Source organism: Paenibacillus sp. JNUCC 34 (assembly GCF_058269055.1).
Genome location: NZ_CM177770.1, coordinates 4,853,544 through 4,968,886, shown reverse-complemented (window position 1 = coordinate 4,968,886; position 115,343 = coordinate 4,853,544). Strand labels below are relative to the sequence as shown.

Here is a 115,343-nt window from a genome sequence, read left to right as displayed (position 1 = left end):
ATATAGAAATAAAGAAAATGTGGAAATCGATTCTAGCCTTCATAATGAAAATAGATCAGCTAGGGCTTTTCGTTCTAAGAAGGAAGAAAGACATTATTGGATTTTGCTGATAGCATTGATTACTTTGGGTATCCTTGCTTCATATGGACTTTTAGTTTATAACAATCCAGTTCCAGTAGATTCACCTTCTTTTATCCCAGTTGTGAAGAGAAGGATAGTAGCTCTTGTTGCAATGATTATTGCTGCAGTTTGTCAGAGCTTGTCCACTGTTGCTTTCCAATCGATTACGAGTAATAGGATTATAACTCCTTCGCTTTTAGGTTTCGAATCACTTTACTCAACAATTCATACGAGTACCATATTTTTCTTTGGTGCTAGTGCATTGATCAATTTTAGTGGAATTGGATCTTTTTTATTTCAAGTTGTTGTTATGGTCTTGATGAGTTTGATACTTTATGGATGGTTACTTTCCGGTAAATACGGGAATTTACAACTTATGCTTTTGGTTGGAATTATTATTGGCACTGGGCTAAATTCTGTGTCAACTTTCATGAGAAGACTACTTGCGCCTTCTGAATTTGATATTTTACAGGCGAGATTGTTTGGTTCTGTTAATAATGCAGATTCTGCATATTTTCCTATTGTAATTCCTATGGTAATAATTGTAGCATTATTACTTCTTGCTCATTCTAAGAATCTAAATATATTGTCACTAGGAAAGGATGTTTCTACTTCCTTTGGAGTTAAATATCAATTTAGTGTAATTTATACGCTTATATTAGTGGCTATTTTGATGTCAATTTCAACAGCTTTGATTGGACCACTTACTTTCTATGGATTTTTAGTAGCAACTTTGAGCTATCAGGCGGCGTCAACTTATGATCATAGATATATTTTTCCAATGGCTCTTGCTATAGGATTTTTGATAATAACGAGTGCATACTTTTTGATGTATCATGTATTCCATGCTCAAGGTGTAGTTTCAGTTATTATTGAATTATTTGGTGGAATACTATTTTTAATTGTGATTTTAAGGAAGAGGGCTTTATGATAAAAATTGATAATGTTAAAAAGCTCTATACGGATGAGGTAAAAATAGGACCTTTGAATATTGAAATACCAAAAGCTGGTCTTACTTCTTTAATTGGACCAAATGGTGCTGGAAAGTCTACGACACTTTTGATGATTGGAAGACTTTTGGATATGGAGGAAGGTCAAATTCAAGTGGCAAATATGGATGTTTCTGAATCCAAATCAAAAGACTTAGCAAAAGTTTTGACTATATTGCGACAAGAAAATCATTTTGTAACTAGGCTTACTATTAGACAACTAGTTGGATTTGGGCGCTTTCCTTATTCAAAGGGAAGATTAACTAAAGAGGATGAGGTTGTTATTTCTAAATATATCGATTTTTTAGACTTAACTGATTTAGAGAATAGATATTTAGATGAGCTTTCTGGTGGTCAAAGACAAAGGGCATATGTAGCAATGGTTCTATGCCAAGAGACTGAATATGTACTCTTGGACGAGCCTCTGAACAATCTCGATGTAGCTCGTTCTGTTCAAATGATGGAGCATTTGAGGCATGCTGCTAATGAATTTGGAAGAACAATTCTGACTGTTATGCATGATATAAATTTTGCAGCCAAATATTCTGATAGAATTTGTGCTATGAAAGATGGACAAATTGCCGCTTTTGGAACAGTAGAAGAAGTTATGGACTCAAAAATTTTGACGGATATTTTTGAAACGAAAATAGAAATTATCGATGGTCCTTATGGGCCAATAGCTGTTTATTAGTTACAAATTTCTCTTAAAAAAGAAGAATTTCACAGCTTATATCCCCGCACTGCGGCTCGGTGTAAAAGGTGATACAATCTTGAATGCAGAGATTTTTTTGATGTATTATAAACTTGTAATTAAGCAAATCAACCGAATAGAGTGGCATTTTCTTAAAGGAACTGCCATCAATAAGCGGAAGCACCGCTTCACCACTGATGTGGCTGGAGGACTGCTTCCTTTTTTATCTATTTTTTTCATTAGGAGGATCTAATTCATGGAACAACAATTGGTCTTTGAAGGAAAACAAGTAGAGCAAAGTGTTTTTGATGTGGTTGTTTTCCCAACAGCACTCGCTCCCTCAAGACAAATAATCGGCATAAAGTTTGTTCAAACCCTCTTTCCCCTATTTTCTTCGTCGCTACCTTTTCCCCTACATAATACCACTACAAATAGTAGGAGGGGGGATGACACAATCGATCGATTACCCCACTTCATAACCTCAATTTTAATATTTATATCAATGATTGTTTATTTTTTATTGAAATTTTGATATTATACTTATTAGAACACGAACAATAACATATTCATGTTATTTATTTGTTCGGTTTTATAACACTTTATACATTGATACAGAAATTACACTTACTACAAATGAAGTGTTGATGTATAGGAATGGAGCTAAGATGAAGAAAAATATTTACTTTAACCATGATGGCGGCGTTGATGATTTAATTTCGTTATTTTTGCTACTGCAAATGGACAATGTTGAGTTGACGGGGGTTTCGGTCATTCCAGCGGATTGTTACTTAGAACCAGCTATGTTTGCAAGCCGTAAAATCATTGATCGTTTCGGTAACGGCGGTTTGAATGTAGCAGAGTCCAATTCCCGTGGGAAGAATCCTTTTCCTAAGGACTGGCGTATGCATGCGTTCTATGTTGACGCACTACCGCTTCTCAATGAATCTGGTAAAGTCATCACTCCGGTAGCGGACAAGCCGGCACATCTTCATATTATAGAAACGCTGCGTGCAACGGAAGGAAAGACGACCTTGCTGTTTACAGGTCCGCTTACTGACCTTGCTCGTGCATTAGATATCGATCCTACGATCGAAGAAAAAGTAGAACGCCTTGTGTGGATGGGGGGGACATTCCGTGAAGAAGGAAATGTGCATGAGCCTGAGCATGATGGAACAGCCGAGTGGAATGTATTCTGGGACCCTGAAGCAGCTGCTCGTGTATGGGAGAGCGGGATTGAGATTGATTTAGTAGCACTAGAAAGCACCAATCAAGTACCACTTACACTAGATGTTCGTGAGCGCTGGGCTGCAGAACGCAAGCATATCGGTGTTGATTTCCTTGGCCAATGCTACGCGATGGTGCCGCCGCTTGTTCACTTCTCGACGAACTCGACATACTATCTGTGGGATGTATTGACGACAGCTTTTGTTGGTAAAAGCGATCTGGTGAAGGTGCAGACGGTTAATAGCATTGTGATTACTGAAGGTGCAAGTCAAGGCCGAACCGTTGAAACGGCTGATGGACGTCCGGTAAATGTCGTTTATGACGTGGATCGGGATGCATTCTTTGATTACATGACAGAATTGGCGAAAAAAGCAACAGAGAGGGTTTCCTAATGTCAGAGAAAAAGCGAGTTATTATTGATACCGACACAGCAGGCGATGATACGATTGCCATTTTAACAGCACTTCATTATTTCCAAGTAGAAGGCATTATGATGACAGGCGGCAATGTCCAGTTCGATCAACAGGTTGAAAATGCACTCTACACCGTTCAAGTCGCAGGGAAAAGTGGACAAGTTCCTGTCTACAAAGGGCATGAGCGCCCAATGATGGGTCTCGGTCAAAAAGAGCATCGGACGGTTGAGGATGTGCATGGTAAGGATGGTATGGGGGATTCGTTTTTTGAAAAAGCGATTCAGTCTCCTGAAAAAGGACATGCCGTCGATTTTCTTATCGATACCGTTCACAACAATCCTGGAGAGATCCATCTTATCGCGATTGCGCCGTTAACGAATATTGCAATGGCGATCAAGAAGGACCCTACCATTGTACCTCTAATCCCGCATCTTTATATTATGGGCGGCACGAACAATGCGCTAGGAAATATTACGCCGAGTGCGGAGTACAATTTCTACGTTGATCCTGAAGCGGCCAAAATCGTCCTTCATTCGGGCATTCCAATCACCATGGTTGGTTGGGAAATGTGTACAGAGTATTCCATCATGGACGATAACGATCATGAAGAGATCGAAGCTCTAGGGACAAAAGGAGCGAAGTTCTTCAAAGATGTCAACAAAGTTGTTATGAGATTTAACAAAACGGTACATAGACTAAACGGTACAACCCATCCGGATACGTTGCTCGCAGCAGTAGCAGCGGATGAGAAGATTATGACCAAGTCTAATCTATATCACGTTGATATTGAGACGGTTGGCGAGCTGACAAGAGGCTACAGCCTTGTAGATATTAACAATCGTTTGGAACGCACTCGCAATGTTCGCGTGTGTGAAGCGATTGATCGAGATGCTTTTAAAGAGATGCTATTTGAAGTATTAAAATCCATCAACTAACGAATAGTCATTTTCTAAAATGGAGAGCGGCTATTTCCAGCCCTTTCACTTTTACATTCCAGGTCAATGCACAGAAGAAAGGATATGTATATGCAATTCATTTGGGGAGTTCTAGGCATCTTAGGCATTTTTTTAATAGCAGTTGCGTTTTCGAAAAATCGTAAGGCGATCAATCTGAGAACAGTCATTGGCGCGTTTGCGATTCAGTTCATTTTTGCATTGATCGTATTAAAATGGGATTTTGGTAAAAAAATTCTCGAATACTTGGCAAAGGTCGTTCAAAGCATCATCGATTCTACGAATGCGGGAATCCAGTTCTTGTTCGGCGGGATCCTCGGTGCGGATAACGTAGGCTTCACGTTCGCTTTGCAAGTCTTACCGATTATTATCTTTTTCTCTTCCTTAATATCGGTTCTTTATTACCTTGGAATTATGCAGTGGGCTACGAAAATTATTGGTGGATTTTTGGCCAAGATGCTCAAAACGAGCGAAACGGAATCCATGTCAGCGTCTGCGAATATTTTCTTAGGTCCGACAGAAGCACCACTGGTCATCAAGCCTTACATTGAGAATATGACCAAGTCAGAGCTGTTTGCTGTTATGGTAGGCGGACTGGCGTGCGTCTCTGGTTCTGTTCTAGGTGGATACGCTATGCTTGGTGTTCCTATTGAATATTTGCTTGCAGCAGCATTCATGGGAGCTCCGGGTGGCTTGCTAATGGCTAAATTAATGATTCCTGAAACCGAGCATCAAATTAGAGTTGATCGTGTTGAAATGATTAAAGATACGGAGTCTAGAAATGTCATTGATTCCGCTGCTCGCGGGGCTTCGGAAGGGCTAAAAATGGCTGCCGGTGTTGGTGCACTGCTGCTGGCGTTTATATCGCTTATCTTCTTAGTAAACACGATAATTGGCTGGTTTGGCGGCATATTTGGTTTAGAAGCGCTGACACTGGAGCAAATTTTAGGCTATCTGTTTGCGCCGATTGCCTTTATGATCGGTGTTCCATGGGATGAAGCCCTACAAGCCGGTTCTTTCATCGGTCAAAAGTTTGTTCTAAACGAATTTGTAGCGTACACTTCTTTTGCACCTGAGATTGTTAATTTGTCTCCAAAAAGCGTTGTCATCATCAGTTTCGCACTTTGCGGTTTTGCCAATCTTGCTGCGATTGCATTGATCATTGGAGGTTTGGGCGGGATTGCTCCTTCAAGAAGACAAGATATCGCTGAGATGGGCTTGCGTGCGGTCATTGCAGCAACATTGGCTAATCTATTGAGCGCAGCTATTGCCGGGATGCTCTTTTAGATCAGATGATCGACTGAGACGTATAATTGAATAGAAGTTATGAAGAAACGGCGGTGTAAGGTTCTAATCTTGCACCGCGCATGTGTATTAGAGTGATACGGCATCCAGCCTATCAGGCCTGCTCCCTCCGCCTCAAGCCGCTATACTGTGACTTAAATCTCTCATTGTTTCGCCGCATTCATTTTGGTTTTGACTCATGACCATTTCGCGGTGAATATAACACCCTTACTAAAGGTCGGTCACATGTCCTTGCAAAATGGTTTGTTCGGTTTGTCATATTTAGAAATTGTTCAGAACAACATGGTACGCTTAAACAAAATCAGAAAAGGACAGTGAACTGGTAAGTGAACAAGAATTACTTTGAAGAGATGCACAAACTTAGCCACGACGACGAAATGAGATACAAGCTTCTGATTCAGGGAGTCAAGAAAGGTGATGAACAATGTCTGATTGAGTTTCGGGGTTTTTCCGGACAAAGGAAAAGCCCCTTCGCTAATGGTTCAGCGGAAGGGGCTATACTTAAAAAATGCTTGTAGGTCTTCGACCGGCAGCTGGGCTCGGTGTCGAGCTCCCTCTTCAGGTCATTTAGGCGACCCGCGAACAAGCTGGCGGTCGATCTCGTCCATCTCATACAGCCTGAGGTACTTGCGCTTCTTCTCTTCGTAGAATCGTCCATGTGAGAGAACTGTATGGTCTTGCGGCGGGCAAGGTTTGTTCCTGCATGTATGCCAACACGCATCGGTCGGCTTCATTGAAGTCTCCCTATCACCGATATTTTCGTTTTAATCCATATTTCAGTAGTTCTTTTTTACCATGATAGATTCAAGTTTCGATGTTATACTATACAGTATTCAATAGAAATTTGCGAAAATATGTAAAAATAGGTCTTTTTAGGAGGATTATGGGGAAACAAAAGGGCGAAACTATTATCCTTATTCCATCGCTTGAACCAGACGAGAGACTATTGTCCTATGTACAGGAATTGCGAGAATACGGCCTTATGAATATTGTTATTGTGGACGACGGCTCTGGTGAGGAGTACCAGTCGATTTTTAGGGAGCTCAGTGAGAACGGTTGTATCTTGCTGCGGCATACGGAAAATCAAGGGAAGGGCGCTGCACTCAAGACTGGCTTTCAGTATATCGAACAGCAGTTTGATGAGGTTTCCTCCGTTGTAACTGCAGATTCAGACGGACAGCACGCTGCAGAGGATGTATACCGGCTTGCCAAAGAAGCGCAACGCCATCCTGACGCGCTGGTTCTTGGGGTAAGGAACTTCAGCGAGGGAGGAATACCGCCCAAGTCTTTGCTGGGCAATCGGATTACCTCTATTATTTTTGCCATGCTGTACGGAAAGAAACTGTCAGATACCCAGACAGGTCTTCGAGCCTTCGGCCCCCAGCTGCTTGCATTTATGCAAGGTGTTCACGGCTCCCGATTTGAATACGAGCTGCAGATGCTCATCTCCTGTATCCAGTCCGGTATACCGATTCATACCCTGCCGATTCAAGTCATTTATGAAAATGGAAATGCGGGGACTCATTTTAAAGCGATCCGGGACAGCGCCCGGGTGATGAGTGTTCTGTTCTCCAATTTCGTGCGATTTATTTCCTCTTCGATTGCCAGTGCTGCAGTTGATATAGGAATCGCATGGTTTTTGATCGACTTTTTGCGGCCGATGTTGGGCCAGCATGACTATGTAAGGATTCTATTGGCCACGGTGATTGCAAGAATCATTTCCATTATGGTCAACTATTTGCTGAATAAGCACTTTGTATTCCACAAAGAAGATACCCAGGGAAGTCTATGGCGCTATTTGACGCTATGTGCGTTCGTGATCTTGCTTTCCAGTACCGGGGTATATTTGATCCATACGATTTTCTTCATGAGTGAGAAAATAGCGAAAATCGTCTGTGATGCCTTGCTGTTCCTGCTCAGTTTTCAGATGCAGCGGCGGTGGGTATTTGCAGCAAGGAGGCAGCGGCTTTAGTGCTAAACAAAAAGCGGCAAAATGTTCTGTTTGTCGTCACGATGATTCTAATGTCTATTTATTTGCTATGGCGCATGATTTTTACGCTGCCATGGGATCAAGGTTTCTTGAACATGGTTTTCGGTATCCTGCTGATTGTGGCTGAAACGGTAACGGTGCTGACTACCTTTGAATTGTTTTTTCAGAAGATGCAAAAGGAACGTACACAGCTTAGCTTCCCAACCATTCCGCCGGAGCATTATCCAGATGTAGATGTATTCATTGCCACGCACAATGAGCCGGTCGATCTGTTGTATAAAACCGTCAATGCCTGTACGTTCATGGATTATCCGGACAAACAGAAGGTTCATATTTATTTGTGTGACGATGGAGCGCGGCCTGAGGTTGAGGAGCTTGCTAGACAGTTTGGCGTCGGGTATCTTGGCTTTCCCGGAAACACGGAGGCCAAATCTGGCAACTTGAACAATGCACTGAGCAAAACCTCCTCCCCGCTCATTGCAACCTTTGATGCTGACATGATTCCGCAGCACACCTTTCTGATGAAGACCGTTCCGTATTTCCTGCTCTCCAAGTTTATAGAGGAGAATGGGCAATGGCGGCTTCGCCGAGAGGATGAATTGGATGAAAAATTCAAGCTCGGGCTGGTTCAGACCCCTCAGAGCTTCTACAATCCGGATTTATTCCAATTTAACCTTTATGCAGAGCAGGAAATTCCTAACGAGCAGGATTTCTTCTCAAGAGAGGTTAATATTTTGCGCAATGCCTCCAATGCGGTGGCTTATACAGGGAGCAACACGGTTATTTCCCGGAAAGCTATGGAGGAAATCCATGGTTTTCCGCTGAAAACGATCACCGAGGATTTCGAGACGAGCGTCCGCTTGCAGCAAGCGGGCTATATTACTTATGCAACCCAGGAGGTTCAGGCCGCCGGGCTGACCACGACAACGATCCAGAGCATGATTAAGCAGCGCACCCGCTGGGCAAGGGGCATTATTCAAAGCTTACAGAATACCCGCGCTATCTTTTCCAAGAAGCTTCCCTTCTGGACGAGAGTTACTTACTTGAGCAGCTACATGTACTGGTGGTCCTTTTTTAATCGGTTGATTTTCATTATGGCTCCCATTTTATTTGCGCTATTTGACTTCCAAATTGTAAATACTAGCTTTTGGGAAATTTTAATATTTTGGCTTCCGTCCTATTTTTGCTACAGTATGTCGATGCGTTATCTGTCAAGCAATATTCGAAATCAGCGCTGGAGTCAAGTCATTGATACCATATTTATGCCGTATCTGATTGTGCCTGTCTTCCTTGAAACCTTGGGCATCCATGAAAGAAAATTCAAGGTTACGAACAAAAACAAGGCCGCCGGCCGGAAATGGATGTCCTCCCTGTTGTATGCAATTCCGCATATCATCCTTCTTCTTCTTTCGGTTGCGGCAGTGGTCCGGTTTGTGCATGGCAAGTACGGCTTAGCTCTGTTCTACAGCAGTATCATCATTTTTTGGCTGGTTTATAATATGATTGCATTATTTTACGCCCTATTCTTCATGATCGGCCGCCGCGCTTATCGTGAGACAGAGCGTATTCGGGCGCAAGAGGATGTAACAATCCACTACAAAGCTAGCAACCTGCACAATCAGGCCAAGACCGTAGATGTATCCGAGCAAGGCATTGCCCTATATGTCCCGTATCCTATTTACTTGCCGCAACAGACAAAGATCTCTTTGGTCGTGAAAACTGAGCGCTATGAGGCGAATCTCGATGCAGTCATCGTCTATGTGAAAAAGGACGGAGAGGGCTGGCGCTATTCTGCAAAGGTTCAGCCGGTCAATGAGAGGGATAAACGCCAATACATGCAAATCATTTATGACCGAAAACACTCTTTGCCAGAGCAGATGAATCTTTGGGATACGGCTTATGACGATATGCTTCGCAATGTGAAAAAGCGTATTGTCCAACCCAGATCGGATCAGAGAAAAATGCCTCGGATCCGGCTTCAGCTTCCGATCGTTTTTACAAATGGTGCTAGCTGTACGCTACGCAGCTTCAATTACCGTTTCTTTTCCGCCTCTGGCTTCCAAGGCGATATTTCGGCAGGGGCTTTGGTTACTTTTTATACGAAAAATAATATTGAAGTCATTTTGCAGCATACAGGAAAAACTACAGCCGGTCACGAGGTGCTTCTCTCGGTTGAGAATATCGACGATATTGTGGAGCGCGGCCTTATAGATCAACTGTTGGATGATTTGATCCATCCGCATTCCGAGAGTTTCACTAGAGAGGGTTAGGAGAGATAGAGATGCTGATTATGCTTCAAATTTTGATGGGAGTCTTATTGGTATTCTCCTTTCTTGGTTACTTGCTGATTGTTAGGAAGACACTTTCACTACAATGGGAGTTCATCCCTGTATTCGTGTTCTCATCGATTGCCTGCATTGTTTTTTTTAGCGGTTTGGCAGGGCAGCTCTTTATGGGGAGCCTTGCCGTTATGGTCCTGGGCCTGCTTGCGTTTGTTGTGATCGTGTTTCTCTGGCTGCGCCAAGGGGCTTCATTCCGCATTTCCTTTTCCATATCCCAGCTTTGTTTTCTCGTAGGAAGCTTCATTTTTCTGCTGGTGCTTTTCCAGAACAAATTGACGCACTACGATAATTTTTCCCACTGGGCTATCGTCTTGAAGCAGATGTTAAGTATGGACGCCTTTCCGACGCCAGACTCCAATCTCATTGATTTTAAAAATTATCCGCTTGGCGTCTCGTCTTTTCTCTATTATGTCTGCCGTTTCGCGGGACATTCCCAATCCGTTATGCTATTGGCGCAAGGGCTGCTTATCTTTTCCTGTTTTTATGCCATGTTCGGCATCGTTTCCGAAAAGAAACGCTTTCTTCTGTATGCTTTTCTCGGACTCGGCTTATCTACGCTTTCTTTTTTCAATATTACGATCCGCATCACCAATCTGTTGGTGGACTTCTTGCTCCCGATATATGCACTAGCGATCTTGGCAGTTGTCTATCAGTATCGTAATGATATGAAGCGAGCATGCATTGTCGTTCTCCCGCTGGTCGGGTTGCTGACGGTCATTAAAAGCACCGGTATTATTTTTGCGGCCATCGGCCTGATCTTTCTAGTGTATACATGGCTAACTCATGGGCAAAAGTCCGGTTGGAAACCTGCGCTCGCTGTGGTGGGGACGATTTGCGGCGCACTAATTCCTTACTTCGGCTGGAGCTGGCGAATGGCGACGGTGTTCCAGGGGGTAGATAACAAGTTCGATGTTGCTGCCTCCGGTCTGCAGAGCGGAAAGACTCCGGAGCAGATGCGTGAGATTATTTCGCTATTTCTAAGATCCAGTACCGACCTCACGACACGGCCGGTGATCGGGATTGTTATTTTTCAGCTTGTAGCGATCGCAGCTTCTGTGTTTGCGGTAGTTGTGTTGAAGAAGAAGTGGAACTTGTGGAAAGCACTGATTGCTCTGGATATCGTACTGTTACTGTACTATGTAGGGATTCTGGCGATGTACCTCTACTCGATGCCGCTGGATGAGGCGATTAGGCTGGCTGGCTTTGAGCGTTATGCATCGAGCATAGTGGTGCTGTTTGCCGGCGGGCTGGTGCTGTGCGCTGCGATAGACCTGGAGCGTTCATTCCACTATAAAATCGGTGAAGTGCCCGATTATCGTGCATTTAAGAGTTTCGAGACGAAAGGCCATTATCAAAAAGGAATCATAGCCTGTATAGCTATTGCTGCCACCATCCTTTTATCGGAATACAATGGTATCGTCTCCATTGCCAAAAGCTACGATACGACGCTTCCGCACAAGATTCATGCGGTTACCGGTGATCGGTGGTACAAAGGTGGCCAGGAGGATAACCACAGATATCTCTTCTACGCCTCGGACAGGGATCAGCAGGTCACGAACTATTACATGCAATACGTCGGGAAGTATTTTTTGTATGCCCCAAAAGTGGACGGGATTGTGTTGTTCTATGAGGACAACATGGACAATCTTCTGAGCGGCTACGATTATCTGGTCGTTGTGGAGACGGATTCCGACGCAAAGCGGTTGTTGAAAAAGCATTATGGCGTTGACATGCAGGAGGGTATCTACAAAATTACCCGTTCCGGGGATCAGATCGTTCTTACGCTGCAATGAGGCCATAATCGTAATGGAATCCTGTTCCGGTTTTATGGTTTTTCACCCTCCAATAAGGATTAAGTAGACCGCAGACATAGCATAGCCTGCGGTCTTTTTGCGCGCAAAAAAGGGCTACTTGGAGGTAGATATGTCAATGAAATGATTGGAGACAAAGGGGGGCCCAGGTTATTATAATTCTATAAGTTCTTGTCCTCGAAATACTCTTGATATTGGCTTGGCGTGACGTGGGCGTACTTTTTGAAGATACTAATAAAATACTTGTAGTCACTAAAGCCGATATCTTGAGCGATTGTATATACTTTGTTATCACCTGATTTCAGTAAATCTATCGATTTTTGGATGCGATAGCGGTTGAGAAACTCATTGAACGTATAGCTTGTCTCTGCCTTGAATTTTTGGTTCAAGTAATAGGCGCTTAAGCCAAGCTCTTCAACGAGGTCATGGATGCTGACTTTCTTTGCATAGTTCTCCTGCACATAGGCGATCATTTTGGATACGTATTTAGATGTTTTAGTTTCTTTCTCTAAAAATTTGCTGTTAATAATCTCTTCTTTTTCTTGCGGATGATTAGAGATGATTTCATATTTGCGTATTAAATCCACTTTTGCTTTGGCAGATTCCAGTGCTGCAACCAACTGATCATCCTCTAATGGCTTCACTAAAAACTCAGTTACACCTAACTGGAGTGCTTGCTTGGCAAGATGAAATTCATTATAGCCGGAAATAATTATGCTGCTGAAGGTATGCTTCTGTAGCCCCTCTCTAATCATCGATATGCCATCCATAATCGGCATGTTAATGTCCGATATGACAATATCTGGCTTAAGCTCGCAGATCTTCTCATAGCCATCTTGTCCGTTAAGCGCTTCTTCAATGACGATACAATCGTATTTAGTCCAATCAATGCTGAATCGTATCCCCCTGCGAATCATATCTTCATCTTCAACAAGCAGAACTTTAAACATGATGTTCACTCCATTCGTAAGGAATTGTAAGTGTTACACAGGTGCCTTTTCCTTGCGTGCTGACAATGTGGATGCCGGATTCTTCACCATATAGAAGCACTAAACGACGATGAACGTTGTATAGCCCGATATGCTGTGTAACGTTCGTCTGACTTTGCAAAATTTGATTAACTTCCTCCAACGTCTCTTCACCCATGCCTGGCCCGTTGTCGCGAACCTCCAGAATCAGCTTTCCTGTGGATGTGTAGATCCTAATCTCAATAAGCACATTGGTTTGGTTTTGATAGCCATATTTGATAGCGTTTTCGATAATCGGTTGAAGCAGAAGCTTAGGGACATATACATCTTGGGTTTCCTCCGCAACTGAAATCCGATACTCCAATCGTTCATTGAAACGAATTTGCTGTAACTTCAGGTAATCACGTACATAATTCATATCATCCTTAAGCTGAACACTGCGATCATGTCCGATACTGTATCGAAGTAGTCTGGATAGAATCATGACGATTTCCTGCGCCTGATTCGCGTCAATCTTAATTGCATAGCGCAGTGTTTCCAGTACATTGAATATAAAATGCGGATGGAATTGTGATTGCAGCTGCTTTATCTCAATAATGGTGCGGAGCTCTAACAGCTCTTTATTTTTCTCCATCAAATCCTTTAATCGATCCAGCATCACATTGTACTCATCACCTAGAATTTCAAACTCGTCATTTGTCTGAATGTCGACATAGTCATTGAAATTCCCTTCGCGCAGCTGTGCCAAAGCATGAATTAATTTATCGATCGATTCGGAATTACGCGTAGACATTTTATTGGCCAGGAACTGAATCATGACCCATAACAGCAGGCTGGCAGCAAGGACAAAGAAAGTCACCGTATAGTAGGTGTATTGCTCTGATTTGTAGGAATTAAGCGTGATGACTTGAATAGGCGTGTCAGGTATTCGCTTGGAATACATGTAGTACTTGCCATCGTTCAATAGAACATGCCCCTGATTATCGAGCTTAGGGCTGAATTTGTTCAGAACACCTTTGGTAACATTGCTAGTTGTGGCAATGATTGTGTTATGTTCATCGGTGATCATGGCGATCTCATTATTGTGTTCGAAAATAACTTTCTGGATGTCTGACTCGTACAGTTGGAAGATGATATAGCCTATCGTCTGCTTATCCTTTACGATGGCTTTGCCAAACGTATAGCTCGTATCGCGATCATGCGAATAACGGAAGCTATTCATTTCGGTTAGCGTGTCGCTTGGCCTCTGATCAATCCGATGAATAAGATTGCCAAAGGCAAAGTTGGAATGCAGTTCATCTGGCGGAGCGGAACTAGCCAGGAAGATGCCTTCCGTATTGACGATATGGAAAATACTCTTGACCTTCTGATGATTGTTGAAATCATAAAACTCAGAGTACACTTTATCACTGTCCAAATGTGTGCTCACATAGTCTATAACCGTAGGGGAGAGGGCCATCTGATTAATCTCTTCGTAGTATTGCTGATATACTTCTGCCATGGACTGACTAATGGATTGGGCAGCTTCGGTTGTTTTTTGGGTCAGGTTCATTCTGCCATTAATAATGGTGAAAGCCAAGAACAGTACGATTAAAATGGAAAACGGGATAATCGTATATATTCGAAATAAGTGACGGGTTGATTCCTTGAAATTACGCTTTTTTTTATGTTCCATATTGCCCTCCACTTACGATAATCCTCTCATTTTACATTATACTTTACTCGTGGTTCATAGCAGACAATCCAAATACATCCAAGCCGGCCCTCTATGCTGCAGGTACCGGCTTGGATGTGATCATTCTATTAAACACATGTTCAAAAAGGTCGCTTTTCAGCACCGAGAAGGTTGCGTGAAGTCGAAGAAGGAGCAGCGCAGTGTAGGCAAGACTACATGAGCAGCGGACTTCGAGAGTGAACGCAAGATTCGATGCCGAGTTACTTTCTGTATTACTTCGTGATCAAAAGCGACCTCTTAAAGTGAAACTTCTTTCTGTCCAGAGAGCTTAAGGAAGACAAGCAGCGATACTACCGTAATCACGGTAAGGATCGTGGACAGTGCTGCCGCAACACCATAGTTCCCGCGAATAACCTCGGTGTAAATGGCAACTGTTACGGTCTTGGTCTTGCCTGTATACAAGATGATCGAAGTACTTAATTCGGTAATGATGGTAATCCAGCTTAAGATCGCACCGGAGACTACGCCTGCAAGCATCATCGGCAGTGTAATCTTGAAGAACGTCTTCATCTGGGAAGCTCCCAGGCTGATCGCTGCTTCTTCAATACCATCGTTAATCTGATGCAGAATGGCTGCACTCGATCGAATCGTATAAGGCAGACGCCGAATGACAAACGAGATGATCATGATTAAAGCTGTTCCGCTCAGTGCCAACGGCTTATTGTTAAACGTGATCAATAAGGCAATCCCTAGAATGGAGCCGGGAACGATATAAGGGAACATCGTGAAAATATCAAGCGTGTTCGTTAAAGCATTTTTTCTTCGAACGGTTACATAAGCGATCAGAATCGCTAACAGAATGATGACGACAAGCGACACGATTGCCAGGAAGAACGTGTTCGTAATGACGCCTCCAATATTACTGAAAGCATCCCGATAGCTTTGGAGCGAGTAACCTTTTACAAAAATTCTGCCGTTCGATTTCAGGAAAGAAGTATAGATGACATATAGTTGCGGCATCAGTGCAATTAAAGTATACAGATAGATGACGCCATGAGCCGCAATGTTGCCGATTCCCTTTTTCTTCTTGGATTCAATTGGGTGTAGCGCACTCATCGTAAAGGATTTACGATTGGAAACGAACTTTTGGAGCAGGAAGATCGTTGTTGCAAACAGAACGACAATGACACTGATCGCAGCAGCGAAACCATCATCGCCGCCGACCTCACTGATGAACTCGTTAAAGATCAGTACAGGGACTGTTTTGTACCCTTCACCAATCAGCATCGGTGTACCAAAATCAGCGAGTGCACGCATGAATACGAGTAGACCGCCTGCAAGCAAGGTTGGCGTAATGAGTGGAAGCAGCACTTTGCGCATTTTGCTGAAGCCCTTATAACCCATGCTTTCTGCAGCTTCCATTAGCGATTGGTCCACATTCTTAAGTGCCCCCGATACATACATGAAGATAAGAGGGACCATCTGCAAGGTTAAGACCACTACTATACCCGTAAAACCGTATATATCAGGCATCGTAATTCCAAATGTGTTGCTAACGAATTTGGTAATGACGCCGCTTCTTCCTAACAACAGGATCCAGGAGTAAGCTCCAATGAATGGGGCCGACATCGACGAGATCAGAATCAACACTCGAATGGCTGAATTGCCTTTAATTTTTACCGTTGCCATGATATAGGCCAGCGGCGTTGCGATGATAGCAGCAAGTAATGTTACGCTGACGGTTACTTTAACACTGTTGAACAGGGCATTTAAATAATAGGGTTTACTGAAAAACTTTGTGAAATAGGCGAGTGAAAAGTCGCCTGTCGTGCCGTTGTAAACGCTTTTGAACAACATTGTAAATAAAGGTAGGGCCAGAAAAAGAATGTAGAAAGCGAAGATCAGTAACGAAATGTTGGTCCAGATATCAAATCGTTTGCGCGTCCCCCTCATAGTTGACCGCCCCTTGTATAGTTCAATTCACCTGCAGCATCATAAACATTAATCTTCTCTTTTTTCACCTTCAGATAAATGACTTCACCAGGTTCAAGTATTTGTGTGGATTTCGATTCCTGTGTGATTTCAACCCGTTGACCGGACTCCAAGTCTACAAAATAATGGGTGTTCTGTCCTAAGAATACGCTGTGTACAATAGTCGCTTTCAGGCCTGTTTGATCCTCGGTCATGATGAACTCTTCAGGACGAACCGAAATTTTAACGTTAAGAGTATTCTGCGCATTCGATTTTGGCACTTGAATGTTAGAGAGTTCTTCCGAATAGCCTGAACCAATCTGCAAGTTGTAGCTGCCCGCCGCTTTTGTTAAGCTTCCTTCAATAATATTGGTACGACCGATAAAGGTAGCAACGAATACATTCGCAGGACGTTGATAAATTTCTTGTGGCGTACCGAGATGCTGAATCACACCTGATTTCATGACCGCAATTCGATCGGATACAGCCATAGCTTCTTCCTGATCATGCGTTACGTAGACAGTTGTAATCCCGACTTCTCTTTGAATGTCTTTAATCGCGTTCCGCATGTCGACACGAAGCTTGGCATCTAGGTTGGATAGAGGTTCGTCCATAAGAAGCACATCGGGGCGGATGACGATCGCTCTGGCTAGTGCAACACGCTGCTGCTGACCACCCGACAGATTCTTTGGCATGCGATCTTTGAATTGTTCGATTTGTACGACCTTCAAGATGTCATCTACTTTGGAGCTAATTTCAGCTTTAGATAATTTCCGGTTCTCAAGTCCAAACGCGATATTTCCTTTAACCGTTAGGTGAGGGAAGATAGCATAGCTTTGAAACACCATCCCGATGTTTCGCTTACCTGGTTCGACCTGATTAATGACACGCTCGTTAAAGTTAATCGTTCCGCCTTCAATGCTGTTAAAGCCAGCAATCATGCGCAGAAGTGTTGTTTTGCCGCACCCGGAAGGACCGAGAAGGGTGAAGAATTCACCCTTCTTAATCTCCAGGGACAACTCAGGAATGACGGTTGCATCACCATATTTTTTTACTAAATCTTTAATGGTTATTGTTACGCTCATAGTTGTCACCTAATTCTTATAGTTTATTTGGTGCTTGTAAATACATCGATGTAACGCTCAATGATTTGGGATTTATGCGCACTTACATAGTCCGTGTCTTCATCAATCATATTGATCTCGGTTAATGGCTTCATGTGGTCACCAAGCTGCGAATCTTGGCGAAGCGGACGGTTCGTTAATTGAGTACCAAACGCATCTTGTGCTTCTTTAGATAGAATGAAGTCGATGAATTTCTTGGCATTGTCCATGTGCGGAGCATCTTTGATAATACCGGATGCCGCATCCAGGAATACTGCGCCTTCTTTCGGATATACAACTTCTACCGGAGCACCGTTCTTTACATAAGTGCTAGAAGGGTCTTCGTAAGTTAGGCCAACTACATATTCACCGTCAGCAACGCTTTTGTGAACGGCACCGGAACCGCTTGCAATTTTACCGTCTAGGTTCTCGATTAATTGGCTAACATAGTCCCAGCTTTTATCATTCTCATAGTCGCCGCCCATCGCTTTCAGCATATTGGTGAGCTGCGCAAAAGCGGAGCTTGAGCTTGCTGGGTCAGCAGAAGCAATTTTTCCTTTAAGCTGCGGGTTGAGCAAATCCTCATAGCTTTCAATTTTAATATCGCCGATGAGGTTTTTGTTCACGAGCAACACGCTTCCATCTGAGATATAAGGGGTAGCAAATCCCGAAGTATTGCGATGACCTTCAATTAAGTTCTTGTCTTCGGGTGACACGTACGGCTCATATAGGTCGGCATTTTCACGGTAACCAGCCATGGAACCACCAAACATAACGTCAGCGTAAGGATTCTGTTTCTCAGACTGTAAGCGCTTAACAATTTCGCCTGTTCCAGCCGTTACAAGTTCAACTGTAATCCCCGTCTCCTTCTCGAACATTGGAATGATGGTCTTGATGATTTCTTCACTATTCGGACTGTAGACGACAAGTTTATTAGATGAACCCGAATCTGACTCACCATTTCCACAACCGCTTAACGCCCCTACAACTAACATGCAAGCTATAAGCAACATAGAAAACCTTTTCATTTTTATTCCCCCTGAACTAAGTTTGTTTCGTTGCATGTCTATTGTAGCAAGTATGGTACCGTTTTCAGAATCCCATAATTCGCAAACATCGTCTAAAATTCGCAACCTATTTTTGAGTAAGGAGAGATCCGAAGTAAGAATAAAAACGAAAAAGAACCAATATGGATGATCTATCCTAATTGGGTTTCTAAATCACGGTTGCATTTAAAAAAAGAAAGGTGTTAAATATAATTAACCTGGTTATATATTTACTCAGTTATGTAAAATGTAAAGCATACAAGTTTTTTGAAAGGTGATCTTATGGATAAGAAAGAGGAAGAATATATACATGTAGTTGGAGCTAGAGAGAAAAACCTGAAAAATATTGATGTGCAAATCCCAAAGAAAAAAATAACGGTCTTTACTGGAGTTTCAGGTTCAGGAAAATCATCTTTAGTATTTGATACGATAGCAGCAGAATCACAAAGGCAGCTCAATGAAACGTATTCAAGTTTTATTCGGCATCGCTTGCCACACTATGGACAACCGAATGTGGATGCCATTCAGAATTTATCTGTTTCCATTATCATCGATCAAAAACGTATTGGAGGAAACGTAAGGTCAACGGTTGGAACGATCACAGATATAAATTCATTACTGAGATTGTTGTTTTCCCGTATAGGACAACCCTTTGTTGGCTATTCCGATGTTTTTTCATTTAATAATCCTTCTGGAATGTGTCCAAAATGCGAGGGATTAGGAAAAATCGATACAATAAATATCGAGCGGCTGTTGGATAACAATAAATCTCTCATTGAGGGAGCCATTTTATTTCCAACCTTTGAACCGGGAGGATGGAGATTAAAAAGATATATCCATTCAGGCTTTTTTGATAACGACAAAAAAATAAAAGACTTTACAGCAGAAGAATTGGAGTTGCTTTTATACAAATCAGATATTAAAGTAATTACCGCTGATCCGGAATGGCCGAAAACTTCACTGTATGAAGGTCTTATACCTAGAATTGAAAGAAGTTTCTTAAAAAAAGAAGATGGAGAATCAAAAAAATATAAAAAAGAAATTGCTGGTATTGTCAGTAAAGAAAAGTGTCTTCTCTGTGGCGGTACTAGATTACATCATGAGGTCTTGCAGTGCACAATAAATGATAAAAATATAGCGGATTGTGTGGACATGCAAATTACGGATTTGCTGGATTTTATCAATGCCATTAAGGACCCTATAGCAGCAACCATGGCCATGGCTCTAAGAAATCGGTTGGAACATTTAGTTTCAATTGGTCTAGGTTATTTAAGTTTAAGCCGTGAAACATCCACTCTTTCAGGCGGTGAATCACAGCGGATAAAGATGGTTCGGCAGTTAGGAAGCAGCTTAACGGATCTTACTTATATTTTTGATGAGCCGAGCATTGGTTTACATCCCCATGATGTAAATAAGATCAATGATTTATTAAAACAATTACGTGACAAAGGGAATACCGTTCTTATAGTCGAGCATGATCCTGATGTTATTGAAATTGCAGATCATATCATTGATATGGGGCCGCAAGCTGGAACAAATGGTGGCAGAATCATGTATCAAGGTGATTTGAATGGTTTGGTGAAAGCAGACATACTTACGGGAAAATACTTATGCAATCATACCCAGTTGAAAAAGAACATTAGAACCCCAGCCGATTGGTTATCTTTGAAAAACGCATATTTGCATAATCTTAAAAATATTAATGTGAACATTCCTAAAGGGGTACTGACGGTAGTTACTGGAGTTGCAGGTTCAGGAAAAAGTACATTAATTAATCAAGTGTTGCCCAAATTTTATCCTGAGACGATATTTATTGATCAGAAGCCAATCCAAGCTTCGAAACGTTCCAATATCGCTACTTTTACAGGATTATTCGATACAATAAGGGAGTTGTTCTCGAAAGCCAATCATGTAAAGCCTGCTTTATTCAGCTTCAATTCACAAGGAGCCTGCCCTAACTGCAAGGGGTTGGGAGTAACCTATACAGACTTGACGTTTATGGATACGGTTGTAAGTGAGTGTGAGGTTTGTCAGGGCAATAGATTTATTGATGGGGTATTAAATTACAAATTGCGTGGCAAAAGTATAAGCGAAGTTTTAAACATGACAGTTGACGAAGCCTTGGATTTTTTCTACGAAAAAGAAATATCCGCAACCTTAAAAAGAATTGCAGATGTAGGAATAACTTATATCGCGCTTGGACAACCATTAAATACTTTATCTGGCGGTGAACTGCAGAGAGTAAAACTCGCCGCTGAACTTGAAAGTAATGGGAATATATATGTGCTGGATGAACCAACCACTGGACTTCATATGTCAGATATATCCCAGCTCCTTAAAATGTTGAACCGTCTTGTTGAACAAGGCAGCACCGTAATTGTGATAGAACATAATTTGGACGTTATCAGTCAAGCCGATTGGATTATTGATTTGGGACCTTTTGCAGGGCAAAAGGGTGGTGAAGTAATATTCGAGGGAACGGCAAAGAATCTAATAAACTGTAAGTCCTCCATTACAGGACAATATTTAGAAAAATATATGAAGGGAGGGAAACATTTATGGCCAAAAAGGAACTAGAAAAATATTATATTCCTTTTCAATGTATGATTATGAACAATATTAATCGTCTTAATATTGAGGGTGTTACTACGGCCCAATATAATGTATTGGACATTTTAGATAAACAAGGCTCTAAAACAACGAAAGAGTTAGCAGAGATTCGTGGGATTTCTCAAGCTGGAATGTCTAAGCTAACGAAAAGGCTTTTAGAGAAAAAATATATTACACAAGAACGTCAGGAAACGGACCGGCGGGCGTATGACATTTTTATTACTTCTGATGGTAAGAATTTTCTTGTAAGATCAGAAAAATTCAGAAATGAAACGATGAATTTAATTGAGAATACGTTGACAGAAGAAGAACTACATTGTTTTCTACAATTATGCAAAAAAATAACCGATTCATATGTGGAGGAATAGAGTAAACAATGAATAATTATAAATTGACTATTCAATATGATGGTGGACGTTATAAGGGCTGGCAGCGTCTTGGTGATAGTGAGAATACCATTCAAGGGAAAATCGAAAATGCCTTATCCGTCATGGTAGGCCAACCCATTGAAATCATTGGGTCCAGCAGAACAGATGCGGGGGTCCATGCTCTTGCGCAAGTAGCCAATTTTAAGATCAGTGACAATATGCCTGAATCTAAAATCATGAATTTTTTGAATCATTATTTACCTCCGGATATTAGCATTACGGAAGTAGCGCTAGTGGATGACCGTTTTCACGCTCGTTATAATGCGAAAGATAAAACGTATATGTACAAGATTTGGAACGAAGCGTATAGCCATCCCTTTATGAGAAAGTACAGTATGCATGTTGGGAAACAGCTGGATATCGAAAAAATGAAAAGTGCATGCCAGTATTTTATCGGTGAACACGATTTTACGGCTTATTCTAATGCCAAGTCTAAGAAAAAGGATACGGTACGTAAAATATATTCGCTGGACGTAGATGAAGTAGAAGGCTTCATCCAATTTCGAGTGTCCGGCAACGGATTTCTTTATAATATGGTTCGAAAAATGATTGGAACGTTGATCGAGATCGGATTGGGCGAAAAGGAAGCAGAAGAAATACCATCCATTTTACTCTCCAAAGAACGAGTTCAGACGGGTGGAATGGCGGATGCATGTGGACTTTACTTGGAGAAGATTAACTTTTAAGAATCCTTTCAGCTCCGTTAGGGCAAGATATGATTTGGAACTGGTCTGGCAAAAAGAAGCGGTTCCTATCACAATTCCGAGGGAGTGAGATGGATGGCTAATAAAAACGATCGTAATCAAAACGTTAATTCTGACCGCGACACTGCCAACATGGATGTTGACGCTGGAGAAGCTGTAGGAACTGCAGGTGGCGGTGTCGTGGGTGCTGCTGTGGGTTCCGTATTGGGTCCAATTGGCACTATTGCAGGTGGCATCGCAGGCGCAGCATTGGGTAACAAAGCTGGCGAGGCTGTAGGAGATGAAGACAGCGATTCAGAATAAACAGCGCTAGCACCACCATATACTGGCGAGTGAAAATCAGGGGGCCCGGAAAATCCGGTGCCCTCGATTTTTGGTTAAAGATATTTATGAATTTCTATGGAAGCTAGAAAATAAGACCTTGACATGTACGTCAGTAAATATATAATAGCACTTAAGGAGTTAATTATTTAAGTTTGTTTATTAATTTAATTAAATTAAATCAATATAAGGTGGGGGGAACTTATGAAATCGTTTCTGCCAAATGATATTAAAGATGAGAATCGAAAAATCATTTTTGATATTTTGCTGCAACATCCCGAGTTGGCAAAAGTCGAGATCACAGAAAAAACATCAATGAGTTTTGTTACGGTGAGCAAGATTGTTACCTTTTTTGAAGAGATCGGATTATTGACAGTCACTGGTGAAAGCCGAGAAGGAACTGGCGGCTTGGGAAGAAAACGCACGGTGTACAAATTTAATGAAAATAGCTACACAACCATCGGAATACAGATTATTGGCAATACGATTACGGCTTTACTCATTAACCTATACAGCAAGGTCATTGATTCGTATTCGATTGAAACGGACATCCCGTTTTATAGCGAAGAGTTCACTTCAACATTTAAAGAGATCATTATGCATTTGAAGAACAAGGCCAAGGAAATGAACAGTATTGTTTTGGGGATCGGCGTTGGCGTTGATGGAGCGATCAATACAAGGAAAAAAACGATCCGAATGAGAACGCAGCATAACAAAGAAAACGACTTTAATTACGAGCCTATTATTGAGAAATTGAAAGACGAAGTGAACTTACCTATTCTTCTAGAGAACGATGTTAACGCTGCCACAGTGGCGGAATTCCGGAATCTAGAAAATTCAGATTTAGCACCGACGAGTCTGGTTCATATTGCTGCAGGTGATGGGGTTGGGGGCGGCTTGATCATTAATAAAGAGCTGCACCGAGGCGTAAATGCAAGCGCAGGTGAATTGGAGTACATGTGCTTTGATACGGAATATAAGCGAACTCCATCCTCAGTCGGGTGGCTGGAGAGCAGATTAGCTATTAAATACTTGTTAAGCACATATGATTTGAATTCTGCTGAAGATGTCGAAGCTTGCATCGACTATGTTTCTAAGAATCTGGCTTTAACGATTACGAATATGATTAGCATATTGGATATCGATCAGATCATCATTAGCGGTAAGACCATAGCGCTATTTCCGGAACGTATATTGAATCGTACCCAAAACTACGTTGAGCAATATACGGAATGGACTCCTCATATTTCGGTGAGCGACTCCCATCAATCAACAGCCATCGGAGCAGCCATACTTATTCTTCAGCAAGAGATGATTAATGTCATTTCTGCATAACAACAAGGAAGTGAACAAGATGATCAAAATCTTTAATAGTGAAGAGGAAGTAGCAAGCGAAATCGCCAGAGAAATGAAAGATCATTTATTAAACGATGAACATCCGGTCTTTTGTCTGGCTTCAGGTAGTACTCCGCACAAAAGTTATCAGAAATTTGCGAGCGATGCAGATATTCATAAGAGGATCAAGGAGCTTAACATCGTAAGCTTGGATGAATGGGTTGGAATTGACAGAAGCTCTGAAGGAAGTTGCTATCAGATGTTGAACCAGGATTTATTCTCGCTTGTGTCGCTAGATAACAGCCAGGTTGAGTTTTTTGATGGAACATCACCGGATTTGGAGCAGGAGTGCTTACGAATTGATCGCTTTATCGAACAACATCCCATAACGTTCAGTTTAATGGGCGTAGGCATGAATGGACATATTGGGCTCAATGAACCTGGCTGCCCCGTATTAAATCATAGCAGTGTAGTGGAGTTATCGGAAACAACAAAGACAGTCGCTCAGAAATATTTTGATCAGCAGACAGAGTTAGTACAAGGAATCACATTAGGTTTAGAACAGATTGCCAATAGTAAAAGGGTAGTTGTCGTCATAACCGGTGAGCGAAAAGCTAAAATCGTGAAAGAAATATTCTCAAATCCAAACGCACAACTGCCTGCCCAGCAATTGCTCGGTTATGAACATATAGATTTCTATTTGGATGCGGAAGCAGCAAAATACATTGGATAGTCATCAAAATTTAGGAGTACAAACATGAGTAACGTTGTTATCGGTGTAGACATTGGAGGCACAAACATTCGAGTTGGATTGGTGAATGAGAGCCTTGAGTTAGTTCGAAAAGAGACGGCTTTGACGAGCAGTTTCCAACATCCTGAAGAGATTTTTATAGCTCTCAAAGCAATGATTGAGAAGGTAGACCATGAACAGAAGGCCAGTAAAATAGGCATTGTGTTGCCGATCCCTTGGAATGATGAAACCGAAGTCATCAAAGATGTGACCAACATCCCTTGTCTGGAAAATGTCAAAATCGGTATGATCAAATCTTACTTTCCAGGATATGATGTTTTTTTTGAGAATGATGTAAACGTAATCACCGTGCTTGAATCGGATCATGGAGCCGCTAAAGCATATGATCCAGCGATATATATAACGGTAAGCTCAGGAATTGGATCCGGTATCATTCTTAACAAAGAGATTGTTCATGGTGCGCACGGATATGCCGGTGAGATTGGAAGCATGATTATTTCCGATAGCAAAAAAAATCATTCAACGTTATATGACGGTACGCTGGAATCTTTATGCAGCGGCATAGCACTAGAAGAGGAAAGCAAGTTTTTGTATGGTAGTCATGCAACGACGAGTTTGTTGTTTGAACAGTATCATTTGAAAGATGAGCGAGCGATAGCGGTCATTGATTCATGGATCGAGTACTTTTCCAATGCCATTGTTTCTTTAATGCAGACGATAGATCCTGATATTTTTGTTGTCGGAGGGGCGGTCATTTATCACAACCAATGGTTAATCGAAAGAGTAATTGAAAGCGCTAAAAAGAAGGTGCTCCCGCATTTAAGAAGCAATGTAAACATAGTGTTATCAGAATTTGGGCCTGATGCCGGAATTATTGGGGCCGGATATAACGTATATAAAAAAGCTAAAGGAGAATAGACAAATGAAAAACATGAAAGTTGCGTTAATTGGAGCAGGAAGTGTTTCCTTTGCATTAGGTGCGCTTCAGGATATGGTACTTTCAGAGCGATTGAAGAATCAAGTGAATCTGGAAATCGCGCTTATGGACATTGTAGAAGAGAATGTGAATAGAACCTATAGGTATGCGACCGAAATGTTCACTTCATTTTCTCATCCTGCGAAGATTTGGCAAACGGTTCATCTGGAAGATGCGTTAAGAGGGGCTGACTTTGTCATCGTTGCTATTGAGGTCGAGAGATACTTCTACTGGTCTCAGGATTTCCATATTCCACGTCGTTACGGCAGCAAACAGATTTATGGTGAGAATGGCGGTCCGGGATCTATGTTCCATACACTGAGAAATTTAGGTCCAATGCTGGAAATTGCGCAGACCATGGAGAAAGTGTGTCCGAAGGCTTGGCTTATCAATTACACGAATCCGGAAGCTAAATTGGTAGAAGCTATCTCTAAACTAACTTCGATTAAAGTGGTAGGCTTGTGTCATGGCCTCGATATGGGAATTCAACAGCTGGCCGAGTTTTTGGAGATGGAAGTAAGCGCTATCGGTATGGAAGGCGGCGGTTTGAATCACTTCGGTTTCTTCACTAAGATCTGGAACAAGAAGACCGGAGAAGATCTATATCCTCTATTTCATGAAAAAGAAAAACAGGCAAATCGATTGGCGCAGTTTGATCATATTGCGTTATCCAGAACGATGTACCGCACCTATGGATATTATCCTTATCCTGGCACGAACCATTGCGGCGAGTATGTATCCTATGCGGAAGATTTCTACGCAGGACTATCACTTCAGTACCGCTATGATCCGATAAGAGAAAAACTGTGGGAGAAAGATTCAAGAACACCTGAATTTGTGTATTGTGCAAGCGGTAACAATCTGGATCAAGGTTTATTCTCAGAAACTATGTCACAAGAGCTCTGGACGGAGCAGGCATATATTTTTGATAAAGAAAAGGTTCAAGTCAGCAATGAATATGCTATTCCAATTATCGAAGCTATATTCTTCGACGATGAAATTCACGTAAACGCTGTTAATATGCAAAATAATGGCGCTATAAAAGGACTTCCAGATGATATGGTCGTTGAAACTCAAGCTGTTGTTAACAAAGATGGAGTTGCATTTAAACCAATGACCGTTGAATTGCCAACGGCTATTATCGGTACGATTCATATCCAAGGAACGATCCATAAACTGTTGTTAGAGGCGTATGTAGAAAAATCGAAAACGAAATTGCTGCAAGCTATTCTACTGGATCCTCAAGCTCCTACTTATTATCAAGCCTGTGCGATGATAGATGAAATGTGTGAATTGCAGAAAAAGATGTTGCCATATCTAGAGTGGAAATAAAGATGCTATACAAATATCTAAAATAGAGAGGACATCTATGGAACATAACAAAATAATAGAGCTGTTTGAAAAAATGACGCTGAAAGAAAAGCTTGGACAGCTCTCCCAAATTACTGGCGAACATTATGTTGGCAAAGTTGACAGTGAAATGGTAGAAACGGGGCCTGGTTACTCAGATCAGGTCCTCGAAGGAGACACTTTATATACAATCGGCAGTATTATTGGTGTTTCAAGTGCCAAGATGATCAACCAGGTGCAATCGGCATATTTACAAAAATCACGGCTAAAAATTCCTTTGCTTTTTATGCACGATGCCATTCATGGATACAGAACGATATACCCGATTCCACTCGGATTATCATGTAGCTGGAATGAAGACATTTTGCAGAGGGTAGCGGAGAATACCGCATCTGAGTTGCGAGCCACCGGGATTCATGTTAATTTTTCACCGATGGTAGACCTTGTGCGAGACTCCAGATGGGGAAGAGTTATGGAATCCTTCGGAGAAGACCATCTGCTGTCCGGTAACTTGGGCGGCGCCATGATTAACGGCTATCAGAAGGGCAAGAACGGAGAAATATCCGAAACCGGAGTAGCGGCCTGCTTGAAGCATTTCGCAGCTTACGGGGCAGGTATTGCTGGCAAAGATTATAACGCCGTTGATATGTCAATGAGAGAGTTTTATGCTTATTATGGCAAGTCGTACGAAATAGCTCTTAAACAGCAGCCGAAGTTTGTCATGAGCTCGTTTAATACATTCAACGGTGTTCCGGTGAGCGCAAGTCAAGAAATGCTAAAAGGTATATTAAGAGATCAGTATCAATTTGAAGATATTGTCATTTCGGATTGGGGAGCCGTATCAGAACTGCAAAATCACAGAGTGGCCCAAAATGGCAAGGAGGCGGCTGAACTAGCTCTTGAGGCAGGAATTGATATCGAAATGGTTTCTACGTTATATCTTGAACATTATGAAACAATTCTGGCAGAAAACCCAGCACTCATTCATGATATAGATACCGCTGTCTTAAAAATATTGCAGCTTAAAAATGAGATGGGCTTGTTCGAAAATCCATATGTTGACGAGGACGTAGAAAATCAAGTTATTTTGAATGCGGAATTTATTGAATTTGCGAAAGAAGCGGCTAAGAAGAGCTGTGTATTATTGAAAAATGATCAAATGCTTCCGCTGAGCAAGGAGCACAATAAAGTCATCATCGTTGGACCGTTCGCAAACACAAGAGAGTTGCTTGGTAACTGGCAGTGTAAAGGAAGCTTTGATGATGTTATTACGTTGGCAGAAGGTATGAAACAAGTCAATGATTCGCTCGAGCTGCATGTATATGAATCTCTGGAGGACTGTCCGGCAGCTGAATTAGAAGATTGCGACTACATTGTTGTTGCGATCGGAGAGCACTGGGAGTTAAGTGGGGAAGGGCATAGCAGTGTTAACATCGAATTGGAAGCGGTTCAGAAACAGCTAATAAGAGATGTGAAACAGACCAATAAGCCTTATGCGTGTGTATGCTTCTCCGGGAGACCGTTGGCACTTCAAGATATTATTGAAGATATACCGGCTCTGCTCTGGTGTTGGTATCCAGGTACACAAGCAGGTACAGCGGTTGCAGAACTCATCATGGGCAAGGATACGCCTTCAGGGAAGTTAACGATGTCATTCCCTCGTTATTCGGCCCAGACACCTATTTATTATAATGAATACAGTTCAGGTCGTCCGGCGAATGCATCCAGTTATAGCAGTAGATATCAGGACTGTGAGATCGGACCGCTCTTCCCATTTGGATACGGCTTGACCTTTACGAACACATCATATTCGAACTTCAACATTTCAAGCAACAAGATTATGGAGGGTCAAGAAATCGTGCTCTCTTTTGAGATCCATAACCCGAGTCCATATGAATATGATGAGATTGTTATTGTGTATATCGAGGATCTTGTATCGAAGGCGGTACGACCTGTCAGAGAAATGAAAAAATATAAAACGGTCAAAGTCCCTGCACACCAAACGGTGAAGGTAGAGCTGCTCATTGATTCAGAGGATCTTCAATATTTGAATGCAGACCTACAGCAGACGGTTGAGCCTGGGGAATTTAATATCTATATTAATCAGCTAGAGAAGGCTGCATTTACTATAGAGTATCTATAAAGGTATCCTTCGCTCCGCCAATTATTTAACAAAATTAACTAATTATATAAAATTATTTGGAATATTACGGAATCTCTGCGGAATGGCGAGAGGAGGAACAAAGTTGAATCGCAAATGGAAAGAGAGATTTATGTCTCAATGGCAGCTGCAGGCTATGGTGTGGCCAAGCATTATACTCATGATCGTATTTGCGTTTGTACCTATGTTAGGGTTAATCATCGCCTTTCAAGATTATTCTCCACTAACGGGTTTTGTAGATTCAGAATTTGTAGGTTTTGATAATTTTAAAGCGTTTTTAGGGGATAGCGATTTCTATAACGTTTTGATAAACACATTGGCGATAAGCCTTATGAAATTATTGTTTGGTTTTCCGCTCGAAATAATATTAGCTATTATGATTAGCCAGATCGCGATAGGCTTCTTTAAAAAGTTTGCGCAGACCGTTTCCTATCTGCCCCATTTCTTATCGTGGGTTATTCTGGGCGGTATGATTATTTCCTGGCTAAGCTCATCGGGCTTGGTAAACAGTTTGTTGTTATCCACGAATATTATTTCGGAGCCGATAGCATTTCTATCGAATGAAAATTTGTACTGGTGGGTAGCGGTCTTCTCAGAAATTTGGAAAGAGGTAGGCTGGGGGACAATTCTTTATCTTGCAGCTATTTCCGGAATTGATCCGTCCTTATACGAGGCAGCAAAAGTGGATGGGGCCAAGTTCTTCAAACGAATATGGCATATCACTCTTCCTGGAATGAGGAATATTATCGTTCTGATGTTTGTATTGCGTGTTGGTTCTGTCTTGGGATCCAATCTGGAGCAAACATTGGTTCTGCAAAATGCTTCTAATATGGCTCGAAGTGAAGTTATCGATTCCTACGTATATCATCTAGGTTTGGCGCAAGGGGACTTCTCCTTTGCTACTGCTGTTGGTATTTTCTCTTCCGTTGTGTCGGTTACCCTCTTGTTAATTGCGAACTTCTTAACAAAGAAACTGAATGACAGCTCGATTTTTTAGAAGGAGGTGGAATACGGGCATGGAGAGAGGCGAAAAAATATTTAATATTTTCAATGCTGTATTCATGGTGTTTTTCCTTGCGATCATTATTTTTCCGCTTATCAATATTATAGCTTTATCATTGAATGACGGTTATGACGCAATGAAAGGCGGAATCTATCTATTTCCTAGGGAATTTACGCTAGTCAACTATGAAACGATTCTGAAGGATTCGACCATTTATCAAGCATTTTTAGTTACATTTGCCAAGACTACTATAGGTGTAGCAGGTCACTTGCTTATAACAGGTATTGCAGCCTATGCAATGAGCAAGCCGTATTTGATGGGAAGAAAGGTGTTTATTCGAATGGGAGTAATCACCATGTTCTTTAGCGGCGGAATGATTCCAACGTTCCTCGTGGTCAAAGGTCTCGGACTTGCCAATACCTTCTGGGTATTTATCATTCCAGTACTATTTAGTTTCTACGACATGATTATTCTGATGAATTTCTTTAGAAACTTGCCGGAAGCAATTGAAGAATCGGCCAAGATTGATGGGGCAAATACGTTTAAGATTTTCTTCAAGATTGTTGTGCCTCTATCTGTCCCGGTCATTGCTACGATCGCATTATTTCACGGCGTTTTTCAATGGAATGACTTTTTTACGGCTAAGCTCTATATAACTGATAAAACGTTGTATCCAATTCAGTACTACTTATACCAGTTGTTAACGAGCACAGGTGCTGCAAACTCTGCAAAAGCCGGCGTGTATATTTCCAAGGCATTTACAACACAGTCATTGCAACAGGCTACAATGATCATTACAACATTGCCTATTGTGCTGATCTATCCTTTCCTTCAGAAATACTTTATTAGCGGCATGTTAGTCGGTGGAGTCAAAGAATAAGGAATAGAGAGGAAGAATTCGCTTGAAAAAATCAATCGTAATGTTAACTATAATCGCATTAGCAGTAGCATTGGTTGGCTGTGGTAAAAAAGAAGAGGTGAGCTTGCCCGATTCGACCATAACCGTTGATGAAAATACACCAAGCTGGCAATCAGATGAAAATTCAGCAGATCTCGATTGGTACATCAATTTTGACTGGTTCGCTCAGACTTGGGGTAACGATATGTCCTCTAAATTCATTACAGAGGATACAGGAGTCAATATTACTTATCAGAGTGGCGCAGATGACAAATTAAATACGATGATGGCATCCGGCGATTTGCCAGATATCATTACGATAGATGGATCGAGCCCTCTAATTAAAGAGGCGAGTAAGTTTGCGATTCCGCTTGATGAGTTAGCGGAGAAGTATGATCCGTATTTTCTAAAGAACGCTGCAAAGCCTGAGACGCTAAAATTTTTCACGCAAGATGACGGACATATTTATGGGTATCCCAACTTCTCAAATACACAAGCAGACTATGAAAAGGGCGGCGTATATGGCAACCAGGCCTTCATGGTGCGAAAAGATATTTATGAGCAGATTGGCAAGCCTGACATGACGACACCGGAAGGATTTATTTCAGCATTAGAAGCCGTGCAGCAATTAAATATAAAGGATGAGCTCGGTAAACCGGTCATTCCTTTTGGTACACTTGATTTTAACGACGGTTCTGAGAAGAACGGAGTATTTAATAAGACTCTTGCCGATTTTATAGGTGTGCCAATCTTAACGGAAGATGGTAAATTTTATGATCGATATACGGATGAAGATTTCCAAAAATGGCTAAAGGTTATTGTGAAAGCACGTCAACAAGGATTAACAGATAATGATATGATTACAATGTCCAAAGATGATAAGGATGCAAGACTGACGAACGGTAGTTATTTTGTATATTTTTCTCCAGATATTATCGGTGAAACAGATACAATGACATTGTGGGCCAATGAGCATCCAGGTAAGGAATACATTGCTGTTGATGGACCTTCATCAACAATGGGCAGAGATAGAGCATTAACAGGCACCTCAATTGAAGGTTGGACACAAACGTTCATTTCAAAGAGCGCTAAAGATCCACAAAAGGCAATGCAATTTCTGACCTACATGGTCAGTGAACATGGTAACACCGTAATGAACTATGGCAGAGAAGGGGAAACGTACACCATGGTGGATGGAAACCCTGTATTGAACCAAGATCTGTTAGATTTTAAACAAACAGATCCTGCCGGATTCGAGAAAGAAAAGGGATTTACGACTCACTTATGGCTGCAGGATAGCGCATTGCTGTCACGACAAATGGGGATTAATCAATTCCCTAAAGCATTGCACCAAGCTAAGCAGTGGACGGTTGAGTATGTAGTTCCGCAATTTGAAATCGCTAGTCTTGATACGTATCTATCGAAAGAATCTACGAGAAATAGAGAAAAGATCAATCAAGAATGGTCCAAGACGATTGCCGAGATTCTGAATGCTCAATCGGACACTGAGGTCGATCAAGCCATGAACAAGTTTATTCAGTATCGACAAGATAACGGATATGATAAGTTAGTTGAAGAAAGAAATAATCAAATCAAGGCTAACATGGAAAGACTAGAATCATGAACATATTAACCTATAGTTAAGCAAAAGTGATGCTTTAGCGGGCAAACATGCAATAGTCCCTTTCTCATTAGAGAATGGGGCTATTTGTCATTTACTGTGCCTACATAATTCAAAAGAGTAATCAAAGTGAATAAAACAGTTAACCATAACAAATCTAAGGCGTACATACGCCTATGGAGAAGAAGCAGTTGATGCTATCGAATGGAATGGTGCCCTCATTGATATGAAACGTGGAGTTATTCGTAAGGAAGGGCAAGAAATTGACCTGACCAAAAATGAGTTATCTTGAATTGTCGCGGCCAAGGACGGATTGTTGCATAAAGTACAACAATGGGGTTAGAAAGTTGTTGATTTGCTGGGTATTGTTGTACTTTATACAATAATAGGGTGAAAAAATCGTTTATTTACCGGAATTGTTGTAGGTTATGCAACAATATCCGTGGTTTAGGTATTTTGTCTAATCCCATGTTGTGCAGCACCCAGCAAAGCAATCGAATGCCCCGTACCTGTAGCTGTAAAAGCCCTCCTATGTTACGATGTGGGGGATAAACAAGCAAGATAGCATCATATAATCATAGACATTTGGAAGGGGGATCTAATCTTGAAAACATTTAAAAAAGTTTATATAGAAATTACAAGTATCTGCAATCTCGCCTGTACTTTTTGTCCGCCGACGGAGCGCAAGGCTAACTTTATTAAGGTGGATGACTTTGCAAGAAGATTGGATGAGATCAAACCGCATACCAATTATATATATCTACACGTCAAAGGGGAGCCGCTACTCCATCCCAAGATCGATGAGCTATTAGATATTAGCCACGAGAAAGGTTTTAAGGTTAATATCACAACAAACGGAACACTGATCGCAAAAAATCGGCATAAATTGCTTGGAAAGCCTGCGCTGAGACAGATGAACTTTTCGCTTCACAGCTTTGACGGTCATGAGGGTTCAACCAACCGCGAAGGATACTTGAGAGAAATCCTCTCCTTTGTCCGTGAAGCGGAGGAGCATAATGTCATCTTTTCATTCCGTCTGTGGAATTTGACGCAGGACAACGCAACAAACATTGAAAAGAGTAGAAACCGCGAAACACTCGAAATCATAGAGAAAGAATTTGGCCTAGATTACAAGATCGAAGAAAAGGTAGTGCCAGGCGGAGGGGTGAGAGTCTCCAACAACGTCTATTTGAACCAAGATCATGAATTCCAGTGGCCTAGTATGACAGCACCTGAGGATGAAGGTAAAGGCTTTTGCCATGCACTTCGCAGCCAAGCGGCCATTCTCGTAGATGGGACAGTTGTGCCATGTTGTCTAGATGGTGAAGGGGTAATTAATCTAGGCAATATCCATCAGACATCATTTTCTGACATCGTCGATGGCGAGCGGGCGAATAACCTCGTCGACGGATTTTCCCGCAGGGAAGCTGTCGAGGAACTATGTAGAAGATGTGGGTACCGCCAGAGATTTGGAGCGTAATGTTTGTTGATTGGGATTGACAAGAGGTGAAACGAAGGTGAAATGTGTTCTGTATACGAGGCATGTGGAGCGTTCAGTTTAGTTTGAAGGGCAAGGTTAATAACTTGTTAGAGAGGTAGTGTAAGTATGACGATAGCCCCAGATAAAAATAAGCTTTATCCAAATGAAAATATTAGAACAGTTTGTTACATTAAAAATCTACCTAGCAGGCTAAATGTTGAGATTGGAGATTATACATATTACAGTGACAACACAAGATCACCAGAGAATTTCTATGACAATATTCAGCATCATTATGACTTTTTAGGTGATAAGCTGATTATCGGTAAGTTCTGCGCCATGGCTGAAGGGGTTACTTTTATTATGAATGGTGCTAATCATCGAATGGATGGTTTAACAACATACCCTTTCAATATTTTTGCTGGAGGTTGGGAAAAGGTCACTCCAACGATAGAGCAGTTGCCAATCAAAGGCGATACTTTGATTGGCAATGATGTATGGCTGGGACAACATGTCACGATTATGCCGGGAGTTAAAATTGGTGACGGTGCAATTGTTGCTTCGAACTCAACTGTTGTAAAAAACGTTGAACCGTATACAATTGTTGGCGGCAATCCTGCAAATACTATTAGGAAGCGTTTCAGTGATGAGATGATTAAATTATTGTTAGAGCTTCAATGGTGGAACTGGGATGAGAAGAAGATATTTGAAAATCTTGAGCAATTAGTAGCAGCTAACGATATTGCCACACTAAAGAAGCTATTGAATAAGGAGTAGTATGTGGGGTGCTGTTCACTGTTGGTGAGGCAGGACCTTTAGATATGGGATGTAAAGAGGGGGACCCCCCTCTCTTTTTAAGCTTTAAAATTCTTCAATGACTACTGTATTGCCAAAGTCTTCACTGAACAGGATTTCAATTAATTTGCCTGCTGTATATTGGGGTGTTTGCAGCTTCCCTTCTTGGGCGATTTGGATGAATTGATCCACGTAAGGGAAGGTTTCACTGCTTACAGAACGAATCTCAGCCTGCAATTGCGTATCGATCATTCCTGGATATACGGAAACAACCTTGGCAGGATATTCTTTATTCATCTGTTCCAAGCTCACGCTCTTGGAGAATGAATCCAAACCGGCTTTAGAGGTGCTGTAACAGCTTTGGGATGGTAACAAATATTTAGCTGAGGCAGATGATATATTCATAATCCGTTTGTCTACGTTTAACTTGAGCGTGTGCTTAATAAAATTTGACGTAAAGATCATAGGAGCAAGCAAATTAATATTTACATTTTCAACCATGCTATCAGCACTATTCAGTTCAATTGGAGCAACGGGGGATAGCATTCCGGCATTGTTTATCAAATGAACTGCATCAATTTCCGATTCATGTTGTATTGTGTTAAATAATTCTTCAAAAAGTTGATCAATTCCGCTTAAATTATTCAGATCAAACGGGTGGTAGCTTAACCTGTTATTTTTTTCCCTCGCCAGTTCAATTAGCCTTTGATTGCTAGTTCTCGATATGCAAAAAATATGATGGTTATCATCTAGCAATTGTGTGGCCAACGCTTCGCCAATTCCTCTTGATGTACCTGTAATGATAAAAAATCTCATCCAATTTCACCTCTAATGTTCGATTTTTAATCAGTAGATTTTCGCCTCTTCTTCTAGAATGCTATTCACGGTTTTCTTATAACTTTAACATGAATAGGTAAAAATTGGTGAGTGAATGAAGCTGTAAGTTTACCGCTGACCCGACGAGTTTAATCGTACTGCGGACCGTCGTTTTGTATTATCTTTCCATCCCCCTTATCCCATGCTACTATGATAAATAAAGGAAAAACTATAAATACATAGTGGAGAATACACAATGAGCAGATCAAAGAAAATACTCGTAATTGAGGATGAACAAGATATTTCCCGTGTTATTAAGGATTACTTAACCATTAACGGATATGAGGTTGCGGTTGTGGAGAACGGTCAGGAAGGTCTGAAATTAATAGACACCTTGTTGCCCGATTTTATTATTCTGGATATTATGCTTCCGGATGTGGACGGGATTGAGCTGTGCCGTCAAATACGTGAGACATGCATCACGCCTATTCTGATTTTGAGCGCCAGAGGCAGTGATACGGACAAAGTGCTCGGACTTGGATTTGGTGCGGATGATTATATGACAAAGCCATTTTCACTAAGTGAGCTTGTGGCTAGAATTAACGCCCATTTACGGAGAGGGAGCATGGACAGAGGGCCCAAACATGATGAACTGCTGCAGTATGGGAGCCTTATCATTGATAAGAAAGCCTACAAGGTAACGATAGAAGGTCGAGAGATATCATTATCTGCGAAGGAATTTGAACTGTTGTATTACTTGTCCAAGCACAAAAATCAAGTGTTCTCTAAAAGCCAGTTATTAGATGCAATATGGGGATACGATACCTTTGGAGATGAAAGCACAATAACCGTTTATATTCGAAGATTGCGAGAAAAGCTGGAGACCGACCCCTCAAATCCAACGTTTATTAAGACGGTCTGGGGCGTTGGTTATAAATTCAACTTGGAGTAAGCCTAGAGATGGAGAATACGATGTATGTAAACCGGTGGTTAAGAAAGTGGATTTACGCTGTATCGATATGTCTGGTTATCGCGATCGGATGTGGAGCGTATGTCCTGTGGGGCGGGAAAGAGGACAAGACCCACACGAGTTATGTGATTAATCAAGTGCGTATCAAAGTCAACGATATGATGTTATTTCTTGAACAACATCATCAAGCGATTGCCAGCGATGCGACAATACGAGAGACCTTGCGGAAGATGAGTGAAACTAGTGGGGTAAACCTTCTGTTTTCTCAGTTGGATGGCAAGGTTATTTTTCATTCTTCCCCTGAGGAGTTAATACAGACTATCGATTTAAGGAATTCACTTCATTATGATTTATATCTTTCGAGAGTAGATAAAGATTTTTTCAAAATCGCCTTTCCCGTCATCAGCCAAGAGTCTCAAGCTCAAATCGGAAACGCCATTTTCACAGTGCCGGCAGCACAGGTTATCTATGAACCATCGGATGATCTCCCCCTCTTTCCTTTAATCCTGATGATTTCATGTGTATTAATAGTATTTACTTTACTGTGGTTCCTTAGAAAGAAAATCAACAACGATACCATCCAGCCGATTCAGAAATTGAAATACTATTCGGAAGCCATTCTAAAAGGGGATTACGAGCATAAAGCGGAGTATGGTCGCATGGATGAAATCGGAGAAGTGTACGCCATGTTCGACCAGATGAGGCTGGAGATTATGTATCTTAGCAAACGAAGAGTTGAGCAAGATAAAGCTCAGAAGGAGCTGATTTCGAATCTATCTCATGATCTCAAGACGCCCCTCACGACGGTAAAAGCATACCTTGAGGCGATACGTGCAGGGATTTGTCCTGACATGGAATCGGTTATGGAATATATCCAAGTGATGCAAACCAACACACAAAAAATGACAGCGCTTGTAGATGATCTGCTCTTGCATGCATTAAAAGAGTTAGGGCAAATTTCTGTCTGTCCAACAGAGCAATATAGTAAAGAGATCCTGTTGAATATCATTAAGCCGATCGCTCATTCCGTTCGTACCGCCGGGATTACCTTTATCGAGCCTGCAGAGATTCCGAATGTGCTCATCAATGTGGACGCGAACCGACTGGAACAGGTGATTTCTAATCTGATTGCGAATGCCATGAAGCATACATCTTCAGGTGATTCCATCCGAATTGACATTGAACAGGAACGGGATCAGTTAACCGTCACGATTGCAGATACAGGTCAAGGAATTCTACCGCAGGATATGCCGTTTATTTTTGAACGTTATTTTAAAGGTCAGGTAAACACCCCTCCGGATAAACAAAACGAGGGTTCAGGATTGGGCTTGTCCATATGCAAATATATTATTGAAGCGCACAAGGGCTCGATTTCCTTTAAAAGCACACCGGGTCATGGAACCACTTTTTATTTTTCCATCCCATTATGCTAAGCCGCGCCCTGTAATACTTTATTAATAATCTGATAAGCAGCATGCAAGAAAAGCCCTTTACAATGGCAAATATACTGAATTGCAGGAGGGCATTAATGAATGACGGCCAAAAAAACGATGATTCATGCTACAAACCTCTGTAAAACCTACTCTACCAGCAGCGAACAATATCATGCTATTCGAAATCTCGATATCGATATTTACCAAGGAGACTTTACGGTTATTATGGGTAATTCCGGCTCAGGAAAATCCACATTACTCTATCTTCTGAGCGGACTAGATAGCGTGACAGCTGGAGAGGTGTATTATCAAGAACAACGTATTGATTCTTACAACGAAAAGAAAATGGCAGACTTCAGGGCACGGAGGATTGGATTCATCTATCAAGGAATTAATTTGGTGCCTGATCTCACGTTTGGGGAAAACATCGCATTGCCTGGCTATATCGCCGGTAACAAAAAAAATGAAGTGAAGAAAAAGGCGCTTTCGCTCATGGAAGCAATGCAGATTGAGAGCCTGCATAATCGATTGCCGGCGCAAGCTTCAGGGGGGCAGCAGCAGCGTGCAGCCATTGCAAGAGCGATGATTAATTCACCGGAAATCATTTTTGCTGATGAGCCGACAGGCAGCTTGAATTATGATCAAAGCGTTGCGATATTGGATATTTTAACGAATATGAATCGTCAAGGGCAATCGGTTGTCATGGTTACGCATGATATCAAAGCGGCTTGCAGAGCGGACCGGCTCATTTTTATTCGAGATGGCAAAGTGGGCGGCATTCTGGAATTTGATAAATATCAATCCGATAATGACGACATCCAGGACAGAGAAAATATTATATTTTCTTATGTTTCAGGAAAGGAGTGACGCGGGTGAATGCGGTGTGGACTCTTTTCCTATCTAACCTAAGAACGAAGAAAATCCAAAACGGACTCACAACGGTGCTCATTCTGTTATCTACGCTACTGCTGTCAACCGCAATGACTGTAATCTCAAATACACAAAATTTATTTACAGACATGCATACGAAAGCAAACGGTTCTCATCAAATTTTGATGTTGGGAAATGGTCTGCATGATCCGATCGTTTTCAAACAATGGTGGGATGAGCAGCAGGGGGTTACGGCGTCCGAGCTGATACCATATCGAAATCTGTCAAGAATCACCCATCAAGGAAAAGAAATTAATAATATCTATATGTTTATGATGGATACAGCAGAGCTTCCCTTTACGGTTGATAAGCTGATCTGGGCGCAAGGAGATGAAAGAAGCACCCCTGAGGTCGGGACCATCTGGATACCCACTTCGTTTTCTTATTCCAATGGAATTGAAGTAGGTGATAAGGTAAGTTTTAAAACAGGCAAGAGTACATTTGAGTTGAAGGTAGCAGCAGTTGTCGTAGATATGCCTTTTGGAGCTCCGTTCACAAGAAACGCCCGCATCTGGATGAACACGCAAGATTATAAAGATCAGTTTCAGTCATTGCAGGGAAAAGACATGTATATGATGGGACTTCGCTTTGACGATTACGATACCAATACACAGTATTGGGACCGCTTCGAGAAGCAGGCCGGTACGCAGTATCTTGAATCCAAAATGGAATTCGAATCGATATCGTCATTTTATCTAATTATGAATAAAGTAATCGGCTTTGTTATGATTTTTCTCGGATCTGTCATGCTGCTTGTGGCCTTATTCACAATTGGGTTCACGATTTCAGACGCGATATTGGCGAATTATCGAACGATTGGGGTATTGAAATCTTGTGGGCTATCTTCATTTGGAATCATTGGAACCTACATGTCTCAATATGCTTTTCTATCGATCATCGGGATTATTCCTGGGTTAGCTGCCAGTCAGTTTTTATCCAAAGTCATTGTAGAGAGCTCGCTGTCATCTTTGAAAACAAATCGTTCAGAGCTATCGATGCAGGGTAATTTCACGGCTCTAGCAGTCGGAATATGTGTATTTGCCCTGGTCATTCTATGTGTGTTGTTCTATGCCAATAAAGCCCGTTCCGTACAGCCTGTGCAAGCAATCCGGTATGGCATGTCTGAAATGGATAGCAGTAAATGGGCAAGACGTGTACGTTCGAATGGAAATCGTCCAGTTGGATTCGATCGACTTCCCGTTATGTTCGTTATTGGTCTGCGCAACATGTTGAAGAATGTGAAAGGTTCTATTCTCATGTTTATTCTAACCGTGATTACATCAGCCGTTCTTGTATTCGGATCTGTGTTGTTATACAGCGTTTATTCCATTCAACGAACGGCGTCATCATGGGGATATGACAATTCACATATTGCAGTAGAAGTCTTTAATCAAGCAGCATTTTCACGTACTCAATTTGAAGAAGATATGTTGTCCGACCCAAGAATCAAAAATTTCGGGTGGTTTGGGAATGTTACGGGAGTGGTTCCTTCAGAACTATCCGATCGTTCCGGAGATTCGAACACCTCATCCATGAATGTCTATATCGGTGTTGCTGATGGTAACTATGATGATCTGGGGTATTCCACATTAAGAGGAGCCAATCCCCTTCACAAGAACGAAATCGCTATTGGTATCAACGTATCGAAGAAGCTTAACAAAGATATTGGTGATGTGATAACGGTGTACATCAATGGAAAACCGTATTCGCTCATCGTTACAGGAATTTATCAAGCTATCGCCAATATGTCCTATTCTGCAAGAATAACGGTCGATGTGATTAAAGCAGATCATCTGGACTACAGCAATGCAGAAACATATTTTATCAACCTGCATGATAGCAGCCAGTCCGATCAGGTCGTAAGTGATATTAATGAGCAATATAAGGAAGCGCTCTCCGCATTAACTCAAAAAATGCTACTAGATTCCGTATTTAAAGAGGCTGTCGGCCTGCTTATCTTGCCAATGAGTATGATGGGATTGTTGTTTATTGTTGTCACTTGCATCATTATTTACATCACTTGTCGTATAAATATTAGAAAAGACAGCAAAACCTATGGCATTTACAAATCACTTGGCTTAACATCGAATAGGATTAGATTATCCGTAGCCCAAGGGATCGTTGCTTTATCCGTCATCGGCGCGCTACTAGGCATATACGTCGGAGTATACCTTCTGCCTATGTTGCTGGAAAATATATTAACATATTATGGGATTGTGGAAGTGCCTCTAATTATGCATTGGGGCGGTATTATTGGAGTTGCAGTCGTAAGTATCATATCGGCAGGGGTTGGTTCTTGGCTGTCGTCCAGGGTAATCGCGAACACATCCCCTCGGATATTGGTGATTGAGTAAAAATATAACGAAGTCTAGGCCCTTCTCTATATGGAAGGGTCTTATTGTTTCATGTAGGCCGTTTTTTGTACTGTCTATGAGAAATTCCTTTGTGAAATATACCAATCTTTGTTAATATAAAAAAAGTCTATCAAAATTAAATAGAAACAGCTTATATGGTGCTGATGCATAAAGTATGCGGCTTAATAGGGAAGGTCGATGAGAGTTCGACGCGGTCCCGCCACTGTAACGCAGAGCTGACAATCAAGGTAGTAGTCCACTGTTAACGATTTTAAACAGGAAGGACGATTGTCAAGCGATGAAGCGAAGCCAGGAGACCTGCCATGTAAGTGCTCTATATTTCTCACGAGGATGGGAGGGAGATGTTTATTTGTGCAGCTTGTTTATTGCTGCACTCTTGCTTGGTTATGCAAAACTGGCTACAGAACATCTTTCCATTTCGGAAAGATGTTTTTTTATTTCCATTTTGACGATGAGGAGAACGTTGACACCTATGAACAGATTGTTGAAGCAAAGTATATCTGCACTATTAAGCGTTGTGTTATTGCTTACTCTACTGAATCCACAAGTCGTGAGTGCGGCGAGTGGTCAAAGCAATACACAATTAGACAGCATGATTGAAAGTACAGTTAATTATTATAAAGAGTACTATGAGGAAGATCCTACAGCCACCATTGATTCCTGGTGGCAGCTTGTTGGCCTATGGGGCGCAGGTCAGGATTTGCAAGATGGAACGTGGAAACTGCCATCTTGGGAAACGAAAGCACCAAGACTTAAACCTGATGCCGTAAATTTAACTGATCATGTGCGGTATATTTTTGCACTGCTCGCCATGGGAAAAGACCCGGCTCACGCTTGGGAAACCGATCGAAACCTGTGGGCGGAACTTGCTACCCATCAAAATCAAGAGACGGGCGGCATTGGCGGTGTAAATAAACATATTTGGGCGATGCTTGCTCTGGATGCCGGAGAGAAGCTCGGACAGAATGTAGGCTCATGGAATGCTGAGTCCAAGCAAAAAGCGCTGCAATACCTGCTCAAAGCGCAGTATGAAGACGGCGGCTTTGGTCTGTCTGCTTCAGGAGGAGCAAACAGCGATACAGATATTACAGGCATGGCGCTGCTTGCGCTGGGGCAATACAAGGGGCAGAGTGAAGTTGATGCTGCCATTGAACGGGCCAAGAATGTCTTAAAGGATCGCCAGCTAGAGAATGGTGGTTTTAATTCTACGGGCACTTGGGGCTCTGGAGATAATTCGAACAGCTTATCTACTTCGGTATCCGGTCTGGTTGCCGTAGGCGAAGACATGATGTCGCCCGCTTGGCAGATGAACGGGAATACCGTCGTTGATGCGTATGCAGGATTCCAATTGGATGACGGCTCGTTTAAATGGAAAGCAGAAGATACCGATAAAAACGGAATGTCGACTGAACAGGCTCTTATCGGATTACTTGATATTCAGCATGGAAAGTCGGTATGGAAGCGAATTGCCGAAGGGAGTCTTCCACCGGATCGTCAGCCTGTGATATCGTCCGCATCTTCCATTGATCAAGGCACTGTAGATCCTTCGATTGAAGTGCAGCTCGTTGGCGATACGTTCTTATCCGAGGCAGTACAGCTTGACAGTTGGTCTGTGATTTCGGAGACTACTGGGCTGAACTTAAAATCAATATCGCTGCTTACGGATCAACAAGCGAAGCTTGTCTTCGAAGGTCAAGCGGCTCCAGGCTATATTTCCATTCAAGCGCTGGCAACAGCAACAGCAGGGAAAAAGACAAGTAATGAAGTTGTCATAAGTGTAAATGAAATTCCGGATCCAAACGATGACCAAACGATTGTCATTGACGAGAATGAAACCAATGTGAGTGTCGGGTCGGATCAGGATCCGCTGTCCTCAAGCAAAGTTACACTTGCATTTCCAAAGAGCGAACTGCCGCATGTAACATCGGAAACAGACAGTACTTATTTGGAAGTTGACCTGAATACGAATGTCATTTCAACATGGGATAACAAGCTTGAATTACCGCATCGCTTGAATACGAATAATGATCTTTTGCTTAACAAGATAAATGAAGTTTTGTCCTCTGCAGACAAAGAGATCAAGGGAATTGATCTGCGCGTAAAAGTAGGCGGTGATCAGGATATCCGCTTCAACCAGCATGTGACATTAACCTTGAAGGGCCAAGGACATGCAGAAGCTGGATTCATCGATGCAAGCGGGACATTTACACAAATTCCGAAATATGAGGATTCGTCGGCACATAGTGACGAGGTATACGCTTATGTCCATGATGGCGATCTAATCATTAAGACTACGCACTTTACTGAATTTATTGCCTATACTACACAAGAGAAGGAAACAACCGGAGGAGATAACGGTTCTGGCAATGGAGGAGGTAACGGTTCTGGTAATGGCAATGGTGGCGGAACCGGAGGAGACAATGGATCGGGCAATGGCGGCGGTGTAGTTCCTCCGATTACGAAAACAATTACATTGTCTGCTGAAAAACGCTCCATAGGTGAAGGAGATATTATATCACCAATAAGCGTTGCAATTCAGGATGGGGATAATGCTTTTACAGCACTGAAAAGAGCAGCTGATCAAAGAGGGATCTCAATCGACTATACTGGCTCCGGGGCTTCTCTTTATGTGCAAGCTATCGACGGCCTGGGAGAGTTCGATAAAGGCCCCCTAAGCGGATGGATGTATTCCGTCAACGGCACATTCCCGAACTATAGTGCCGGTCTTTATACATTGAACAATGGCGATACTCTCCGCTGGCAGTATACAACGAACCTGGGTAAAGATATTAGCGGCGGCCTTGATGGCGGTACTGAAAAACCAGGTCAGCCAGAACAACCAGGACAATCTGGACAACCTGGCACTTCAGGAGTTCCGGGAACAGCGGGCGGAAATACGATTCCTCCGAAGCAGATCGAAGAGTCAGCCAAGCTCCAGAGCCTTATTAACGGCTCCGCTGCATGGATATTAAACAACCGTAAGTTCTCCGTTCAAGACAACTTTAACGATTGGGATGTTTTGGCGCTGGCTCGTTCCGGCAAACAAGTGCCATCTGTGTACTACACGGTACTGGAGAGCTTCGTTAAAGAGAAAAAAGGCGAATTCCGGTTGGTTACGGATTACGAACGCATGGCATTGGCGGTAATGGCCATTGACAAGGACCCAAGCAACATCGCGGGCTATAATTTCCTGGAGAAAATTTATAACAACGAGCGTATGAAAAATCAAGGGACAAATGGGCTGGTATTTGCTTTGTTAGCATTGGATGCAAGCAAGTCAGCTATCCCTGCTGATGCGCTCTGGACAAAAGACAAACTCGTAAAACAAATCCTCAACCAGCAAAATCCAGACGGCGGATTCCCGATCAGCAAAGAGTCGAACGCTGAAAGTGACATCGATATGACGGCCATGGCGCTTCAGGCCTTGGCGAAATATCAGGATCGAAAAGAGGTCAAGGCAGCAACGGATAAGGCATTGACATGGCTGTCGTCGCAGCAGCTTCCGGGCGGTGGATTCAAGGCTTGGGGTGTCGAAACGAGTGAGAGTATTTCGCAAGTTATCATTGCCCTGTCCAGTCTTGGAAACAGTTTGGAAGATAAGAGATTCGTGAAACAAGACGGCGATTTGTTAAAAGCATTGCGTACGTATCTCAATAAAGACGGAGGCTTCGCTCATGGACGCGGAGAAACCAGCAATTATATGGCGACACAACAAGCGCTGCTAGCGCTCGAAGCCTATGATCGCATGTTGAACAATCACAGCAGTCTTTTTGATATGACAGATGTGAAATCAACAGGTACCTCGCAACCAGAGACGGCTGCACATCCATACGCAGATGAAGCTTCCATAGCTGCCTGGGCGAAGGAAGCGGTCAACAAGGCAACCGAACTCGGATTGATGCAAGGAACGAGCGGTGAGGCAGCCAAGTTCGAGCCGAAGCGTGAGCTGACTCGTGCCGAATTCGCAGCGTTAATCGTCAGATACGCCGGCTTGGAGCCAAAAGGTACAAGCACAGGGTTCAAAGATGTTGATTCCAAGTCCTGGTATGCAGGTTACGTTGCCACTGCGAAGGAAAAAGGATTGATTTCAGGTGTCACAGCCAATACGTTTGCACCAAATCAAGCCATTACGAGACAAGAGATGGCGACAATTCTGGTTCGAATGAAAGGCCTGTCTAAGGACACAGATACCTCTGCAGGTCTGAAAGATCAAAAGCAAGTGTCCACATGGGCATTGCCTTACGTCAAATATGCTTATCAAACAGGACTCATGTCCGGTGATGGTGGATACTTTAGACCACTGCAACATGTGACAAGAGAAATGGCCGCGGTGGTCATCGTCAGACTGTACGACATTCAATAATTAGTATTTGTGAGAGAAGGAGAGCAATCTCCTTCTTTCCATTTCAAAAGTTGTTCAAAAAACATTCTATGCATCATCGACAATTATGTAAGGCTTTGAGGTGAGGATATGTCCAATTGGTTAGCATTATTATGGCGTAAAAAAAACTACTTGCTTGGAGTATTCGCCGTACTGGCAATTGTGCTAGCTACAGTATGGATTTATGGCGGGAACAGTGAACAATCAATGGGTGCGATACATACAGCCTCGTCGGTACAAGAGACTGCAGAGCTGGATACGTCCAAGGATAACTTCGAGGATAACACAAAGGATACGTTCGGGGATTCGACTGATTCCTCAACCGATACGACGGTGACGAAGCCGAATGGGGCAACGTCTGAAGCGCAGTCGGAGCAACCAACTGCCGCTCCATCCGGTCAGAATGAGGCTGGGAACGAGGAGACTGCAAGTAAGACCGGCAGCGAGACTTCCAAGGCGGAGAAATCAACCGACCAGGATACGAAAGAAGCTTCATCTCCTAAAGGAAAGAATCCCGTAGACGCGGAGTCTGGCACGGTTCCCGAGCGTACAGACGGTGAACGGCCACTTGCAGGTAAATCAAATGAAACTTCTAAAAAAGTGCCCCCATCAGAGAAGGGCACGAAAGCATCCAGTTCTTCCTCGTCCACAGTGAAGAACAAGGACACTGCGGCGATGAAAGGAAAGCCGGACAGCGGGAAACAGGTAGCGAGCCCTTCTACTGACAACACGCCTGCCCCTGAACCGGAAGTTGCGCCGTCTTCGTCCAATACCGTGCGAATTACGATTGTGGGCTCTCCGGATGTCGGCACGATTTTGGACACGAGGGAGGTTGACATCGGAGATTCGGAGACAGTGCTGGATATCTTGAAGAAAACAACACGTTCCTTGAAGATTCAAATGGATCATAGCGGCTCTGGTGCCAGCGCATACATCAAAGGCATTGATAATTTATATGAGTTCGATAAAGGTGCAGGAAGCGGCTGGATGTACAGCGTTAACAATAAATTTCCGAATCGGAGTGCAGGTGTATGGTCAATTCATCCCGGTGATCATATTCAGTGGCTGTACACGGAAGACTTAGGCAAAGATGTGGGTGCCGGCGTAGATAACGGATTATGGGATGGGAAGAGCTGACATGATATATGGTTTCTCTTCTTTACATCCTCGATTATGTTTTGCCTATTTTGCCGTCCTATTGTTGGCATGCATGATGTATACCCATCCGGTATATTCGATTCTCACGTTAATCGGTATCGTTGCACTGAATCTATCCTTGGATGGAGGACGAGCGCTTAAAAAGGGAATAAAGGGTTACTTGATTCTCGCTATTATTATCTTCGTGTCTAATCCCTTATTCTCCAGCCGTGGAGCCACCATATTAGGATATGTATTCGATCGGCCGATTACATTAGAATCGATCACCTATGGAGCATTATTCGCGCTGTCGCTGTTAAATATATTGATGGCGTTTGTTGCTTATAATCTCGTTATAACGCCCGAAAAATTATTATACCTCTTAACGCCAATAGCGCCGCGAACCGCTTTTATTATTACGGTAACCCTCCGTTTTGTACCGCTGCTGACAAGACGACTGAAGCAAATTATGACAGTCCAGCGTGTACTTGGTTACTTGCATCCTAGAGCAAATAAAAGACATCTCATGCGTGAGGGGATGGAGACACTGCATACGTTAATCAGCTGGTCATTGGAAGAGGCGTTGCAAACGGCCAGTTCAATGCGGGCACGGGGATATGGGATCGGGAAGAGAACCAGTGCCGTATCGTACCAAATGGATCGAAGAGATATCCTTGTAACCTGGATTATGGTTGTGACGGGCGCCAATATTGTAATTGGAGGATTGTTCGGCGTCAACCGGTACCAGGTATATCCTCGGCTGCAGCCGCTGGAATGGTCACCACAGCTATGGTTGCATCTGATATGCTACTTGATCTTTGTCTTCATCCCGATCGTCATGAACGGAAAGGAAGAGCTGTTATGGCGCACTATCAGATCGAAAATGTAAGTTTTCAATACCCGAACTGTCCAGATCGTACACTACAAAATATATCCGTCACGATTGAAGAAGGAGAGTTCGTATTGCTGTGCGGTTCTTCGGGATCAGGGAAGACGACCTTGCTTCGGCAATTGAAGCGGGAAATTCAGCCGGAGGGCATACGAAGCGGCGAAATCTATTATCGAGGATTGCCTCTGGATCAGGTGGAAGAGCGAAGCTCGATCGAAGAGATTGGAATGGTGTTTCAAGATCCGGATAATCAGATCGTCATGAACACCGTCTGGCAAGAGTTGACCTTCGCGATGGAGAATCTCGGTTATTCAACAGCCCAAATGCAGCGAAGGGTAGGCGAGCTTGTTCAATTTTTCGGCATGGAAGACTGGCTTCAGCTTCCGATTCATGAACTGTCTGGCGGGCAGAAGCAGCTTGTCAATCTCGCCTCGGTCATGACGCTGCGACCAAAGGTGCTGCTGCTGGATGAGCCCACTGCACAGCTTGATCCTATTGCGGCCAAAGAGTTTATTCAGCTACTGTCCCGTATTAATGAGGAGTTCTCCATCACGATTGTAATCAGTGAGCATCGGATTGAAGAGATTGTACCGCTTTCGTCGAAGCTTGTGATGCTCAGACATGGACAGGTGGCATATTACGGGTCTCCAAATTCGGTCATGAAGCAGATATGGAGTGAGGGTGATTCGTCATTCATACCGTATCTTCCGTCTATCAGCCAGCTCTACCTGGAAGTAGAGAATGCCGAGGAGAACTGGGCCATTCCCGTAAGTGTGAAAGAGGGAAGAAAATGGATTCAAGCTAACAGGGAGCGTTTAAATGCAAAAGAGGAAGCAGTGTCTACGCCACCAGGGAATGAGGGACAACAATCCGAACCGCTGCTCACATGCAGGGAGCTCTATTTCACCTATGATAAGAATGCTCCTCTTATCTTGAAGCGTCTGTCATTATCGATTCACAAAGGCGAGTTCTTTGCTCTATTCGGTGGCAATGGATCGGGTAAGTCCACGCTTCTTCAGCAAATCGCGGGCGCGCTTGCACCGCAAAGAGGGGATATCCTGTACGCGGGCAAGTCCCTGCTTCGAGGTTCCGCTCTCGATAGGAGCCTGAAGATCGGGTACGTAGCGCAAAATCCGATGCTCTACTTTACAAGAGATACCGTAAGAGAACAATTGGCTGATCGGCTCAAACGTCTGGGCGAGCACAGCAGTAGAGCAAGAATGAATGAGCTTGTGGTCAGATTTGAAATTGAAGATATTATGGATAAGCATCCTTTTGACATAAGCGGGGGGCAGCAGCAGAAGGTTGCGCTCATTCTTGTGTTGTTGGCAGAGCCAGAACTGCTACTGCTCGATGAGCCGACAAAGGGGCTGGACCCTATGTCCAAGCATAAATTGGCGGAATTGCTTGAAATGATCCGTGAAGCGGGGACAACGATTTTGATGGTCAGCCACGACATTGAGTTCGCAGCTTCCTATGCAACTAGATGCGGACTGTTGTTCGACGGGGCCATGGTCGCCGTAGAAGAGACACGATCATTTTTGCAGAACAATTATTTCTACACGACGACCATTCATCGTACGGTAGGAGACATTTTGCCAGCAGCGATCACGGTGAAGGATGTATGGAAACAATGGGGAAAATGAAGCGTGCGCTCTACATCGGAAGTTTAGCAGCAGCTGTTGGTTTACTCGCGGTTGTGCTATGGATGGACAAGTACTATATGCCTTTGAGCTTTCTGATGATTGGATTGGCGATGCTCCCCTTCTTCATTCGCTTTGAGCGGAAGACGATGAAGGCGGAGGAAATCCTTCTCATCGCGATGCTTGGCGCTATCGCTGCAGTGAGCCGTGTTCCGTTTGCACCGCTGCCAAGTGTACAGCCAACCTCTTTTGTCATTATGATGTCAGCTCTCGTGTTCGGGCCAGAGGTTGGATTTCTCGTGGGAAGCATTGCTGCAGTTGTATCAAATATTTTCCTTGGTCAAGGTCCGTGGACACCATGGCAAATGTTCTGCTGGGGCATGATCGGGTTTACAGCAGGATTATTGAGAAATAGATGGTTTATGAAGAGTCTATGGGGCAAAAATATATTCGGCTTTTCGTGGGGATTTCTGTTCGGCTGGATTATGAATCTATGGTTCTTGATTGGCTTGTATGATCATTTAAACTGGAAAGTATTTGTATCCGCTTATGTGGCGAGTTTCTATTTCGATCTTGCCCATGCTCTGTCGAATGTATTTTTCATTACCGTTTTCTCGGCGATATGGTTGAAAATATTACTGCGAGTCAAGTCGAAATACGGTTTGCTGCATTCCAGTGACATGAAACTGTCGGATATTTGAGGAAGAAAGGTACCCGTAAGGGTGCTTTTTTTTGTAATTTTTCATGTTGACTCTGCTATAGAATATGTTACAATCATTATCATTATAATTCCTATTGTATTACTTGGAATAAGTGAGGGGGAACAGACTATGGCACAAATGATCCTAACAGGCTTGTTATGCGGAAGCTTGCTGGGCTTCGTCATGCAGCGCGGCCGGTTCTGCCTGACGGGTGGCTTTCGGGATATGTATCTGGCGAAGGACAATCGGATGTTCTACGCGCTGTTAATTGCGATTACGGTTCAAAGCATAGGGGTATTTGCACTCATTCAATTTGGGATGATTGAGTTTAATGCCGGATCGTTCCAATGGCTGGCCACGATCGTGGGATCGTTCATATTCGGTATCGGGATTATACTCGCCGGGGGCTGTGCGACGGGAACATGGTATCGTGCTGGGGAAGGCTTAATTGGCAGCTGGATTGCCTTGTTCGGATATATTGTGATGAGTGCCATTATGAAGTCAGGTGCTAACAACAGTCTGAAGCCATATTCGGCACCGACGAATTCGATTCCGGCTACCTTTGGACTATCGGTATGGCCCTTTATTGCGATTCTTACAGTCATTACGGTCTGGCTTGTCGTCAAGCAATTGCGTAAACCCAAGGTTGTGATTCCAGCGATGCCTCCGAAGCGGCGAGGACTTAACCACCTCTTGTTCGAGAAGCGCTGGCATCCATTCTTCACGGCGGCTCTTGTCGGGGGGATTGCCCTTATCGCCTGGCCGTTAAGTGAGGCAACAGGGCGGATGTCTGGTCTTGGTATCACAACACCGTCTGCAAATTTGCTTCAATATCTCGTGACTGGGGATAGCAGCAAATATATCAACTGGGGTGTATTCCTGGTGCTGGGCATCTTTGCGGGATCATTCCTCGCAGCGAAAGGGAGCCGCGAATTCCGCTTCCGAGCACCTGATGCGAAGACAGCGATATCCAGCTTCAGCGGCGGTCTACTCATGGGCTTCGGTGCCAGCTGGGCAGGAGGATGCTCGATCGGCAACGGTCTTGTCATGACGGCCATGATGACTTGGCAGGGATGGGTATCGCTTGTTTTCATGATTTTGGGCACATGGACAGCTTCGTACTTCGTATATGTAAGGCCGCGCGCCAAGGCAAGAAGCAAGCAGGCCTATCAGACGCAAACCGCATAGGAGGAATTTGATATGAAGACCAAATTAGCAGTACTCGGCATGGTATGTCCATTTCCGTTAATCGAGGCGAAGGAGGCTATCCAGGCGCTGAACAGCGGCGATGAACTTGTCATCGACTTTGATTGCACACAAGCTACGGACAGCATTCCGCGTTGGGCGGCTGAAGCCGGACATACGATTACGAACTTCGAGCAAATCGATGATGCATCGTGGACGATTACGGTGCAGAAAAAATAACAAAAGAGATGAAGTGGACCGTCTTTTCCATGTTCAACGATGGGGAGGCGGTTCTTTTTGTGCTGGGAACATGAAAAATACATATTGACTCTCACATTACTTAATAAGTTATAGTTAGATATTGAGAATAGAAGGAAGCAAGCTGTGTAAGATAAAGAATGATACCAGGGTAGCCAGTGCGGAAATGCCGCGTTAGTGGTAAACTTGTACAACAGGATGAGATTACCTTTCATCTAAACAAGCTATTAAGGGAGAGTGATCCGATGTTAAGTGAGAAGCTGCTTTCGAAGTTGAACGATCAAATGAATTATGAATTTTATTCTTCTCAGGTGTACTTGGCCATGGCGGCCTATTGTTCATCGGAGAGCTTTGACGGATTTGCGAACTTTTTCATCATGCAGTCGGAAGAAGAGAAGTATCACGGGATGAGAATTTTCCATTTTATAAACGCCTTGGGCAAACGTGCCATCGTCAGCGGTATGGAGAATCCTCAGAATGAATACAGCTCACTGCTGAACGCCTTTGAGCATTCCTTCGAGCATGAGAAAACGGTAACCAAGCGAATTTATGAATTGTCCGATATCGCGTGGGATGAGCGGGAGCATGCAACGATTAACTTCCTCAAGTGGTTCATTGATGAGCAAGTAGAGGAAGAGGCAACCTTCGACAGCATCATTCAGAAGCTGCGCCGCATTGATAATGATAGCAACGCCTTCTATATGCTCGATTCCGAACTGGCCAAGCGCACGTTCACGCCACCGGCTGGCGAAGCCTAAGCTTAATCACCAATCAAGAAGCTGTTTTCCGAACATGTTATGTGGGAGAATGGCTTCTTTTGTTGTGCTCCCAAAGCTATGATTGAATATCCTTCTTCCTAAACAAAATGTAAGTTATGGTCAAGCATAAGCCTATCCAGATCAAGGGAATTGCCAGTGCATTCAAATAGTCAGATAACCCGGAAAGCACAATATGTTCGGAATTAACTACATAAACGCCAGAAAATTTCATGATTTGTGTGGTTAGCGTATGTTCAGATAGCCAAAGCAAAACGTTAGAAGAACTATTCTTGAAATAACCGCTTATCAAGAAATCACCGAATATAATCATAAAGGTGGCGACTACTGCAGGTGCTGTTCGCTTAGCAAGTACACTAACTAACATAATGATGGCCGCATACGCAGCTAAATATAGAATGTTGAACGCGATCGCACTTACTACCGTAACTAAATTATTGTTTGAATTTTGATGATCCGAACTAGAACCTGAGATCCAGGCAGCTAAAATATATACAACATAGAAAGTTCCGAAGAATTGGAAGACCCACCAAGTTATTGCCTGAATGGCAGACATAAATTTTCCGGTGATGTACTTTGATCTACTGTATCCCGAAGCAATGATATGCTTGATTGAACCATGCTCGAAGCCTTCTGTAACGAAGAAGCTTAGGTATATCGGAATTATAAAATAGAGAAATAAAGATAAGGGAGTAACCTGAGTTAACGGTTCGATCCAGTTATTAAGCTGAAAATTCGTTTTATTCCCTATCCAAATAGGAAGCAGAATACCAACTATTAAGAACAGGAGGCTAATTCCCATAAATGCGGTATCCCGCATCATATAATAGGTTTGGCCCTTTAATAAATTCCTCATCCTACATGGCTCCTATCAGGTTCATATAGTAATTTTCAAGACTAGTAGCAGACAGGTTAATTGCTCCAATGTGTATCCCATGCTTCAAAAATATAGACAACAGAACTTCTAATTCAACCATATCTTTAGGAATGAATACCTCCCCTGTCTCAGATAGGGTAATATTCGTTATATTCAGTTCTTGTTGCATGATCTGCATTGCTGCAGCTGGGTTAACCGTCTTGATACAATAATGAGCCTTTGCCGACTCCTTTAACTCTTCCAGAGGTAGTTCTCTAACCAGTTGGCCCTTGTGTATAAATCCAAATTTTGTTGCCATGAGTTGAAGTTCGCTTAAAATGTGGCTGGAAATAAGTATAGTCACTTCATTTTCACGTGCTAATCTAGTCAATATTTTTCTTATTTCCACAATTCCGGAAGGATCGAGTCCATTAATAGGCTCATCTAAAACAAGAAATTTCGGGTGATTCAGCAATGCGATAGCAAGCCCTAATCTTTGCTGCATGCCTAAAGAATATTCTGAAGCTTTTTTATTTCCTACATCCGATAAAGAAACCCATTCCAACACTTCATGAATTCTCGAAAGATCGCCAATTCCATATACTTTGCAATAAAAGGTCAAATTCTCCAAGGCGTTTAGATGCGGGTATAAAGCAGGTTTTTCGATCAGAATTCCCAGTTGTTTTCTAGCCTGAATAATATCACTAGGTTTGTGTTGACCTAATAGAGCGATACTCCCCTCAGTAGGATAGATCAGCCCGCTAATTATCCGCATGAGTGTAGTCTTACCTGCACCGTTTTCTCCGATTAATCCATAAATATCACCTTGTTCTACAACCATATTGATATTCTGAAGAGCGTAGCTCTTCCCGTATTGCTTGCCTAATCCTTTGGCCTCAAAGATCGTTGTACTCAAGTGAGTTGTCGCTCCTTATTTTTTGTAATGGACTGTCGTATATGATTAAGTGAATAGTACTACTATTTTAGTTACCTGAAGTGTCTGATGTAAAAAATGGGACGAAAATTGTAATTTTTACTGAAATACAATAGTTGGGTTATTTTTGAAAAAAGAAGAAGATATTTGAGTTATACTATAACTGAATATCTTTATATTTGATGATCAGGAATGCGGAAAGGAAGGGTTATATGATTCGCATTGCAATTTGTGATGATGACTTTCAAATGGCTGAACAAATTGAAGATTTGTTAGATTCCTTTCAACAAAAGTATGCCGAGGAAATTGAAACAGATATTTTTTATTCGGGGGAAAAGTTAAGAGAAGAAATAACGCAGAGCTGCCCATACGAAATCATGTTGATGGATATTGAAATGAAAGGACTTAATGGGGTTGACGTTGGCCATATATTAAGAGCGGATGAGAATAATGACTTGGTTCAGCTCATTTACATATCAAGCCATGAAAAGTATCATATGCAGCTTTTTGATGTTCAGCCGTCAGGATTTATCAGTAAACCTATTCAGCCTGACCTCTTTGAGCGAAAGCTAGTATCCGCTATTCAGAAAATTAAACGCAGGTCCAGGGACAAGAGAAGACGGTTATTACCATTGCAGCAAAAAGGAAGTGAGTTCCTAATTCCTTTTAAAGATATTATTTATCTGGAAAGTAACGGTCGAAAAATTATCTTGCATACTAACACGGAGCAAATCGAATATTACAGTACTTTGAATAAAGAAGATGAGAAGTTATTTGGTGATGAATTTATTCGAGCCCACCAATCGTATATCATCAATTTCTATCATGTGAAACAAATCACTTCTATGAAGATTGTATTACTGAATGGTTTGGAGTTGCCGATCAGCGAAAGATATGTTGCCTCTGTTAAAAAAAGCTATTTAACATTCAGGGGGAATTTAATTGGATAATTTTTGGATAGAGGAGCTATTCTATGGATTTACACTCGCTGCGATCCCTGTAATTATTCATTATTTCAATAAGCAGGTTTTTAGGGTTTGTATTTTCAATGGAGTGTACACTTTCTTATTTTATTGCTTATATTATGTACTCAGTTTGGCCTTACACTTCAGTTCTTTGTCCGGTACATATATTTTACTAATGAATGCCGTGTTCATCATATTATTAGGATTTCTTTATAAAGGCCGTACGGCATGGAAGATAGGCGTGGCTTTTTTCATTATTGTGGTCATTGTACTTGCTGACATAGCTGTGATGGCTCAGGTTCAAAATACTACGGATTATATCTTTAGTTTGTTCTTCTCAAAGCTACTTATTTTTTTAATCATGCAAATTATATTAAGGCTGGCGCAATCTATTGGCGACGGTCATTTAAATAAAGGGTATTGGATGATATTGTTCCTATGCCCGCTATTCAGCATTATCGGAATTCATCTTCTAACCATGAACCCATTGTTTCGAATATATCCTACTACGTTTCCCGTTATTTCTAGTAGTTTATTATTTATCAATTTACTAGTTTTGATTTTATGCGATCGTATATTACGTATCCAATCCACCCAGATCAAAAACAGCCTTCTGGAACAGCAAAACGCTTATTATATTCATCAATATTTGATTTCAAAGAACAGACAAGAAGAAATGAGCAAGTTTCAACATGATTTCAAAAATATACTGTTAGGATTGCGTTCCCAACTCCGATCAGAACATGAAACAGTCAGCATGAAGCAGCTGGATGATCTTCTAGGAAACATCAATGATGCTGTGGGCAGCTGTAACACGGGTTGTATGATTATCGACTCCATTATTAATTATAAACAGAAGATCGCTCATCAATTGAAGATCCCCGTTAATCTGGATATAAATATTCCGCCGAATTTACAGTTAGACAGTGTAGCCATGAGCATTATTCTAGGGAACGTTCTGGATAATGCCATTGAAGCGTGTAAAGCTAACACTGCTTCTGATCCATATATCAATATGTATATTCATTACATGAACGAGTCCCTTTTTTTAAAAGTGGTAAATTCCTATGCCCACAAAATTATTACCAATCATCATGGCAATATCATCTCAAACAAACAGAATAAACATAAACATGGGATAGGGTTAAGCAGCGTTAAAAAAGTGGTAGAAGAAAATCAAGGCATATACGATATCTCTTATGAAGATCAGATATTTAAAGTTGAAATTGTTTTGTTTGAGATATCGAAAGAGCTGAATGTGCAGAGCAACTAGAATCGCAGCTTCAAGATTTGTTGAACTGGGACTACTGATTGCGATGATGAGACGGGAAGCCTTGCAGCGTTTGAAAAAGACGAAAAACCCGCGAAAAAGCCTGATTCTACAAGGCTTTTCGCGGGTTTATTCATCCAAGCAGCATCTTCTGCCATATCCTCTGCTGCGTCCCTGCGGCAGCTCTAGGCCAGATGGCAGGCGACATAATGTCCTGGCTTCGCTTCCCGGAACTCGGGCTTGCGCTCGGCGCAGGTCTCGGTCGCGTATGGGCATCGCGTCCGGAAGGAGCAGCCGCTCGGCGGATTCAGCGGACTCGGCAGTTCGCCGCTCAGCACGATACGCTCTTTGCCGGCCTCGATGTCGGGATCGGGGACGGGAATGGCAGACATGAGAGAGCGTGTATACGGGTGAAGCGGCCCTGCATACAGCGCCCCGCTGTCAGCCAGTTCCACGATCTGCCCCAAATACATGACGGCAACCCGATCGCTAATATGTTTGACCATGGACAAATCATGCGCAATGAACAGGTAGGTGAGTCCAAGACGCTTCTGCAGATCCTGCAGTAGATTGACGACCTGGGCCTGTATCGATACGTCCAGCGCCGAGATCGGCTCGTCGCAAATAATGAACTTCGGATCGACCGCCAGCGCGCGGGCGATTCCGATGCGTTGGCGCTGGCCGCCCGAGAACTCATGGGGATAGCGGGTGGCATGATCGGGATTGAGCCCGACAAGATGAAGCAACTCCTCGACTCGCTTCCCGCGCGACGAACGGCTGTCGGCCAGCCGATGAATGTCCAGCGCCTCCCCGATAATGTCCATGATGGTTATGCGCGGATTCAGCGATGCGTACGGGTCCTGAAAAATCATCTGCATCTCGCGGCGGAATGCCTTCATCTGCCGCTGTTTCAACCGATAAATATTCGTCCCCCCGTACCAGGCTTCCCCGGCCGTCGGCTCGTACAAGCGGAGGATCGTCCGTCCCGTCGTCGATTTGCCGCACCCTGATTCACCTACCATCCCGAGCGTCTCTCCTTTGCGGACGGTGAAGCTGATGTCATGGACGGCCTTCAGCGTTCGGCCCCGTCCAAGGTGGAAATGCTTGCTCAGCCGGTTGATCCGGAGCAATGGCTCAGTGCTCATCTGGCCACCTCCCGTGCCAGCGGATGCAGCAGCCAGCAGCTCGCGCTGTGGGTCCCGCTGATGGCGGTCGATTCTGGCTGCCGCTGTTGGCAGATGCGCATCGCGTCGTTGCAGCGGGCCCAGAACGGGCAGCCTGTCGGCGGCTTGGCCAGATCGGGCGGCGTGCCGTAAATCGGCACAAGAGGCTCATCCTTGCTCTGATCGATCCGCGGCAGGGAACGCAGCAGGCCTCGGGTATACGGATGCTGCGGCTGCTTGAATATTTCCCGTTTCGTGCCGGATTCGACGATTTGCCCCGCATACATGACGATGACGCGGTCGCACAGATCCGCCACAATACCAAGATCATGCGTAATCAAAATGATCGATGTCCCAAATTCGTGCTGTAGATGCTTGAGCACGCGTAGAATCTGGGCCTGAATCGTCACGTCGAGCGCCGTCGTCGGCTCGTCTGCGATGAGCAGAGCCGGCCGGCAGGCCAAGGCAATGGCAATCATGGCCCGCTGCCTCATGCCGCCGGAGAACTCATGCGGATATTGGGAGAAGCGAGAGGCCGGATGGGGAATGCCGACCATCTCCAGCATCTCTATCGCCCGCCGCTTGGCTTTCTGTGCTGTCATGTGCTGATGCTTTGTCAGCACTTCGGTAATCTGGCGGCCGATCGTCATCGTGGGATTGAGCGATGTCATCGGATCCTGGAAGATCATCCCGATATCCTTGCCCCGGATGGACTGCATTTCCCGCTCCTTCATGCGCAGTAGATCTTTTCCCTGGAACCGGATCTCCCCTTGATGGATGCGGGCGGGAGGATGGGGTAGGAGACGCATAATCGCTTGGGCAGTCACGCTCTTACCGCAGCCGGATTCGCCGACGATGGCGACTGCCTCGCCGGGCTGGACATGGAATCCGATGCCGCGCACCGCTTGCACCTCGCCGCCGCGGACGTGAAAGGAGACACGAAGATCTTGGACTTCGAGCAATCGTTGCATGGGCGAACCCTCCTTGTCCTTATTTTTTCATCTTCGGATCGAGTGCATCGCGCAGCCCGTCTCCGAACAGATTGAAGCACAGCATCATCAAGCTGATGAACAGCGCAGGGAAGGCAAGGCGCCAAGGATGAATAATCATAGCCTTCAGCGCGTCGTTAATCATCGTCCCCCACGATGCGGATGGCGATTGCACGCCCAGGCCAAGGAAGCTCAGCACGGCTTCGCTGAAGATGGCTGCCGGCACTGCCAAGGTCAAGGTGACGATAATCGGGCCCATCGCGTTCGGCAGGAGATGCCGGAATAGAATGCGCATGTGAGGCGAGCCGAGGGAACGGGAGGCGAGGGCATATTCCTGATTTTTGAGCTGCATTATCTGTCCGCGCACGATCCACGACATATTGATCCAGCCGGTCACGCACAGCGCCAAAATAATCGTGCCCAGGCTCGGTTCGAAGACGACAACGAGCAGAATCGCCACGAGCAGATCCGGAATGGAATAGATGATTTCGGAGATTTTGTTCATCACCTCGTCGATCCGTCCTCCGACATAACCCATGATGCCGCCGTAGATAACACCGATGACGAGATTGATGGCCGCGGCGGAGAAGCCGACGATAAGAGAAATGCGGGCGCCCATCCACGTGCGGGCGAACATGTCGCGGCCGAGATCGTCCGTTCCGAACCAATGCTCGGTGGAAGGCGGTAGATTCGTATTCTCCAAATTATTGGAGTAGTAATCGTAAGGCGTCAGCATCGGGCCGATGATGGCCATGACGATGATGAGCAGCAAGAAGACAAGGCCCGTCATGGCAACCCGATTGTCGCGCAGCCGCAGCCATGCGTCACGCCATGCGGATATGCTCTCCTGTACGATCGCTTCCGCCGCATGTTCGCTGACGTCCGCCTTTCGGAAATCGTCTGGAGCGAGAGGGCGTTCTTCAGCTGGGGAATGGAACATTGTCATGCGGCCTTCTCCTTTCTCGAGACAAGAGCAATGCGGGGATCGATCAACCCGTACGCGATGTCGGTGATGAAGCGGGCGCACATCAGAATCAGCCCGTAGAATAGGGTAATGCCCATAATGAGCGAGTAGTCGCGGTTGCTGATGCTTGTGACGAATATTTTGCCAAGCCCTCCGATTCCGAATATTTGCTCGATGATGAAGGAGCCCGTCACGACATTGGCCGTAAGTGGCCCGAGATAAGTGACAACGGGCAGAATGCCGTTGCGCAGCACATGCCGGCGGATGATGGCGCCACGGGACAAGCCTTTGGCCTTGGCGGTCTTAATATAATCGGCCGAGAGCACTTCCAGCATGTTCGAGCGCGTCAGGCGCGCGATGAAAGCGATAGCCAGGGCGGAGAGCGCCAGGGTCGGCATAATGTAATCAAGCGGACCGTTTAGGCCGACGACATGCAGCCATTTCATCTTCACGCCGAAAATATATTGGAAGAAGGAGGCCAGCACAAAACTGGGGACCGATACGCCCAGAACGGCGATGACCATCGAGGCGGAGTCGAGCAGCTTACGATGCCGCAGCGCCGCAATCATGCCCAGGCTGACACCGATGACGACAGAGACGATAATCGAGACGACGCCGAGCTTCAGGGAATAGGGGAAGGCATCGCGAATCGTCTGGCCGACTTCGCGGTCCAGCATTTTCATCGAAATGCCCAAATCGCCTTTCGCTAGGTTGGATAAATAGACGAAGTATTGCTCATACAGCGGTTTATCCAGTCCGTATTGGGCCATCAGTCGGGCGCGAATTTCCGGCGGAACCGCTTTTTCCGACATGAATGGATCGCCGGGAATGGCCTTCATGAGCAAAAAGGTAACGGAAGCCAGCACCCACAGCGACAGGATGAGATAGAACAGCTTGGTCAAGGAGTACCGAATCATGGATGCATCCTCCTTCTAGTCAGGTTCATTCCTTCATGGATATGAAGAAGCGGGACGCACCGGCTACTTGGCCAAGTGCATCCCGAACGGACTTCATACCGGACAGGACGCGAGCTGCGTCGTTATTCGAAGTAACCCCGGCTGTAGTTGATCATTCCCAGATAATCGATAAACACGTTCTTGAGATACGGTTTCTTCAACCCGACGTTCGTGTAGTAGTAGATCGGAAGAATGGCCTGATCTTGCTCGATCATCATATGCTCCGCCTTTGCCATCAATTCCATCCGTTCCTTGTTATCAAGCGATTGCTTCGCCTCCCGGACGAGCTTGTCGAATTCCGGGTTGCTGTAACCGATGTCGTTGTTGCCGCTTCCGGTCATGTACAGATCGATGAAGGACATCGGGTCGTTGTAGTCGGTCGACCATCCGGACCGGGCCATCTGATAGTTAAGCGAGGTGCGATTTTTCAGGAAGACGCCCCACTCCTGGTTCTCGATTTTCACTTTGATACCCAGATTTTTGCTCCACATGTCAGCGACGGCCTCAGCCACCTTTTTGTGGTTCTCATCGGTATTGTAAGCCAATGTGAATTCAGGCATGGCGGACAATCCCAGCTCGCTGAGCCCCTTTTGCAGCAGCGCCTTCGCTTCCTCTATATTTTCTTTGAAATAATCGTCCTTGTACTCGTTGCGGAATTCGTCCTTCTCGCCGGCGATGCCGGGAGGAACGATGCCAAACGCGGGCAACTGTCCGCCGAGAGTCACCTTGTCGACAATCAGCTGGCGGTCGATCGCCATCGACAGCGCTTTGCGGATGTTGACGTTGTTGAACGGCTCTTGTTTGTTATTGAACAAATAGTAGTAGCTGGAGGCGATTCCCTTAATCTCCAGTTCGTCTGGCTTTGTTTCCTTCAAGATTGGGATTTGCTCATTAGGAACGCGTCCGGTCGGCATGCCTGAATAATCGATCTGGTCGGTCTCGTACATATTCAGTTCCGATCCTGAGTCGGAGACCATGGACATTTGCACTTTGGTGAATTTGATGTCGTCCTTATCGTAGTAATGCTCATTTTTCACCATCTCCAGCGAGCTCTGCTGCTTCCATTCGCTGATTTTGAACGGGCCGTTCGAAACAATAGTACTCGCGTTAGATGCCCATTTCGGATTGTCTTTGACGGAGGAGTGTACTGGGAAATAGGTCTGGAATGCAAGAAGGCTTAAAAAATACGGAGTGGAGTGTTCCAACTCGACTTCAAGTGTGTTGGCATCGACAGACTTGATGGCTACCGAGTTCGGGTCGGCGCTTTGTCCGGTGTTGTATGCCTCCGCGCCCTTGATATAGTACAGCTGATAGGCGTACGGCGGCGCAGGCTCCATCTTCGGATCGAGTACCCGCTTCCACGAGAACTCGAAGTCTCCCGCTGTCACGGAGTCCCCGTTCGACCATTTCGCGTCCTTCCGCAAATGGAAGGTGTACTTGGTTCCATCCGGGGAGATATCCCATTTCTCAGCAATGCCCGGAATGGCTTCGCCGATCTCGTTGCTTCGTGTCAATCCTTCGAACAGTCCGTTGAGCACGGCGAATGCCACGTTGTCTTGCGCCTGACCGGGATCGAGCGTCGGCGGGTCCGAGTGCAGATTGAAGCGGAAGACTTGCTCCTTCGGCGCTTCGGTTTTGTCGCCGCCAGGTGCCGGTTCTGCGGGCTTTTCATTGTTCTTCGCCGGAGGCGAGGATGAGTCGGTGCCTTGGCCGCTGCTGCCACAAGCGCTCATAAAAGCGCTTATGACTAGTAATAGTGACAGCACAGCCAGCATGGATTTTCGTCTCATTCGCATAGCGTACCCCTCTCTTGATATGAAATGGTCCACCTGGCCGGAGGCAAGATGATGAAGCAGAATCGATGCGGCCATCGGTGTATACCCTATCATTCTATAAACATGCCAACTCGTCTCTATTTATTCCAGTTTGTGATAAATTTTCATGAAACATGTCATGTAAAGGCGTTGCTTTCAGGCAAGGAGCGAGGGGGGAGAAGTGGCCTTCGGTTCATGTCAGGCGAAGAGCGCGCCAAAAAACGAGACCGGAAGAGTCCGGTCCCGCTCGGGTCCGCCATTCTGCTGGCGGCGGCTTATGGATTATTCGATAAAGTCGAACAGAGATACGTCAACTATAAATATTTAGAAGAAATTCTCTAGGCAAGCCCAAAATAATGTTATAATTTGGATTGTGCATACACACCTTGAGTGGGCGCATTTCCTCCTTGTGAAGGGGGTGGTGCGATGAACATTTCGTTCGGTGAAGTGATAACCTTCGGGATCTTCCTGCTGGCATTGCTGACCTACATCGACAAACGAAAGTAACCCACTTCTAAGGTTTACCGCCAAAGTGGGTTACTTTCTTCTTTGCTTTTATCTCGGAGGAAGGTCCTGCTCAAGATGTTTGTACTGGGGAGCAGCGGGCGGCTGCTCCTTATTTCTATTCTTATCTTAACACACCCTTTTTTAGACCTCAATAACGGTAATGACTCAGATGATTCTCCATTAATTTAAAATGAGGTGCAGGCATGAACGAAATCAACTGCAAGAGTGAATTCATTACAAGAGTGGAACAGATGTTGGAGCATTATCAAAGTCTCTATGACGGAAATGGTCCGTATGTTTTGAATGATCAATTAACGGCGGATCAGATAGAGGAGTTTGAAGCCACGGCAAATGTAGTGTTACCACAAGATTATAAAGATTTCCTGCTTCATATCGGAAATGGCGGTAAACAAGGCAATCATGACAGAACGTTTCCTCTGTCTCTATCGCGCGCGAAGGATTGTATTGAATCCAGTCTAAATACCACTATTGGACTTGAATATATGAGCCTTCCCTTTTCCTTGGAGAGCTGCAATCGATATTTTGGCGATGGCTTTGAAAATATTGATGAAGATCTTGCAGATGAAGAATATGATCGGATGGTTATGGAGGCTTTGCACGGAACGATTACGCTGCATAACGATGGTTGCGGTTATTATATCGTCATGATAGTGTCAGGCGACCATGCGGGCAAGCTCTACTACATTGATACATGTCATGGGCAGGGGACTTTTCCGGTTAGTGATTCATTTAGCGAATATTATATCAAGTGGTTAGATCGTAAAATAACGGAGAGGCAGGCCCACCTGGAACGTAACGATAAATTTTCATGCGTCATTACCAAGGTGAAGTTGGGCGGAAACGTTAGGGATTTGCATGTACGCAAGGATCAGAATCATTATTCGTTTCAGTTTGAATATTTTTGTCCAGGCGACTTTGTAAGGGAAGGCGGATACTCGGAACATACCCGGGTTGGTGATCGGCTCGTGGTTTCCTTATATATGGAACATAAATCCTGGATGCCTTTGGAGTTTGAAAAAATAGAAGAACAGGATGAACGCGGGGCACTTCAGCCGCTTACCGTCATTGGCGAACGGTCTGAGCATATTGTAATTGGACGGGTAAACCGGTTGTTTATGCATGATCCAGGCGAAAAATGTTTTCCGATATATGTGGAAGGGCTGGAGCAGGAAGTTTTGGTGAAGGGGATTGAAGAACTCGTTGTTTCGGTAGGGGATGTTTACAAGGTAAAAGGGCAGTTGAACGGGAATGTTTATAGGATTATGAGATGATTCGTAATGACGATTGAACTAGGGATTTGGAATATGAACGCGTGATAAAATAAGATGAACTATACGCAGTTACGGGAGGTATCCTCATTGATCATCCGACTTGGCAATTTTGAAGTGAATTCCGGACAATTGGTTGTGGCCGATCCTTGTTATGAATTGGATAAGAACACGATCATCATGGGTGTATTAGAACCTGCAATGAATGGAACATGGGTTGGAGAAGTGGAGAAAATCGAGGTTAGGGATTGGGGTGAAGCCAACGCCAAGTTAACGGCGTATCACAACTCTGTTTCCGAACAGGGAGAATACCTGGAATGGATTAAGTGTCCTTTTGTGGCTGGGGTGGATAGTGGGCAGGCCGGGATTTTTGATATCCGCCAATACCGAATTCCTGATGCGGATGCCGGGCAAGGTGATGTAGATACTGAGAGCGAATGGTATCTCACCTGCTGCGATATTACCGAGAGCGGGGAAGAATCGGGCGTCCTGGATGGCGGTGTCGTATCTCGTACCGGCGTAGGCGACGGTGCATACGGAGTATATAAAGCTGTAAATGAACAGGATCAGGTGGTTGGCGTGAAGATTGTGTTTATAAAGGGCTGACTCGAGGTAGAAACAATGGAAGTATCAACCATTACCTTATGTAGCGCGCGAGAAACTTATATCTGCTGAAGCGATAGTTCAATAAAAAACGAAAAGGCAGCCGTTCATCTGGCTGCCGCTTTCTGTTGTTGAATTTCGACGAAAAATCGTCAGTTCTTCTGCAGCATCTCCAAAAATGCCCCTGCAGCTAGCGAGGGCGACCAATGCTTCCGAACAGCGATACCGATATATCGATCCGGTAACGGAGTTTCTGTTCGAAGCTCTAGCAAGGACCCGTCCGAGATGCGGGACGCGATAAAGGCTCGTGGCAAGAATGCTGCTCCATAACCGCGCTCGGCAAATTCCGCTAACATGTCCAGGCTGTTCAACTCGAAGTCGGCTTCCGCTTCCACCCCTTGTGATCGGAACCATCCTTCGATGAAGGAACGCGTCGAGCTGCCAGAGGATAGCATTAAGAGGGGAAGCTCCGTCAACTGTTCAGTCCTTAGGGGCTCTCTCGCCCAATCTGCGAAAGCCGTTCCGACCACAGCGCAATAAGGCGAGGCATGGGAGTCGATGACTTTGATCTCTTCGTCCGATACGGGCAGGTGGACAAAACCGAGATCCAACGAGCCTTTCTTCAAGCGCTCCAAAACGCTGCTTGTCCGCTCCTGTGACAGCTGAATGCGAATGTCGGGATAGCGGACATGGAATCCGTCGAGCAAGGGGAGAAGAAAGTCCTTAACGATTGCCCCGTTCGCGCCAATCCTCAGCCTTCCTTCGCTGAACTGCTTTAGCTTCTTCATCCGGCGCTCGGCTGAATCGAGTTCTTCGAATGCTTGCCGGACATGTTGATACAAGGCCTCACCTTCTTGTGTTAATCGGACGCCCTTGGATAACCGGTCGAACAGCACCACACCAAGCGCTTCTTCCAACTGCTTGATGGCATAACTCACAGAAGGCTGGGTCATATGGAGGTTTTGCGCAGCTTTCGTCAGATTAGAAGTCTCAGCGGCATGTAGGAAAACTCGATACCATTCTGTGTTTGCGATCATTTGTTATCGATCCTCTCTATGACAGATCTCTAATATTACAATTTCATTTATTCCAAGTATACCTCTAAACTGAAGGAGACGGAATTCAAAATATTCGGGAGGAATGAACATGGCAGGAAGTACGTTCGGAGAGCGGTTGAAAATGACTACGTTCGGGGAATCCCATGGAGAAGCGGTAGGTGTCATTTTGGAGGGTGTCACGCCGGGCGTGGAGCTGGACGAGACATACGTTCAGATTCAGATGGATCGAAGAAGGCCCGGGCAATCCTCAGTTACGACTCCCCGCAAGGAATACGATAAGATACGCATTTTATCTGGCCTTTTCGAAGGGCGAACGACGGGGACGCCACTGTGCATAATGCTTAATAACACGGACATGATCCCGTCAGCTTACGACCAGATCAAATCTATTTACCGGCCCGGGCATGCAGATCTCACTTATGAGAAGAAATACAAGATCCGTGATTATCGCGGCAGTGGAAGAGCTTCGGGAAGGGAGACAGCTGCGAGAGTGGCTGCTGGAGCAGTGGCGCGCAAGCTTCTGGAACGGCGAGGTGTCTCGATCCTGGCTTATACGACTGAGATCGGTGGCATCCGATGCGAGAATTTCGACGCCGATGCCATCGAACGGAATGCAGTTCGTGCGTGTGATCCCGAAGCGGCAGGGCGCATGATCGAGAGGATAGAACGACTAGCCGAAGAGGGCGACAGCTGCGGGGGTATTGTCGAATGCCGAATTAGCGGCATCGCCGCGGGACTGGGGGAACCCGTATTCGACAAGCTGGACGCTGAGTTGGCGAAGGCTATGTTGTCTGTTGGCGCGATTAAGGGCATTGAATTCGGGACGGGCTTTCAAGCGGCCTCTATGCGGGGAAGCGAACACAACGATCAGATGGATGCGGAGGGGTTCCAGACGAACCATGCCGGTGGGATCATCGGTGGTATAAGCACCGGGTCGGACATCGTGTTCCGGGTCGTCGTGAAGCCGACTTCATCCATTTCTATCTCACAACAGACAGTCGATGTAGACGGTAACGAACGGGAGATTGCAACGATCGGCAGACACGATCCGTGCATCTGCCCCCGTATCGTACCCGTGATTGAAGCGATGGCTTGCATGGTAATCGAAGATCATTACAAGCGTCAAGCAGCCTTGCAGGACGAATAGCAGTGAATAATATGGATGAAGCCTGAGCTTTCTGCGGCCGTCCCAATAGCAGCATGTTATAAACAACAAAACGCTTGGGCTATGATGAGCCCAAGCGTTTGTTGTTTGCTGATTGAAAAATAATATCTTATTGTGCTTTTATAAATTCAGCCGATTTGATACCAGCTTGGCGACCGAAAATAATGATCTCCGCAACAGAGTTGCCGCCGATCCGGTTTTGGCCGTGCAAGCCGCCTGTAAGCTCGCCTGCTGCATACAAGCCAGGAATGACTTCGCCATCTTTATTCAACACTTCTGTGTTCGTATTGATTTTCACACCACCCATGGTGTAGTGAATCCCAGGGGCGATTTTAATTGCATAGTATGGTGCGCCGGACAAGTCATTGTCCATCGCTGTTGTTCTGTCGAATTCGGCATCCTTTTTATCCTTCACTGCGCTGTTCCATGTATCCAATGTGGTTTGGAGCTCATCTGCCGGAACACCCATTTCTTTTGCTAAAGCCTCGACAGAATCCCCTTGAATAACAAATCCCATTTTTTCATACTGCTGAATCGCTGTAGCACGGGACTTTACGCCGGAATCAAATACAAGATAAGCTGATTTTTCAGGCAGCTTATTGATTGCAGCAGTGACATTGTCACGAGTGTCCAGCTCGTTTGCGAAACGTTTACCCTCACTGGAAACGAGGATCGCTCCTTCACCGCGAACAACTTCCCCAATAAGATAGGAATTATCTTGCTGCACCGTCGGGTGAACCTGGATTTGATCCATATCGACCGTTACACCGCCGAGTTTTTCAATCATCTTGATGCCGTCACCGGTGCTGCCTTCTTGGTTTGTTGTCACAAGACCTTTCAGATCGGAGCGAACCTCGGCAATCATATCCATATTGGAGCCATAACCGCCGGCTGTTACAACGACAGCATCTGCTGCAATATTTTTCTCATCATTCTGGTCGAAGATGACTTTGACGCCATTTACTTTGCCGTCTTGTTCCGTAATTTCCGTTACATTAGCGTTTACAAAAAGTGGGATTTCTTTTTCTTGTACATTTTTCAGCAAGCCGTTGACAAGATATTGCCCTACCGCTGAGCCATCTTCAGGACGGTGTGTACGCTTTTCGCTCATACCGCCTGTAATCGTGATATTGTTCAACCGAATCCCAATGGAATCCAGCCAATCGATTGCACTTGCAGAATTATCAACGAAGAAACGAAGCAAATCTTTGTCGTTTGTATCATGACCGCCTTTTAAGGTCTCTTCATAAAATGAATCATTGCTGTCATTAATGCCTTGATCTTTTTGGAACTTAGTCTCAGAAGCGTTCATACCCGAAGATGATTTTGTTGTATTCCCGCCGGCCATCGGCATTTTTTCAAAAATAACCGGGTTCATGCCTTTTTCTTTTGCCTCAAGTGCAGCAGACATACCAGCTCCACCTGCACCGACAATGATGATATCATATTTATCTTTGAGTTGATCGATCGGTGTGTAGCCGGCTTGAGACGCTCCCGAAACGGCTTCCGTTTCTTTGGTCTCTTCTTTTTTGTCATTGCTCGGACTCTGACTCTGGTTCTGGCTCTCGTTGCCGTTGCCGCATCCCACGATTGCGAGCATAAGAGAGAGAACGAGAATAAGCGTTGTTGCTACGTTCTTTTTCATGTTTGACCCTCCGCTTTTATATGTCTGTTATCTAGATGAACGTAAAGAACCCAACAAAAAAGAAGGGAGTAACGGAGAAAATGTGAAGTGGAGGAGGTGAGCTTCGCCTTCATGCTCCGAACTTCATATCTTTTACGGTTACCTCCCCTGTCTGAGTCGTTAGTCTTTTAGGTTCACTTCATTTTAATATATCATCAGCTCTATTACCTGTGAATTATTTCACAATTATTGTTGAATTTTGTCGAATTGTCTTCTATGCATTCCAAATACATCATTAATTCTCCTACATATCCCTAATAGAAATAGAATCAGCCGTGGATTGTGACTTTAGTAGAATACCCCATCATATCGAGTGATGAAGAAGATTGGAAACAATTTTAACATGTAATTCTAGTTATTTTTATTTACTGGAAAATATGGTTTGTTAGCTTCGGGGCAAGCCCTGAAATGATCCGACGGGTCACAAACATGTAACTCATTTTACTGTTTGAAGCCCCTTACTTTACTACAATAAGAGTAAGCACGACGGTTCAGGGAAAGGGGCGAAGCGATTGAACGAGAGCCAGAAGTATCAGGTTATCCTCCACGGAATGACAAGTAACAACGTGGCAAAGACGTGCAAGGAATTCGGTATTTCCAGAACTCTGTATTACCGCTGGTATAACGCCTATATGCAGGATGGAATGGCCGGACTTGGCAGCAAGGCCCGCAGACCGGTGATGCCGAATCAGGTGGATAGAAAAACGGAAAAGATTATTTTGGAATATGTGGCACGTTTTCCCCAGGATGGGCCCAAGCGGATCTATTATGAATTGCAGGACGAAGGAGTACGGACAGGGGAATCCGGCATTTATAACGTACTACGCAGACACGGGCTAAACCGGAGAGAGGATCGGGAGCGATACGCCAGGGAGATCAAAGCCAAGAAGAGAACAAGCCGGGGAAAATCAAATTCTGCCGGAAACCAGATGAAGCAGCAAACCCCACTGGACTACAACATGAACAATTCGGATCATGCGAGGCCCGGCTATATTTGTTTTCAGAGCATCCAATACATAGGCAAGTTTCCGAAGGTAGGGAAGTTATATCAGTACATCATTTTGGACTCCTACTCGCGACTAGCGCTGGTGAAGCTGTGCGATCAGAAGTCAACGATGCAGCTTATTGATTTTATGCGCTTTAAGATCATGCCATTGCTGAGAACCTTTCATCTAGAGATCGATAATCTGGTAACCAACAAAAGCCAGGAATTCTCGACAGCCTGGGAGCGGGGAAACCATATGTATACAGAATATCTGCACAAGCACAACATTAACTCCGTTACCTTTGGTGCCGATCATCCCGAGGTATTTCAGCCTTTGCATGAATTCACTACGGTTCTGGGAAAAGAATTTTATAAACCGGTTTGGCACGAGGGAAGAATAGATTCCTTTGACACGCTGGAGCAGCGCTTAAATGAATACATGAATTACTATAACTACATCCGTCCTCTCGAGGAGGGGAGTAACCAAGGTAAGATCCCTTCTGACATTGTGCTTAATTTCAGAGGGGTACAGGGGCCATTGCCACTCTGGTTGTATACAAGGAGATGAGGGATATGATCAGGGACGGTGAAAAAATCGGGATCGTAGGTGCGGGAATCTCCGGCGTGACCCTCGCTTATGAATTGGGCAAGAAAGGTTACCGCCACGTGACGATTATGGAACAAGGGGACCGGGTTGGCGGCAAATGCCACTCGATCGAGTACAAGGGGAAAACCTATGAAATGGGCACCTTGATTGGTCTGCCGTCATACAAAATGACGATGAAGCTAATGGAGGAGTTTGATCTGCAGGATAAGGGCCCTCTGCTGGATCGTGGATTTTTCAACAGGGACGGGTATACAACCTCGCAAATTCCTGTAGAGCAGCTGTCGGACTTTGCCAAAGAGTTCAAACATCTTCCGGAGCTGCTGGGTCGCTATGGATTCATTAAAGCCCCGGGGTTTGCCAATATTCCGCTGGAGCTATGCAAGCCTTTTGCCGCCTGGTGTGATGAGAACGGGTTGTTTGTACTCAAACAGGTGTTTATGCATTATTTCAGCGCATTTGGTTTTGGTAGCATCGATGAGGTCCCGGCGGCTTATGTTATGAAGCTGCTTAATTACGATAACCTCATGTCATTCATTGAAATCACCCATATGATTTCCTGGCCCCAAGGGGTAACGGAGCTTGTCAAGCGCATGGGCGATCAGGCTTCGGATCTGCGGCTTACGTGCGGGGTGAATCGTATTAACAGGGAAGAGCCAGGCAGAGTCAGGGTTGAAACCGATCAAGGAACGCTGTACTTTGACAAAGTAATTTATACAGCCTCACTGCGGGATTTGCCAGACAAGGTGGATATGGCTCACGAAGACCGTAAGCTGCTGGAGAGTATTATTTATGAGCGGTTCCGCGTTTACGCCTACAGGGTTGACAACATGCCGAAGCTGTCAGGTTACATTCCGGGCAATATGGGACCAGGACGCAAGGGCCAAATGATGGCTTGGTATTACAGATGGGCGGATCTGGCAGAGACGGATCTGATCACCGTATATGTGGCGGAAAGCGAAAGCATGAGTGATTCCGAAATGCGGGAGAGCATCGAGGCTACGCTTGCCAGTCTGGGGGGAGAAAATATCCGGCTTTACATGATGAAGTGCTGGAATCACTTTCCCCATGTGGACACGGACGCCCTCCAGAGAGGCTTCTATACACAGCTTGAACATATGCAGGGAAAATACGGCATTTATTTTGCGGGGGAAATCATGAACTTTCCTACGCTTGAGAACTGCATCATCTATGCCAAATCTTTGGTTGAACGGTATTTCTGACCTGCCGCAGCTTGCGTTATTCTGCAATATTTTACTTTCAAGTTTTGTTTACACTATATTGTAATGAATTCTATGATTCGCAAGCGGAGTTGCCGTGAAGGGAGCCCTACTGAAAAAGTGTAAACCTACCTTTAAAGAAAAGTCCGCGGGCCCTTGTCCTGAAAGGAATCCCGGGATTTGATGCTTATTCCGACAAGCGCTATATTCAAGGCAGATAGGGATTGCATCATTGAAAAAGGAGGGTTATGCATGTTTTTTTTCGAAGCGATGCCTTGGTACTCGGTCTTGATGTGGTTTGTGGTGCTCGGGGGTTTAATGCTTGTGAATGAATTGGCGCGGATGAGCAAATGGGTGTCTCTGTTTCTCTTTCTTGTGCTGCCGATTATTCTGACGGTTGCGGTATGGCCGAATACAGCGGGGGAAGGCTCTAGCGTAGGAACCTGGTTCCATTGGGTCAAAGTTTATTCCGCACTGGCAGGTTGTCTTGGTTTTATGGCCTTGAGGTACATTAAAGGGTGGGACAAGAACAAGTACGTCTTGATGTTCCCAGCTTTCATTCTCGCTCTCAATATTCTTGAAGCGGTGATCCGCGATTTCCAGGTGTACAGTTTAAATGGAATTGTGGACGGCGTCATGATGATCGGCGGACCATGGAATATTATGAACGGAATCGCCGGTTTGCTGAACATTATTACTATTTCCGGTTGGATGGGCATTATGGTTAGCAAAAACCGGTCCAAGGACATGGTATGGCCGGATCAGCTTTGGTTTTGGATCATTGCTTATGATATCTGGAATTTTGCTTATGTGTACAACTGTGTGTCCGACCACTCGTATTATGCAGGTGCAGCGTTGCTGCTCTCCTGTACGATTCCGGCATTCTTCTTTAAAAAGGGTGCGTGGCTGCAGCACCGTGCTCAAACGCTCGCAATCTGGATGATGTTTACGATGTCGTTCCCGGCATTTGTCGGAGAGTCCAAATTTGCGGTACAATCCTCCCACAGCGAAACGGCATTGTGGGTGGCAAGCGCCTTGTCCCTGGCCGCAAATATCGCGGTATTCGTATATCACTTCTACAAGATTTCCAAGCATAAACGCAATCCGCTCAAGGTGGAAGTGTACACGGATTTGAAAGCATATAAAGCGGTCGCCGAGCATAATTAAAGACCTCGGGCCGGTAAGAGAAAGAGAAGCTGCAGCGCTGTAGCTTCTCTTTTTGTTGTCTGGCGGTATGATGAGTTGACACCAGGATATGAACAGCAGACAATGAAAGAACGCTTAAATATTCTTTTTCATAATTATTTTGACTGGATTAAGCTTGGTGGTGTACTACATGATTCATTTGATTATGGCGATTCAAATCATGAGTTTCTTTTTTATTTTTAAATCGATTTCGCGCTATCCCTTTACAAACAAGGAGATAATCGCTTGGCTAGCGGTATCTTTAACGGTGGGGTTTGTTTCAACGTACTTTATCGGGATATGGGGCGCCATTACGCTATTTATCTGTTTTATGGGCATATCCTACTTTAAAAATCATAAAACCTTCACCGCTATAGGTGTTTTTTATGGAGCCTATGCTTTGATCATGAATTCATTTCTGGGTTATCTCGCGGCCACTCCGATAACTTGGTTGGTTGAATTTGTCTTCAGACAATCATCTGCCAATATCGAGTATCTTCCGTATCTTTTTACAGCTATGGCGCCGCCTATTATCAATGAAGCTGGGCTGCGATTGGTGCGTCACTACGTTCCCCAGCTCAACAAAGAAATTTTACAGGAATTCAGCAAAGTCATACTTTTGCCAGTGATAATCCTTTTAGTCATCATTATCATTTCGGTATATCCGATCTTATCGATTGGCAATAGAACTGGCGATTATAATCCCGTACATAGAACATTACTCTTAGGCATGTGGATGCTGTTTATCGTTGCTTTGCTGTATATGCTCATTCAATACAATCATATTCAAAGAAGGGAAATAGAAAAATCGAAGAGCGGGCAATTGGCACAGCTAAAGGATTATGCAGCACAGCTGGAAAAAATATATGATGAATTCAGAGGTTTTCGTCATGATTATGCCAACATCCTATTAACCCTGGAGGATGGGATCAAGAGGGAAGATTGGGAGCAGGTCAAGCAAGTGTATGAAAATACGGTTAAGCCAACCGGCCAATTGATGCGTAAAAATGAATATAGCTTTGTGAAACTACGAAACTTAAATGTATCTGAGGTCAAAAGTATTTTGGCAGCGAAAATTATAATGGCCCAGCAAATGAAAATCGATGTTACGTTGGAAATTGAAGAATCCATTCATGACATTCCGATGGATTTGATTTCTTTTACACGGATTCTCTCCATTTTATTGGATAATGCGATTGAAGCAGCGGCAAAGACCGAAGAATCAAAACTTTGGATTGTGTTACTGGAAGACCGAAGCATTCAACGAATTACAATTGAAAATAGCTGTGGAGAAAATGTCAGTTTACGACGACTGGGAGAACGAGGATATTCAAGCAAAGGCAAGGGGCGTGGCCTGGGCTTATACAATGTGCAGCATATATTAAAGCAGCATAAGTTTGCTTCACTGGAAACAGAGGCCGGGTCTAATGTATTTTCACAAACGCTAATTTTAAGAAAAACTGGAGAACGGTAATGAACATATTTATATTAGAGGATAACCTTATCCAGCAGCAGCGCTTAGAACGAATCATAAAAGATTTGTCGTTAAAGCATCAGATTCGGTACCGAAATCTGTTTTCGACTGCAAAACCGGATCATTTATTATCGCAAATTGACAATGCTGCCGATCATCAATTGTATTTTCTAGATTTAGAGATCAAAAATGAGAAGCATACCGGGCTTGAGGTTGCTAAAGCGATCAGAACGAAAGATCCCTACGGTACGATCGTTTTTGTCACGACTCATTCCGAATTAGCGCCAAAAACCTTTGCATATCGTGTAGCTGCTCTGGACTTTATTGAAAAAGAACTACAAGAAGAAGAGTTTATTCTCAAAGTGGAAGCATGTCTGTTGATTGCCGATGAGCGCCGAAACATTCCTGTAAGTTCTGATAACTTTTCCTTTGAAAATAAATACACCAGTTTTCAAATTCCTTTTTCAGATATTCTTTATTTTCAGACCATGGAAATTGCTCATAAAATAAGACTAATCACAAAATCTAAAGCTATAGATTTCTATGCGGAATTAAATGAAATTGTGGATTATGATAAACGCCTCTTCCGCTGTCATCGAGCGTTTGTCGTTAATTTAGCGAATATTAGATCTGTTGATAAGAAGAACAAACTCGTCTTGTTTGATCATGATGAAAGCTGTTCTGTTTCAAGAAGATTGCAGAAGGAAACGATTGAAAGAATGGAAGCTTTAAGACAAAAACAGTTTCCTGATTAAGATTTCATATGAAGTGCTAGAAGCTATTGCTCCAATGGCTGCTGGCACTTTTTTTATTTGTTGGGATCAAAAAAGTACCGTCTAGGAAGGTTAAAGGACTGTTTGTGATGTTGCCATCAATAATCGTATGTAAAAGTCTTATGCTATGAATATAGCAAGAAGCAAGACTACTCCCTAGTCAAAGTGTTTGGAAGTGTCAAATCTATTGCGGAAATAGGAGCGGACAGAATAATGGATACCATAATCCAAATTAATCAATTATCAAAATCTTTTAAAGGCACCGAAACGGTCTCAAATGTAACGATGCATATCGAAAAAGGTGAAATTTACGGTTTCCTAGGACCAAATGGTGCAGGGAAAACAACCATTATGAAAATGATTCTAAATTTGGTGAAGCCTTCAGCAGGTGAGATTGTGGTGTGTAATCAGCCTGTATCACATACGTCTTATCAATACTTAAAAAAGATCGGCAGTATTATTGAATACCCCGTTTTTTATGAACGTCTAACCGCAGCTGAAAACTTAAGGTTTCATTGTGAATACGCTCAGTATGATGGTGAGAATCGAATTCAGGAAGTGTTAGGAATCGTTGGCTTACAAGGCGTGGGGGATAAAAAAATACATGATTTTTCATTAGGAATGAAACAGCGGTTAGGCATTGCCAGAGCCATAATTACAAATCCGGAAATTTTGATTTTAGATGAGCCGATTAATGGTTTAGACCCTGTGGGAATTAAAGATATCCGGATGCTTTTACTGAAGCTAAAGAATGAGTACGGTATGACAATTTTAGTCTCCAGTCATATTGTTTCAGAGATGGAATCGATTGCGGATACGATCGGAATTATTAATCATGGAAAATTAATAAAGGAAGTTAAGATGGCTGAAATCAGAAGAGAAAGCAATTTAGAGGAGTATTTCCTAAATCTTATCGACGGAGGCAGACAACATGTTTAAACTTATGAGATTAGAATGGGAGAAAAACAATCTAGCAGGGTATTGTGCAAGAGCTGTGATTAGTATGATTATTATTTTTGGAATGGTAGCCGGAATGGCTTTATTGGCAAATGCTCAAAATGAACCAATGTTTTCAAATTTTTCAGAATTCATGTCATTGGCTAATATCTTCGTTCGCATTACCTTTGTCGTTTTTTCAAGCATTATCATTTCGAGATTAGTGATTGACGAATATAGGAGCAAAACCATTCAATTGCTATTTACGTATCCCTTGCAACGCAAAAAAGTGATTCAAGCAAAGTTAATGATCGTTCTTGGCTTCTGTTTTTCTTGTGTAGTGATTTCCACATTAATCATTGAAGGATTGACAGTCGCATTGAATCCGACGCTTCATTTATTCGAAACACCCGTGTCGATGGGAGAAATGTTGGCTACCATTCCATCGATCTTAATCGCTTCAGCGATGACAGCTGGCTTAAGTCTTATTCCTTTGTATTTTGGTATGCGTAAAAAGTCTACGGCGACAACAATTACGAGTGCAGTGATTATCGGAACACTTCTAAATGCGATGGTTTCGGACGGAAGCGGCAGCTCTGTATCGATGTTTCAATTTATCGGCATACCTGCTATTTTTGGTTTGTTTGGTTTAGTCGCCGCTTATCTATCATATCGTAAAATTGACAGAATAGATCTTTAATCACGAATGATTCATGGGATATTGAAGTGAAAGAATCGACAGACAATCAAGTTCATGTAGACATTAATGGTAAGCAGAAGGATAAGAAGAAAGTTCCTGTTTCAGTGACTCATCAAGATCATAAATTAATCATTCAACAAACTAAACAAATTGGCGGGGCGTTATCAGCCTTTACTTTTGAAAAAGAGGGAACCATCACGATTTTAGTACCCAAAAATAAAGTAGAACAAGTTACATTGATCAATAAAGAAGGAGATCTCGATATTCATACGTTAGCCACCCAAAAGCTAACCGTTAAAAATCAAGCGGGTAATGTGAAATTCAATCAAGTTGAAGCAGATTCAGGAGTTTTTAATCTAATTGTTGGAGACTTAACCGTAAACAATAGCTCATTTGGGAATTTAGACGTAGTTGCCAAGGCTAATGATCTTTATTTTAACAATACAACTAGCTCCGTTTGGAATGTTTTTTCTGAAAAAGGTGAAATCGTTCTAAAGGGGATCGATGAAAAAGGTGAAATGAACGTTGAAACAAAAACGGGTGATATTCAAGTTGGTTATCAAAATGCACCATCCAGCTTGAAAGTAGCAGTGGAAAATACTAAAGGAGATACAACGGTTAACTTGGCGAATCTCTCAACTACGAATAATACAGACGGGGAAATAAATGGAATAATTGGCGCTGGAGAATATCTATTGCATCTCAAAAGTCATTCAGGAAACATTGCGATTAAATAGAGGCATGCTGCTCCGCATTGCCTCTCTATAGTCAATGCATATTCATTCGGGTACTATTTTTATAATCTACCGGACACATTCCTACTCGGTTTTTAAACAGGCGGCTGAAATAATATTGATTCATATAGCCTACTTTGATCGCCAAATCACCGATTTTGATATTTTGCATGGAGTTATCCAATAATTCCTTCGCTTTCGAGATGCGGAGCTCAGTCAAATACTCCAGAAAAGATACCCCAACCTCTTTTTTCATTCGTTTACTCAAGTAATTGGAATTAATGTGAAATAACTCCGCTACATGAGGTACGGCCAGTTCCGGATCATTGTAATGATAGTGGATATATTCTGTTATTTTCACCATAATTGGCGAGAGATCACAGGAATTCGGGAGCGATTCCTGTGTCATCTCTTTTTTAAGCTTCGTAACTTTGTCAGGATGAAGACTGCACAAGTGATCGTGTAACTTAGCAAGCATTCGGTTTAGATCGCTCTTGGGTACCGGCTTCAGTAGGTAATCATAAGCATGCAATTGCAGGGCTCTTTGCGCATATTTAAAATCATCGTACCCACTAATGATCACCACGACCAAGTCAGGATAACGACTCGTTACAAGTTGGACCAGATCAAGGCCATTCAAACCCGGCATGTTAATATCCGCTAGTAATACGTCTGGTGTAGATTGCTCGATTAGAGACAGCGCCTCAGCAGCATTCCTTGCTTCTCCTGATGGTTCAAAAGGCAGCCGACTCTCTTGGATAAATTTCCGTAAGCCATTACGGATAATTTTCTCGTCATCCATGATTAGGACTTGCCACATGATTTGTCACCTCCAAGCGGTATATTTATCGTCATACAGGTTATACCTTGTCCACTACTGATCTGCAAACCGTAAAGCTCACCATAAGCAAGTTTGATGCGATGACTGACACTATATAGACCGAATCCGATCTCTTCGTTTCTGTCTTTTTTTCCGTTCCGCAACGCCTCCTGAAGTGATGCCAGCCTGGATTTAGGAATGTCTACTCCGTTATTCTGGGCGGTGACGATCAGTTGATCCCCTTGTTTATATGCACGAATTGATATTTTACTTTTCTGGTTTGTCAGCGGCTTGATTCCGTGATAAATCGCATTTTCAACGAGTGGTTGAAGGATGAACCGAATGATCTGTTGTTGTTCCAAATGCTTGTCATAGCTCAATTCGTAATCCAGAATATCATCATACCGAACACATTGGATATTTAAGTAGCTCTCGACATGTTGAAATTCTTGTTCCAGTGTTACAAATTGACTGCCGCTGCTGAGCCCAAGCCGGAAATACATGCTTAAGGATTCTACAATGTCCACGACATCATCTGCGTCATGACTTGCAGCCATCCATTGAATCGTATCCAGTGTATTATACAGAAAATGGGGCTTAATCTGTTCGTGAATCATCTGCAGCTCCATTTCCTTCTTCTCTTGCTGGGATTGATACAGCTTAATGAGCATTTGATTGAAGCTGCGCCCTAACTCTCCAATCTCATCGCGCCTTTTATCGTTAGAACGCACGCTCCAGTCACCGTCTTCCACTTGTCTCATCAATTGACGCAGCGCCTGAATCGGCTTCGCTATAGAGGAGCCCAGCAATAGGACGAGAATCAAAAAGAAGATACCTACTACAGTTCCTACCATAAGAGCCGACCGCTGGGTCTTCGTCATACCTTGGGTAAGCTGGGATTTCGGCACTTGGAATATGAGCTTCCAGCCCGGAACACCGGCAATCGAAGCTGTAAAGGTAGACATGTTAGCTCTGGAATCTTCCAGTTCTGGAAATTCCGAATTAACGATAAGCCACCCTCTGCCGTCATACACCAAAATGTCTTGGGCGATTTCTTTCATTTTACCGATAGGAACGGCGGCTGCGATGTAAGCTGTATCTTCATTTACTAGCGGTCCAACACGGTATAGAATAACGACAATCTCTGCTTCGTTGGCTCTAGAAACAATAACGTTACTTACAACGTAGGGAGCATCCGACGAAATCAGTTCTTTATAATAGTCTCGCGTTAATATAGAGAAAGACTTGCTATCTGGCGTCCAAGAGTTTCCTTTGAGATCAACAATCCGAATGGACTCGTAGTCATGGCCTCGTCGTTGCTCTAGCTTGCGACTTTCGCATAACAGCTCTTCTCGAGTCCAGTGGTGATCAGAAGCAAGGGTGGCGAGCATTTCGACTTCTCCAATCCGCTGCTGAAACCAATAGGATATTTGTTCGCTTCGGGCATTGACGATTTGCTGTGTCAGTGATTCGTTGAGTGGGACGACCGTTCGTTCCATCTCTATGTATATGGCGCCTAACAACGCAAGGAATAGTAAGAGAAAGCATCCTCCGGCATATAATGTAATTTTTCGTTGTATTGAGCTCATGTCTTTATTACATCATGTTGCATGCTATCTTTAAATGAGAAGTATCACTTGTCCAAAAAGTATAAATAAAATCCAAAATGTGCAAATACTTTTGGAGATGCATAGCCTATAATACACATTGTACATTTTTTCACAATGTCAAAAATACTAGTACAATCAGTATCAGGGGAGGAACTATGAGAAAACACACAGGTAGAGTATTGTCCATTATTATGGTGCTGGCACTTGTATTTACGATGGCCGCTTGCGGCTCGAAAGACAACGCAAAGGAAGCATCGAATGGTACGACGACGGCCATTGGGGTAGGTAGCGGTAAGCACGGTGACATTAAAGTTGAGGTAACCTTTTCGGGTGAGAAAATTATGGATGTGAAGGTTCTGGAGCAGAAGGAAAATGAAGTTCTATCGGAGCCTGTATATACCAACTTGAAGGAAAATGTCATGCAGGCAAATAGTGCAGATGTAGATGTTATTAGCGGATCTAGTGAGACGAGCAAGGGGTATTTGGATGCAATTCAGGATGCGATTGCTAAATCGGGAATTGCGCTGGTGGCAGGCAGTGGAACAGCTGATGCGAAACAGACCGAAGAGTCGGAGCAAACATACGATGTCGTCGTGATCGGCGCGGGTGGTGCCGGCTTTAGTGCAGCGTTTGAAGCAGCAGAAGCCGGAAAAAGCGTAGTTATTCTGGAGAAGATGCCGACCGTTGGCGGTAACACATTGATCTCCGGTGGGGAGATGAATGCTCCTGACAACTGGGTTCAGCATGAACTTGGCATTACCGATGATAGCCCAGAATTATATTATGAGGATACGATGAAGGGTGGCGACAATCTAGGTCAGCCGGAAATCGTGAAGATTTTGTCCGAGCAAGCACTGGGTTCAGCCGAATGGTTACGTGACGAGGTAAAAGTGGAGTTTTTATCCGATCACCTCTTCCAGTTCGGGGGACATTCCCGCAAGCGTGCACTTATTCCTGTCGGCCATACAGGAGCGGAATTGATTACGAAGTTCAAGACCAAGGCCGAAGAACTTGGAGTTAAGATCAAGACGAACATGAAAGCTGAGAAACTACTAACGGATGAGAGCGGTAAAGTAGTTGGCGTTGAAGCGAGTACAAATGGTCAAAAGGTGACCTTCAATGCGAACAAAGGCGTTATCATAGCGACCGGTGGATTTGGCTCTAATGTTGAGATGCGTAAGAAATATAATCCTGAGTTGGATGAGAGCTATATGTCTACGGACACGCCAGGGACGACGGGTGACGGGATTGTTATGGCTCAAGCCATTAACGCAGATATTACGAATATGGAGAATATTCAAACCTATCCGATCTGTGACCCTGTTACAGGTGTAATCTCACTTGTGGCCGATTCTCGGTTTGATGGTGCGATACTGATTAACCAAGGGGGAACACGGTTTGTAGAGGAATTGGAACGACGCGATGTCATATCTAAGGCTATTCTAGCACAAGAAGGGCGTTACGCTTACCAATTCTGGAATCAGGAAATCGCCGATATCGGCAAGACGATCGAAGTGCACCAAGATGAGTATGATCAATTAGTTAAAGAGGGAATGCTCTATAAGGCTGACACGATTGAAGATGCGGCTAATTTCTTCAAGGTAGATGTAGAAACATTGAAAGAGACTATAAGCAAAGTCAACGAGTATGCGAAGACAGGCAAGGATCTTGATTTCAACCATCGTGGCGGTTTGGTATCGCTGGAAAAAGGCCCGTATTATATTCAAAAAGCGGTTCCGTCGGTCCATCATACAATGGGTGGATTGGTCATTGATACGAAAGCACGTGTTCTGTCGACAGAAGGCACGGTTATTCCGGGACTGTACGCTGCTGGAGAAGTGACAGGCGTTGTTCATGGTGCAAACCGTCTGGGCGGAAATGCCATTTCTGATATTATTACTTTCGGCCGGATTGCTGGTCAGGAAGTCGCAAAGTAGATGTACTTATAAAAAGATTCATATGAAGTGCTAGAAGCTATTTCTTAAATGGCGGCTAGCACTTCTTTTTCTTTATACCATGATCCAAGTGCTGGAGAGAATTCATTACAAGTCAAAAGTCATTCAGGAAGCATTGGAATTCAATAAAAGAATGCTATGATATTGATATAACAGCTATCAAGGAGGATACATACATGATAAAAGCAATCGTCTTTGACTTTGATGGATTGATCATCGATACGGAAACCGTGTGGTACAATGCGTTTAAAGATGTGCTTCGAGACTATGACTTGGATTTTCCGATGGAGGTATTTGCGAAATGTGTAGGTACGCATGATAGAGCAATTCATGAATTCATTGAAGAGAAGTTGGGTCTGGAAAGCATCGAAACGATTATAAATTTAGCGAAGGAAAAGCACAGATCCAAGGTGGATCTGCTGGAAATCAGAGAAGGTGTGAAGGACTACTTGTCAGCAGCGAAGGAGATGGGGCTCAAAATAGGCCTGGCTTCAAGCTCCAACCGGGAGTGGGTTGAAGGGTTCCTGACAAAACTTCAGATCATAGACTTCTTTGATACGATCAAGACGGGAGACGAAGTCGAAAAAGTGAAGCCAGACCCAACGCTGTACATAAACGCGCTTGAGGCTTTGAATGTTAAAGGTAGCGAAGCTGTAGCTTTTGAGGATTCGGCCAACGGGGCAAAAGCCGCAGTTGCAGCGGGCATGAAATGTGTTATCGTGCCTAATGAGGTGACCAAGGAGATTAGCTTCGAGAAATATCATTTAAGAATTAATTCTATGGGTGACATGAGTTTAGCCGAGGTTATTAAACATATAGATAACGATGCAGCTATGTAGTGGAAATCAAATAACACGAGCCAGTAATAATACGGATCATTTAGAGAAAGCGCCAATTATCGGCGCTTTTTCTTTTGGCTCAAAGCTATATCATATTCCATAATATTACTGTCTTAAAGTATAATTCAAATAAAGATACACCAGAAAATCCCGTAAAGGAAACATCTTAAATGAACAACGAATACGTCAAAAGAATGAATGCAGTCATTCAGTACATCAAGGACAATAGTTCTGAACGAATTACGTTGAAGGAGCTTGCGGAACATTCTAATTTTTCGAAGTTTCATTTTAGCCGAATATTTACGTCGATTGTGGGCGTAACCCCCATCGCATATGTGAATCAGGTTCGCCTGCACAATTCGGTGCAGTACTTAACAGATACGGATCGGACGATACTGGACATATCACAACTTTGTGGGTTTGAGTCGGTAACAACATTTAACACGGCATTTAAGAAATTTTTTAATCAGACGCCGAGCGAAGTTAGAGCAAGCAGGAGCAATAATAGCAATATTTCATTAATAGTTAGCAAAAATGAGAAAGAGTTATTCCATCCTCTGAATTACGATGAACACAGAAAAATAAGTCATTTTCTGAGGAGGATATGGGATATGAACGTTACGATTAAGGAGCTTCCTGCATACGAGGTTGCATATGTCAGACATATCGGCAGCTATTTAGACACCCATCTGGCATGGAGTGTATTAGGAAAGTGGGCCAATGAGCATCAGCTTACCCCAATGAGTCAGTATTTTATCGGTATTTCGCTAGATGATCCTGCCACGGTGGAAGAATCCGAGTGCAGGTATGATGCTTGTATCACGCTGCCAGAGGATTTTGTTAAAAAGAATATAGATGTGGTTCAGTTTAAGACGCTGAGCGGCGGAACGTATGCCTTATATAACTTCTACGATACGGTCGACAAGCTGGCTATCACGTACCAAAGCTTGTTTGATCAGTGGCTGCCGAACAGCGAGTATGACTCTGACGATAGACCATGCCTTGAGTTTTGTATGAATGATCCTGCGAACGATAAGGAAGGGAAATGTAAGGTTGAACTTTACATCCCTATTAAGAAGAGAATCTTGGCAGAGAGGGGATAATCCATGAATATCGAGGCCGTGTTCGGGCAATTTCCTGTGATACAATCAGACTCGCTTATTTTGAAAAAGATTAATGAGAGCCATCTGGAAGAGGTATATGCTATTTACAGCAATGACAAAGTGTTTGAGTACTGCGGCATTATTCCTAAACATAACAAAAACACCGTGAAGTCGATGATCGGACATTTTGAAAGGGATTATAACAAGAGAACGAGGGTTAAATGGGGTATATTCAGCAATCAAAAACCTGAGCGGCTGGTTGGCATTATTGAAGCTTCTGACTTTAATCAAAAAGTGAATATGGTGACCATCGGTTACTTTTTGGCGGAGTGTAATTGGGGACAAGGGATAGCTACGAACGCAGTTGCGATGCTGCTTCGGTATTTGTTCGAAGAGGTACAGGTCAATCGGATTCACGCTGAGGTGATGCCGCCCAATGAAGCTTCTAAAGAGGTATTGCTAAAGAACGGATTCACGAAAGAGGGCATGTTAAGACAAGCTTCCTTATGGTCAGGAAAAGGAATTGTTGATCTGGAGATTTACAGTATTTTGAAACAAGAGTATGAAGAGAAGTAATAGTAGATTCTTGTTTACAATTGATGGAGATACGATTAGACTGGGGATGCCAAAACATACCTATCCATTTGGAGGCGAAATGTAATGGAGAAGCACAATCGGGAAGAAGTATCCCCACATCAATTAGATCAAAATATGAAGGTCCAGAACGTTGTGACAGATGAACTGACGTGGCATTCTCCGCTCGATGAACCATTCCGGGTATCCGGTCTTGCCTGGTTTGAAAGCAATCGACTCTACCGGAGACTTCCGGCAGTACCTGATTATCCGATACCGTCTGCTGTCGATATTTTAGCTAACTGTACGTCAGGTGGGCAGATCCGGTTCCGTACCAATTCACGATACATATCCGTACGCGTCCGTTTGACAGCGGGATCTGGCATGTATCATATGCCCCCGACTGGGGAATGTGGTGTAGACGCTTACACAGGCGGGCTGGGTAACTGGTTATTCGCGGGTACTGCGAATTTCACGGCTGGCCAACTGGAATATGAGAGTCGGCTATTCGTTAATAATAGCAGGGAATGGCGCTCATATATGCTGAATTTGCCGCTCTATCAAGGGGTAAAAGAGATGTGGATCGGTCTTGATTCAGAAGCGGAAATCTCTTCACCGGAATCCTATGATTCGGACAAAAGAATTATCTTTTACGGTACCTCGATTACACAAGGTGGATGCGCGGCACGTCCAGGCATGTCCTATACGAATATTTTGAGCCGAAGAATCAACAGAGAATTCATTAATCTAGGCTTTTCCGGAAACGGGAAGGGAGAGCCTGAGCTTGCACATCTCATAGCGCAGATTGATAATCCAGCCTGTCTGGTCATTGATTATGAAGCGAATTCCTGTGGCACGGAACAGTACAAAAAAACGCTGCCTGCATTTATCCGAATTTACCGTGAAGCTCATCCGGATGTACCGATTATTCTCGTCTCAAGATTTCCATACGGTGCAGAAAAGTTTAAGCCGGAGCTTGTTCAGGAGCGGCTGGAGCGAAGGGATTTCCAAGCTGATCTGATACAGAGTCTGACGGATGCGGGTGACCACAGAGTTACCTTTATTGATGGAACCAACATGTTGGGTAGCCATCCGGGTGAGGCCACGGTAGATGGCGTTCATCCGACTGACCTCGGCTTCATGATGATGGCCGATTACCTAGAATCGATCTTCAAGCAGGTTCTTGCGATCGCTGATCAAACATAAAAATAAAAAGATGACTTCTGACGAGCGATCCAGAAGTCATCTTTTTGCATTTGTGAAGCTATTTATCTATTCTAACCGATACGTTGCAAACGGCTTTCCGTGAACAAACGGATCACTTACCTCATCCAATTTCTTGCCAAGCTCCAGATCGATATGAATATCGAGGCTTTGCATATTACTTTCCAGTTGTTCGATACGAGTAGCGCCCACGATAACCGTGGAAACGGCGGGGCGGTTCATGAGCCAAGCTAGCGAAAGGGCGCTTGGAGTATGGCCGTTCTCTTCAGCTAGACGGCTTACCTGCTCTCCGAGCTGGATGTTCTTATCTTCCAGGAACCGGTTGAAGTTCGGGTCGGTATCCGCCCGGGAACCGGACGGGACTTCTCCGCTGCTGCTGTTATATTTCCCGGTCAGAATCCCGCCCGCCAGCGGGAAATACGGAATAATGCCGACACCCTGATCCAAGCATAATGGAACAAGCTCAAGTTCTGGCGTACGGTCCGCTAGTGAGTAGCTGGTCTGGGTGGAGGTGTAGCGGATATAACCATTCCGTTCGCTGATCCCGATCGCTTTCATGATTTCCCATGCAGCATAATTCGAGGCACCAATATACCGTGCTTTTCCAGAAGAGACCATGTCATCGAGCGTTCGTAGTGTTTCTTCTAGCGGTGTGTTCGGATCGAATGTATGGATTTGATACAGGTCTACATAATCGGTTTTTAACCGACGTAAGCTGTGCTCCAGCTCATGCATAAGATGGTAGCGCGATGAGCCCCGTTCGTTCGGTCCATCCGCTCTTACAAGTCCGGCCTTTGTTGCCAATACCGCGTTATGGCGTCTGCCAGCCAGCGCTTCCCCAATGATCCGCTCCGATTCGGTATTAGCGTAAATGTTGGCCGTATCGATGAAATTAATGCCTTGATCCAGCGCGTGCTGGAGAATACGGGTGGACGTTTCCTGGTCAGCCCGTTTGCCAAAAGCGTTAGTTCCGAGCCCCAATTGAGAGACTTGGAGTCCACTCTGCCCAAGACGGCGATATTGCATAATATCCGCTCCTTTAGTGAGAGTGATACCAGACTGATAGAACCAACGCTCCGTCCCTGTTTACCACTTGGATTATAGGTTATCTGAACGAAGGGGGACTAAGAGTCTGTTATCCTTAGATAACCCCAGTATAACCAATCTGCCCACGCTGGTCCAAGCTTCGGCGGACTATGCGAATGATCTATTTCGATACCGTCGAAATAGATCACATCGCCCAAGTCATCCAGAGCGTAGTGCGGCGTACCATGACGTCGGTTGACCATATCAGGACAATGTAACGTCAGGGTTCACCGTAATCTCGAAAGCCCGATGCCAGATATAGTTCGGGTTCTCAAATGCGGTCGAGGCACTGGCATATTCCGCGTAAGACCATGTCCCCCCGCAGATTTGGCGGATACTGCATGAAGCAGGAGACTGGCCGATTTGGAAGGTTTTTTTGGCGGCAAGGGTGCCCGTATGAGTCTGCATTCGATCCTGTAAGACGTTAAGTACATAATTATAATCGCTCTCTGAATTGAAGAGCAGAAAATTCGCATCAGAATATGGAATGTTCGTATATAGAGTATTAGCTCTGGAATACTGCCGAATCTCTCCAATGGTCAACGTCTTATAATAGTAGTCTTTCAAGAAACGCTTGAACAAAAGTGAACCGTGTGCGTTTACCGCCGCATCAAGGGCTGCGGATTGTGTCTCTGTGATTAGATACGCATACCGGGCTTGACCCATCCCGATCGCAATTCCGATTTTATTGCCGGCTGTATTCCAACCGCTGTATCCGAGTATTTGTCCTGTGGATGGACTGCTGAGCAGCGCCTCTGTAACAGCGGAGTTGGCGGCACCTCCGGCGACGAAATCAATGACGACAGTCAGAACACGGTTCGAGGCATTGGATTCAATTCGACTTACCGCACTGGATACCTGATTCACGTCTGTTACAGCAATGATCTCTACATCAGGGCAATCACTAATAAGCTGGCCGCCTACAATATCCACGTGATGACTGATATTTTCATGCACACTCATATATTCGTAAGGGTTAATGATTGTGGAACCATGAGGTCCGAAGTATTGCACTGTATATCTCGGTTTAGCTTCTACGTTTAATAGATGGTTGGCCATACGGGCCATGAGTGAATGGCCTAGGCCGTCCGCGTCAGGAAGAATGATAGCACGGTCAGGATTTTGTCCGTCCGATCCCCCAAGACAAGCTGTAATATACCCCTCGACAAAGGTGATCTCGTTGGCCTGAACGCCTTGCGTAGAGGAGTCATCGACACCAATCGCAAGAAAATCGATATAACCTAATCGAACAAGCTTATCCAGGATGTAATAGTTCGATTTGAATTTGTGGCGACGAGCTTCATAATAATGTTCTTTGTTGAAGGTGGTTGTGCTTTCGTATGGAGTGCCGTCCGGTTTTATGTCATAGCCGTTCAAAATTCCGTTGAAATCACATACTTCTTTACGCGGTTGTTTCATGAAAGCGCGAGATTCATCATAAGCGTTCTGGAATACACTTTCAACATAAGTGGTTGTAGCCAGACGCATAATAGTATCCAGAACATAGACCGGTTTACTCGGACAGGATTCCTTAACCAGACGAATAGCATCCAATAAATTGGTTGTGGCAGGATCGTAGTTGGGATAACTTCCGCTCCCGCTGCTCCGCAGCCGTCTACTTCCGATTAATCCTCCGTAAGCAAGCATGTCGGCCGAAATAATGAAGCCATCAACAGAGTCTGCGTGATCAAGAATGAATTGGCGGATGTTCGGCATGTTTCCAAAGGTTGGTGAAGAAGTGCTCTCCAGAATGGAGCCTGATGCTGTTTTTTGTGAATCTAAACGGTTCGTAATATCGCTAATGCATGGCGTAATAACCTCGATTCCAGCGGATTTCCCTTGGACAATAACATCATCCAGATTTACCGGACGATCATCTAATGGCACATACAGTACTTTTTTCATAAAAACATCTCCCTTTATCATTTATTGATAGGCCACTTGCAAAAGGGAAGTGAAGAAATCAAAATGAACCTCTTCCCAAGTTCATTTAATATTTCTTTATTGCGGGTGCCTTCACCTATATAGGTAATTCATATATACAAATTACAACCGTTAGGATGAATTTTTTTAAAATCAGTAATTCCTGTGGAAATTTAATAGAAAATAGTGGTATATTATTAATGAATAAGAACTAGCGTTCTCATTTTATTGTGGTTAGTCTAATAAGATTGAATTAACCGAAATAGAAACTTCAACGGAGAAGGCGGAATTATCCTGAAGAAACGAGGTGATTGTACAGTGGATAAACAGCAGACAGCCTACGAACGTCTTAAGGTCCAGGTTGACCGTATTGGCTGGAGAATTCAATATCGTGCCAAAACGATTAAAAAACGAGAACATTCCTTCTACGATTTAGAATATATGCGAACGGATGTCTCTTTTACAGATGGCTCCGAGAATCGAATGATGATTGAACAACTCATCAATACGCTGCCTCCTCAAGGCAAGCTTATTATTTATAAACTTTATATACAAGATCAGACGGAATCCGAAGTCGCCCATCAATTAAATATGAGCCAACAGGCGGTGAATAAATGGAAACGAAAAATGATAGAGCAGTTGTCCCAGACAGTGAGCTCCTAGCATTGGTGAGTGCTGTACAACAAGATGATCCGGAAGCGATGGTGCAGCTGATAGATTTGTTCAAAGATGACATTGTTCGGGCAAGTCAATACATTCAATTGCCCCAAGAGGATGCCGTATCGGAGATTGTAGTGGAGCTTCTGGAATATATCAAGAACAGTATAGAATAACCTAACCATAGATTCTTCCAACTTTGGATGTTTTGTTATGGCTTTGATTTGACTCGACCCGTTTCTTATAAATCAGACATGATTGAGGAATACATAGAGCTTTTGCCCGTGTAATGTGGGAGAGGCTCTTTTTTTAATTTTTTTGACTAAACATAATTAAGACTCCATTTTAGTTGATGAAATTACGATAAAAGATATAGAAGGAAGTGTCGTTTAAAAGCTGGAATAATAGAATAACTTAGATAATGCGAGGAGACCATTAGTATGAATGAAATTGAGGAAGTTGAGTTGCTTAGAGGGAGACCACGCAAATATAAGAAACGGAAACGAAAAAAATTAGAATATGGAATGGAAGTAGAATCGAATTTCAACTGGAAATTAGTAATTTATGCTGTTTTTTCTTTAATAATTTGTTTTTTAATTTTTTGGTTAGTTACATCTACATCTGTATTAGATAGTTTTAAAAAGTTGTTTATTTTAGGGTGAGTAAATTTAACCTCATTAAGAATTAATTGACATGTGTAAAAATCATCTATAGTATTACTTATATTGGAACGATATCCTAAATTGTGGATGTTGCGAGTGTTAATGTTTTATTTGGAGGTTGTTTGATTTGATACATACAACCACGATACGATCAGAACTGGAAAGCTACCTGAATAGGTCCGGGTTAACGATTAATCAATTTGCAGAGTTATCTAAGGTTAACTCCGGGACGATCAGTACGATAATCAAGGGAACCAGACCGATTGCCATGCAGCAGCTAGACCGGATTGTACTAGCTATGGGACTTCCCGAAGGTAGCTTCTATGAATTATATGTAGATGAATGCTTTGTTCAAACCCCTAATTGGCGGCGTTTGCGACCATTCTTATACCGCTGTGCAGAATTGGACAAGCTGGAATGTATTCAGCGAGTCGTTCACCTCATGATGGATAACCTCTCTTACATACCTGCGCTTTTCGATACAGCTGAGGATTTCTTCAACCAGGGCAAGCTTGGAGCAGCGGCTATTATTTATGAGAGTATTATCGAAAACGAGAAATATCAGCATTCCGAGCGGCTAGCCCTTTGTCACTATCGATTATTCACAATCTCATTAAATCATGATCAGGAGAAGAATTTAAGGGCAGCTACCAAGTTTGAAGGTTTTGTTGAGCGACTGGATGTTATAGACCAGCTTGATGCGCTAAAGGATTTACTTAATATGTACTTTTCTCTTAGGCAATGGGAGAAAGTGGATCAAATGGCCGCTATGATGGGGAAGAAGGCATTAATCCAATACAATTATAAGTATGAAATGGCAAGAAGGAGCGATCAGCATCGAGAGCCTAAACGTCCGTTGTTTCTTTATATCGTATATTCTCACTTAATGCGTTCGGCTGTCTGTGATGAACACGGCGATTATGAACAGGCTTTGAAGTATGTTACATTGTATTCCGATATGAGCTGGGTGAGAGAGGACACGGAAGAGGCTCAGCAGTTGATAGAGAAGTTCAAAATGTGGGCTACGGCGAACACTTACTTATATCATCTTATGATGGGAAAGATTGAAGTCCTTCAGGAATATGTAGCGTTTATTGAATCAGAAGAAAATGAAATTATTCATGCAGTAACTAGAATTCTTCAAGCAGCAAATCGTTTTGATTTTAATATAGACGATATATTGCAGAAGTTTGAATTACAAATTACTATGTATATCGATAAAAAAACAAAAACAAGGGCCATCACTCATCAAGTGGAAGCAGATCGGTATACATTTCTCTTAACTGAACTGGCGTCTTATTATTTAAGCAAAGAGAAATATGAGGATGGTATAAAGTGTGTACTGATTGGGTTGGAATCAGCTATAGAAATTCATAATGATGATGCGATCCTCAAGTATGTAAGACTGTTTGAGCTGTTCCGACATGCGGCATCCAAAGAATCACAACATAGATACCATAATTTAATTAGTGAGGTGCAAAAGAAATGAAAAGAAAAATTGTTGTACTGTTGGCTACTGCGCTTGTAGTTATGTCGATTGCGATTCCTGTAAGTGCTTCTCCTATAAGTACTTTTCCTGCAAAGCCTCCTATCCAGACATTTAATCATGGCGCTGGAGATTGTTAATTTTCTTACCAGACAAATGTTCAAAATAATATTAAATTATTTTCCAGCCGAAACCGGCTGGTCTTTTTTGTTTCCAAACAATGATAGGTCATATTCATATTCATCTATTAGATAATGCAATACATCTATTAATCTATATTTTTACATTATATCCTAAAATATTACATAAGGAGGTGGCGACCCATGATAGATGCCGAAGTCATGCGACAGCGAATAGAGGAGTCTAGACAATTGCTGTATCAAATGGGAATGCAGTATGGTTTGCGGCACCCCAAAGTGCTTAAACAATCTATGCATCTTGACGAACTAATTAATCGATATAACAGGGTTAAATATAGAGAAGGCATGAAGCCTATTGCTTAAAACAAACAAATCTATAACGCGGGGTTCGAATATCTGATTTAACCTTCGGGCCTTTTTCATAAATGTTCATATTTATATGGCTCAAACATCGCCCCGACTAATGATAGTATCCCCTTCAAGCAACACTCGTAAAAAGCCTTATGTAATCATGAGGATCGAGTAAACTTGGAGGGGATATTTTTATGGATAGAAAGGGACATATATTTCAATTGACTACGACCTCCACCAAATGAACCTTGACAAAATTATACAACAAACATATAGTTTACTAAACGGTTAGTTAATTAATTGGAGGCAATATTTATGGCTAGAAAAATTGATGCAAATAAAGTTGCAAGCATGAAAAAAGAGATAATTGATATTTCAATAACTCTTATAATGGAAAAAGGATTTTCGAAATTCACACTTTCATCCGTTGCTAAAGAGCTTGGAATAACAAAAGCTGCTCTTTATTGGTACTTTTCCACAAAAGAAGATTTGATTAAATCCATTGTAGAAAATGTTAGAAATTCTCAATTAAATATGATTCAAGAACTAGAAAAAAGTGAATTGAGTGCTAAAGAGAAGTTATATCAAATACTAAATGTCACCGGTAAAGATAATAAATCATGCGTCCTATCAATTAAAACGTTGTTAGAATTTTATTCAGAGGAAAACGATATAACAATGGAAATTCAAGCAGGATATAAAATGTATAAACAAGTTCTTTCAGGTATTCTACTAGAGGGAAAAAATAATGGTGAATTTAAAAATACTGTCTCAGAAGAGGAAATGGCTAAATTTATTATTTCTACCTTAGATGGTTTTGCAATGCATAATCTAATTTTGGAGGAAGAATATGAACCTTTATCAACTCATTCCTTTTCATTCATCATAGAATCTATCCTAGAACCTAAAAAGGATGCTATATGAAAAAAGATATATTGATAGTAGGTGGTTATGGCGATGTTGGGAAATATGTTGTCAAAGAATTAATCGAACTTACTGTTACAAATATAGTCATTGGGGGAAGAAACAAAAAAAGAGCTGTACAATTCATTAATAAAAATAAATTACCTATAACATTTCTTGAAATAGATATATATAATTCCTCAACTTATAAAGATAAATTGAATGATATTAGAGTTGTAATCATGTGTTTAAGTCCTAAAAATATTGATTTTGCTAAATATTGCATGAATAATAACATTCATTATATTGATATATCACCATCAAATCATATTGTTAAGGATTTAATTGATTATAACTTGGATTTCCAAAAAAATAAGACAACTTGTATTTTAGGGGTAGGAATAACTCCAGGATTATCTACTTTACTTGCTAAAGAAATTTCTAAGGATATAGATAGTCCTGTTCAAACTAACGTTTCATTAATGCTCGGATTAGGAGAAGAGCATGGTAGTGATGGGGTTAAATGGTTGTTAGAAAATTTAGAGCATAATTTCAAATGGAGTAGAAAAAGTGTACTCAATTCTATAACCCCATTTATGAGTAGAATGATAACTAATTTCCCTCATCCAATAGGAAAACGTTCAGCTTTTGTTTTTAATTTATCTGACCAACAAATTATTACAGAAACTTTATTACATGACAACGTCTCTACTTACCTTTGCTACAACTCGAGAGTTTTCACATGGTTGGTATATTTTTTGAAAAAAGCAAGAATATTTCAACTTTTGAAATTCCCTATTTTCTGTAAATTCTTATTTAAACTCACAACTTTTATCTTAAAAACAACAAAAATGTTTTACTCTGATAAATATGCTATAGAAGTTGAAGTATTAAGCACTAACTCTGGTAATATGACATATAAAAACGGAAGTATCTTAGGAAGAAATAATGCAGACCTTACAGGGAAGATTATTGCTTATACTGCATTTCAAGTGATAAGTGGGTTAGATAGGTATGGAGTATATTACCTAAGCGAACTATTCGATTTGAAAGAGATAGAAGAGAAATATGGCAATCTCTTTACCATCAAAATTAATTAATAACTGACCTTGATTAAATATTATTTGAACATTCCCAATTTGTTTGGTACAACAGACAACGGGGGCGTCCCAGGTCAATGGACCTTTTGGGACAGCCCCTTTAGATCAATAATTAGTTAAACTCCCTGTGGTAAACTGTTTCAACTTTAGGAAAATCATTTTTCTTGGTAAAACTGAGCAATAATCCATAAATATAATAGATGCTGCTTACGATTATGACAGTATAAAGGGACACTGTTATGGTCGTTGGGCCCCATACTTTTATAAATGACCAAGGCAAGCCATCAAGAAGATACGGTAACATGATCATGATTGTCATTATGGCTGCCACGATCAAAGTATGTAGGAGGAGGAAGAGAGTCCTCTTGACGTTCAACGAATTCCACATGCGCTGCTTTTTAGCAAGCCTCCGCAGGAGTCTCACAGCTAAAAGGGCAAACAATGCACCGAAACAGCCGACGACGATACATGCAATGGTCACGATCTGATCCATCTTTTGGTAGATAGAGGTATGCTGAATGTTGACGTCATTTCCTTCCCAAAGATCCATTACGCCTTGACCAATAGCTGTCGTAAATGTCGTATTCATATTGGATAAAATCGCTACGCCCACCTGTTCGTTAGGCTGCATGATGAAATATGAGCTAAAATTCGGATTCGCTCCTTCATGAGATATGTATGGTTTATCTTTTTTCATCTGGACTACCCAGCCGCTCGCATAGTAGGAATCTTGCTCAAAAGGCTCTACGGATTGATCCGGGATATGTGATGCTTGTACGATCCGTTTGTCGATCGCATTGCTCGGATCATCCCCTAACTGAAGATTCATCCATTTAGCTATATCATTCGTATTGCTGATTAGATACCCAGCCGGTATATTTCCTCGATAAATGGGCGCTTCGTAAGCCTGAGCTTTCATAAATCCTATTTTATAGCCCGTTGCCACTTCAGCGGACTGTACCTGATGTCGTCCAACGAATGAATCTTTCATTCCGATTGGCTCTAAAATCTGCTGTTTCATATATTGATCATAAGGCTTCTTCGTTACCGCCTCTATAACGAGACCCAGTACATCGTAATTGATTGTTGCGTATTCCATAGAACTTCCTGGTTTGCGATTTAACTCCTGACCCAACAATGTCCTGACGGTTAGTTCAAGGGCGTTATCTGCATTGCTCTCCGGAATATGCGCGATCGAATTGAAAGCGATTCCGCTCGTGTGATAAAGAAGCTGGTTGAGCGTAATAGTTTGCGGTTCCCCATTGTAGTTCAGTTTCAACCAAGGGATGTACTTCTGGACATCATCCGTTCGGTTTAACAATCCTTCCTTTTCCAATTGCAAAATAGCTAAAGCTGTAAATGCCTTTGATGTTGATCCGATTTCAAACCGCGTATCAGCAGTTACTGGTTGTTTCGTTTTAAGATCTGCATATCCAAAACCTTGCTGATACATCGTCTTCCCCTTCTCCACAATGACGACTGAGATCCCTGGAATTTCACTGATATTTCGTTGTTCTTCAACAAATTTCTCAATTTTCTGTATTTTGTTGCTTGACTCGGCATGGGCTGGAATTGGTGACAAACCACTAATCGCCATAATCATAGCTATCAACATCATTCCTATTTTTACGGATGTTTTCATATCTGATGCCCCTCTATTTCTTGTTAGTTTTTGGCTTTCAAATTATCTCAATGTAGTACATAATCAAATTATAAACATTTTGAAACTCCGCAAGTGACATTTCTTGCTCTTTTGTTAAGGAGAACAATCAGCCAATGAAAAGCGATCAATACCTAACAAACAGATTGTCGGAGATCATTAATTGGATAGAGGCAAATATTCGATTAGAAATTACTCTTGACGACATTGCTTCTAATGCATACCTTAGCAAGTTTTACTTGCATCGAGTATTCAAACAAGCAACGGGTTTAAGCTTATTGGAATATGTCAGATCCAGAAAATTAGCTTTAAGTCTGCTTGATTTAATTCATACCAACCTTAGAATTTCTGACATTGCTCAAGAATATGGGTTCGGCCATCATCAGTCTTATATTCGTGCATTCATACGCGAGTTTGGTATGACACCAACAGAGTTCCGTAATGGAATGGAACCTGTGAAAGTGGTTGAACGTTTCAATATAAAGGATTGCTATCAAGTGGATGACGGGTTAGTTTTTAAACCAACACATGTAGTGCTGCCGACGTTTTTTGTTGCTGGTTTTAGAAAAACTGTTTACATAAACGATAATATTGAAAACCAAACTTCAAATGATTACGCGAGGACGTTTTATTACGAAGAAAGACATAGCATAAAAAACGCAATTGACCCCGACACGTATATTGGTTTAACTTGGGTGTCTATGAGCAATAGCGACTTCACGTATTATACGCCTTCTATTCGTGTTAAAGAAGGACACCCAGTTCCAGAGGGGATGCTTGTCGAGAGGATTCCGGCCAATAAGTATGTAGTATTTAAGTATATAGGGAATCACCACCCGAACGAAATATCGAGTAAGACATTAAAGACTATATGGGAATATATCTATGACCGTTGGATGAAGGAAAATAATCATTTGAATACCTATAGTTTTGAACGGATAAATCCATTAGAAGCAGAGGATTACTGTGAGATGGAATTGTTCTTTCCAGAACATATACCCTCTACCGTAGTGCTAGAATGAAAGATACGCGCGATAACAGAACATACGAGGGTAGCATGTAGTTCTTTAATTAAGTTACTGAGATTTATCTAAGCACTAAGAAAATACTTTATTTTCTTTCAACAATTTCATTTGAACCCTTGTCATTTCCCGAAACTTATTCTATTATATGTTAGACAGCTTAACAATAAAGGTGGTTTATGATTTAAGATGAGTAAAATAAATGATGCACTTGTAAGTTGTGTTAAAGAAATGAATGAAGCCGAGTATTTGATTAACGCGCTGCTGCTGCACGAATATCGATCGCTGTTAGACGATGAGATTACAACCAAACAGGCATTGTTGCTGGAATTGATTCATAAACATCAGAGAATGACCGTCCGGGAAATTGCGGATCAGATGGAGGTGTCCTCTAGTGCGGTAAGCCAGATTGTTGGCAAGCTGGAGAAGATGGGGTACGTGAAGCGGGAGATTAATCTCCAAAATCGGCGTGAAATTATTGTGCAGATAGGACCGCAAGGAGTCACCTATTTTGCCAAGCAGGATAAGGTGGAGAGAGAGATTATTGAACGGTTTTATGCGAAAATGGAGTTTGAAGAGGTGCAGCAGCTCCTGAAATTAACACTTAAGTTAAAGGAAATTGTGGAGCAGGAATTAAGCAGATCTTAGGTCGACCGCCGACATGCAACGCCCCACCGCACGCTGGGGCTGCGAGCAGTGGGGGAATTTTTTTGTCGAATATGTTAGTTTCCTTAATAATTAATTTCACTTACTAAATTCAAGGGGGAATTGGAAATGAAATTGAAGAAGCAGCAGTTAGAGACGCTATTTAACGCTTTACATGAACAAGAACAAATGAACGGAGCGATATGTGTAGCCGAGCAAGGAGAAATTTTGTATCAAGGTGTATTTGGATATGGGGAGTTATCTAGCAAGAGAAAGTTAACGCTTGATTCCATGTTCGAACTGGCTTCGTTATCCAAACCTTTTACCGCGGTAGCAATTATGTTATTGGAAGAGCAGGGGCGGCTAGCCTATGACGATTTTATCGAACAATGGCTTCTCGATTTCCCTTATCCCGGCATTACGGTAAGACATCTGCTTAATCATACTTCAGGATTACCCGATTACATGGACCTGTTCCAAGAGCATTGGGATCACACACAGATTGCTGTGAATGAAGATGTGTTAAACCTGTTGATGGAGCATAAGCCGGAGCGTTATTTTTTACCGAATGAACAATGGGAATACAGCAATACCGGGTATGTCCTGCTCGCATTGCTTGTAGAACGGATTTCAGGGCTGAGCTTCGCCGAGTACATGGACACGTATCTGTTTCGTCCACTAGGCATGCTGAATTCGCGGGTATACAACCGAAGATATTCGAATGAGAAAATCTCCGGATATGCTTATGGTTATGTTTTTGATGCGATTACGGGTGAATATGTGCTTCCGGAACAGCTTTTGGAGACACAGTATGTGATCTACCTTGATGGCATTCAAGGAGATGGAACGGTGAACTCTACGGTAGGGGATTTATTAAAATTCGATCAAGCTTTATATTCGGACACAATATTAAGTGAAGAAACGCTTAAACAGGCCTTTACACCGGTCCGGTTGAATAACGGAGAAACGTATGATTACGGCTTCGGCTGGATTCTGGAAAAGAATGCGGAAAAGGGGACCACCGTTAGTCATAGCGGAGGATGGCCGGGGTATGCGACACTCATGATTCGTTATATCGATGAGAACAAAACGATTATATACCTGAGCAATATAGAACAGGATTATGAATCTGAGCAAAGTATTATTGCAGCAGTTCAACATATCTTATTCGACCAGCCTTTTGAAATACCGGAACGTCCTGCGAAGAGAAGAGCAGTACAGGTTGATCCGAAAATATATGAGCGCTATACAGGTTCTTATCTCCTCAGTGATGGCAGAACTGCACGGATTACTGTAGAGCAGAACCGTTTGTATCTTCAGGCTGACAGACAAATGCGTCTGGAACTATATCCTTCATCGGAAGTAAGGTTTTTTCTCCGGTCTTTGCCGGTAGAGGTGGAGTTCGTTGCAGATACGTCTGCTAAAGCTTCTAAATTTATTATTTATGAAGAAGACGGAACAGAGGAGCACGCGATTCGGGCGGAGTAATGTAGGAAGGAACAAGAGCCCTTCATAAGTTCTATGAAGGGCTCTAATATCATGTCTACATCAAGTCTTTTTCTTTCAAAAAATCACGTGCAACGGTCTCGGCCTTAAGGCCTTCAGAATCTACTTTTGCGTTCAAATCTTGCATGATTTGTTCATCTAATACACCTTCAAGTTTTTTTAATGTACTTTCCAGTTCTGGATACTTCGCTAAGACATCCTCACGAATGATTGTTCCTGCATGGTATGGAGGGAAAAAACCTCTATCATCTTCTAATATTACTAAATCATGAACCTTGATTTGACCTTCTGTAGCGAAAGCATTAATAACATCGACTTGCCCATCAGTCAGTGATCGATACATAATTCCGCGGTCCATCGCACTGACCTTCTTAAAGCTCATTCCATAAGTCTTTTCTAGTCCTGGATATCCGTCTGGGCGATCCTTAAATTCGAACTCACAACCCAATACCAACTCATTCGCTACTTTCGCTAGATCACTAAACGTTTTCAGGTTATACTTCGCAGCCGTTTCTTTACTTACTGCTAAAGTGTATGTGTTATTAAAGCCGAAATTTGCAGGAAACGACAACTTATCTTTTTTCACAAGTTCAAGTGTCATGTTCAGTGTCTCTTCCGCAGTTCCTGTCTCTTGTTGATAATAGTTAGCTACGATAGTACCTGTATAATCAGGATAGAGTTGGATATCATTGCTTTTTAAGGCCTTCCAAGCAATATCGGATCCCCCTAAATTCACTTTTCGCTCTACAGCCAAATCGGTATTCTTCTCGATTAAATCTGCCATCATATGTGCCAATAGGATATTCTCGGTAAAGTTCTTAGAGCCAATGGTGATGGTCTCTTTACTTTCTTTGCCTGAACTGCATCCAATCAATGAAATCATAAGTACTGATATCAAACCTAATATAAACCATTGTTTCTTCATGTTTCTCGTTCTCCCCTTTTATTTCGTATTTCTTAAACCTCTTGGTGTTGTCCATTTCTCCGTTACGCCTAATAAGAAATCCAGGATTAAAGCGAGAATTGCAGCCGGTACAGCACCAAGAAGAATAAGAGCATCAATATTTCTAGATATACCCAAGAAGATGAAATCCCCTAGACCACCTGCACCAATAAAGGCTGCAAGGGTTGCCGTACCCACATTAATAACCGTAGACGTACGAATCCCTGCCATTATGACAGATAGCGCTAACGGGAGCTGGACTTTAAACAAAATCTGCATATCTGTCATCCCCATGCCCCTGGCCGCTTCGATTGTAGCAGCATCCACATCCTTAATTCCTGTATACGTATTCCGAATAATCGGCAATAACGAATACAAGAAGAGGGCAGCGATGGCTGTCTTGATACCAATTCCAAATAAAGGGATCATAAAACCTAACAGTGCCAAGCTGGGGATCGTCTGCAGAATACCGGCTCCACCAATAACCCAACTTTTTAACGAAGGAACACGAGACACTAATATGCCTAAAGGTACTCCTACAATAATGGCAATCAACATAGAGATTAGAACAAGCTCGATATGCATTCCTATTGAAGCCAACAGATCTTCCCATCTTGAGCTAAATTGCTGAATGAGTTGTTCCCACAGCGATTGCTTCATTGTTCTCCTCCTTACCGGCCCAGTGCCCTGCAAATGTTGTTAATAGACTCGCTCTTGTTACAACCCCAATGACATCCATTTCACTTGTTACGATAGGGATGATACCGTGTTTGGCATCATCAATAGCAATTAGTGCATCTTTTGCAGTTGCCGTCTCATCTAGGTAAAATTCAGAATCCATGATTAGTTCTTGAATTGTAGATATTGATTCCATGCGGGCCTGCAGATCGTATGCCGACACGATTCCATTAAATTGTCCTTGATCATTGACAACAATTAACGTATCTGTTCTTCGCTTCCTCATTTGAGCAAATGCTCTGGATGGGGATAAGTCAGGTTTAGCAACAGCCGGGTTCTCACGCATAATATCTTTGACAGTAATAAAAGCAGGATTCTGATAGATTCGATTCTTTCCAATAAATTGTTCAACAAATCCATGGGCAGGCTCATTAAGCAGCTTCTCTGGCGTATCCATCTGCAGCAACATTCCATCTTTGATTACGGCGATGCGATCGCCCAATTTCAGCGCTTCATCCATATCATGCGTAACGAATACAATGGTTTTTTTGAGAGATTTCTGCAATCGCAGCAACTCATCTTGCAGTTGCTCTCTCGTAATGGGGTCCAGAGCTCCGAACGGTTCATCCATGAGAATGACTTCAGGATCTGCAGCTAATGCCCGAGCTACACCAATCCTTTGTTGTTGGCCTCCAGATAATTCACGGGGATATTTTTTGGCGAATTGATTGGGGTCTAATCCAATAAGTTGCAACAATTGTTGAACACGTTGATGTTTTTGTTCTTTACTCCAACCTTTTAGATGGGGAATTAATGCGATGTTCTCTTCAATGGTATAGTGAGGAAAAAGTCCAACTTGTTGTATGACATATCCAATATTTCTTCTTAATTCAACAGGATTAAGTCGAGATATATCTTGGCCTCTTATGGAAATCGTCCCCTCCGTATGGGGAATTAATCGATTCATCATTTTCATCGTCGTTGTCTTACCGCAACCACTCGGTCCAATCAAGACGATGAACTCACCTGCTTGAATTTCAAAATTCATTTTTTTAACAGCCTGAGATCCGTCTGCATACGTTTTACATACATTTTCAAACTTAATCATAGCATCATGCTCCTTCATTCTGTGGTGCACCCCCGTGGCTAGAAACGTTTTCAATACTATAACAAAGAAAAATTTAACTGACAACCCACATGCACGAAATAAGTTGTTAGTATAATTATGGGAAAATTCATTTTTTTCTGTGAAAATACAAAAAAAACACAACCACCATGGTTGTGTTTTCTACCGTTATTGTTGATTAATAAATTGTGTTGTTCTCTGATGGACTTGACCATCGCCCACAACAATCAATACATCATTTTCTCGTAAAATCACGTGAGGTCCTGGTGATATTGAGATGTCGGTACCTCTTCGTAAAGCAATGATGGTAGCCCCTGTCTGTTGCCAGAACTCTAAATTTGCAATGGTCTTCCCCACGACATGTGAAGATTCACTCACGTTAATCTCAATGGGATGGTATGGCTTTAGATTCTGAAGCCGATCCGAAAAATTAATAATCCCGGATATAACTTTTTCAAATTTATGATCAATTTCCTTTTTCTGCTCCAGCAAATTTTCTAGATCTTGCTTTAAGGAGTAGACGGTTTTTAAATAATTATTTTTAGTTAAGTAATCCAATGCTCGCTGATCTGAAATAACAATGATTTCTTTCCCTTGCGAAACGGAGACGATATCCTCTTCTTTTAACAAATTAATGGACTTTCGAATTGTTTCTGGGGATACATGATATTGACTAGCCAGTAATGACCTACCTGATATTTTACTTCGAACACCAAATTCACCACTCACGATTCTTTGCGCAATATCAAGCGCAATTGATTTGTAACCAGCGATGTCTTGCACGATGATCCTCCTGCCATTATGAATTGCAATATCCTGTACTATTATAGCAGTTTTATTATACTCTGTAAGTCATGTGTTTTTATAAATTGGCATGATCTTGTAGATACGTTTGATGTGAGCAGGGTGGAGTATGAATCTCATTTCTAGTTGTGAATTGGGCTTGGCGTATTGTTTGAAGTGATGCCTGAGGTTTGTTAACATATATTTAACTATATCACTAAATATTGTTATTATTTTGTAATTCATCTTCTTATTTGCCTTGATATAATTTCTGCTAGGCACAATGAAAGGGGCAGAAGGAAATTGAAAAAAGAAATTGGTACATTGTTGTTGTTGAGTGCAGTTTTGCTTTCGGGATGTGGTACAGATAAGCTAGCAACGGTTACGCAAGGGTCAGGCGAATCTCCCAATAAACAGGTAACAACGCAGCCTGAGCAAGAGACTGATGCAAAATTGATTAAGGCTTCAAAGAATGAAGAAGTAAAACTTTATGCTACTAAGGAAACGAAGAATGGAGTTAAAGGGGTAACCTTAAATATTAATGGAAGCCAAAAAGACTTTGATTGGAAATACCCTGGTGATACGGGAACTGAACCGCAGGTGTTCTATACGGATGTTACAGGTGACGGGAAGGAAGAAGCTGTAGTTATCATTCAGACTGGCAGAGGGACAGGCTTAGATAACTTTGATATCCATGTAGTTAATGCCCAGGATTTATCCGAAATTAAAGTACAAAGTTATGAGGACATTGTTGCCAATCAAATTGAATCACAAGTTGCTAAAAATAAGGATGATACTTTAGCAATTACCGTTAAAACGCAAGGAAAAGAATATAAGTTCGATTATGGTTTTGATCCAGCGCCAGATTACAATCAAGATGAGCTTGGTTTTGGCGGTATAGTTATTTATGTATTGGAGAATCAAAAAATAAAATTAAACATCTCGGGATCTGTTGGCGTATCTCCCACATATGTGTGTGAGTTCAATGTCACATATAAATTCGATAGTGCTAAGAATGAATTCGTTGTTGATCAAATTGAAGTTGAACCTATTGAAAAATAAGAAAGGGCTGACCAATATAAATTGGTCAGCCTTTTCTTGTTGGCGATTAAATTAATTAATTGAGCTGCCCATCGTTGGAATCGGTGGCATTAACACTGACCGGGCGGAGGAAGTGATCAGCGCAGGTGCGGATGGTGTGGCGGTTATTTCTACGGTAACGCAGGCGGAGCGGGTTAGGAGAGCAGTGGAGGGGATAGCGGCCATGGTGAACCGGGCAGTAGTGAGGTCGGGGTAATGGCTTTGAATTCGCTTTATTCGGGCGTATCTTTAATTGCAGACACATCGCGATCGACAGCGACTCCATCCATAGTTACGAAATAGAAGCATTCCAAACGGACCCAATAGAACGCCTTGCTGCATGTGATTTCGTTAAGGAATTATCGTATATAATTACAATAAATGATTTAAATTATAATTTTTAGGTTATAAAATTGAAACTATATCCAATTTTTTGCGTCATTAGTATGTACAATAATTTATATGGAGGGATAATATGAAAAAGAAGTTATTTATTTCATTAATTGCAATAGCTATTGCTTTAACTGCTGCGGTAAGCATGGCTTTTGCAAGGGGAACAATCAAAATCGTCGTAAACGGAGAACAAATTAAGTCGGATGTCGCACCACAGCTGAATAACAATCGAGTGATGGTCCCCATAAGCATTGTATCTAAAGCGTTAGGAGCTGATGTAAGTTGGGACCAAAAGAATCAAACAGTGTCCATAAAAAGTAAGATAGACTCTCAGGAAGATGTTTGGGATCAGAACCTTAATATAGATGGTCGCACCTGGGCTGTGATCCAAAACCTTATTACTACCTATGTAGCAGGCTATGACAATCGTGATGCTGAGTTGATTAAATCAATATCTGTTGAAGGGTTTGACATGATCCCGATCGGCGGCATATATCCAGCAATTGTTGATTATGACATTGTTGATGCTCAGATATCAAAAGATAATACGGTTAAAGTAAGAATAAAAGTTATCTATCAGGAAGAAAAGCTATTCGGAGAAAACTGGGATATTGAAATAGCATTAGGAAAAATAAAATCGATGAGAAAAGTAGGAACTTTTGACGTTAATGATTATACCGTATTCCCAGGACTCTCCATTAAAAACCAATAACAAAACAGCCAACAGCCTCTAATCTTTAAGATTAGAGGCTGTTTTTAATTCTAGAACATTATGGTGCCAAGGTTTGAATCGCGATAACTCCTGGTGATGATAGAGAGCCAGCTGTCGAAGTTGTGAGTGCATATGTTGCAGATGCATTTGGTGCAAGTGTAAATGTGACCACCTGAACTGCGTCTTGACTAGACGAACCAATATTCAAGGTTTTGATGCCTACTGTATCATTATTATGCCATTGACAAGCCCCACCGAAAGGGTTTACTCGTGAAGTGATACACACTCTGATTTTTCGGCTTTCTGTTGTAGATGTGTTTTTGAAAGTAATATTTACTTTGTTTTTAACCCCATAATGACCTTTATTATCACCATAGGCTTTACTTGGGTCGTAACTTGTAGCTTGTGTCATAAGATTATCACTTGTTCCGTTAGAAAAGCTGTAGTATTGATAGGAGTTTAGAGCGCCTGTTTGGAAGTTAATAGTACTTTGAATGTCTGCGAAATTCCAAGAACCACGTGGATGTGTTCCCAGTCTAGGAATAACTGCTGTTTGGTTGGTTCTTAGATTCGCCGTAGTGGTATCTGCAACCGAAGACCTTACTCTAAATGCCATCGGTGCAGTGGTAGATGAACTGTTTTTAAGTGTAAACTCGATTACACCGCCGATTAGATAGCCATCCGGTACAGTCCATTCCTTCACAAGACCAACATTTCCAGCTGTAATGCTAGAATCAGTTGGTGTTGCGCTCTCTAAGGTGTTACCCAACAATGCTTTCGCAGTACAAATTCCATGCGAAATAAACCCTTTTACAGTATCAACCGAGTGTTTTAATCCCGAAATTTGGATAGTACCAGGACTGGAAGTAGCGTTAGAGCCATTTCCAATAGTTACCCCGTATTTTAATGTCTTTCCAGTTTTATTAAGATGCCAAACAAAAATTCTGTAACTCAGCGTATTTTTATCAGCCACATAATCATGCCACAATGTTGCGAAACCACCTTCGAATTTCACTGGCCAAACAGGATCAGTTGGAGTACCGATAGTTTCTGGGTTATCTGAAATCATAAACCGTGTGGAACCAGATTTAATACCAGTTATGTGTGGTGGGGCTGGGGTTGCAGGGATCAAAGGAATCTGCACAATTGGCAAATCAGATTGTGGACAAGGCATATTGAAAACCTCCAAATAGTTTTTTTAATTGCATAGTGTTGTGAAACAAGTTTTGGTACTTACATGTTGTTGTGGGCGATACAGTAGTATAACTATTACTGACGAACGTTTCTTTGTTGCTTTATGGATTCCGGACCGAGAGCTCTCTCCTACCTCCTTCTATGTTTTCAAGGTTTCTGTTTCTCTCACCTTGTACTTATAAAAGAGGAATTCGAGAATGTAAAAACAACCTTATACCTAAAAAAATTATGAATTTATATATCTGTCTTCTTTTCTCTGCTGCTTTCAAATGATTGAATAGCCTTAGTCAGTTCATTAAGTGAGTTATCTAACTTGTCCATTTTTTCGCCAATGGTTTCTAAAACATAACGAATCAAAATAAAACAAAGCGTGACAGGAAATCCAACATTAGTTATAAGCGAGATTACATCTGTTACTTGCATACAACGTTCTCAACTCCTTCCTAAAGTATTTCTACATATAAGGAAGGGTCACATTATTTTTCCACAACCACTAACTTGCTTTGTTTTATTTATTCTTTCTCAATTAACGAATCAAAAAAAACGTAATTAGTAAATAAATAATAAAAGACTATCTCATGAGCTAATTTCATGGATAGTCTTTTTTGTTTTGTTTCAAACTTTAGATTGAATGATTATTACACAGTTTTTTGTTTCGGTACTTTTTGATTTAAAATCCAATAACTTACTGATAAAATAAGAACATATGATCCTATATTTTTTGAAAATAGGTTGTTAAATGATGTCGTAAGATCTCTCTATATATAAATATGGAGCCAGCATGGGGGGGCGCTTATGAATTCCAAAATATATAACCAGATAATAAGGAACTTATCTAAACAGCCTATTATAATCGAATTCCTAAAGAATCAAAACCACATGGAGTTGCTAACTAACTATCTTAATGAACCAACACATGCAAATAAGAAAAAGGTAGACGAGGCATTCAAGAAATATTTTATTGAGCTCAGGTTCACAGCTTATATGTGCTCACTAATCCATTTTACATCGATAGATTATGACAAAAAGCAAAGGAAAGAAAGGAATAGGTCTGTTTTATTTCCAGAGAACGATCCCAAGGGTCCTTTCCCCTACATAGTTACAGAAGATCATTCTATCGAAGAGACACAGGTCTCTTCGATAGAAGATATTATTAGCAGCTTGCCACTTCATAAAGCCATCTTAAGACTTACAGAAACAGAGAAAATAGTATTGTTAGATGCGTATGTTTTTAATAAATCAGATACTGAAATTGCGAATAATAAAAGGGTTACACAGCAAGCTATTTCGAAAACAAGAACAAAAGCATTAAACAAATTAAGGACCTATTTAACTAATGGAGAGGTGTAGAGGATATGGAATCGTTAATGGACTTAATTAAAAAAGCTCAGGAAAAAGATGCAATCGCGATGGAAACAATAATACAAAAATATACCCCGAAGATCCAAAAATCAATGTGGCAAACTTCTAACCAAGATAGGAACGATTTAAAACAAGAAGTAAACCTGAAGATGATAGAAGCAATCTATAAATATGATTTAGAAACGGTTCCTGGATTCTGGGATTTGATGGATTTCGAAGAAGTGAAAATGCTTGATCTTTTAACAGATTAGAAAAAATGGCATAACGGTAACGGAAATTATTGCAAATACTCGGTTTGTGATATTATTTATGAACGAAAGGTTTTAACGAAAATGAGCCGGAGGTTTCAGCTATGATAAGGGATGACCATTTAGGTAAACTGATTAAGCTGACGGGGGAACGTGCAAGGCTTGATGCCAAGGCAAACGGATCATATGTCGTTTATAAAGATAAACATGGCAAAATGATAAGGGAGTATTCTAATGGGGTCAAAGAATATATCTCGGGAAAAGATAATTGAATCCAAAGCGTGCTGGAAGCTGAGAGTGGCAACATAAAGCATCAAGAAAGAGTATTACCTGATTGGGTTGTACCTATATACAATCAATTGAAATTGCTTTAATTAATAACCCGAATTCATCCTGCTTAAGTAAGAGGTGATTCGGGTTTTATTTTTGCTTAGATGTTGTATAGTTTTTTCGTATGTGGTTCTCTGGAGATGTTTGACATATTCCGTAAACCTTTGTACAGTATTATTCAATAGAATAGGAAGTCCACTAGGGGAGCCGTTAGCGGCTGAGACAAGAGGATATCTTGGACCCTTTGAACCTGATCTAGTTCATACTAGCGTAGGAAAGTGGAGTCGGTCATAAGGTCTTAAATGCGATGTGTTCGTACACACTCATAGGCATATAGATGAAGCCGCTCCAGCTTTCGGGGCGGCTTTTTTTGTGTTGTTCCGAGGGTGCTGTCTTACGGGACTTCCTGCTCTTCAATTATTTGGAGGTGGGGAAAGTGAGTTTTACGCAAGAGCTCCGTCAGAAGGCGGACGGCATTTTTCAGGCCATTTATGAGCATCCCTTTGTGAGAGGTATTGCAGATGGGAATCTGTCCAAGGAACAGCTAATTCACTATATCAAACAGGACTATGAGTATTTGAATGCCTATATGCGGATTTACGGGATCGCGATCTCTAAATGTAGAACACGGGATGAGATTGCAGATTTTAATGAACAGATTTCTTTTATACTCCACAGCGAAGTTCACCCGCATCAAAATTTCTGTGCTGTCGCAGGAGTAACTTATGAAGAGATGCAAGGGTACCCTCTCGCTCCGGCCGCGCATCATTATATCCATCATATGCTGACGGTTGCGCATGAAGGCAGTCTCGGTGAGATCATGGCCGTGCTGCTGCCTTGTCCTTGGACGTATCTGGAGATCGGCCGGAAACTGCTGGATGAAGTTCAGCCGGATGAGACCCATCCGTTCTATGAGTGGATATATTTTTACGGGAACCGGGCCGAGGATGCAGCAGCCAATTTCCGTAATCGTGTGGATGCGTGGGCGCAAGAAGCAACGGCTGCCGAGCGTGAGCGTATGGCTGAACACTTCATGCTCAGCTGCCAGCTGGAGTATATGTTCTGGGACATGGCTTACCGGCAGGAAGAGTGGCCATTGCAGGTGTAGACTTCGGACGTGTGACATTTTTGCGATTCCATAATGATAAGAGAGGCTGATCAATGTGAATATGCTGGATCAAGAGCTTTCTGTTCTTCTTGAAAAGGTGCGGAAAAATAAACCGCTCGTACATAATATGACGAATGTGGTGGTGACCAATTTTACGGCGAACGGCCTTTATGCGCTGGGAGCATCTCCGGTGATGGCTTATTCGCCTGATGAAGTCGCTGATATGGCGAAGATCGCAGGCGCGCTGGTGCTGAATATCGGGACTTTGTCCCGTGAATTGGTGGATGCAATGATTGTTGCCGGGCAGTCGGCAAATGCTCACGACGTCCCGGTACTGCTCGATCCGGTGGGAGCGGGAGCCACGACGTTTCGGACGGAGTCGGCTCTGCGAATTCTCAGCGAGGTCAAGATCTCACTCGTGCGGGGCAATGCGGCCGAAATCGCCCATCTTGTGGGAGAGGAACGAGAGATCAAAGGCGTGGATGCCGGAGACAGCGCGGACGGCGGTAATGTGGATCTAGCGATTCGGGCTGCGCGGAATCTGAACACGATGGTCGTGATCACCGGACAGGAGGATGTCATTACCGATGGAGTGTTAGTACGGATCATAAGCGGTGGAGACGTACTGCTCACCAAGGTGACCGGAGCAGGCTGTCTGCTGACCTCGGTGCTGGGTGCTTTTGCTTCGGTTGAACCGGAATTGATGCTGGCAGGTACTGCAGGCCTCGCCTTCTATGGTGCGGCGGCTTCGCAAGCAGCGGAGCGTACGTCTGATCTCGGACCCGGAAGCTTCCAGGTTGCGTTTCTGGATGAGCTCGCCAAGCTACACCCGGGCTCATTGGAGGGACGCTCCGTTATTCGCGAATTGGGTGCAGCCGCTGCAGGTGAGAGACGATGACGGGCACTCACGTTCCCAGAGCGTTGACGATTGCCGGCTCGGACAGCGGCGGCGGAGCCGGAATCCAAGCGGACCTTAAGACGTTTCAGGAGCTTGGCGTATATGGCATGTCGGCTATTACTGCGATAACGGTGCAGAATACACTGGGTGTTCATGGGGTATATCCGCTACCTCCGGAAGCGTCGGCAGAGCAGATTGAAGTCGTAGGGTCAGACCTTGGGGTGGATGCTTTGAAGACGGGCATGTTGTTTAGTGCAGATATTATCCGCACCGTGGCAGAACAGATTCGGAAATTTGGCTGGGAGAAAGTTGTTGTCGATCCGGTGATGATCGCTAAAGGAGGTGCCGAGCTATTGCGTACAGAAGCGGTGCAGGCACTCAAGGAGGATTTGCTGCCCTTGGCACTGGTCGTTACCCCGAATATCCCGGAAGCCGAAGTATTGTCCGGGATGAGCATCCGGTCAATGTGGGACCGCCGGGAAGCCGCAAGGCGTATCCGTGAGCTTGGACCGAAGATTGTTGTGATTAAGGGCGGGCATGATGGGGGCGAGGATGGTAGCTTTAGCGAAGAGAGCATAACTGGTGGAAATAGCACAGGTTGCGGTGAGAGTGGATTTAGCCGTAATGATGATTACCGCCAAGGGAGCGGGCAGGTCGTTGACCTGGTCTATGATGGATCGGTCTTCACAGAGCTGACCGGCGAACGGGTGCACACCGTCCATACACATGGCACGGGCTGTACGTTCTCCGCCGCGATTGCCGCAGGATTAGCCAAAGGGATGTCTCCACTAGTAGCCATTGCGAATGCCAGAGCATTCATTCAGGCGGCCATCGAGGACGGCCTATATCTTGGCGAGGGTCACGGCCCGACAAACCATTGGGCCTACGGTCGCCGTCGTCAGGAGGTGCTTCGATGAGGGACAGAATTTCTCCCGCATTGATGCGCGAATACCTTCGGATGTATCTGGTCATGGGCAGTGTGAACTGCCGGACAGAGCCGGAGAGGGTGCTGGCAGAGGCGTTAGCCGGTGGCGTCACGTTGTTCCAGTTCCGCGAGAAGGGGACGGGGGCGTTGTACAGTGAGCCGATGTTCACACTCGCTCGCCAGCTGCAGGACATGTGCCGCCGAGCTGGCGTGCCGTTCATCGTGAACGACGATGTCGAGCTGGCGCTGGAACTGAACGCCGACGGCGTACATATCGGCCAAGACGATGAATCCGCCGATTCCGTCCGGGAGCGAATCGGGAACCGGATTCTCGGCGTTTCCGCCCACACGGTGGAAGAAGCCCGCCGGGCGATTCTTCACGGCGCCGATTATCTCGGTGTCGGGCCGATCTACCCGACGATCTCCAAAGACGATGCGAAGGCAGCGCAAGGCACTGCGATTTTGAGTGAGCTACGTGGAGCTGGAATTGAGCTGCCTATCGTTGGGATCGGCGGCATTAACGCCGATCGTGCGGGGGAAGTGATTCGTGCAGGCGCGGATGGTGTGGCGATGATATCTGCGGTGACGCAGGCGGAGCGGGTTAGGAGTGCAGTGGAGGGGATAGCGGCCATGTTGAACCGGGCAGTAGTGAGGTTGGGTTGATGACTTTGAATTCGCTTTATTCGGGCGAAAGAATACAGCATATGAATCATAAGTTGGGAACTTGAAAAGAGCTTTTTCCACTGAGAGGTGGAAAAAGCTCTTTTTGTAGTGCTTCAGCAGAAGGTATTACATGTAAACTATCTTCGGTATAGCTCTTTGAGGATGTTTAAGCCTCTTAGCTGGTTGTCTTCATCCTGCTGAAGCAGCAGGGAATTAACTTCAAGCAGGATCTCATTGTCTTTTTTGCCTAAGGACATGAAATCGAAGAAGTCTATATTAAGCGCATTGGTTATTTTTTCTAGGGTCTGCACGGTGAAGTTGCCTTCTCCTCGTTCCAGTCTACCAATATAACTAAACGAAGTTCCGATTTTTTCGGCAAGCTCCTCTTGGGTTAAGTTTTGACTTTTCCTTATTTCTCTAATAACAATGCCTAATCTCACTGTAATCGATTGCATCATATTGGTATCTACTCCTCTTATATAAGAAGTGTAGACAAAAAAAAGTTATTATTGCAGTCACTATAAGATTTATTTAATGTTAAATATTGTCCTTTAATGATTCAAATGGTAAACTGTAAATATATTCAAGTCTGTCAAACTGATATATATAAGATTTTAAATCGCGAATAGAGGTGGCGAGCAATGATGGATGCCGAAGTCATTCGGCAACGAATAGAAGAGTCGAGGCAATTGCTGTATCAGCTGGGGAAGAAGTATGGTTTGCGGCACCCTAAGGTCCTTAAACAATCAATGGAGCTTGATGAACTTCTTAATCGGTATAGCAAGGCTCTTGTAAAAAAGCCATGAAGTCGTTTGCCTGAATCAAACGACTCTTCGTTAAAAGAATGACCTCAACGATTGCCCACTCAGATCCAAGGCAGTAATGTTTTAAGATACGTTATTAATCTGCCTGTGCTTTCTTATCAGCAACCTCAACCTTAATTTGTTTGAATAACTCTTCTTGGATCATTCCTGTAATATTGTCTATAGCTGGGATATTGAATTCTTCTAGACCCAAATATGGCTCTGTCTCCTTTAGCGTTAACATCTTTCGCCAGTGGTAGTTGGATTGTAATTTAATGTGGTTGTTTCAAATCATCTGACTCTATATGAACCGGAAGAACTGCTGAACCATACATGCCTATGTCCTCCATAAATTTTATGAATAAGATAAATTTTTTTGTTAAAGTAAGGTTTCACGTATCGCCTATTATCACAATTGTGACAATAGGTGGTTTTTGTTTTCCATACATAACACACACAAATTTTTCGGGGGGGATGGACATTGATAAAATCGAAGATCACTTTGATATCGAACAGAAAATGATCGTTCGTTCATTAATGTCTTCGTTAAACGATGGATCACATTCCATAAGCGAAGATATGTATGTCGAAAGTAATACTGATGTTATCGAAAGGTATAATCGAGTGTTAGAAAGTATCTTTGTGAAAACGAATCATCATGCTCATTACGTGATGATGATGAGAGAGCAAGTTAACTCTAAGGTAAAACAAAACAAGACAATGAAGCTTTAAGAGTAGTCAGGAAATAAAATCCAGATTAAGCGAAGCTGCAAGTGGAACTCAGTTTCCAGTAGTTTTATAGACAAATTTAGAACGCTATATAGTGTATAATTAACTGTACTTGACTGTTCAACGCTATATTATTTTGTTATTATTTAATGTTAAGAAAGCAGCAACATGCGAACTAAACATTATTTATTAATATGTCGAAATTTGATTTTAAGGTAGGGTACAACAATGAGTAAAGCACCAGTAATCTTTTCATTCTTTTCAGGGGCTGGCTTCTTAGATTTAGGATTTGAAAATAGCGGATTCGATGTTGTTTTTGTAAATGAATACCATCGTCCATTTTTGGAAACATATATTCACTCACGTAAAGTAATGGGTATTCCTGAACCTGAATATGGCTACCATCTCCGTGACATTACAGAGTTTGAACAAGAGAATGAATGCAAGTCCCTTTCCAACTTAATTAATAAATCAAAAAAGAAAAATCGTCTTGTAGGGTTTATTGGTGGTCCTCCATGTCCGGATTTTTCAGTTGGTGGGAAGAACAAAGGATATGAAGGCGAAAACGGTAAGCTCTCAGCAACTTATGTTAATTTAATTTGTAAACAAGCACCAGATTTTTTCTTGTTTGAGAATGTTAAAGGACTATGGCGAACAAAAAAACACAGAGCGTTTTATGATTCGTTAAAGGAAACGTTACATCATCATGATTATGTGACCACTGAACGATTAATAAATTCAATTGAGTATGGCGCACCTCAATCTAGAGAACGTATTATACTAATTGGGTTCAAAAAGAGTGTATTGAAGGAATTAGGAATCACACAAAAATCTAATCAGGCGTTAACAGATGTATTCCCCTGGGAGAAGTATTTAAAATATCGAATCGAAGATATTAATGTATTGCCTTGGCCTGAAATGGAGTCATTTATTGAAGACGGTGAACGTTTGAAACCAAAAGGAATAATTGAAGAGTTAACAGTGGACTATTGGTTTAAGAAAAATGATGTTGAAAATCATCCCAACGCTAATCAATATTTTACGCCAAGAGCAGGATTAGCAAAATTCTTAGTGATCCCAGAAGGTGATGATTCTAAGAAATCATATAAGCGTCTGCATCGATGGAGACCTTCTCCTACAGTTGCATATGGGAATAATGAAGTTCATCTTCATCCATATAAATCTCGTCGATTATCTGTTGCTGAAGCATTGGCATTGCAAAGTTTACCCAAAGATTTCGAATTACCTCAGAACATTACATTATCTAATGCTTTTAAGACAGTTGGTAATGGAGTTCCCTATACAGCATCAAAGGGAATTGCTCAAACTATCCTAGACTTTTTAAAGGTGAAAAATAATGAATAAATTAACTGCAGCTAACATTGTACACGAAATTGGGCTTTTGCCAAAAAACAACGTCTATAACTATATTTACAGTAATACGCGAACATTAATAAAAATAATCGATACTACCAAACCCGAGGGACCAATCATTATTAAAAGAATGCAGCCTAAGAAAGGTAAGACATGGCGGGATGCGAAAAATGAATCTATTTCAACAAAGATGATTTGGAGATTAGCTAATGCATTTGCCCCAAATCATCCAATAAATTTAGAAAGAGTATATGGAGGAAGTTACAACACCCGTTCCGTACTGGAAGCTTTGCTTGCTTATACCCCACAATTTTATTATTGTTACCCAGGACGTATTGAGAGTATCAGTTCTAGTAATAAAATTAAGCCTGGTCATAAGCATTTGATTTGGTGCCCAGATGATCCCCATAAACCGAATGAATTAGTAGAGAAAAAAATAAACATGGTCATATCAGAAGTACCTTTTGCAGATATAGTTTATGATAACGATGCATTGGTTCTTCCAGATGAGATTAAGACTCCCGAAATGGACATTGAAACGAAGCGTAGACATAGCCAAATGCAAATTGCTCTTATTGAAATTGGCCAGCATTTGGGCTTTAAAACATGGGTTGCTCAAAATGATAAAGGAATTGTTTATAAGAATCAGAAAATAGGTGAAATGGAAGGAGTTATTCCTTCATTAAGTAAAGAACAAAATTTTATTGCACCATTTTATAGTGCTCAAAAAGCGGCACTTCTCATTGACTGTATATGGTTCAAGAATGGAAAGTTAATGCCAGCAGTCATGGAGGTTGAGCACAGCACTGGCGTAACAAGTGGATTGACTCGTATGAAAGGTCTCCAGGATGCTTTGCTCGAAGTACTTCCTCCGTTTCCTACTCGTTATGTAATAGTTGCAGCTGATGAGGACAGAGAAAAAGTATTTAAAGAGGCATCACGTCCACAGTTCCAATCGTTAAACGCCAGATTCTTCCCATATAGCGCAGTAGAAGAGATGTATGCATTGTTTAAGCGTCGTAAGCTTAAAGGTATTACAGAAGAGTTTCTCGACAGTTATATGGAGCCTGTATTAGCTTAGTTAGCAAAAAAAACAATTCTACCGAAATTAATCCGGGTGGAATTGTTTTTTTTGTTATTAAAATTTTATAATATTGCTGTTTAGGAATTAGCTGAGTTATCAGTAAGCCGGATATTATGGGCATAAAGTTAATGACTATTAGAATTCTCCACTGTAATTTTGGGAATTATAGAGAGTGCATAGAATTCCTTTTAGATAAGCTGAATGGTGCAAACATTTCTTAGATAGTAGGCTCCGTTAATTTTAATACTTTCTGGAGTGTACTTTTCAATAAGACCAGAATTTTCAAGTA

At 42.9% G+C, this 115,343-nt stretch carries 105 protein-coding genes, 2 pseudogenes and 2 riboswitches (2 of these 109 cut by a window edge); of the genes and pseudogenes, 79 read left to right on the top strand and 28 right to left on the bottom strand.

Annotated elements, in window-relative coordinates; all coding sequences use genetic code 11:
- From AC2TF5_RS23210 to AC2TF5_RS23170, 9 genes are all read left to right on the top strand, one after another.
- Nucleotides 1-1,051, top strand: partial view of an iron chelate uptake ABC transporter family permease subunit gene (locus AC2TF5_RS23210; RefSeq protein WP_491299480.1) — the 3' portion only. 14 nt of this gene lie to the left of the window's left edge; 1,051 of the gene's 1,065 nt are visible here — the last part of the coding sequence; the start codon falls outside the window, past its left edge; it ends in the stop codon at nucleotides 1,049-1,051.
- On the top strand, nucleotides 1,048-1,800 hold the full coding sequence (locus tag AC2TF5_RS23205) for an iron ABC transporter ATP-binding protein (RefSeq protein WP_491299479.1): 753 nt from the start codon (nucleotides 1,048-1,050) through the stop codon (nucleotides 1,798-1,800). Before AC2TF5_RS23210 ends, AC2TF5_RS23205 begins: the two co-directional genes overlap by 4 nt.
- Before the next feature lie 256 nt (nucleotides 1,801-2,056).
- The gene (locus tag AC2TF5_RS23200) at nucleotides 2,057-2,332 is read left to right on the top strand and encodes a hypothetical protein (RefSeq protein WP_491299478.1); all 276 of its coding nucleotides are present in this window, start codon (nucleotides 2,057-2,059) and stop codon (nucleotides 2,330-2,332) included.
- Nucleotides 2,333-2,465: 133 nt separating this feature from the next.
- Nucleotides 2,466-3,416 carry a nucleoside hydrolase gene (locus AC2TF5_RS23195; RefSeq protein ID WP_491299477.1) on the top strand — a complete coding sequence of 317 codons (951 nt, stop codon included), beginning with the start codon at nucleotides 2,466-2,468 and terminating at the stop codon, nucleotides 3,414-3,416.
- Nucleotides 3,416-4,372 (top strand): nucleoside hydrolase, encoded by a 957-nt coding sequence (locus AC2TF5_RS23190; protein WP_491299476.1) that lies wholly within the window; start codon nucleotides 3,416-3,418, stop codon nucleotides 4,370-4,372. The genes AC2TF5_RS23195 and AC2TF5_RS23190 overlap by 1 nt, the downstream gene beginning before the upstream one ends.
- 90 nt (nucleotides 4,373-4,462) lie before the next feature.
- Nucleotides 4,463-5,677: a NupC/NupG family nucleoside CNT transporter gene (locus tag AC2TF5_RS23185; RefSeq protein WP_491299475.1), complete on the top strand. Its 1,215-nt coding sequence runs from the start codon at nucleotides 4,463-4,465 to the stop codon at nucleotides 5,675-5,677.
- Nucleotides 5,678-6,578: 901 nt separating this feature from the next.
- On the top strand, nucleotides 6,579-7,667 hold the full coding sequence (locus AC2TF5_RS23180; protein ID WP_491299474.1) for a glycosyltransferase: 1,089 nt from the start codon (nucleotides 6,579-6,581) through the stop codon (nucleotides 7,665-7,667).
- On the top strand, nucleotides 7,667-9,955 hold the full coding sequence (locus AC2TF5_RS23175) for a glycosyltransferase family 2 protein (RefSeq protein ID WP_491299473.1): 2,289 nt from the start codon (nucleotides 7,667-7,669) through the stop codon (nucleotides 9,953-9,955). Before AC2TF5_RS23180 ends, AC2TF5_RS23175 begins: the two co-directional genes overlap by 1 nt.
- 11 nt (nucleotides 9,956-9,966) lie before the next feature.
- Nucleotides 9,967-11,820 carry a hypothetical protein gene (locus AC2TF5_RS23170; RefSeq protein ID WP_491299472.1) on the top strand — a complete coding sequence of 618 codons (1,854 nt, stop codon included), beginning with the start codon at nucleotides 9,967-9,969 and terminating at the stop codon, nucleotides 11,818-11,820.
- 179 nt (nucleotides 11,821-11,999) lie between these two features.
- Here AC2TF5_RS23170 and AC2TF5_RS23165 read toward each other — a convergent pair whose 3' ends face one another.
- The 5 genes from AC2TF5_RS23165 to AC2TF5_RS23145 all read right to left on the bottom strand — a co-directional run bounded on the left by AC2TF5_RS23165 (nucleotide 12,000) and on the right by AC2TF5_RS23145 (nucleotide 18,583).
- Nucleotides 12,000-12,788, bottom strand: coding sequence for a response regulator transcription factor (locus AC2TF5_RS23165; RefSeq protein WP_491299471.1), 789 nt, complete (start codon nucleotides 12,786-12,788; stop codon nucleotides 12,000-12,002).
- Nucleotides 12,781-14,481: a sensor histidine kinase gene (locus AC2TF5_RS23160; RefSeq protein WP_491299470.1), complete on the bottom strand. Its 1,701-nt coding sequence runs from the start codon at nucleotides 14,479-14,481 to the stop codon at nucleotides 12,781-12,783. The genes AC2TF5_RS23165 and AC2TF5_RS23160 overlap by 8 nt, the downstream gene beginning before the upstream one ends.
- Nucleotides 14,482-14,778: 297 nt before the next feature.
- Nucleotides 14,779-16,434: an ABC transporter permease gene (locus AC2TF5_RS23155; RefSeq protein ID WP_491299469.1), complete on the bottom strand. Its 1,656-nt coding sequence runs from the start codon at nucleotides 16,432-16,434 to the stop codon at nucleotides 14,779-14,781.
- Nucleotides 16,431-17,537 carry an ABC transporter ATP-binding protein gene (locus AC2TF5_RS23150; protein ID WP_491299468.1) on the bottom strand — a complete coding sequence of 369 codons (1,107 nt, stop codon included), beginning with the start codon at nucleotides 17,535-17,537 and terminating at the stop codon, nucleotides 16,431-16,433. The genes AC2TF5_RS23155 and AC2TF5_RS23150 overlap by 4 nt, the downstream gene beginning before the upstream one ends.
- Nucleotides 17,538-17,560: 23 nt before the next feature.
- Nucleotides 17,561-18,583 carry an ABC transporter substrate-binding protein gene (locus AC2TF5_RS23145; RefSeq protein ID WP_491299467.1) on the bottom strand — a complete coding sequence of 341 codons (1,023 nt, stop codon included), beginning with the start codon at nucleotides 18,581-18,583 and terminating at the stop codon, nucleotides 17,561-17,563.
- 300 nt (nucleotides 18,584-18,883) lie between these two features.
- Between AC2TF5_RS23145 and AC2TF5_RS23140 the strand changes: the two genes are divergently transcribed.
- The 14 genes from AC2TF5_RS23140 (at nucleotide 18,884) to AC2TF5_RS23075 (ending at nucleotide 35,016) form a co-directional block, all read left to right on the top strand.
- On the top strand, nucleotides 18,884-21,178 hold the full coding sequence (locus tag AC2TF5_RS23140; protein WP_491299466.1) for an ATP-binding cassette domain-containing protein: 2,295 nt from the start codon (nucleotides 18,884-18,886) through the stop codon (nucleotides 21,176-21,178).
- Nucleotides 21,160-21,579: a MarR family winged helix-turn-helix transcriptional regulator gene (locus tag AC2TF5_RS23135; RefSeq protein ID WP_491299464.1), complete on the top strand. Its 420-nt coding sequence runs from the start codon at nucleotides 21,160-21,162 to the stop codon at nucleotides 21,577-21,579. Before AC2TF5_RS23140 ends, AC2TF5_RS23135 begins: the two co-directional genes overlap by 19 nt.
- An 8-nt stretch (nucleotides 21,580-21,587) precedes the next feature.
- On the top strand, nucleotides 21,588-22,325 hold the full coding sequence (gene truA, locus AC2TF5_RS23130; protein WP_491299463.1) for a tRNA pseudouridine(38-40) synthase TruA: 738 nt from the start codon (nucleotides 21,588-21,590) through the stop codon (nucleotides 22,323-22,325).
- Nucleotides 22,326-22,418: 93 nt separating this feature from the next.
- Nucleotides 22,419-22,646, top strand: a complete 228-nt coding sequence (locus AC2TF5_RS23125) for a hypothetical protein (protein ID WP_491299462.1) — start codon at nucleotides 22,419-22,421, stop codon at nucleotides 22,644-22,646.
- A gap of 222 nt (nucleotides 22,647-22,868) precedes the next feature.
- Nucleotides 22,869-23,999: an ROK family protein gene (locus AC2TF5_RS23120; protein ID WP_491299461.1), complete on the top strand. Its 1,131-nt coding sequence runs from the start codon at nucleotides 22,869-22,871 to the stop codon at nucleotides 23,997-23,999.
- Nucleotides 23,983-24,732: a 6-phosphogluconolactonase gene (locus AC2TF5_RS23115; RefSeq protein WP_491299460.1), complete on the top strand. Its 750-nt coding sequence runs from the start codon at nucleotides 23,983-23,985 to the stop codon at nucleotides 24,730-24,732. Before AC2TF5_RS23120 ends, AC2TF5_RS23115 begins: the two co-directional genes overlap by 17 nt.
- 24 nt (nucleotides 24,733-24,756) lie before the next feature.
- Nucleotides 24,757-25,668: an ROK family protein gene (locus AC2TF5_RS23110; RefSeq protein ID WP_491299459.1), complete on the top strand. Its 912-nt coding sequence runs from the start codon at nucleotides 24,757-24,759 to the stop codon at nucleotides 25,666-25,668.
- A 4-nt stretch (nucleotides 25,669-25,672) separates the two neighbouring features.
- A complete protein-coding gene (locus AC2TF5_RS23105; RefSeq protein WP_491299458.1) occupies nucleotides 25,673-27,058 on the top strand; it encodes a family 4 glycosyl hydrolase in 1,386 nt (461 codons plus the stop codon).
- Between the two features lie 37 nt (nucleotides 27,059-27,095).
- Nucleotides 27,096-29,219 carry a glycoside hydrolase family 3 N-terminal domain-containing protein gene (locus AC2TF5_RS23100; protein ID WP_491299457.1) on the top strand — a complete coding sequence of 708 codons (2,124 nt, stop codon included), beginning with the start codon at nucleotides 27,096-27,098 and terminating at the stop codon, nucleotides 29,217-29,219.
- 103 nt (nucleotides 29,220-29,322) lie between these two features.
- Nucleotides 29,323-30,234: an ABC transporter permease gene (locus tag AC2TF5_RS23095; protein WP_491299456.1), complete on the top strand. Its 912-nt coding sequence runs from the start codon at nucleotides 29,323-29,325 to the stop codon at nucleotides 30,232-30,234.
- A 19-nt stretch (nucleotides 30,235-30,253) separates the two neighbouring features.
- A complete protein-coding gene (locus AC2TF5_RS23090; RefSeq protein WP_491299455.1) occupies nucleotides 30,254-31,120 on the top strand; it encodes a carbohydrate ABC transporter permease in 867 nt (288 codons plus the stop codon).
- 22 nt (nucleotides 31,121-31,142) lie between these two features.
- The gene (locus AC2TF5_RS23085; RefSeq protein WP_491299454.1) at nucleotides 31,143-32,762 is read left to right on the top strand and encodes an extracellular solute-binding protein; all 1,620 of its coding nucleotides are present in this window, start codon (nucleotides 31,143-31,145) and stop codon (nucleotides 32,760-32,762) included.
- A gap of 601 nt (nucleotides 32,763-33,363) precedes the next feature.
- A complete protein-coding gene (locus AC2TF5_RS23080; protein WP_491299453.1) occupies nucleotides 33,364-34,239 on the top strand; it encodes a radical SAM/SPASM domain-containing protein in 876 nt (291 codons plus the stop codon).
- Nucleotides 34,240-34,365: 126 nt separating this feature from the next.
- Nucleotides 34,366-35,016 carry a Vat family streptogramin A O-acetyltransferase gene (locus tag AC2TF5_RS23075; protein ID WP_491299452.1) on the top strand — a complete coding sequence of 217 codons (651 nt, stop codon included), beginning with the start codon at nucleotides 34,366-34,368 and terminating at the stop codon, nucleotides 35,014-35,016.
- A gap of 84 nt (nucleotides 35,017-35,100) precedes the next feature.
- Here the strand turns inward: AC2TF5_RS23075 and AC2TF5_RS23070 are convergent, their stop codons facing one another.
- Nucleotides 35,101-35,850: a (S)-benzoin forming benzil reductase gene (locus AC2TF5_RS23070; protein WP_491299451.1), complete on the bottom strand. Its 750-nt coding sequence runs from the start codon at nucleotides 35,848-35,850 to the stop codon at nucleotides 35,101-35,103.
- Nucleotides 35,851-36,106: 256 nt separating this feature from the next.
- Here AC2TF5_RS23070 and AC2TF5_RS23065 point away from each other — a divergent pair, with 256 nt between their 5' ends.
- From AC2TF5_RS23065 to AC2TF5_RS23010, 12 genes are all read left to right on the top strand, one after another.
- Nucleotides 36,107-36,802: a response regulator transcription factor gene (locus AC2TF5_RS23065; protein WP_491299450.1), complete on the top strand. Its 696-nt coding sequence runs from the start codon at nucleotides 36,107-36,109 to the stop codon at nucleotides 36,800-36,802.
- 8 nt (nucleotides 36,803-36,810) lie between these two features.
- On the top strand, nucleotides 36,811-38,253 hold the full coding sequence (locus tag AC2TF5_RS23060) for a sensor histidine kinase (RefSeq protein WP_491299449.1): 1,443 nt from the start codon (nucleotides 36,811-36,813) through the stop codon (nucleotides 38,251-38,253).
- Nucleotides 38,254-38,352: 99 nt separating this feature from the next.
- Nucleotides 38,353-39,120: an ABC transporter ATP-binding protein gene (locus AC2TF5_RS23055; protein WP_491299448.1), complete on the top strand. Its 768-nt coding sequence runs from the start codon at nucleotides 38,353-38,355 to the stop codon at nucleotides 39,118-39,120.
- Nucleotides 39,121-39,125: 5 nt separating this feature from the next.
- On the top strand, nucleotides 39,126-41,537 hold the full coding sequence (locus tag AC2TF5_RS23050; RefSeq protein ID WP_491299447.1) for an ABC transporter permease: 2,412 nt from the start codon (nucleotides 39,126-39,128) through the stop codon (nucleotides 41,535-41,537).
- A gap of 139 nt (nucleotides 41,538-41,676) precedes the next feature.
- Nucleotides 41,677-41,877: riboswitch (cobalamin riboswitch) on the top strand.
- A 153-nt stretch (nucleotides 41,878-42,030) separates the two neighbouring features.
- The gene (locus AC2TF5_RS23045) at nucleotides 42,031-45,921 is read left to right on the top strand and encodes an S-layer homology domain-containing protein (protein WP_491299446.1); all 3,891 of its coding nucleotides are present in this window, start codon (nucleotides 42,031-42,033) and stop codon (nucleotides 45,919-45,921) included.
- Nucleotides 45,922-46,029: 108 nt separating this feature from the next.
- Nucleotides 46,030-47,076, top strand: a complete 1,047-nt coding sequence (locus AC2TF5_RS23040; RefSeq protein ID WP_491299445.1) for a DUF4430 domain-containing protein — start codon at nucleotides 46,030-46,032, stop codon at nucleotides 47,074-47,076.
- A gap of 1 nt (nucleotide 47,077) precedes the next feature.
- Nucleotides 47,078-47,965 (top strand): energy-coupling factor transporter transmembrane component T, encoded by an 888-nt coding sequence (locus AC2TF5_RS23035; protein ID WP_491299444.1) that lies wholly within the window; start codon nucleotides 47,078-47,080, stop codon nucleotides 47,963-47,965.
- Nucleotides 47,938-49,611 (top strand): ABC transporter ATP-binding protein, encoded by a 1,674-nt coding sequence (locus tag AC2TF5_RS23030; protein WP_491299443.1) that lies wholly within the window; start codon nucleotides 47,938-47,940, stop codon nucleotides 49,609-49,611. The genes AC2TF5_RS23035 and AC2TF5_RS23030 overlap by 28 nt, the downstream gene beginning before the upstream one ends.
- Nucleotides 49,599-50,309, top strand: a complete 711-nt coding sequence (locus tag AC2TF5_RS23025) for an ECF transporter S component (RefSeq protein WP_491299442.1) — start codon at nucleotides 49,599-49,601, stop codon at nucleotides 50,307-50,309. The genes AC2TF5_RS23030 and AC2TF5_RS23025 overlap by 13 nt, the downstream gene beginning before the upstream one ends.
- 129 nt (nucleotides 50,310-50,438) lie before the next feature.
- Nucleotides 50,439-51,497 (top strand): YeeE/YedE thiosulfate transporter family protein, encoded by a 1,059-nt coding sequence (locus AC2TF5_RS23020; RefSeq protein WP_491299441.1) that lies wholly within the window; start codon nucleotides 50,439-50,441, stop codon nucleotides 51,495-51,497.
- A 12-nt stretch (nucleotides 51,498-51,509) separates the two neighbouring features.
- A complete protein-coding gene (locus tag AC2TF5_RS23015) occupies nucleotides 51,510-51,734 on the top strand; it encodes a sulfurtransferase TusA family protein (RefSeq protein WP_241932233.1) in 225 nt (74 codons plus the stop codon).
- A gap of 263 nt (nucleotides 51,735-51,997) precedes the next feature.
- Entirely contained in the window at nucleotides 51,998-52,510 is a 513-nt protein-coding gene (locus AC2TF5_RS23010) for a ferritin (protein WP_241932234.1), read from the top strand.
- A 76-nt stretch (nucleotides 52,511-52,586) separates the two neighbouring features.
- Here the strand turns inward: AC2TF5_RS23010 and AC2TF5_RS23005 are convergent, their stop codons facing one another.
- The gene (locus tag AC2TF5_RS23005) at nucleotides 52,587-53,384 is read right to left on the bottom strand and encodes an ABC transporter permease (protein WP_491299440.1); all 798 of its coding nucleotides are present in this window, start codon (nucleotides 53,382-53,384) and stop codon (nucleotides 52,587-52,589) included.
- Nucleotide 53,385: 1 nt separating this feature from the next.
- Complete coding sequence (locus AC2TF5_RS23000; protein ID WP_491299439.1) at nucleotides 53,386-54,300, bottom strand: ABC transporter ATP-binding protein; 915 nt, start codon at nucleotides 54,298-54,300, stop codon at nucleotides 53,386-53,388.
- A gap of 230 nt (nucleotides 54,301-54,530) precedes the next feature.
- Between AC2TF5_RS23000 and AC2TF5_RS22995 the strand changes: the two genes are divergently transcribed.
- Together AC2TF5_RS22995 and AC2TF5_RS22990 are read left to right on the top strand one after the other, a co-directional pair.
- Nucleotides 54,531-55,268: a LytR/AlgR family response regulator transcription factor gene (locus AC2TF5_RS22995; RefSeq protein WP_491299438.1), complete on the top strand. Its 738-nt coding sequence runs from the start codon at nucleotides 54,531-54,533 to the stop codon at nucleotides 55,266-55,268.
- A complete protein-coding gene (locus tag AC2TF5_RS22990) occupies nucleotides 55,261-56,556 on the top strand; it encodes a GHKL domain-containing protein (protein WP_491299437.1) in 1,296 nt (431 codons plus the stop codon). Before AC2TF5_RS22995 ends, AC2TF5_RS22990 begins: the two co-directional genes overlap by 8 nt.
- Nucleotides 56,557-56,738: 182 nt before the next feature.
- Here AC2TF5_RS22990 and AC2TF5_RS22985 read toward each other — a convergent pair whose 3' ends face one another.
- The 5 genes from AC2TF5_RS22985 to AC2TF5_RS22965 form a co-directional block, all read right to left on the bottom strand.
- On the bottom strand, nucleotides 56,739-57,698 hold the full coding sequence (locus AC2TF5_RS22985; RefSeq protein WP_491299436.1) for an ABC transporter ATP-binding protein: 960 nt from the start codon (nucleotides 57,696-57,698) through the stop codon (nucleotides 56,739-56,741).
- Nucleotides 57,695-58,687: an ABC transporter ATP-binding protein gene (locus tag AC2TF5_RS22980; protein ID WP_491299435.1), complete on the bottom strand. Its 993-nt coding sequence runs from the start codon at nucleotides 58,685-58,687 to the stop codon at nucleotides 57,695-57,697. Before AC2TF5_RS22980 ends, AC2TF5_RS22985 begins: the two co-directional genes overlap by 4 nt.
- Before the next feature lie 19 nt (nucleotides 58,688-58,706).
- Complete coding sequence (locus tag AC2TF5_RS22975; protein ID WP_491299434.1) at nucleotides 58,707-59,651, bottom strand: ABC transporter permease; 945 nt, start codon at nucleotides 59,649-59,651, stop codon at nucleotides 58,707-58,709.
- Entirely contained in the window at nucleotides 59,648-60,586 is a 939-nt protein-coding gene (locus AC2TF5_RS22970; RefSeq protein WP_491299433.1) for an ABC transporter permease, read from the bottom strand. The genes AC2TF5_RS22975 and AC2TF5_RS22970 overlap by 4 nt, the downstream gene beginning before the upstream one ends.
- Before the next feature lie 122 nt (nucleotides 60,587-60,708).
- Nucleotides 60,709-62,415, bottom strand: coding sequence for a peptide ABC transporter substrate-binding protein (locus AC2TF5_RS22965; protein WP_491299432.1), 1,707 nt, complete (start codon nucleotides 62,413-62,415; stop codon nucleotides 60,709-60,711).
- Nucleotides 62,416-62,634: 219 nt separating this feature from the next.
- Between AC2TF5_RS22965 and AC2TF5_RS22960 the strand changes: the two genes are divergently transcribed.
- The 3 genes from AC2TF5_RS22960 (at nucleotide 62,635) to AC2TF5_RS22950 (ending at nucleotide 64,841) form a co-directional block, all read left to right on the top strand.
- Entirely contained in the window at nucleotides 62,635-62,781 is a 147-nt protein-coding gene (locus AC2TF5_RS22960) for a hypothetical protein (RefSeq protein WP_491299431.1), read from the top strand.
- 368 nt (nucleotides 62,782-63,149) lie between these two features.
- Nucleotides 63,150-64,238, top strand: coding sequence for an SMI1/KNR4 family protein (locus tag AC2TF5_RS22955; RefSeq protein WP_491299430.1), 1,089 nt, complete (start codon nucleotides 63,150-63,152; stop codon nucleotides 64,236-64,238).
- 87 nt (nucleotides 64,239-64,325) lie between these two features.
- Nucleotides 64,326-64,841 carry a DUF4241 domain-containing protein gene (locus AC2TF5_RS22950; protein WP_491299429.1) on the top strand — a complete coding sequence of 172 codons (516 nt, stop codon included), beginning with the start codon at nucleotides 64,326-64,328 and terminating at the stop codon, nucleotides 64,839-64,841.
- A gap of 149 nt (nucleotides 64,842-64,990) precedes the next feature.
- Here the strand turns inward: AC2TF5_RS22950 and AC2TF5_RS22945 are convergent, their stop codons facing one another.
- Nucleotides 64,991-65,875: a LysR family transcriptional regulator gene (locus AC2TF5_RS22945; RefSeq protein WP_491299428.1), complete on the bottom strand. Its 885-nt coding sequence runs from the start codon at nucleotides 65,873-65,875 to the stop codon at nucleotides 64,991-64,993.
- A gap of 109 nt (nucleotides 65,876-65,984) precedes the next feature.
- Here AC2TF5_RS22945 and aroC point away from each other — a divergent pair, with 109 nt between their 5' ends.
- Complete coding sequence (gene aroC / locus AC2TF5_RS22940; RefSeq protein WP_491299427.1) at nucleotides 65,985-67,043, top strand: chorismate synthase; 1,059 nt, start codon at nucleotides 65,985-65,987, stop codon at nucleotides 67,041-67,043.
- A 127-nt stretch (nucleotides 67,044-67,170) separates the two neighbouring features.
- Here aroC and AC2TF5_RS22935 read toward each other — a convergent pair whose 3' ends face one another.
- The gene (locus AC2TF5_RS22935; RefSeq protein ID WP_491299426.1) at nucleotides 67,171-68,706 is read right to left on the bottom strand and encodes a flavocytochrome c; all 1,536 of its coding nucleotides are present in this window, start codon (nucleotides 68,704-68,706) and stop codon (nucleotides 67,171-67,173) included.
- A 551-nt stretch (nucleotides 68,707-69,257) separates the two neighbouring features.
- Between AC2TF5_RS22935 and AC2TF5_RS22930 the strand changes: the two genes are divergently transcribed.
- The 8 genes and pseudogenes from AC2TF5_RS22930 to AC2TF5_RS22895 all read left to right on the top strand — a co-directional run bounded on the left by AC2TF5_RS22930 (nucleotide 69,258) and on the right by AC2TF5_RS22895 (nucleotide 77,359).
- Nucleotides 69,258-70,298 carry a helix-turn-helix domain-containing protein gene (locus AC2TF5_RS22930; protein ID WP_491299425.1) on the top strand — a complete coding sequence of 347 codons (1,041 nt, stop codon included), beginning with the start codon at nucleotides 69,258-69,260 and terminating at the stop codon, nucleotides 70,296-70,298.
- Nucleotides 70,299-70,303: 5 nt separating this feature from the next.
- Nucleotides 70,304-71,557, top strand: a complete 1,254-nt coding sequence (locus tag AC2TF5_RS22925; RefSeq protein WP_491299424.1) for an FAD-dependent oxidoreductase — start codon at nucleotides 70,304-70,306, stop codon at nucleotides 71,555-71,557.
- A gap of 249 nt (nucleotides 71,558-71,806) precedes the next feature.
- Nucleotides 71,807-72,721: a DUF5692 family protein gene (locus AC2TF5_RS22920; protein ID WP_491299423.1), complete on the top strand. Its 915-nt coding sequence runs from the start codon at nucleotides 71,807-71,809 to the stop codon at nucleotides 72,719-72,721.
- A gap of 169 nt (nucleotides 72,722-72,890) precedes the next feature.
- Nucleotides 72,891-74,213 carry a sensor histidine kinase gene (locus tag AC2TF5_RS22915; RefSeq protein WP_491299422.1) on the top strand — a complete coding sequence of 441 codons (1,323 nt, stop codon included), beginning with the start codon at nucleotides 72,891-72,893 and terminating at the stop codon, nucleotides 74,211-74,213.
- Nucleotides 74,213-74,968 (top strand): response regulator transcription factor, encoded by a 756-nt coding sequence (locus AC2TF5_RS22910; RefSeq protein ID WP_491299421.1) that lies wholly within the window; start codon nucleotides 74,213-74,215, stop codon nucleotides 74,966-74,968. The genes AC2TF5_RS22915 and AC2TF5_RS22910 overlap by 1 nt, the downstream gene beginning before the upstream one ends.
- A 231-nt stretch (nucleotides 74,969-75,199) precedes the next feature.
- Nucleotides 75,200-75,859, top strand: a pseudogene (locus AC2TF5_RS22905) (ABC transporter ATP-binding protein); the annotation flags it as partial.
- Between the two features lie 58 nt (nucleotides 75,860-75,917).
- Nucleotides 75,918-76,622, top strand: coding sequence for an ABC transporter permease (locus AC2TF5_RS22900; protein ID WP_491299420.1), 705 nt, complete (start codon nucleotides 75,918-75,920; stop codon nucleotides 76,620-76,622).
- Between the two features lie 26 nt (nucleotides 76,623-76,648).
- Nucleotides 76,649-77,359: a DUF4097 family beta strand repeat-containing protein gene (locus tag AC2TF5_RS22895; RefSeq protein ID WP_491299419.1), complete on the top strand. Its 711-nt coding sequence runs from the start codon at nucleotides 76,649-76,651 to the stop codon at nucleotides 77,357-77,359.
- A gap of 31 nt (nucleotides 77,360-77,390) precedes the next feature.
- On the opposite strand, the gene AC2TF5_RS22890 is transcribed toward AC2TF5_RS22895, so the two are convergent.
- Together AC2TF5_RS22890 and AC2TF5_RS22885 are read right to left on the bottom strand one after the other, a co-directional pair.
- The gene (locus tag AC2TF5_RS22890; protein WP_491299418.1) at nucleotides 77,391-78,176 is read right to left on the bottom strand and encodes a response regulator transcription factor; all 786 of its coding nucleotides are present in this window, start codon (nucleotides 78,174-78,176) and stop codon (nucleotides 77,391-77,393) included.
- Nucleotides 78,161-79,765, bottom strand: a complete 1,605-nt coding sequence (locus AC2TF5_RS22885) for a sensor histidine kinase (protein ID WP_491299417.1) — start codon at nucleotides 79,763-79,765, stop codon at nucleotides 78,161-78,163. Before AC2TF5_RS22885 ends, AC2TF5_RS22890 begins: the two co-directional genes overlap by 16 nt.
- Before the next feature lie 176 nt (nucleotides 79,766-79,941).
- Between AC2TF5_RS22885 and AC2TF5_RS22880 the strand changes: the two genes are divergently transcribed.
- The 5 genes from AC2TF5_RS22880 (at nucleotide 79,942) to AC2TF5_RS22860 (ending at nucleotide 85,462) form a co-directional block, all read left to right on the top strand.
- Nucleotides 79,942-81,723, top strand: coding sequence for a flavocytochrome c (locus AC2TF5_RS22880; protein WP_491299416.1), 1,782 nt, complete (start codon nucleotides 79,942-79,944; stop codon nucleotides 81,721-81,723).
- Nucleotides 81,724-81,920: 197 nt separating this feature from the next.
- Nucleotides 81,921-82,580 carry an HAD family hydrolase gene (locus tag AC2TF5_RS22875; protein ID WP_491302974.1) on the top strand — a complete coding sequence of 220 codons (660 nt, stop codon included), beginning with the start codon at nucleotides 81,921-81,923 and terminating at the stop codon, nucleotides 82,578-82,580.
- 170 nt (nucleotides 82,581-82,750) lie between these two features.
- On the top strand, nucleotides 82,751-83,683 hold the full coding sequence (locus tag AC2TF5_RS22870; RefSeq protein WP_491299415.1) for an AraC family transcriptional regulator: 933 nt from the start codon (nucleotides 82,751-82,753) through the stop codon (nucleotides 83,681-83,683).
- A 3-nt stretch (nucleotides 83,684-83,686) separates the two neighbouring features.
- The gene (locus AC2TF5_RS22865; protein WP_491299414.1) at nucleotides 83,687-84,259 is read left to right on the top strand and encodes a GNAT family N-acetyltransferase; all 573 of its coding nucleotides are present in this window, start codon (nucleotides 83,687-83,689) and stop codon (nucleotides 84,257-84,259) included.
- Between the two features lie 84 nt (nucleotides 84,260-84,343).
- Nucleotides 84,344-85,462 (top strand): SGNH/GDSL hydrolase family protein, encoded by a 1,119-nt coding sequence (locus AC2TF5_RS22860; protein WP_491299413.1) that lies wholly within the window; start codon nucleotides 84,344-84,346, stop codon nucleotides 85,460-85,462.
- A gap of 66 nt (nucleotides 85,463-85,528) precedes the next feature.
- Here AC2TF5_RS22860 and AC2TF5_RS22855 read toward each other — a convergent pair whose 3' ends face one another.
- Together AC2TF5_RS22855 and AC2TF5_RS22850 are read right to left on the bottom strand one after the other, a co-directional pair.
- Entirely contained in the window at nucleotides 85,529-86,506 is a 978-nt protein-coding gene (locus AC2TF5_RS22855; RefSeq protein ID WP_491299412.1) for an aldo/keto reductase, read from the bottom strand.
- Nucleotides 86,507-86,770: 264 nt separating this feature from the next.
- Nucleotides 86,771-88,471, bottom strand: a complete 1,701-nt coding sequence (locus tag AC2TF5_RS22850) for a DUF4127 family protein (RefSeq protein ID WP_491299411.1) — start codon at nucleotides 88,469-88,471, stop codon at nucleotides 86,771-86,773.
- A gap of 336 nt (nucleotides 88,472-88,807) precedes the next feature.
- On the opposite strand from AC2TF5_RS22850, the gene AC2TF5_RS22845 reads away from it, so the two are divergent.
- The 8 genes from AC2TF5_RS22845 (at nucleotide 88,808) to AC2TF5_RS22810 (ending at nucleotide 93,788) form a co-directional block, all read left to right on the top strand.
- Nucleotides 88,808-89,152 carry a sigma factor-like helix-turn-helix DNA-binding protein gene (locus AC2TF5_RS22845; RefSeq protein ID WP_491299410.1) on the top strand — a complete coding sequence of 115 codons (345 nt, stop codon included), beginning with the start codon at nucleotides 88,808-88,810 and terminating at the stop codon, nucleotides 89,150-89,152.
- Nucleotides 89,104-89,322, top strand: a complete 219-nt coding sequence (locus tag AC2TF5_RS22840) for a hypothetical protein (RefSeq protein ID WP_491299409.1) — start codon at nucleotides 89,104-89,106, stop codon at nucleotides 89,320-89,322. The genes AC2TF5_RS22845 and AC2TF5_RS22840 overlap by 49 nt, the downstream gene beginning before the upstream one ends.
- A gap of 264 nt (nucleotides 89,323-89,586) precedes the next feature.
- Nucleotides 89,587-89,808 (top strand): hypothetical protein, encoded by a 222-nt coding sequence (locus tag AC2TF5_RS22835; protein WP_491299408.1) that lies wholly within the window; start codon nucleotides 89,587-89,589, stop codon nucleotides 89,806-89,808.
- A gap of 127 nt (nucleotides 89,809-89,935) precedes the next feature.
- Nucleotides 89,936-91,297, top strand: coding sequence for a transcriptional regulator (locus AC2TF5_RS22830; RefSeq protein ID WP_491299407.1), 1,362 nt, complete (start codon nucleotides 89,936-89,938; stop codon nucleotides 91,295-91,297).
- Complete coding sequence (locus tag AC2TF5_RS22825; protein ID WP_491299406.1) at nucleotides 91,294-91,434, top strand: hypothetical protein; 141 nt, start codon at nucleotides 91,294-91,296, stop codon at nucleotides 91,432-91,434. The genes AC2TF5_RS22830 and AC2TF5_RS22825 overlap by 4 nt, the downstream gene beginning before the upstream one ends.
- Nucleotides 91,435-91,617: 183 nt before the next feature.
- Complete coding sequence (locus AC2TF5_RS22820) at nucleotides 91,618-91,797, top strand: aspartyl-phosphate phosphatase Spo0E family protein (RefSeq protein WP_491299405.1); 180 nt, start codon at nucleotides 91,618-91,620, stop codon at nucleotides 91,795-91,797.
- A gap of 303 nt (nucleotides 91,798-92,100) precedes the next feature.
- Nucleotides 92,101-92,709 (top strand): TetR/AcrR family transcriptional regulator, encoded by a 609-nt coding sequence (locus AC2TF5_RS22815; protein ID WP_491299404.1) that lies wholly within the window; start codon nucleotides 92,101-92,103, stop codon nucleotides 92,707-92,709.
- The gene (locus AC2TF5_RS22810; protein ID WP_491299403.1) at nucleotides 92,706-93,788 is read left to right on the top strand and encodes a saccharopine dehydrogenase NADP-binding domain-containing protein; all 1,083 of its coding nucleotides are present in this window, start codon (nucleotides 92,706-92,708) and stop codon (nucleotides 93,786-93,788) included. Before AC2TF5_RS22815 ends, AC2TF5_RS22810 begins: the two co-directional genes overlap by 4 nt.
- A gap of 112 nt (nucleotides 93,789-93,900) precedes the next feature.
- Here the strand turns inward: AC2TF5_RS22810 and AC2TF5_RS22805 are convergent, their stop codons facing one another.
- Entirely contained in the window at nucleotides 93,901-95,430 is a 1,530-nt protein-coding gene (locus tag AC2TF5_RS22805) for a serine hydrolase domain-containing protein (RefSeq protein ID WP_491299402.1), read from the bottom strand.
- 134 nt (nucleotides 95,431-95,564) lie between these two features.
- Between AC2TF5_RS22805 and AC2TF5_RS22800 the strand changes: the two genes are divergently transcribed.
- The 3 genes from AC2TF5_RS22800 (at nucleotide 95,565) to AC2TF5_RS22790 (ending at nucleotide 98,603) form a co-directional block, all read left to right on the top strand.
- The gene (locus tag AC2TF5_RS22800; RefSeq protein ID WP_491299401.1) at nucleotides 95,565-96,470 is read left to right on the top strand and encodes an AraC family transcriptional regulator; all 906 of its coding nucleotides are present in this window, start codon (nucleotides 95,565-95,567) and stop codon (nucleotides 96,468-96,470) included.
- A 189-nt stretch (nucleotides 96,471-96,659) separates the two neighbouring features.
- Entirely contained in the window at nucleotides 96,660-97,118 is a 459-nt protein-coding gene (locus tag AC2TF5_RS22795) for a MarR family winged helix-turn-helix transcriptional regulator (RefSeq protein ID WP_491299400.1), read from the top strand.
- Nucleotides 97,119-97,244: 126 nt separating this feature from the next.
- Nucleotides 97,245-98,603 carry a serine hydrolase gene (locus AC2TF5_RS22790; RefSeq protein ID WP_491299399.1) on the top strand — a complete coding sequence of 453 codons (1,359 nt, stop codon included), beginning with the start codon at nucleotides 97,245-97,247 and terminating at the stop codon, nucleotides 98,601-98,603.
- 55 nt (nucleotides 98,604-98,658) lie between these two features.
- Here AC2TF5_RS22790 and AC2TF5_RS22785 read toward each other — a convergent pair whose 3' ends face one another.
- The 4 genes from AC2TF5_RS22785 to AC2TF5_RS22770 form a co-directional block, all read right to left on the bottom strand.
- Entirely contained in the window at nucleotides 98,659-99,546 is an 888-nt protein-coding gene (locus tag AC2TF5_RS22785) for a glycine betaine ABC transporter substrate-binding protein (RefSeq protein WP_491299398.1), read from the bottom strand.
- 18 nt (nucleotides 99,547-99,564) lie between these two features.
- Nucleotides 99,565-100,224 carry an ABC transporter permease gene (locus AC2TF5_RS22780; protein WP_491299397.1) on the bottom strand — a complete coding sequence of 220 codons (660 nt, stop codon included), beginning with the start codon at nucleotides 100,222-100,224 and terminating at the stop codon, nucleotides 99,565-99,567.
- Nucleotides 100,184-101,350 carry a betaine/proline/choline family ABC transporter ATP-binding protein gene (locus tag AC2TF5_RS22775; RefSeq protein WP_491299396.1) on the bottom strand — a complete coding sequence of 389 codons (1,167 nt, stop codon included), beginning with the start codon at nucleotides 101,348-101,350 and terminating at the stop codon, nucleotides 100,184-100,186. The genes AC2TF5_RS22780 and AC2TF5_RS22775 overlap by 41 nt, the downstream gene beginning before the upstream one ends.
- Nucleotides 101,351-101,536: 186 nt before the next feature.
- Nucleotides 101,537-102,151 carry a GntR family transcriptional regulator gene (locus AC2TF5_RS22770; protein WP_241932276.1) on the bottom strand — a complete coding sequence of 205 codons (615 nt, stop codon included), beginning with the start codon at nucleotides 102,149-102,151 and terminating at the stop codon, nucleotides 101,537-101,539.
- A 303-nt stretch (nucleotides 102,152-102,454) separates the two neighbouring features.
- On the opposite strand from AC2TF5_RS22770, the gene AC2TF5_RS22765 reads away from it, so the two are divergent.
- The 3 genes and pseudogenes from AC2TF5_RS22765 (at nucleotide 102,455) to AC2TF5_RS22755 (ending at nucleotide 104,336) form a co-directional block, all read left to right on the top strand.
- On the top strand, nucleotides 102,455-103,213 hold the full coding sequence (locus AC2TF5_RS22765) for a hypothetical protein (RefSeq protein ID WP_491299395.1): 759 nt from the start codon (nucleotides 102,455-102,457) through the stop codon (nucleotides 103,211-103,213).
- Between the two features lie 58 nt (nucleotides 103,214-103,271).
- Nucleotides 103,272-103,448, top strand: a pseudogene (locus AC2TF5_RS22760) (thiamine phosphate synthase); the annotation flags it as partial.
- A 258-nt stretch (nucleotides 103,449-103,706) separates the two neighbouring features.
- Nucleotides 103,707-104,336 carry a copper amine oxidase N-terminal domain-containing protein gene (locus AC2TF5_RS22755; protein ID WP_491299394.1) on the top strand — a complete coding sequence of 210 codons (630 nt, stop codon included), beginning with the start codon at nucleotides 103,707-103,709 and terminating at the stop codon, nucleotides 104,334-104,336.
- Nucleotides 104,337-104,394: 58 nt separating this feature from the next.
- Here the strand turns inward: AC2TF5_RS22755 and AC2TF5_RS22750 are convergent, their stop codons facing one another.
- Both AC2TF5_RS22750 and AC2TF5_RS22745 read right to left on the bottom strand, forming a co-directional pair.
- Nucleotides 104,395-105,510, bottom strand: coding sequence for a hypothetical protein (locus AC2TF5_RS22750; protein ID WP_491299393.1), 1,116 nt, complete (start codon nucleotides 105,508-105,510; stop codon nucleotides 104,395-104,397).
- Nucleotides 105,511-105,764: 254 nt separating this feature from the next.
- Nucleotides 105,765-105,953, bottom strand: coding sequence for a hypothetical protein (locus AC2TF5_RS22745; protein ID WP_491299392.1), 189 nt, complete (start codon nucleotides 105,951-105,953; stop codon nucleotides 105,765-105,767).
- Between the two features lie 372 nt (nucleotides 105,954-106,325).
- On the opposite strand from AC2TF5_RS22745, the gene AC2TF5_RS22740 reads away from it, so the two are divergent.
- The 7 genes from AC2TF5_RS22740 (at nucleotide 106,326) to thiE (ending at nucleotide 111,064) form a co-directional block, all read left to right on the top strand.
- Nucleotides 106,326-106,880, top strand: a complete 555-nt coding sequence (locus AC2TF5_RS22740) for a sigma-70 family RNA polymerase sigma factor (RefSeq protein WP_491299391.1) — start codon at nucleotides 106,326-106,328, stop codon at nucleotides 106,878-106,880.
- Nucleotides 106,881-106,885: 5 nt separating this feature from the next.
- Nucleotides 106,886-107,143, top strand: coding sequence for a helix-turn-helix domain-containing protein (locus AC2TF5_RS22735; protein WP_491299390.1), 258 nt, complete (start codon nucleotides 106,886-106,888; stop codon nucleotides 107,141-107,143).
- 101 nt (nucleotides 107,144-107,244) lie between these two features.
- A complete protein-coding gene (locus tag AC2TF5_RS22730; protein WP_491299389.1) occupies nucleotides 107,245-107,412 on the top strand; it encodes a hypothetical protein in 168 nt (55 codons plus the stop codon).
- Nucleotides 107,413-107,660: 248 nt separating this feature from the next.
- Nucleotides 107,661-107,764, top strand: a riboswitch (TPP riboswitch).
- Between the two features lie 142 nt (nucleotides 107,765-107,906).
- Nucleotides 107,907-108,578, top strand: coding sequence for a thiaminase II (gene tenA / locus AC2TF5_RS22725; protein ID WP_491299388.1), 672 nt, complete (start codon nucleotides 107,907-107,909; stop codon nucleotides 108,576-108,578).
- A gap of 61 nt (nucleotides 108,579-108,639) precedes the next feature.
- Nucleotides 108,640-109,476 (top strand): hydroxyethylthiazole kinase, encoded by an 837-nt coding sequence (thiM, locus tag AC2TF5_RS22720; RefSeq protein WP_491302973.1) that lies wholly within the window; start codon nucleotides 108,640-108,642, stop codon nucleotides 109,474-109,476.
- Nucleotides 109,473-110,393, top strand: coding sequence for a bifunctional hydroxymethylpyrimidine kinase/phosphomethylpyrimidine kinase (thiD, locus tag AC2TF5_RS22715; protein ID WP_491299387.1), 921 nt, complete (start codon nucleotides 109,473-109,475; stop codon nucleotides 110,391-110,393). The genes thiM and thiD overlap by 4 nt, the downstream gene beginning before the upstream one ends.
- Complete coding sequence (gene thiE / locus AC2TF5_RS22710; protein WP_491299386.1) at nucleotides 110,390-111,064, top strand: thiamine phosphate synthase; 675 nt, start codon at nucleotides 110,390-110,392, stop codon at nucleotides 111,062-111,064. Before thiD ends, thiE begins: the two co-directional genes overlap by 4 nt.
- A 137-nt stretch (nucleotides 111,065-111,201) precedes the next feature.
- On the opposite strand, the gene AC2TF5_RS22705 is transcribed toward thiE, so the two are convergent.
- On the bottom strand, nucleotides 111,202-111,522 hold the full coding sequence (locus AC2TF5_RS22705) for a helix-turn-helix domain-containing protein (protein ID WP_491299385.1): 321 nt from the start codon (nucleotides 111,520-111,522) through the stop codon (nucleotides 111,202-111,204).
- A 183-nt stretch (nucleotides 111,523-111,705) separates the two neighbouring features.
- On the opposite strand from AC2TF5_RS22705, the gene AC2TF5_RS22700 reads away from it, so the two are divergent.
- From AC2TF5_RS22700 to AC2TF5_RS22685, 4 genes are all read left to right on the top strand, one after another.
- Entirely contained in the window at nucleotides 111,706-111,870 is a 165-nt protein-coding gene (locus AC2TF5_RS22700; protein ID WP_491299384.1) for a Spo0E family sporulation regulatory protein-aspartic acid phosphatase, read from the top strand.
- A gap of 471 nt (nucleotides 111,871-112,341) precedes the next feature.
- Nucleotides 112,342-112,599, top strand: coding sequence for a hypothetical protein (locus AC2TF5_RS22695; protein ID WP_491299383.1), 258 nt, complete (start codon nucleotides 112,342-112,344; stop codon nucleotides 112,597-112,599).
- A 225-nt stretch (nucleotides 112,600-112,824) separates the two neighbouring features.
- Nucleotides 112,825-113,961, top strand: coding sequence for a DNA cytosine methyltransferase (locus AC2TF5_RS22690; RefSeq protein WP_491299382.1), 1,137 nt, complete (start codon nucleotides 112,825-112,827; stop codon nucleotides 113,959-113,961).
- Nucleotides 113,954-115,051, top strand: coding sequence for a type II restriction enzyme NmeDI-related protein (locus tag AC2TF5_RS22685; RefSeq protein ID WP_491299381.1), 1,098 nt, complete (start codon nucleotides 113,954-113,956; stop codon nucleotides 115,049-115,051). Before AC2TF5_RS22690 ends, AC2TF5_RS22685 begins: the two co-directional genes overlap by 8 nt.
- A gap of 191 nt (nucleotides 115,052-115,242) precedes the next feature.
- On the opposite strand, the gene AC2TF5_RS22680 is transcribed toward AC2TF5_RS22685, so the two are convergent.
- Nucleotides 115,243-115,343 carry the 3' portion of a hypothetical protein gene (locus tag AC2TF5_RS22680; RefSeq protein ID WP_491299380.1) on the bottom strand. 88 nt of this gene lie beyond the right edge of the window, so only the last 101 of its 189 coding nucleotides appear in the window; its start codon lies beyond the right edge, outside the window; it ends in the stop codon at nucleotides 115,243-115,245.

Excerpts from the sequence above, each read along its gene's own strand:
- AC2TF5_RS23205 (WP_491299479.1), top strand. The coding sequence starts at position 1,048 with ATGATAAAAATTGATAATGTTAAAAAGCTCTATACGGATGAGGTAAAA.
- AC2TF5_RS23200 (WP_491299478.1), top strand. The coding sequence starts at position 2,057 with ATGGAACAACAATTGGTCTTTGAAGGAAAACAAGTAGAGCAAAGTGTT.
- AC2TF5_RS23195 (WP_491299477.1), top strand. The coding sequence starts at position 2,466 with ATGAAGAAAAATATTTACTTTAACCATGATGGCGGCGTTGATGATTTA.
- AC2TF5_RS23190 (WP_491299476.1), top strand. The coding sequence starts at position 3,416 with ATGTCAGAGAAAAAGCGAGTTATTATTGATACCGACACAGCAGGCGAT.
- AC2TF5_RS23185 (WP_491299475.1), top strand. The coding sequence starts at position 4,463 with ATGCAATTCATTTGGGGAGTTCTAGGCATCTTAGGCATTTTTTTAATA.
- AC2TF5_RS23180 (WP_491299474.1), top strand. The coding sequence starts at position 6,579 with ATGGGGAAACAAAAGGGCGAAACTATTATCCTTATTCCATCGCTTGAA.
- AC2TF5_RS23170 (WP_491299472.1), top strand. The coding sequence starts at position 9,967 with ATGCTGATTATGCTTCAAATTTTGATGGGAGTCTTATTGGTATTCTCC.
- AC2TF5_RS23165 (WP_491299471.1), bottom strand. The coding sequence starts at position 12,788 with ATGTTTAAAGTTCTGCTTGTTGAAGATGAAGATATGATTCGCAGGGGG.
- AC2TF5_RS23160 (WP_491299470.1), bottom strand. The coding sequence starts at position 14,481 with ATGGAACATAAAAAAAAGCGTAATTTCAAGGAATCAACCCGTCACTTA.
- AC2TF5_RS23155 (WP_491299469.1), bottom strand. The coding sequence starts at position 16,434 with ATGAGGGGGACGCGCAAACGATTTGATATCTGGACCAACATTTCGTTA.
- AC2TF5_RS23150 (WP_491299468.1), bottom strand. The coding sequence starts at position 17,537 with ATGAGCGTAACAATAACCATTAAAGATTTAGTAAAAAAATATGGTGAT.
- AC2TF5_RS23145 (WP_491299467.1), bottom strand. The coding sequence starts at position 18,583 with ATGAAAAGGTTTTCTATGTTGCTTATAGCTTGCATGTTAGTTGTAGGG.
- AC2TF5_RS23140 (WP_491299466.1), top strand. The coding sequence starts at position 18,884 with ATGGATAAGAAAGAGGAAGAATATATACATGTAGTTGGAGCTAGAGAG.
- AC2TF5_RS23135 (WP_491299464.1), top strand. The coding sequence starts at position 21,160 with ATGGCCAAAAAGGAACTAGAAAAATATTATATTCCTTTTCAATGTATG.
- truA (WP_491299463.1), top strand. The coding sequence starts at position 21,588 with ATGAATAATTATAAATTGACTATTCAATATGATGGTGGACGTTATAAG.
- AC2TF5_RS23125 (WP_491299462.1), top strand. The coding sequence starts at position 22,419 with ATGGCTAATAAAAACGATCGTAATCAAAACGTTAATTCTGACCGCGAC.
- AC2TF5_RS23120 (WP_491299461.1), top strand. The coding sequence starts at position 22,869 with ATGAAATCGTTTCTGCCAAATGATATTAAAGATGAGAATCGAAAAATC.
- AC2TF5_RS23115 (WP_491299460.1), top strand. The coding sequence starts at position 23,983 with ATGTCATTTCTGCATAACAACAAGGAAGTGAACAAGATGATCAAAATC.
- AC2TF5_RS23110 (WP_491299459.1), top strand. The coding sequence starts at position 24,757 with ATGAGTAACGTTGTTATCGGTGTAGACATTGGAGGCACAAACATTCGA.
- AC2TF5_RS23105 (WP_491299458.1), top strand. The coding sequence starts at position 25,673 with ATGAAAAACATGAAAGTTGCGTTAATTGGAGCAGGAAGTGTTTCCTTT.
- AC2TF5_RS23100 (WP_491299457.1), top strand. The coding sequence starts at position 27,096 with ATGGAACATAACAAAATAATAGAGCTGTTTGAAAAAATGACGCTGAAA.
- AC2TF5_RS23090 (WP_491299455.1), top strand. The coding sequence starts at position 30,254 with ATGGAGAGAGGCGAAAAAATATTTAATATTTTCAATGCTGTATTCATG.
- AC2TF5_RS23075 (WP_491299452.1), top strand. The coding sequence starts at position 34,366 with ATGACGATAGCCCCAGATAAAAATAAGCTTTATCCAAATGAAAATATT.
- AC2TF5_RS23070 (WP_491299451.1), bottom strand. The coding sequence starts at position 35,850 with ATGAGATTTTTTATCATTACAGGTACATCAAGAGGAATTGGCGAAGCG.
- AC2TF5_RS23065 (WP_491299450.1), top strand. The coding sequence starts at position 36,107 with ATGAGCAGATCAAAGAAAATACTCGTAATTGAGGATGAACAAGATATT.
- AC2TF5_RS23060 (WP_491299449.1), top strand. The coding sequence starts at position 36,811 with ATGGAGAATACGATGTATGTAAACCGGTGGTTAAGAAAGTGGATTTAC.
- AC2TF5_RS23055 (WP_491299448.1), top strand. The coding sequence starts at position 38,353 with ATGACGGCCAAAAAAACGATGATTCATGCTACAAACCTCTGTAAAACC.
- AC2TF5_RS23045 (WP_491299446.1), top strand. The coding sequence starts at position 42,031 with ATGAACAGATTGTTGAAGCAAAGTATATCTGCACTATTAAGCGTTGTG.
- AC2TF5_RS23040 (WP_491299445.1), top strand. The coding sequence starts at position 46,030 with ATGTCCAATTGGTTAGCATTATTATGGCGTAAAAAAAACTACTTGCTT.
- AC2TF5_RS23035 (WP_491299444.1), top strand. The coding sequence starts at position 47,078 with ATGATATATGGTTTCTCTTCTTTACATCCTCGATTATGTTTTGCCTAT.
- AC2TF5_RS23030 (WP_491299443.1), top strand. The coding sequence starts at position 47,938 with ATGGCGCACTATCAGATCGAAAATGTAAGTTTTCAATACCCGAACTGT.
- AC2TF5_RS23025 (WP_491299442.1), top strand. The coding sequence starts at position 49,599 with ATGGGGAAAATGAAGCGTGCGCTCTACATCGGAAGTTTAGCAGCAGCT.
- AC2TF5_RS23020 (WP_491299441.1), top strand. The coding sequence starts at position 50,439 with ATGGCACAAATGATCCTAACAGGCTTGTTATGCGGAAGCTTGCTGGGC.
- AC2TF5_RS23015 (WP_241932233.1), top strand. The coding sequence starts at position 51,510 with ATGAAGACCAAATTAGCAGTACTCGGCATGGTATGTCCATTTCCGTTA.
- AC2TF5_RS23010 (WP_241932234.1), top strand. The coding sequence starts at position 51,998 with ATGTTAAGTGAGAAGCTGCTTTCGAAGTTGAACGATCAAATGAATTAT.
- AC2TF5_RS23005 (WP_491299440.1), bottom strand. The coding sequence starts at position 53,384 with ATGAGGAATTTATTAAAGGGCCAAACCTATTATATGATGCGGGATACC.
- AC2TF5_RS22995 (WP_491299438.1), top strand. The coding sequence starts at position 54,531 with ATGATTCGCATTGCAATTTGTGATGATGACTTTCAAATGGCTGAACAA.
- AC2TF5_RS22985 (WP_491299436.1), bottom strand. The coding sequence starts at position 57,698 with ATGAGCACTGAGCCATTGCTCCGGATCAACCGGCTGAGCAAGCATTTC.
- AC2TF5_RS22980 (WP_491299435.1), bottom strand. The coding sequence starts at position 58,687 with ATGCAACGATTGCTCGAAGTCCAAGATCTTCGTGTCTCCTTTCACGTC.
- AC2TF5_RS22975 (WP_491299434.1), bottom strand. The coding sequence starts at position 59,651 with ATGACAATGTTCCATTCCCCAGCTGAAGAACGCCCTCTCGCTCCAGAC.
- AC2TF5_RS22970 (WP_491299433.1), bottom strand. The coding sequence starts at position 60,586 with ATGATTCGGTACTCCTTGACCAAGCTGTTCTATCTCATCCTGTCGCTG.
- AC2TF5_RS22965 (WP_491299432.1), bottom strand. The coding sequence starts at position 62,415 with ATGAGACGAAAATCCATGCTGGCTGTGCTGTCACTATTACTAGTCATA.
- AC2TF5_RS22960 (WP_491299431.1), top strand. The coding sequence starts at position 62,635 with ATGTCAGGCGAAGAGCGCGCCAAAAAACGAGACCGGAAGAGTCCGGTC.
- AC2TF5_RS22955 (WP_491299430.1), top strand. The coding sequence starts at position 63,150 with ATGAACGAAATCAACTGCAAGAGTGAATTCATTACAAGAGTGGAACAG.
- AC2TF5_RS22945 (WP_491299428.1), bottom strand. The coding sequence starts at position 65,875 with ATGATCGCAAACACAGAATGGTATCGAGTTTTCCTACATGCCGCTGAG.
- aroC (WP_491299427.1), top strand. The coding sequence starts at position 65,985 with ATGGCAGGAAGTACGTTCGGAGAGCGGTTGAAAATGACTACGTTCGGG.
- AC2TF5_RS22935 (WP_491299426.1), bottom strand. The coding sequence starts at position 68,706 with ATGAAAAAGAACGTAGCAACAACGCTTATTCTCGTTCTCTCTCTTATG.
- AC2TF5_RS22925 (WP_491299424.1), top strand. The coding sequence starts at position 70,304 with ATGATCAGGGACGGTGAAAAAATCGGGATCGTAGGTGCGGGAATCTCC.
- AC2TF5_RS22920 (WP_491299423.1), top strand. The coding sequence starts at position 71,807 with ATGTTTTTTTTCGAAGCGATGCCTTGGTACTCGGTCTTGATGTGGTTT.
- AC2TF5_RS22915 (WP_491299422.1), top strand. The coding sequence starts at position 72,891 with ATGATTCATTTGATTATGGCGATTCAAATCATGAGTTTCTTTTTTATT.
- AC2TF5_RS22910 (WP_491299421.1), top strand. The coding sequence starts at position 74,213 with ATGAACATATTTATATTAGAGGATAACCTTATCCAGCAGCAGCGCTTA.
- AC2TF5_RS22900 (WP_491299420.1), top strand. The coding sequence starts at position 75,918 with ATGTTTAAACTTATGAGATTAGAATGGGAGAAAAACAATCTAGCAGGG.
- AC2TF5_RS22890 (WP_491299418.1), bottom strand. The coding sequence starts at position 78,176 with ATGTGGCAAGTCCTAATCATGGATGACGAGAAAATTATCCGTAATGGC.
- AC2TF5_RS22885 (WP_491299417.1), bottom strand. The coding sequence starts at position 79,765 with ATGAGCTCAATACAACGAAAAATTACATTATATGCCGGAGGATGCTTT.
- AC2TF5_RS22880 (WP_491299416.1), top strand. The coding sequence starts at position 79,942 with ATGAGAAAACACACAGGTAGAGTATTGTCCATTATTATGGTGCTGGCA.
- AC2TF5_RS22870 (WP_491299415.1), top strand. The coding sequence starts at position 82,751 with ATGAACAACGAATACGTCAAAAGAATGAATGCAGTCATTCAGTACATC.
- AC2TF5_RS22865 (WP_491299414.1), top strand. The coding sequence starts at position 83,687 with ATGAATATCGAGGCCGTGTTCGGGCAATTTCCTGTGATACAATCAGAC.
- AC2TF5_RS22860 (WP_491299413.1), top strand. The coding sequence starts at position 84,344 with ATGGAGAAGCACAATCGGGAAGAAGTATCCCCACATCAATTAGATCAA.
- AC2TF5_RS22855 (WP_491299412.1), bottom strand. The coding sequence starts at position 86,506 with ATGCAATATCGCCGTCTTGGGCAGAGTGGACTCCAAGTCTCTCAATTG.
- AC2TF5_RS22850 (WP_491299411.1), bottom strand. The coding sequence starts at position 88,471 with ATGAAAAAAGTACTGTATGTGCCATTAGATGATCGTCCGGTAAATCTG.
- AC2TF5_RS22840 (WP_491299409.1), top strand. The coding sequence starts at position 89,104 with ATGGAAACGAAAAATGATAGAGCAGTTGTCCCAGACAGTGAGCTCCTA.
- AC2TF5_RS22835 (WP_491299408.1), top strand. The coding sequence starts at position 89,587 with ATGAATGAAATTGAGGAAGTTGAGTTGCTTAGAGGGAGACCACGCAAA.
- AC2TF5_RS22825 (WP_491299406.1), top strand. The coding sequence starts at position 91,294 with ATGAAAAGAAAAATTGTTGTACTGTTGGCTACTGCGCTTGTAGTTATG.
- AC2TF5_RS22820 (WP_491299405.1), top strand. The coding sequence starts at position 91,618 with ATGATAGATGCCGAAGTCATGCGACAGCGAATAGAGGAGTCTAGACAA.
- AC2TF5_RS22815 (WP_491299404.1), top strand. The coding sequence starts at position 92,101 with ATGGCTAGAAAAATTGATGCAAATAAAGTTGCAAGCATGAAAAAAGAG.
- AC2TF5_RS22810 (WP_491299403.1), top strand. The coding sequence starts at position 92,706 with ATGAAAAAAGATATATTGATAGTAGGTGGTTATGGCGATGTTGGGAAA.
- AC2TF5_RS22805 (WP_491299402.1), bottom strand. The coding sequence starts at position 95,430 with ATGAAAACATCCGTAAAAATAGGAATGATGTTGATAGCTATGATTATG.
- AC2TF5_RS22800 (WP_491299401.1), top strand. The coding sequence starts at position 95,565 with ATGAAAAGCGATCAATACCTAACAAACAGATTGTCGGAGATCATTAAT.
- AC2TF5_RS22795 (WP_491299400.1), top strand. The coding sequence starts at position 96,660 with ATGAGTAAAATAAATGATGCACTTGTAAGTTGTGTTAAAGAAATGAAT.
- AC2TF5_RS22790 (WP_491299399.1), top strand. The coding sequence starts at position 97,245 with ATGAAATTGAAGAAGCAGCAGTTAGAGACGCTATTTAACGCTTTACAT.
- AC2TF5_RS22785 (WP_491299398.1), bottom strand. The coding sequence starts at position 99,546 with ATGAAGAAACAATGGTTTATATTAGGTTTGATATCAGTACTTATGATT.
- AC2TF5_RS22780 (WP_491299397.1), bottom strand. The coding sequence starts at position 100,224 with ATGAAGCAATCGCTGTGGGAACAACTCATTCAGCAATTTAGCTCAAGA.
- AC2TF5_RS22775 (WP_491299396.1), bottom strand. The coding sequence starts at position 101,350 with ATGATTAAGTTTGAAAATGTATGTAAAACGTATGCAGACGGATCTCAG.
- AC2TF5_RS22755 (WP_491299394.1), top strand. The coding sequence starts at position 103,707 with ATGAAAAAGAAGTTATTTATTTCATTAATTGCAATAGCTATTGCTTTA.
- AC2TF5_RS22750 (WP_491299393.1), bottom strand. The coding sequence starts at position 105,510 with ATGCCTTGTCCACAATCTGATTTGCCAATTGTGCAGATTCCTTTGATC.
- AC2TF5_RS22745 (WP_491299392.1), bottom strand. The coding sequence starts at position 105,953 with ATGCAAGTAACAGATGTAATCTCGCTTATAACTAATGTTGGATTTCCT.
- AC2TF5_RS22740 (WP_491299391.1), top strand. The coding sequence starts at position 106,326 with ATGAATTCCAAAATATATAACCAGATAATAAGGAACTTATCTAAACAG.
- AC2TF5_RS22735 (WP_491299390.1), top strand. The coding sequence starts at position 106,886 with ATGGAATCGTTAATGGACTTAATTAAAAAAGCTCAGGAAAAAGATGCA.
- AC2TF5_RS22730 (WP_491299389.1), top strand. The coding sequence starts at position 107,245 with ATGATAAGGGATGACCATTTAGGTAAACTGATTAAGCTGACGGGGGAA.
- thiM (WP_491302973.1), top strand. The coding sequence starts at position 108,640 with ATGCTGGATCAAGAGCTTTCTGTTCTTCTTGAAAAGGTGCGGAAAAAT.
- thiD (WP_491299387.1), top strand. The coding sequence starts at position 109,473 with ATGACGGGCACTCACGTTCCCAGAGCGTTGACGATTGCCGGCTCGGAC.
- thiE (WP_491299386.1), top strand. The coding sequence starts at position 110,390 with ATGAGGGACAGAATTTCTCCCGCATTGATGCGCGAATACCTTCGGATG.
- AC2TF5_RS22705 (WP_491299385.1), bottom strand. The coding sequence starts at position 111,522 with ATGATGCAATCGATTACAGTGAGATTAGGCATTGTTATTAGAGAAATA.
- AC2TF5_RS22700 (WP_491299384.1), top strand. The coding sequence starts at position 111,706 with ATGATGGATGCCGAAGTCATTCGGCAACGAATAGAAGAGTCGAGGCAA.
- AC2TF5_RS22695 (WP_491299383.1), top strand. The coding sequence starts at position 112,342 with ATGGACATTGATAAAATCGAAGATCACTTTGATATCGAACAGAAAATG.
- AC2TF5_RS22690 (WP_491299382.1), top strand. The coding sequence starts at position 112,825 with ATGAGTAAAGCACCAGTAATCTTTTCATTCTTTTCAGGGGCTGGCTTC.
- AC2TF5_RS22685 (WP_491299381.1), top strand. The coding sequence starts at position 113,954 with ATGAATAAATTAACTGCAGCTAACATTGTACACGAAATTGGGCTTTTG.